Below are 111,467 nucleotides of genomic sequence, written 5' to 3' on the forward strand. Positions count from 1 at the left end.
GGGTTCCCGGGCGGCGGTGGCCTCGCGCGTGCTGCACACGCGGTTGCGGCCATCGGCCTTGGCCAGGTACAGCTGGCGGTCGGCCTCTGAGATCAGCCGGTGCAGCGAATCATGCTGCGGGCGCAGGCAGCACAAGCCGATACTGACGGTCATGCGCAGCGTGGTGTGGCCCAGGTCCACTTCCAGCGCTTCGATACGCTGGCGCAGGATCTCGAAGTAGCCGATCGCTTCGTCTTCTTCCAGCCCCGGTACCAGCAGGCAGAACTCTTCGCCACCGAAGCGCGCGATCAGGTCCTGGTCGCGCGCGTGGTCGGCGACCGCTGCAGCGACCGCCCGCAACGCGTCGTCGCCGGCTTCATGGCCGTGGGTGTCGTTGATGTGCTTGAAGTGGTCGATGTCGATCATCGCCACCGCGACCTGCTCGCCTTCCAGCTGCAGCTTGGGCAGCTGGCGCGTGCTCTGCTCCAGGAAGCAGCGGCGGTTGGGCAGGCCGGTGAGGAAATCGCGGGTAGCCAGGTCCTGCAGCGTGCCGATCAGCTCCAGCTGGTCGACGTTCTGCGAGACGCGGCAGAAGAACTCCTCGCGCGAGAACGGCTTGCGCAGGAAGTCGTTGGCGCCGTTCTTGAGGAAGCGCGGAATCAGCGACGGATCGGTGTTGCCGGAAATGCCGATCACCGCCACCTTGTCGCGCGAGCGCAGGGTGCGCAGGCGGCGGGTGAACTCCACGCCCTCCATGCCGGGCATTTCCTGGTCGACCACCGCAAGCCGGATCGCCGGGTGGGCCTCGATTGCCTTCAGGCCCTCGGAACCGTCGGCCGCTTCGTAGACATCGTGGCCGTACATGCGAAGCAGCGAGGCGGCGTACATGCGAGCGGACATCGAATCGTCCACCACCAGCGCGGCGATGCGCCGGTTGCGCTCAAGCCGCTGCACCAGCCACACCAGGTAATCGATGCTGCCGGGGGTGTTCTTGAGCACGTAATCGATGATCTGCTGCTGCAGCACGCGCTTGCGCAGGTCCTCGTCGTACACCCCGCTGACCACCACCGTGCGCAGCCCGCGCGACAGGAAGTACTCCACCACCTTGTCGCGGTCGCCATCGGCCAGCACCAGCCCGGTCAGCACCAGGAACCAGCCCTGTTCCTCATCCAGCAGGCGTCCGGCCTCGGCCAGCGAGGTCGCCACCGACACCGGCAGCTCCAGCCGCTGCTCGATCGCTTCCTTGAGCATCGTGGTGAACGTGCGCGAGTTCTCCACCAGCAGGATCCGCTGGGGGAGGTCATCACCGGGGTCGCTGGGGAAGGCGCCCTGAAACAGTGCCGGCATGTTGCGTACGCTCGAATCCGAGAGGGTCGGAAGGTGTATCGGCGTCTTCACGCCGGACTTTAGGCCCAATCTCCGGATCTGTGACCGCAATGTCCGGATCCCGGCCCCCCGGACCCCCGGGGACCTCCGATACCCCCACAACTCCCGGACCGTAGTGCCACGCCCTGCGTGGCAGCCCCTATCGCGCGACGCAGCCAAACCGTAGGAAAAATCAATCGCTACCACGCTGGAATGAGATCTGATGCACGTCCCGGCCTGCTCACGTTCCTTACGATTCCTCTGTACGCGCAACTCGGGTCGGCAACACATGGACAATCTCTACAAGGAAGTGACCCCGCTGCTCACGTTCCTGCTGCCCGGCTTCCTTTCCGCATCGATCTTCTACGGATTCACGTCTCATCCCAAACCCAGTCAATTCGAAAGGACAGTTGAAGCGCTGGTCTTTACGTTCGTTTTTCATGCCGTCACTCGGATGATTGAGGCCGTGTTGGAAGCACTCGGCCGGATCTGGTCCGTCGGAGAGTGGACATCGACGAGCCAACTCACCTGCTCGGTGTTGATTGCGACAGCTTTGGGTGCGTTGATGGCGGGTGCGGTCAACAAAGATACCGTTCATTCCTGGCTGAGGAAGAAGGGGCTGACTTCGCGCAGTTCACATTCAAGCGAGTGGCATGGCGTGTTGGGTTCGAGCCTTTCCGATGTCGTACTGCACCTGGTCGACGGGAGGCGGCTCACGGGTTGGCCGAAGGAGTGGCCTCTGAATCCAGGCCGTGGCCAGTTCTACATCCTCGATCCTGCGTGGATCGACGATGATGGAAATCCGGTGGATCTGATTGATCTGGAGGGCATAATCATTCAAGCGACCGATGTCAGGTGGGTCGAAGTGATAATGGGTGAAGGAGTTCGAAATGGCTGTTTTACGCAACGGTTCCAATCCACCACTGCCGCCATGGAGACGCGTGCGTTCTGACGGCGCGGATCAACCGGTTCGCAGTAATCGGCCCAAGCTTCCGCCGAATCCACCGCCTGCACCAAAGCGGCCTTGAGTAGAGCGCTGCGCATCACTGCGCAGCCTTCACCCCAACACATCCCGCAGCTTGTACCAGGACATCGCGGCCACCAGCAGTGGCGTACGCAGCAGCTTCCCACCGGGGAAGCGCCCATGCGGGATGCGCTCGAACACATCCAGCCGTTCGTTCTGGCCGGCAATGGCATCGGCAATGACCTTGCCTGCCAATCCCGTCGCCGCCACGCCATGGCCGGAGAAACCCTGCGCGAAGTACACGTTGGGCGTGAGCCGGCCCCAGTGCGGGGCGCGGTTGCGGGTGATGTCCACGTAGCCGCCCCAGACCTGTTCCATGCCCACGTCCGCCAGCTGCGGAAACACCTGATGCATGCGTTTGGTCATTACCCCGCGCAGGTTCGGCGGCGGCAGCGCCGAATAGCTGGCGCGGCCGCCGAACAGCAGGCGGTGGTCGGTACTGAGCTTGAAGTAGTCCAGTGCCCAGCTGACATCGGCCACGGCCATGTCATTGCGGATCAGCGCCCGCGCCCGTTCCTCGCCCAAGGGCGCGCTGGCGCCGATGTAGGTACCCACCGGCATGATCCGGCTCTCCAGCTCCGGCGCGATGCCCTGCAGCCAGGCATTGCCGGCGATGACCACCTGGTTTGCGGTGACGTTGCCGTGGGCTGTCCGCAGCTGCGGGCGGTTCCCGCGCACCAGTTCAACGACAGGGCTGGCCTCATGGATCACCACGCCAAGCCCCTCAGCCGCGCGAGCCAGCCCCTGCGCATAGGCCAGCGGATGCAGATGGCCGCTGGCCGCATCGAACATCGCGCTGCGATAGCGCGGGCTGTCGAGCTGGCTTTGCAGCTGCTGCCGGTCCCACCACTGCAGTGGGTAGTCGTAGCGCTCCACCAGGGTATCCATGCCCGCACGCAACGCACGCTCCTGCCGTGCATTGATCGGCACGCTGGCGTGGCCATCGCGCCAGTCGCAGTCGATCGCGTAGTGGCTCAGGCGGTGGCGGAGCAGGGCCATGCCTTCACGCGAGAAGTCGAACAGCCGGCGCGCATCGGCATTGCCGACCAGCCGTTCCAGCGTATCCACCTCGCAGCCGTAGCCGACAATGGCCTGGCCGCCATTGCGGCCCGAGGCGCCCCAGCCGACCCGGTGCGCTTCGAGCACGGTCACCCGGTAGCCGCGTTCGGCCAAGGACAGCGCAGCCGACAGGCCGGTGTAGCCGGCGCCCAGCACGCACACGTCGGTGGCATGGTCGCCCCGCAGCGGCGCGCGCAGTGGCGTGTCGGGCACGCTGTCGGCATACCAGCTGGGTGCATGCGCCTGTCCGGCCAGGCTCATCGGGGGCTCGCTCATGCGCACAGCATGCCAGCAACCTGTGTCGAGGGCAGGTGCGCCCGCTGTGACGGCGGCTGCCGGCGAGGGTACAGTGGCACTATCACAGTACGTTCCAGCCCTTCGGCGAAGCTTGTCGTCGTTACTCCAGCACAGCAGACCGGTCATGACCACCCGAACGCGTTCGCGCAAAGCCCCGTCTCCATCGCGCAAGGCCGCCGCTCCCTCGCGGAAGGCGCCCGCGCGCAAGGCCGCCGCCAAGCCGGCCGCCCAGGAGAGCGTGCTGCTGCGCTGGCTCAAGGATCGCCACATCACCGAGGTGGAGTGCCTGGTGCCGGACATCACCGGCAACGCGCGCGGCAAGATCATCCCGGCCGACAAGTTCTCGCACGACTACGGCACCCGCCTGCCCGAGGGCATCTTCGCCACCACCGTCACCGGCGAGTTCCCGGACGATTACTACGAGCTGACCTCGCCCTCGGACTCGGACATGATCCTGCGCCCGGACCCGGACACCGTGCGCATGGTGCCGTGGGCCACCGATCCCACCGCCCAGGTCATCCACGATTGCTACACCAAGCACGGCGAGCCGCATGAGCTGGCGCCGCGCAACGTGCTGCGCCGGGTACTCGATGCCTATGCCGAACTGGGCCTGCGCCCGGTGGTGGCGCCGGAGCTGGAATTCTTCCTGGTGCAGAAGAACACCGACCCGGATTTCCCGCTGCTGCCGCCCGCCGGCCGCTCGGGCCGCCCGGAAACGGCGCGGCAGTCGTACTCGATCGATGCGGTCAACGAATTCGATCCGATCCTCGACCTGATGTACGACTACTGCGATGCGATGAAGCTGGACGTGGACACGCTGATCCACGAATCCGGCGCGGCGCAGCTGGAGGTCAACTTCACCCACGCCAACGCCATGGACCTGGCCGACCAGGTGTTCCTGTTCAAGCGCACCATGCGCGAATCGGCCATGCGCCACGGGGTGTACGCCACTTTCCTGGCCAAGCCGATGGAAACCGAGCCGGGCAGCGCCATGCACATCCACCAGAGCCTGGTGCGGATCAGTGATGGGCACAACGTGTTCAGCGGCGACAACGGCGGCGAGGAGTTCAGCCCGCTGTTCGGCCACTACCTGGCCGGCCTGCAGAAGTACGTGCCGGCGGCGATGGCCTTCTTCGCCCCGAACGTGAATTCATACCGCCGGCTGGTGTTCGGCGAAGTGTCCCCCAGCAACGTGCACTGGGGCTTCGACAACCGCACCTGCGGGCTGCGGGTGCCGCTGGACACCCCGGAGAACATGCGGGTGGAGAGCCGGTTCGCCGGCTCGGACGCCAACCCCTACCTGGCCATGGCCGCCACCCTGGCCGCCGGCCTGCTGGGCATCCGCGAGCAGGGCTCGCCGACCGCGCCGATCAGCGGCAGCGCCAAGGAGCTGGGTTACGACTTGCCGCGCTCGCTGGGCGAGGCGCTGGACGGCCTGGAGCGCTGCCCGGAGCTGCGCGAAATGCTGGGCGAGCGCTTCTGCCGGGCCTACGTGTCGGTCAAGCGCAAGGAATACGAGACCTTCTTCCGCGTGATCAGCTCCTGGGAACGTGAATTCCTGCTGCTGAATGTGTGACAGGCCCAGCCGCCCGATCCCGCATGGCCAGCCCGGGCCCGTGCTGGGAAAATAACCAGTTGCCCGTTAGGCTGGCACCGTTCTACCGGTCCGGCCGGTTCCCCACCTCGCACCTGACCCGCGGAGAGTCCAATGAAGCTGCGAATCCTCACCCTCGGCATCGCCGTTTCCCTGATCAGCGCCTGTGGCGGCGCCAAGCAGGAAGACAGCAAGGTGCTGAATGTCTACAACTACAGCGACTACATCGCCGAAGACACCATCCCGAACTTCGAAAAGGCCACCGGCACCAAGGTGACCTACGACGTGTTCGACAGCGACGAGATGGTCGAGACCAAGCTGCTGGCGGGTGGCAGTGGCTACGACGTGGTGGTGCCGACCCTGAACTTCTTCGGCCGCCAGATCCAGGCCGGCGTGTTCCTGCCGCTGGACAAGAGCAAGATCCCGAACCTGGCCAATCTCGACCCCGAGATGATGAAGCGCATCGCGCAGCAGGATCCGGACAACAAGTACGGCGTGCCGTACATGATCGGCACCACCGGCATCGGCTACAACGTGGAAATGCTCAAGGAGCGTTTCGGCGGCAGCACCGATATCGCCAACAGCTGGGACCTGATCTTCAAGCCGGAAAACATCGCCAAGATGAAGGATTGCGGGATCACGATCCTGGATACGCCGGCCGACATGATTCCCATCGCCCTGCATTACCTGGGCGAAGACCCGCACAGCCATGACCCGGCGGTGATCCAGAAGGCGGCCGACCTGCTCAAGACCATCCGCCCGTACGTGCAGAACTTCCACTCCTCGCAGTACGTGGGTTCGCTGGCCAACGGCGGCACCTGCCTGGTGGTGGGCTGGTCGGGCGACATCATCCAGGCCCGCGACCGCGCAGCCGAAGCGGCCAACGGCGTGACCGTGGCCTATTCGATCCCGAAGGAAGGCGCGCCGCAGTGGTTCGACATGCTGGCCATTCCCAAGGATGCCAAGCACCCGGAAGCGGCCTACGCCTTCATCAATTACCTGCTGGACCCGAAGGTCGCCGCGGCCAACACCAACTTCATCCACTACGCCAACCCGGTGAGCGCGGCCACGCCGCTGGTGGACGAAGCGATCCGAAACGACCCGACCATCTACCCGCCGGCCGAGGTGGCCGCGAAGATGTTCACCTACTCGATCAACCCGCCGGAAGTGGACAAGCTCTACACCCGGTTGTGGACCGAGGTGAAGACGGGTCGCTGAGGCGACGGGTTTGAACGATGGAAAGAGGGGCCGCCAGTGAAAATCGGCGGCCCTTTTTCATGGGGAGCAGTGCTGCCTTGCCCAAACGTGAGGCGGGACGATCCTGGTCGACGGAGAGCCGGTGAAGGTCGGGGAGCCCGGTCCAGACGACTGTCGAAATCCGCGAAGTTGGATGTAGTACGTGGCATCCTGGTCCAGCGCGTAGTTGGCGGAGATGTTGATGTCGATAGCAATCTCCTCGCCGGGCTTCAGTGCCACGACCTCATTCCGCACCTCCGGCACCAGGTTGACCACTGTTCCCGTGTACCTCGCCGCGTTGCCAGAGGTCGAGGCCACCTGAAAATAGTCGCTCCACAGTTTTCCGTCAGGCATCGCGCTGGGAATGTCTGCTGCGCGGATCGTGGCTGTCTGTGGGCCTGTGTTGACGTACCGCACCGTCACCACAACACTGTCGCTGGGTGGCGCGCAGCCTTTTGCTTCGGCAGAATAGACACAAAGCAGGAGGGCAGCCGCCATCCATAGCCTAGAGAACCTCACGGTTCCATCCGTTCTATGCACGAATTGACCATCGCCGAAGCATGCAGTAGCTGCGCGAGGATGCTCGGCAAGAGCGCTTCCGCATCCCGCCCGCCATTGCACAGGAAGTTCGAGCTTGGCCGCTGCAGGTTGTACATGCCGATGAAGAACAGGCCCGGCTGCGGGGAGACGCCGTACTCGCCCAACGGGTAACCGTTCGGGTCGAGTACGCCCGGTACTTCGAGCCATGGCCACTGTGCGTCGAAACCGGTGGCCGCCACGATCGTGCCGATTCCGGCGGCGTCGAGCCGGATGCAACGTGGGGAGGCGTCCGGCTCCCAGTCCAGGTAGACCTCTTCGGGCAGGTAGCGGGCGTCATCGGTCGGTGTTTCTGCGGCTGAAGCATAGTGCGCATCGGCCATGTCGTTGAGGTGCTTGTACTCGGCGCGGGTGCCGGCCACCGCCTCGCGGATCTGCGGGCGCGCATCGCGGAAGTGCGCGATGTGGCCTTCCAGATGTTCCAGCCTGCCAAGCAGCACGATGCCCTCGCGGTGCATCGACAGCAGGCTGATCGAGCTGCCCTTGCCCAGCGCACCGGTACCCGATACCAAGGGGAACTCCGCCGTTCTCGCCTTCTGCAGGGCGCCCGGCACCCCCGCGATCACGTCCGGGCGTTCGCTCACGTGCCGATGCAGGAGCCCCTGCATGTCCCACCAGTGCATGGAATCCCGGCCGCGTACGCGGCGGATGTGCGAGAAACGGTCGGCCATGGACCAGTACACCTCGCGCCCGGCAGTGCGAAGGTCCTGGGCGATCTGTGCGCCGGACTGGCCACCGCCGATCACAAGTACGGCGCCCGAGCCGAGCTGCTCGGGTCGCCGGTACTCGCTGGAGTGGACAACCTCCAGCTCGGCGGCAGGGGAGAAGAACGCCCGCGGCCAGCGCGGGCGACGGTACTCCCCGCTGGCCACGACCACGCAGCGTGCCTCGAGCGTGCCATGGCTGGTGATGACGCGGTAGCCGTCGCCAACTGCAAACACCCGATGCGCGGTGCACCCCTCGACGACGGGCAGCTGCCGTCGACGCGCATAGTCGGTCAGCATGTCGATGACGTCGGGCGCGGTGGCGAAACCCGTTGGATCCGGGCCGTCGTATTGGTAGCCGGGCAGGGCGGTCAGGAAGTTGGGCGTGTTGAGGCGGAACGAATCCCACCGTCGCGTCCAGCTGGAGCCGATGGTTTCTGCCTCCAGAACCTGGTGGCGCACGCCTGCCTCCGTGAGCAAGGAGCTTAGCGATAGACCGGAGTGGCCAGCGCCGATAATCAGCGCATCGAACTTCGATGAGTGCTCTGACCGAATTCCACTCTCGGCGGCCTTGGATTCGTCGTTGGCCGGCATGCGTTGCTCCTCTTGGTTGGCTTTCGACTGCACTGGGAATCTCTTCTTCCGTCGCACAATCGTCAACGCTACCGAGATAGGAGTGTGATGCATCGCCTAACCCGGGCATCTCGTTCGTATCAAGCTGTGCTGTCCATCAAAGAATCTCACGCGCGAATGCCGCGAGACGTCGAGAGCGACAAAGCTGGATGCGCGATTGGCCAGTTTCAACACTACGTCGGGGCGGATACTGTCAATGTCTGGAGCTTCAACGTTGGATTTGGTGCCAAACGCTTCTTTGGCTGACCTATCTGTCGGTGTTTGGCCTATAGCGTCGCCATGTCAACGGCGATCAGATCTGGGGGGTGGATGCAAAAATGCAAACCAGATCTCCCCGCAAACAGGCGCTCCGGCACAGAACGAAAGATCGTTGCCGCGTTCAGTTCAAATGTCCTTGTTGCTGTGAATTTCATCGTGGTAGAAACGCCCGCCTCCCCATGCTCCCGGCGTCGCTGCGGACCGCATGGGGAGCGATGTCGATTCCCTATGGCTTCAGGATCACAAAAAGATGGCGTCACGTATTGTTGGTACGGTTGATTTGGCTTCTTACGACTGCCGTCAGGACATCCAGTACCTGAATTCGGTAGAGAAACAGCCGGAGGAGTACGATGAATTCGCTCAGGGATACTGGAAGAACCTCTCCCTTCTGAACAGTTCTGGCTGCATGGATGACTCTCAGTACAAGAACTGCGCAGCGGCGCGCGCTACCGGGCATATGGTGCGCTGCCCGGAGATAGCCAGGATGTTGGAGGAGACCTTCAACCTCGAAATTGCAAAGATGGTGCGGGCGAGAAATCTGATGGATGGAATGGTTATTCCTCATCGGGATTTTGTCGAGCTTGACCCGGAGTTGTCCTACTTCCGCGTGTTCATACCTATCGAGTACAACCAAGACTCTTATCACTCAGATGTGGGAGGTGTTTTCCAGATGCGGCCTGGTGAGGTCTGGTTCCTGGATGCAGCGGTCAGCCACGCGGCGATCAACTTCTCAAGCGATAGCAGGATGTTCATCTGCCTCGACTTCGTCTTTGATGGTGAGTTCAACGAGAAGGAGATCTTCAGGGAAGGTGTCCTTGTTCCTGGGCGAACGCGCGATATACACATTTCCAGGCCAGCGTTGTCTGAGGATGACTTGGCTGACATCATCGGCTCGATCACTTCCGGGATATCCAGGCACAATCTCAAGGAGCACATCTTCGAGTGCTCCAGGGTTCATTTCAGATACGACGTTCACGTCACGGCGTGCTATGACTGGCTGATCCAAGGTGCTGTCGCTTCGGGAGACGAAGTAGTCACACGTAAACTTCGGTCGCTAAAGCGATTTCTTGTGGAACGTCGTGCGATGGACGAGCGATTCACTTTCGAGATGCAGTGACGTTTGGTGCCCCATATGAAGCTGCTATCGTGGTCGGCGCCAGTTGCTTTCCTGATCATGTGGGGGAGCGGTGCAATTTTTGTCAAGTTGGGTCTCCTGGACGCTTCGGTTTGGACATTCCTTGCCATCAGGTCCGTCGGCGCCTTCTTGATCCTCGGCGGCATCTGCCTTTATGTCTTCAGGAGACGATTATCCGCTAGTATTCTCCTGCTTCCTGCAGCGCTCATTATGCGGATGTTGCTTGCCGGGATTCTTCTGCAGGTGGTCTATCAGGGTGCTTTCTTTCTCGCCATTGAGAACGGGCTGTCGCCCGGACTGCTGGCTATAGTTCTTGGTCTGCAGCCATGTCTGACGTCGCTATTGGCCAGAGAGGATGTTGGTATGAAGGGCCATCTTCTACTGCTGTTGGGCTTTGCCGGCCTGGGTGTGTCAGTGACTGGTGCACGAGACGTGAGTTCGCTTGCGATCACTGGCGTGGTGTTCGCGGTTGTATCGGTCACTGCGATGAGCCTGGGTTCGGTCTTCCAGAAGCGGGTGGAGCTCAATCCGCTGGTGTCCGCGCTTTACCAGAGCATGGTCGCCGCGGTGGTTTTTTTGATTGTCGCTCTGTACGTGGGGCCGTCCTGGACTCCAGGGCCGCGGCTCTTCTTTGCAGCTTCCTGGATGATTGTTGTGGTTTCCGTAGGCGCAACTTTGCTACTTCTCCACATGTTGAGCCGGGGTTCCGCAGGCAGCGTCAGCGCGCTTTTCTATTTGGTTCCAGTTGTAACCATGACGTTTGACTATATGGTCTTCGGTGAGCGGGTTACGCTGCAGACTGTGATCGGCTCAATGCTGGTGGTTCTCTCCATCGTCCTCTTCAGGAAACACCTGCAGGCCAGGGATACTCCGATGCGGATTGACGGGCCGAGAGTACGCGACCTGTAATGGGTGAGGGGCCTGACAAGGGCCCCTCACCGGAAGGCGCTTTGGCGGGGCAAGCTGTCGATCGATCAGTTCACGCGCTTTGGGCGCGCAGCTCGTTACAGTTTCAGGCAAGGGCAGCTCCTAGGCCCCAACCGCCACGATCCGGTATCGCTGCTGTCGCCAACGGTCGCTAAAATGGGCCGTCCCCCCCGTCCTGACGCCGCTCCTGGAGCCGCTGCCCATGCCATTTGAAGCCAAGCCGGAAGGCGAGGTCGTCCCGGTCCTGGAGCCGGGCTATCTGTCCATCCGCGCGCTGCGCAAGGAATTCGACGGCTTCGTCGCGCTCGACGACGTCAGCCTGGACGTGCGCAAGGGCGAGATCTTCGCCCTGCTGGGCGGCTCGGGCAGCGGCAAATCGACCCTGCTGCGCTGCCTGGGCGGGTTCGAAACCCCCACCGCCGGCACCATCGACCTGGACGGCCAGCGCATCAATGCGCTGCCCCCGTACCAGCGGCCGATCAACATGATGTTCCAGTCCTACGCCCTGTTCCCGCACATGAGCGTGGAGCAGAACATCGCCTTCGGCCTGAAGCAGGACGGCCTGGCCCGCGACGCCATCCGCCGCCGGGTCGGCGAGATGCTGGAGCTGGTGCAGCTGGAGAAGCTGGCCAAACGCAAGCCGCACCAGCTGTCCGGCGGCCAGCAGCAGCGCGTGGCGCTGGCGCGGTCGCTGGCCAAGGGGCCCAAGCTGCTGCTGCTGGACGAGCCGATGGGCGCGCTGGACAAGAAGCTGCGCTCGCAGATGCAGCTGGAGCTGGTCAACATCATCGAGACCTCGGGCGTGACCTGCGTGATGGTCACCCACGACCAGGAAGAGGCGATGACCATGGCCACCCGCATCGCGGTCATGGATGCCGGCTGGATCCAGCAGGTCGGCAAGCCGGACGAAATCTACGAACAGCCGGCCAACCGCTTCGTGGCCGGCTTCATCGGCTCGGTCAACCTGTTCGACGGGGTGATCGACGAGGACCTGCCCGAGTACGTCACCGTGCGTACGCCGCTGTTCCCCGCGCCGATCTACGTCGCCCACGGCATCACCGGCTATGAAGGGCAGCCGGTGGCGTTCGCGCTGCGCCCGGAGAAGGTGATGATCGGCAAGGACGAGCCGGCCGGGGATACCAACAAGGCACACGGCGTGATCGAGGAGATCGCCTACTTCGGCAGCCATTCGGTGTACCACGTGCGCCTGCCCAGCGGGGCCAAGGTGCTGTCCAACTTCGCCAACTCCCAGCGCTGGGCCAGCGATGGCCTGACCTGGGGCGACAGCGTCTGGGTGCACTGGCGCGACAACGACGGCGTGGTGCTCACCGCATGAACGCCACCGGCTGGAAGCGCTGGCTCCCCGGCACGCGCAGCGGCGTGATCGCCGCGCCGTACCTGTGGCTGCTGCTGTTCTTCGCGGTGCCGTTCGTGATCATCCTGATGATCTCGTTCTCGCGCACCCAGGTCGGTTCGCCGCCGTATACGTGGCTGCTGGAGTACGTGGACGGCGCGTTCTCGCTCAAGCTCAACCTGGGCAACTACGCGGCCATGGTCAAGGACAGCCAGTACGTGCTGGCCTACCTGAGCTCGATCAAGATCGCGGTGATCGCCACGCTGTTCACGCTGCTGATCGGTTACCCGATGGCGTACGTGATCTCGCGGATGAGCCCGGCCGCGCGCAACGTGGCGATGATGCTGGTGGTGCTGCCGTCGTGGACCTCGTTCCTGATCCGGGTGTATGCATGGATCGGCATCCTCGACCGCAACGGCCTGCTCAACCAGCTGCTGCTGAAGATCGGGGTGATCGATGCGCCGCTGCAGATCCTGTACACCCCGACCGCCGCCTACATCGGCATCGTGTACTGCTACCTGCCGTTCATGGTGCTGCCGCTGTACGCCAACCTGGTGAAGCTGGACAACCGGCTGCTGGAGGCGGCCTACGACCTGGGCGCCAAGCCGTGGCAGGCGTTCCTGCGCATCACGCTGCCGTTGTCGCGCACCGGCATCATCGCCGGCTGCATGCTGGTGATGATCCCCGCCGTGGGCGAATTCGTGATCCCGGAAATGCTGGGCGGGCCGGACACGCTGATGATCGGCCGGGTGCTGTGGGGCGAGTTCTTCAACAACCGCGACTGGCCGACGGCCTCGGCGGTGGCGATCGTGATGCTGGCCCTGCTGCTGGTGCCGATCCTGCTGTTCAACCGGGTGCAGCAGCGCGAGCTGGAAGGGAAGCTGACATGAGCATGGTGCGCCGCAGCCGCTGGCTGGGCTGGACGGTCCTGGGGCTGGGCTTCGCCTTCCTGTACCTGCCGATCCTGCTGTTGATGATCTATTCGTTCAACGCGTCCAAGCTGGCCACGGTCTGGTCGGGCTTCTCCACGCGCTGGTACGGCGAGCTGTTCAACAACCGGCAGATCCTGGATGCGCTGTGGATCAGCCTGAAGGTGGCGTTCTGGACCGCCAGCGCGGCCACCGTGCTGGGCACCATGGCGGCGATGGTGATGACCCGTTTCAAGCGCTTCCCGGGCAAGACCGTGTTCGGTGCGTTGATCACCGCGCCGCTGGTGATGCCCGAAGTGATCCTGGGCTTTTCGCTGATGACGCTGCTGGTGGCGATGGGCGGCATCCCGGGCTTCCCCAGCCGTGGGGTGGGCAGCATCTGGATCGCGCATGTCACGTTCACGCTGTCCTTCGTGACCGTGATCGTCTCCTCGCGCCTGCAGGAACTGGACCGTTCGCTGGAAGAGGCGGCCATGGACCTGGGCGCGAGCCGGTTGAAGGTGTTCTTCCAGATCACCCTGCCGATCATCGCCCCGGCGCTGGTGGCCGGCTGGCTGCTGGCCTTCACCCTGTCGCTGGATGACGTGGTGATTGCCAGCTTCGTGGCCGGGCCGAATTCGACCACGCTGCCGATGAAGGTATTCGCCTCGGTGCGGATGGGGATCAAGCCGGAGATCAATGCGCTGGCCACGCTGATGGTGCTGGCGGTGTCCGTGGCGGCCGTGGCGGGGTGGTTCATCACCTCGCGCAGCGAGAAGCGCCGGCAGCGCGACATGCAGCTGGCCCTGCAGGACAAGGGCTGACGCAACATCCGGCTCACAGGGCCGGGCGCAGAATGGGTGCCTGTCTTTCGGAGCACCGCGATGACCGTTGAAATCGTCAACCCCGCCACCGGCCTGGTGGCTTACCGCCACGAACTGTTGAACGCGGCCGGGATAGAGCAGCGCCTGGCCGCTGCCGCCGCGGCCTTCCCGCTGTGGTCGGCCCGCTCGCTGCAGGAGCGCGGTACCATCCTGCGCGCCATCGCCGCCCAGCTGCGTGCGCGCAGGGACGACATCCAGCAGGCAATGACCACCGAGATGGGCAAGCTCAAGAGCGAGGCGCTGGCCGAGGTGGAAAAGTGCGCGCAGGCCTGCGAGTACTACGCCGACCACGCCGCCGATTACCTCAAGCCGCAGCTGATCGACACCGAAGCCCAGCGCAGCTACGTGCGCTATGAACCGATCGGCTGCGTGTTCGCGGTGATGCCGTGGAATTTCCCGATCTGGCAGGTATTCCGCTTCCTGGCGCCGGCGTTCATGGCCGGCAACGTGGCCCTGCTCAAGCATGCCAGCAACGTGCCGCAGTGCGCGGACCTGATCCTGGCGGTGTGCCGCGACGGCGGCTTGCCGGAGGGCGTGTTCGATGTGCTGCACATCGACAACGACCAGGCCGCCGAGGTGCTCCGCGACAAGCGGGTCAAGGCGGTCACCCTGACCGGCAGCGAGCGGGCAGGGCGCTCCATCGCCTCCAATGCCGGTGACCAGCTCAAGAAGTGCGTGATGGAACTGGGTGGCAGCGATGCGTTCGTGGTGCTGGACGATGCGGACCTGGACAAGACCGTCGCGGCAGCGGTGAAGTCGCGCTTCGACAACAGCGGGCAGACCTGCATCGCGGCCAAGCGCTTCATCGTGGTCGATGCGATTGCCGATGCGTTCGTGGAGAAGTTCGTCGCGGCGGCTGGAGCGCGCGTGTACGGCGATCCGCAGGACGAGAAGACCACGCTGGCGCCGATGGCCCGTGCAGATCTCCGCGACGAACTGCACAAGCAGGTGCAGGCGAGCGTGGGCAAGGGCGCGAAGGTGCTGCTGGGCGGCGAGCCGGTGGCGGGCACGCACGCGGGCTACCCGGCGACCATCCTCGACAACGTGGTGCCCGGCATGCCGGCCTACGAGGAAGAACTGTTCGGGCCGGTGGCGGCGATCCTGCGCGTGCGCGACGACGCCGATGCGCTGCGCGTGGCCAACGATACGACGTTTGGTCTGGGCGGTAGCGTGTGGAGCGGCGACCCGGTGCGCGGCGAAGGCATCGCCAAGCGGCTGGAATGCGGCGCCGCGTTCGTCAATGCCATCGTCAAAAGTGATGTGCGGTTGCCGTTTGGTGGCAGCAAGCGGTCCGGGTTCGGTCGCGAGCTGGCCGACCACGGCATCCACGAGTTCATGAACATCAAGACGGTTTACGTGGCCTGATACAGCGTGACCACCAACGGTGGTCACCTACCGACAGGCAGACGCACCGGCGGGGGACGCAACGGCGGTCATCCGACCGTGGCGGTCTCCCGGCGGTAGGTATCGACCGTTGGTCGATACGCGCTTACAGCCACCGTACCCGCTTGAACAGGCGGTACAGGCCCACGCAGATCGCGCCCACCCCGATGATCATCGCGGGGTAGGCCCACGGCCTGTCCAGCTCGGGCATGTGGGTGAAGTTCATGCCGTACCAGCTGGTGATCAGGGTCGGGGCTGCCAGCAGCGCCGCCCACGCACCAAGGCGCTTGACCGTCTCGCCCTGGGCCAGCGTGACCAGCGACAGGTTCACGCTCAGCGCCGTGCCCAGCATCTCGCGCAGGGTGTCGATCACATCGCTGATGCGCACGGCGTGGTCGTGCACGTCGCGGATGTACAGCTTCACTTCGTCGGGGATCAGCTCGCCGGGGTAGCGGCGCAGCTGCGCCAGCACGTCCTGCAGCGGTGCCACCGCCATCCGCATCTTGTTGAGTTCGCGCTTGAGCTCATACAGGCGCACCACGGTACTGCGCTGGTAGCTGTCGGCGAAGATGTCCTTCTCCAGCGAATCCAGGGTGTCGCGGAAGTCGGTGGTGATCGGCAGGTAATTGTCGACCACGAAATCCAGTACGCCGTACAGGCAGTAGGACGCACCCATGGTCAGCAGTTGCGGCTCGCGTTCCACCCGTGCGCGCACCGGCGCGTAGGAGAGCGAGGCACCGTGGCGCACCGTGACCAGGAAACGCGGGCCGAGGAACGCATGGGTTTCGCCATACTCGATCCGGTCGTGCACCCGCTGCGCCGTGGTGACCACCACGAACAGGCTGTTGCCGTACGCCTCCACCTTGGGCCGCTGGTGTGCGTTGCGCGCATCGTCGATGGCCAGGTCGTGCAGGCAGAACTCTTCCTGCAGCTTCAACAGCACCGAATCGGCAGGGTCGTACAACCCCACCCAGACAAACCCGTTGTTGCTGGCGATCACGTCGCTGATCGCATCCAGCGCGATGTCGTGCCGCTTTCCCTGGTCGTCGTAGTGCACGCAGTTGATGACGCAGGTGGGATTGGCGGTGGTTTCCATGGTCGACATCCTGCGTCAGCGGTCCGTGACAGCCGGGTCATGACGGCCCAGCACCCAGGCCAGCGCCACGTGCAGTGGCAGCAGCAGCACGATCCACTGCAGGTTCACCTGCGCCTGCAGGGTCAGCCAGTGCAGCACCAGGCCCACCAGTGAAAGGACGGCAACGGTCCACAGCGTCCAGCGGAACCACGCCCGGGGCGCGCGCCCGCGCAGCAGGGTCACGGCGCCCGGAAGCAGCAGCAGGCACAGCGGCGAGAGCTGCAGCAGGTTGCGGTTGGCCCAGGCGGCGTGGTGCGCGCTGAAGCCCCACAGGTAGGCCAGCAGGATGCCGGCAATCCCGCAGAACAGCCACAGCGGCACGGCCAGCCCGGCCAGCAGGCGCCGGCGGCGCTGCAGGGCGAATACGCCGGCAGCCAGCACCAGCCCGCACAGCAGCCACGGCCACCAGCGCCGCGCGAATTCAGCCGGCTCCGGCGCGATCCGGTGCGGCAGCAGTTCCTGCTCGTCCTGCACCAGCGGGCGGCCGTCGCTGTTGCGCACCTCGCGCAGCGCGTCGGCCAGGCGCATCGGCACGAACGCTTCCTGCCAGCGCGACAGTGGCTGGTCGGCGAACGGGCCGAGGCCGATATCGAAGCCCAGCCACATCCACGGGGCCGGTGAGGCCAGGCGCACCGATTCGCTGCGGTAGGTGTTGCCGCGCGAACGGCCGGACAGCTGCGAGTGCAGCCCGCCGCCCAGCGCGCCATCGATCGCATCGCGGACCATGGTGGCGCAGTTGGCAGTGTAGTAGTCGTAGCGGTAGCGCGCGTTTTCCGGCTTGGCGCGCTCGGCCAGCGAGGCGGCCAGGGTGCGTGCCTGGTCCGGGCTGAGGTCCAGCCACTGCAGGTTGGCGCCGCGGCCGCTGTCGCGGTAGTAGGACAGGTCCTGGTCCAGCGGCAGCGCCACCAGGTAATACATCATCTCGCCGCGCAGGAAGCGGCCGACGAAGTCGGGTTCGCTGGGGTCGAAATAGCCGAAGTTGTACGAGGTGGCCTCGCCGGTGACCGGGTCCTCAACCACGATCGCATCATGCCCGAAGCGCTCGAAGAAGATGCTGCCCGGCTGCATGGTGACGATGCCGATGCGCGGCGGAGGCGCTTCGGCAGGCGTCGCGACGGCGGTGGCGGTCGCCGGTTCGGGCGTGGCCTGCGCCAGTGCGGCCAGCGGCAGGCTGGACACACCGGCCAGGAACAGGAGGAACAACAGGCGGCACAACGGCCACCGCGTCAGCAGGGGCCGCATGGCGTGGGTCAATCCTCGATGATGGCGTCGGGTGGCAGCACGGTCACATGGAACGCCTGCACGCGGCGGGCATCGGCGCGCGCCACCCGGAACACGAAGCGGTCCAGGGTCAGCTCGTCGCCGGTCTCGGGCAGGTGCCCGATCGCCTCGGTGACCAGGCCACCGATTGTGTCGTAGTCGTCGTCGGGGAACGTGGCGCCGAAACGCTCGTTGAAATCCCCGATCGGGGTCAGCGCGTCGACCACGTACTGGCCGTCGGCCTGGATCGCGATCTGCGCGGTGTGGTCTTCGGCCTCGTCGTGCTCGTCGTCGATCTCGCCGACGATCTGCTCCAGCACGTCCTCGATGGTGACCAGCCCGGCAACTCCGCCGTACTCGTCCACCACGATGGCCATGTGGTTGCGCGAGAGCCGGAACTCCTTGAGCAGCACGTTGAGCTTCTTGGCTTCTGGAATCAGCACCGCCGGGCGCAGCAGTTCGCGCACGTTGGCCGGCCCATTGTCGGCGACCACGCCGCGCAGCAGGTCCTTGGCCAGCAGCACGCCCAGGATGTCGTCCTTGTTGTCGCCGTGCACCGGGAAGCGCGAATGGCCGGATTCGACCACCTGCTTCATCAGTTCAAGGAAAGGGGCTTCCACCGGCAGCGAGACCATCTGCGAACGCGAGATCATCACGTCGCCCACGGTGAGCTCGGCCACCGAGATCGCGCCCTCCATCATGCGCAGCGTGTCGGCGGCAATCAGGCCGTCTTCGTGCGCGGAGTGCAGTACCGCCACCAGCTCGTCGCGGGTGTGGGGTTCGCCGGAGAAGGCAGACGTCAGGCGTTCAAGCCAGCTGCGCTTCTTCTCATTTTGCTCCGGAACGGAGCCACTACTGTCGTCTTCAGACATCTCTGCAAAAAAGGCACCCGGCGAGCCGGGCGTTGGCGCCAGTCTAGCAGGATGCGGGCCGCTGTCAGCGCCCGCCCGGCGGGGTGTTCACGGACGGGGGCAGGGCGGCGGCCGGCGGGGCCGGGGTGTCGGCCGGGGCCTCCTCCTCGGCGGGCAGGTCCAGGCTGTAGGTGCAGCCGGCCAGGGTCTTGCCCGGGTGGGTCTTGACCGTGGACAGGCTCAGGATGATCGATTCGATCATCGGCTCGCCGGTGCGCGGATCGGTCACGTCCCGGCTGACCACTTCACGGCCGGCCATGAACTTGTCCGGGTTGTCCACGCCGTCTTCCAGGGCCAGGGTCCTGGCCATCGGGCGGGGATCGGCCACGTCAAGGATGGCCATGATGCTGGCCCCGGACACCGCCACGTATTCGGTGCGCTGGCCGAACACCGTGAGCGGCGTGGCCAGGCGGTACTCGCTCATGAACTGGTTGTTCTGCGGCAGCGGCTGCATGCCGTTGGCCACCGCCTTGAGCGGGTCGGCCACGACCGGAGCGACGGCGTCATAGTCGGCCACGCGCTGGCGGCACTCGATCAGCGCGGCCAGGTCCAGCGGCGCGGCGGCAGGGCCGTCCGTCGTCGGCGCGGCGGCCAGGGCCGGGGTGGAAAACAGGGCCAGCAGGCACAGGCAGGCGGGTCGTGCGAAGGTCATGCAGGAAACGTCCGTCAGGGGCGGCGGCTCAGCGCTCGCCGGCATAGGGGTCGGCGATGCCGAGGTCGGCCAGGATCTCGCGCTCCAGCTGTTCCATGGCTTCGGCTTCCTTGTCGTCCTCGTGGTCCCAGCCCAACAGGTGCAGCACCCCGTGCACGGTCAGGTGCGCGTAGTGGGCATTGAGCGCCTTGGCCTGTTCCACCGCTTCGGCGGCCACCACCGGCGCGCAGATCACCAGGTCGCCCAGCAGGGGGAACTTGACCCCCTTGGGCAGGCCCTCGGGCAGCTCAGCCGGGAAGCTGAGCACATTGGTGGCGTAGTCCTTGCCGCGGTAGTGCCGGTTCAGCGACTGGCCCTCCTTGGCGTCGACCACGCGGATGGCCAGGTCGGCCTCGCGGATGCGGCCGTTGAGCGCCGCGGCCACCCATTTGCGGAAACTCACCGCCGACGGCAACCCGGCACGGGGCAGGGCGTAGCTGACGGCGACATCGAGTCGAATGGGGCCTTTGGTCATGGCGGTTCCGGCACTTCGGGTTCTATCAGGAAACGACAGTATCGCGCGAGTGGCGCCGCGCTGCGATGGCCGCGCTCATTCGGCGCCCGGCTTGACCTGCTGCAGGTCGCGGCGGTCGTAGGCACTGACGATGCGCGCCACCAGCGGGTGGCGCACCACGTCGCGGGCCTCGAAGAAGGTGAAGCTCACCCCGTCCACGTCGCGCAGCACTTCGATGGCATCGCGCAGGCCGGACTTCACGTGCTTGGGCAGGTCGGTCTGGGTCAGGTCGCCGGTGACCACGGCGGTCGAGCCGAAGCCCAGCCGGGTCAGGAACATCTTCATCTGCTCGACGGTGGTGTTCTGCGCTTCGTCCAGGATCACGTACGCATCGTTGAGGGTGCGCCCGCGCATGTAGGCCAGCGGCGCGATCTCGATGACGTTCTTCTCCAGCAGCTTGATCACCTTTTCCACGCCCAGCATTTCATACAGCGCGTCGTACAGCGGGCGCAGGTACGGATCGACCTTCTGGCTGAGATCGCCGGGCAGGAAGCCCAGTTTCTCGCCGGCCTCTACCGCCGGGCGCACCAGGATCAGGCGCTGCACGCGCGATTCGTTCAACGCATCCACCGCGCTGGCCACGGCCAGGAAGGTCTTGCCGGTACCGGCCGGGCCGATGCCGAAGTTGATGTCGTGGGTGGTGATCTGGTGCAGGTAGCGCGCCTGGTTGGCGCCACGGCCGCGCACGGTGCCGCGCTTGACCTTGATGGTGACTTCCTGCGCTTCGTAGCTGCGCTCCACCAGGTGCTCCACGTTGGCCTGGTTCAGGCGCAGGTGGATGGCGTGGCTGTCGAAGGGCGTCTCGGCCGCCTCCAGGTACAGCGCTTCGATCAGCGCCTGTGCTTCTTCGGCGACGGCCTTCGGGCCGGTGACCCGGAAGATGTGGCCGCGGTTGGCGATCTCCACGCCCAGCTTGAGTTCGATCTGGCGCAGGTGCTCGTCGAAGGGGCCGGCCAGGTTGGCCAGGCGCTCGGTGTCTTCCGGAATCAGGGTGAAGTCGCGGTGTGCCAGTGCGGTCATTGCGTCCGGCGGCGACGGTCGTCATGGCCGTGCCGCAAGTTGGGGATAGGAAGGACAGGGTAGCGCGGGCGTGGAGGCCTCGCCACAGCAGCGCGGTTCTCCACAGCGGCTGTGCAGCAGCAGTGCAGCAACCTGTGGATAGTCGCTGACAGCCCTACTGCCGCAATGCTGTTGCGTGCGTGGTCAAAAAAGCGACATCTGCCTCGGGGTTTTCCACATGGCTTGTGGGCGGTTGCGCGCGAAAGGTGTGGATAAGCGGTTGTACCCCCTGCGGCACAATGGCTGCGGATGCGTGATCATTTCATGACCAGTGCCTGCGGCCGGTGGCACGCGTGACCGATCCTTCACGGCGGCATGCGCAAGGTGACCACTTCTTCCACCGTCGTGCCCCTGCCGGAGCCGCGTCGATGTCCGCAGCCAGCTACCTGTCCATGCGTGGGGTGTTCCTGGCCGGCGCGGGCCTGCTGTTGTGCGCCTGCCGGCAGGAGCCGCCCGCCGCACTCGGTACGCTGGAGTGGGACCGCATCACCGTGCCGGCGCCGGCCGCCGAAACCATCGTCGGCATCCGGGTCCACGAAGGCCAGCAGGTGGCCGCCGGGGCGGCGCTGCTGCAGCTGGAACCGATCCGCACCGCCGCCCAGCTGCAGGCGCTGGAAGCGCAGGCCAGCCAGGCCGGGCAGGCCCTGCAGGAACTGCGCGAGGGGCCCCGCCGCGAGGACATCGACCAGGCGCGGGCCAACCTGGCCTCGGCGCGCGCGCAGGCGCTGGACGCATCGGCCTACTACCGCCGCCTGCAGCCGCTCGGCCGGCAGCAACTGGTGGCCGCTGCCGACGTGGACCGCGCGCGGGCGGCGGCGGGCAGCGCACAGGGGGCGGTGCATGCCGCCGAACAGGCGCTGCTGGCCCTGGAACACGGCACCCGCGTGGAGCAGGTGGCGCAGGGTGAAGCCGCGTTGCAGGCGGCACAGGCCCAGGCCGCCGCGCAGGCCGTGACGCTGCGCAAGCTCGACCTCGTCGCCCCACGCGCCGGGCGGGTCGATGCGCTGCCCTACCGGCTGGGTGACCAGGCGCCGGTGGGGGCCCCGCTGGTGGTGCTGCTGGTCGGCGACCACCCCTATGCCCGGGTGTACCTGCCCGAGCCGCTGCGCCTGAAGGTGCGGGTGGGGCAGGCGGCCCAGGTCCACCTGCAGGGGCGCGACGGCGCGTTTGCCGGGCATGTGCGCAGCATCCGCAGCGATCCCGGCTTCACCCCGTACTACGCGCTCACTGGCGACGACGTGTCGCGGTTGAGCTGGCTGGCGGAAATCGAACTGGACCGCGCCGATGGCAGTGCGCCGCTGGCGGACCTGCCGGCCGGCGTGCCGGTGCGGGTGGTGTTTTGAACGCCGCCGAACCGGCCATCCGCGCGCGCGGGCTGACCAAGCAGTTCGGGGCGCTGGTGGCGGTGGATCACGTCGATCTGAGCGTGCCGCGCGCCAACGTGTATGGCTTTCTCGGCCCGAACGGGTCGGGCAAGTCCACCACCATCCGCATGCTGTGCGGCCTGCTCACCCCGAGCGCGGGCGAGATCGAAGTGCTGGGCCTGCGCATACCGGAACAGGCCGAAGCGCTGCGCCGGCGCATTGGTTACATGACCCAGCGCTTTTCGCTGTTTGAAGACCTCACCGTGCGCGAGAACCTGGAGTTCCTGGCCGCGGTGCAGGACATCCCGCGCGCCCAGGCGCGGCAGCGCATCGATGAGCTGCTCGAGCATTACCATTTCCAGGACCGCCAGAAGCAGCTGGCCGGCACCATGAGCGGGGGCCAGAAGCAGCGGCTGGCGCTGGCCGGTGCGGTGATCCACGCACCGGAGCTGTTGTTCCTGGACGAACCGACCAGCGCGGTGGACCCCGAATCGCGGCGCGATTTCTGGGAGAAGCTCTTTGACCTGGCCGACGCCGGCACCACCCTGCTGGTTTCGACCCATTACATGGACGAGGCCGAGCGCTGCCACCGGCTGGCGATTCTCGACCAGGGCGTGCTGGTGGCCGATGGCAGCCCGGCCGAACTCACCGCCGCCCTGCAGGGCCGCACCCTGGAAGTGCATGCCGCCCAGCCACGGCAGGCGCAGCGTGCGTTGGCAGGCCTGCCCGGGGTGCTCAGCGTGGCCCAGATCGGCAATACCCTGCGCGTGCTGCTGGAAACCGGCGACGACGCCGAAGCACGCCTGCAGCAGGCGCTGCAGACGGCCGGGCAGGGCGCGGACGTGGTGCGCAGCACCGCCAACCTGGAAGACGTGTTCGTATCGGCCACGTGCGGCCGCGAGGCGCCGGCTGCTGCCGGGGTCGCGCCATGAACCCGCGCCGGCTGTGGGCGATCGTGCTCAAGGAGCTGCGGCAGATGCGCCGCGACCGCATCACCCTGGCCATGATCGTCGGCATCCCTGTGATGCAGCTGGTGCTGTTTGGCTATGCGATCAACCTCAACCTGCGCCACCTGGAGACCGGCATCGCCGACCAGGCCGGCAGCACCGCCTCGCGCGCGCTGCTGGCCGACATGGTGGCCACCGGGGTGATCACCCCGACCCTGCACGTGGACACCCCCGACCAGCTGATGACCGCGCTGCGGCGCGGGCAGGTCAGCATCGGCATCGTGGTGCCCGCTGATTTCGAGCGGCGCCGCTTCGACGGCCGTGAGGCGGTGCAGGTGCTGGTGGATGGCAGCGATACCGTGGTGCAGAGCGCGGCGGTGCAGCTGGCCCAGGTGCCGCTGGACACCCAGCCGGTGCGCAACGACCGGCCACTGAGCGCGGGTGCCTCGGGTGCGGCCGGGCAGATCAGCGTGGTGGCGTTCTACAACCCGCAGCGGCGCTCGGCGATCAACATCGTGCCCGGGCTGATCGGCATCATCCTGACCATGACCATGGTGATGTTCACCGCCGTGGCGATCGTGCGCGAGCGCGAGCGCGGCAACATGGAACTGTTGATCGCCACGCCACTGAGCCGCAGCGAACTGATGGTCGGCAAGGTGCTGCCGTATGCGGTGATCGGCTTGATCCAGACCACGCTGGTGCTGCTGCTGGGGATGTGGCTGTTCGAGGTGCCGGTGCGCGGCAGCGTGCTGGATGTCTATCTCGCGGCGGTGCTGTTGATCACCGCCAACCTGGCGCTGGGGCTGTTGATCTCGACCCGCGCGCAGTCGCAGTTCCAGGCCATGCAGATGACGATGTTCGTGTTCCTGCCGTCGATCCTGCTCTCGGGTTTCATGTTCCCGTTCGCCGGCATGCCGCGCATCGTGCAGTGGCTGGCCGAGATCCTGCCGCTCACCCATTTCCTGCGTCTGGTACGCGGCATCATGCTGCGCGGCGCGCGCTGGTGGGAGCTGTGGCCGGAAGTGCAGGCGCTGCTGGTCTTCATCGTGGTGATGATGACCCTGGCCATCCTGCGGTTCCGCAAGCGCCTGGATTAGCGCGAATGCCGACCAACGGTCGGCAATTGCCCGGCGCGAATGCCGACCAACGGTCGGCATCTACCCGGCGCGAATGCCGACCAACGATCGGCATCTACCCGGTAGGTACCGACCGTTGGTCGGTACGTGGCCTCACGCGATGACCAGCCGTCCTCGCAGCGAATTGCTGTACGCCTCGGTGATCTCCACGTCCACCAGTTGGCCGGCCAGCCGTGCCTGCCCCGGGAAATTCACCGACCGCATGTTCTCGGTCTTGCCGGTCAGCTCGTTCGGGTCGCGGCGCGAGGGGCCTTCCACCAGCACCGTCTGCACCGTGCCGACCATCGCATGGGAAATGGCCGCGGCCTGTTCGTTGATCCGGGCCTGCAGGCGCGACAGCCGCGCATGCTTCTCCGCATCGCTGATCGTGTCTTCCAGGTCGGCCGCAGGCGTGCCCGGCCGGCGCGAATAGATGAAGGAGAAGCTGTGGTCGAAGCCCACGTCCTCGATCAGCTTCATGGTCTTCTCGAAATCCGCGTCGGTTTCGCCGGGGAAGCCGACGATGAAGTCCGAGCTGATTGAAATGTCCGGGCGCACCGCGCGCAGCTTGCGGATCTTGGCCTTGAACTCCAGCGCGGTGTAGCCGCGCTTCATCGCCGACAGCACGCGGTCGCTGCCGGCCTGCACCGGCAGGTGCAGGAAGTTGGCCAGCTGCGGCACGTCGCGGTAGGCATCCACCAGCGAATCGCTGAACTCCAGCGGGTGCGAGGTGGTGAAGCGGATGCGGTCCACCCCGTCGATCTCGGCGATGGTGCGGATCAGCAGGCCGAGGTCGGCAAACTCGCCCTCGCCATACGGCCCGCGGTATGCGTTGACGTTCTGGCCCAGCAGGTTGATTTCGCGCACGCCTTGCGCGGCCAGTTGCGCCACTTCCACCACCACGTCCTCGAACGGGCGGCTGACCTCGGTGCCGCGGGTGTAGGGCACCACGCAGAACGAGCAGTACTTGGAGCAGCCTTCCATGATCGACACGAACGCCGAACCGCCCTCGGCCCGCGGTTCGGGCAGGCGGTCGAATTTCTCGATCTCGGGGAAGCTGATGTCCACCTGCGACCTGCCCGATTCGCGCCGCTGGCGGATCAGCTCCGGCAGGCGGTGCAGGGTCTGCGGGCCGAACACCAGGTCCACGTGCGGGGCGCGCTTGATGATCGCCTCGCCTTCCTGGGAGGCCACGCAGCCGCCCACGCCGATGATCACGCCACGGCCGTTGTTCTTCAGCGCCTTCCAGTAGCCCAGCTGGCTGAACACCTTCTCCTGCGCTTTCTCGCGGATCGAGCAGGTGTTCATCAGCAGCACGTCGGCTTCGGCCGGGTCGTCGGTCAGCTCCAGGCCTTCTTCGGCGGCAAGTACGTCGGCCATCTTGGTCGAGTCGTACTCGTTCATCTGGCAACCGTGGGTCTTGATGTACAGCTTGCCGCGCACCGGGCCGGTCACCTGCGGCCGGGAACCGGGCAGGGGCAGCAGGTCGGGGCGGGGCGAATCGATGGCAGGCACGGCGGTGCCGGCCGAGGTCGGCAGGGTCGAAGCTGGCGTCCCGGTCATGGCGCTTATTCCAGTCGGGTGGGCGGGCAGGCAGCCGGGTAGGGCTGCCGGGTAGCCGCGCATTGTACCCCGGGCCGGATGCCAGCCACGCAGGGCGTGGCTCTACGCCCATCCGGCGGCGTGAATCCGTGACGTAGGCACTGGTCCGGTGGTTACCTCAGCGTCAAAGGCTTGGCAACGGCGCGCGAAACGGGGACACTCCGCCCCATGAAGGGGATCTTGGGGATCGCTGCGCTGGCCTTGGCTGCGCTGACCGCTGTGCCGGCCAGTGCGGGCACCCTGTACAAGTGCGTTGGCGCGGACGGCATTCCCAGCTATGTCAGCAAGCGCGTCGCCGGCACCAGCTGCAGCGTGGTCAGCAACTACCGTCCCGACCGCAGCGCCCCGCGCCGTTACGTTACGCCACCGTCTCCGGCCCCTGCGCCCGCCCCTGCGGTCGTGGCAACCGCTGCGCCGGTCCCGGACGGTGCCGCGTCCGGCACTGCGCTGGCCCCGACCCCGGCACCCGCCCAGGCCGCCACCGTGCTTACTGCCGCGCCTGCGCCTGCGCCGGCGGCCCGCGCCGGCAAGGCGCAGCGCGTGGTCAACGGGCAGGTCTACTCCTATATGAAGGATGGCGTGCGGCATTACACCAGCCGCCGGCCCGCGCAGATGGCCAGCCTGGGCCAGGTCCGCACCATCCATTACAGCTTCATCGAGCGCTGCTATGCCTGCGGTGCCAATCCGGGCGTGAACTTCGGTTCGATCCGGCTCAACACCACGGCCTTCCAGGCGGAGATCGCGGCGGCCGCGCGCGAGTTCGGGGTGGAAGAAGCGGTCGTCCGCGCCATCATCCATGCCGAATCGGCCTACAACCCGACCGCGCTCAGCCGCGCCGGCGCACAGGGCCTGATGCAGCTGATGCCGCCCACCGCGCGCCGCTTCGGCGTCACCGATTCCTATGATGCGGCGCAGAACATCCGCGGCGGCGTGCAGTATCTGTCGTGGCTGCTCAAGCGTTTCAACGGCAACCTGACCCTGGCCGCTGCCGGCTACAACGCAGGCGAGGGCGCGGTGGACCGCCATGGCGGCGTGCCGCCCTACAGCGAGACGCAGTACTACGTGAAGCGTGTGGCCCTGCTGGCCGACCGCTACCGTGGTGCCACTGCGTCCACGCAGTAACCGCTGCATCACCGCCAACGCCGCCTTCAGCGCCATTGTGTCGCCGAGTCAGGTTCCGCTATAGTCGATCACGATTCATCGTGGACTGGCCCCCACCGGTCTACTGGCAGCCTCAAGCTACCTAAATCAATATCGGAGTGCCGGATGGCCAACGATGGGGTAAACGATCCAGTCAACACTGGGCGTCGACGATTTCTTTCAGCAACCACCGCAGTGGTGGGAGCAGTCGGCGTCGGTTTCGCAGCAGTTCCGTTCATCAAGTCATGGAATCCCAGCGCCCGCGCCAAACTGGCCGGTGCCCCTGTGCTTGCCGATATCAGTGCCCTGCAGGAAGGCCAGCGACTGGTCATGGAGTGGCGTGGACAGCCGATCTGGATCGTCAAGCGTTCCAAGGCGATCCTCGAAGCGCTGCATGGGCTGGACGGACGCCTGAAGGATCCCGAGTCCAGCAACGCCGACCAGCAGCCGGTCTACGTGCTCAAGGAAAACCCCGAATTCCGCTCGATCAAGGCCGAGGTCTCGGTGCTGGTCGGGCTGTGCACCCACTTGGGCTGTTCGCCCGAGATGGTGGCCGAGATCCGCCCCGAGCCGTTCGATCCGGAATGGAAGGGCGGCTACTTCTGCCCCTGCCATAAATCCCGCTTCGACATGTCTGGCCGCGTCTTCGATGGCGTCCCGGCGCCGATCAACCTGCTGGTGCCGCCGCACCATTACCAGGACGACAGCACCATCATCATCGGCGTCGATCCGCAGGGGGCAGCCTGATCATGGCCAACATCCTTACCCGTACCGCCACCGGCGTCGCCGACTGGGTCAACGCGCGTGCGCCCGGCCTGATGCCGGTGTACCGCAAGCATGTGAGCGAGTACTACGCGCCGAAGAACTTCAACCTCTGGTACTACTTCGGTTCGCTGGCACTGCTGATCCTGGTCAACCAGATCGTGACCGGCATCTTCCTCACGATGCACTACAAGACCAGTGCGCTGGAAGCCTTCAACTCCGTCGAATACATCATGCGTGACGTGGAGTGGGGCTGGCTGATCCGCTACATGCACTCCACCGGGGCCTCGCTGTTCTTCATCGTGGTCTACCTGCACATGTTCCGCGGCCTGATGTACGGCAGTTACCAGAAGCCGCGCGAGCTGGTGTGGATCCTGGGCATGCTGATCTACCTGGTGCTGATGGCCGAAGCCTTCATGGGTTACGTGCTGCCGTGGGGCCAGATGTCGTTCTGGGGCGCCAAGGTGATCATCTCGCTGTTCGGCGCCATTCCGGTGATCGGCAACGGGCTGACCGAATGGATCATGGGCGACTACCTGCCCAGCGATGCCACCCTCAACCGGTTCTTCGCCCTGCACGTGATCGCGCTGCCGCTGGTGCTGCTGCTGCTGGTGGTGCTGCACCTGGGCGCGCTGCATGAAGTGGGTTCGAACAACCCCGATGGCGTGGAGATCAAGAAGGGACCCAAGGGCAACCGCTGGTCGGCCACCGCGCCCACCGACGGCATTCCGTTCCACCCGTACTACACGCTCAAGGACGGGGTGGGCGCCGGCTTCCTGCTGATCATTGCCGCCTTCATCATCTTCTTCGCACCGGGCTTCGGTGGCCTGTTCCTGGAGCACGACAACTTCACCGAGGCCAACCGCCTGGTCACGCCCGAGCACATCAAGCCGGTGTGGTACTACACGCCGTACTACGCCATGTTGCGCGTGGTGCCCAACAAGCTGGGCGGCGTGATCGTGATGTTCTCGGCGATCGCCATCCTGTTCCTGGTGCCGTGGCTGGACAAGGCGCGGGTGAAGTCCTACCGCTACCGCGGTTGGCTGTCGCGGGCGTTGCTGGGCGTGTTCGCGGTGTGCTTCATCTGGCTGGGCGTGATCGGTTCCGGGCCCGGTACCGATGCGCATGAAACCTACGTCGGCCGCGTGCTGACCTTCCTGTACTTCGCCTTCTTCATCACCATGCCGCTATGGACCAAGCTGGACAGGACCTTGCCGGTACCGGACCGGGTGACCACGCATGACTGACCACTGGATTGTCCGGCTGGCCTGCGCGGCCGCCCTGCTGCTGGCCAGCACCGTGGCCGGCGCCGCCGAAGGCGGCAAGACCCTGCAGGCGGGTAACGACCTGGGCGACCGTGCCTCGTTGCAGCGCGGCGCGCAGCTCTACATGAACTACTGCTCCGGCTGCCACGCGCTCAAGTACCTGCGCTATTCGCGGATGGCGCAGGACCTGGGGCTGAGCGAAGAAGAGGTCATGAACAACCTCAACTTCACCGGCGTGCCGATCGGCGAGCCGGTACCGGTGACGATGCCCAAGGCGGAAGCCGAAAAGTGGTTCGGCAAGATGCCGCCGGACCTCAGCCTGATCTCGCGGGTGCGCGGCAGTGACTGGGTCTACACCTACCTGAAGTCGTTCTACGTGGACACCAGCCGCCCGCTGGGCTGGAACAACGCGCTGTTCCCCAACGCCTCCATGCCCAACCCGCTGTGGGAGATGCAGGGCCTGCAGCACGCCGTGCACGGCAAGCCGGAAGCGCCGGGTGCCGACGCGCCGGTGACCGGACTCACGCTGGCACAGCCCGGCAATATCGACCCGGGGCAGTACGACCAGGCGGTGCGGGACATCACCAACTTCCTGGAGTACGCGGGTGAACCGGCGGCGCTGAAGCGGCAGAAGCTGGGCGTGTGGGTGATCCTGTTCCTGGCACTGCTGACCTTCCTGGCCTACCTGCTGAAGAAGGAGTACTGGAAGGACGTGCATTGATCGATAAGGAGTAAGTCGATCGGCCTATTGGCTTTTGTGATGGGCAGTTGCACACTCGGGTACTGTGACGACTGTCGGCAATGGGCCGGCAGCGCCGATGCGACCGGCGGATACCGATCGCTGGAGAGCCTTTGATGGCGGCGAGCGTACGCATGCGGAACACCCTGACGCTGTTTTCCTCGAACGACGACGTGCTGTGCCATCGCGTGCGCCTGGTGCTGGCGGCCAAGGGCGTTACCTACGATTTCGTGCCCGTCGACCCGCAGAATCCGCCCGAGGATCTGATCGACCTCAATCCGTACCACTCGGTGCCCACCTTGGTGGAGCGCGAGCTGGTGCTGTACGCGGCCTCGGTGGTCAGCGAATACCTCGACGAGCGCTACCCGCATCCGCCGCTGATGCCTGTGGACCCGCTTTCGCGTGCGCGGATCCGGCTGGCGATGCTGCGCATCGAACACGACTGGGTACCGCAGGTACAGGCGATCCAGCTCGGCAACAAGACCCAGGCCGAGGCCGGGCGCAAGCGGTTGAAGGAACTGCTGACCAGCGCGGTGCCGCTGTTCAAGGCCAGCAAGTTCTTCCTCAACCCGGAAATGAGCCTGGCCGATTGCGCCATGGCGCCGATCATCTGGCGCCTGCAGTCGCTGGACGTGCCGCTGCCCAAGGATGGCAAGTCCATCGAGGATTATGGCAACCGCATTTTCCGCCATCCGGGCTTCATCCGCAGCCTGACCGACCAGGAAAAGAAGCTGCGCGACCTGCCGGTCTGACCGGCGGTTCGCTGCATCGGCGCTTTACGCCGGGGGACGTGCATGCTGACCGCTGCACGGGTGGGCGCGTACACTTGTCACATTTCCGCGGCACCCCACAATGACTGAAGACACTTTCCGCATGACCAGCCATCGCCCCTACCTGTTGCGGGCGCTGGTGGAATGGATCAACGACAACGACCTGACCCCGCATATCCTGGTCGACGCCGGCATGCCCGGCGTGCAGGTGCCGCAGAGCGCGGTGAAGGACGGTCGCGTGGTCCTCAACATTGCCGAGCGCGCGGTGGTGCAGCTGCACATCGACAATGACAGCGTGAGCTTCTCGGCCCGCTTCTCGGGCACCAGCTACCCGGTGCAGGTGCCGATTTCGGCCGTGCTGGCCGTCTACGCCCGCGAAACCGGGCAGGGCATGGCGCTGCCGGATGACATTCCCGGCCACGAGCCGAGCCCGGACGACACCCTGCCGCCGGATGACACGCCGACCCCGGACGACACCCCGCCCAAGCCGAGCGGTCGCCCGCACCTTCGGGTGGTCAAGTAGGAAATCGCCGCCCCCGGGCGGCGATTTCGTTTCTACACGTCCTCGGCGCCGCTGGTATCCACGCTGCGCCGGATTTCGCTGATGCGCGCGGCCGAGGGGCCGACGAAGGCCACCAGTTCGTCGCCGCGCAGCACCATCCGCCCGGTATGGCGGTCGATGCCGTCGTACGAGTACTCAAAGCGGTAGGTGCGCTCCCAGCCCAGCCAGCCGTTGTCCTTGCGGCAGACGCGGATGCCGCTGGCATGCACCGCCTGGTCCAGCCACTGCACGTCGGCGGCGCGACACGCGTTGCGGCCCAGTTCGATGGCGCGCTCGGCCGCGGCGCGCGAGGAATTCCAGAACGCGTAGGCGAACGCACCGGCAATCATCAACAGGATCAAACTGGGCATCGGCGGCTCGGTGCGGAATCGGGGTCAGGAATGACCAAGATGGCGACGAACCGGCGCCGGATCAAGCCGGCGACCCGTCCTGCTTCTGCGGCGGCTGCTGTTGCGGGGCAGGCGACTGCAGCGGCGGCTGCGTCGGCCGCGGCGGCACGACGCGCGGGAAGGTGGGCTTCTGCGGTGGCGTCGTGGCCGGCACGCCAGGCTGCGCAGCCGGTAGCGGAACGGTGGCCGGCGCAGGCGATGGCGATGGCGGGTAGCTGGTCGTCGATCCGATCGGTGCGGTCGCCACCAGCTTGAGCAGCGCGGCCCAGTCCTGCCGGTTGAAGTTGCACTCGTCTTCGCGTCCGGGGGTGCAGCCCATGTCGTAGGGATCACTGGAGGGGGCCGGCGGCAGCTGGATGCGTCCGCTGCGGTCCAGCGACAGCTTGCGCATGGCCACCGTGTTCATGACATTGCCGCCGATCAGGTACAGCGTATGGTCGCCGCCCATGTTGGCCGCGATCACCACCTCGCAGTGCGATTTCCAGTTCGCCACCGTGCCGCCGCTGAGCTGTTGCACCAGCCCGGCGTAACTCAACGATTCGTTGCGGCCGCGCAGGTAGCAAAGCAGGTCGCCGGGCGCGGGCTTTTCCTGCGCCGGATCCGCCATCCGGTACGGGCCGGTGTTCTGGTAAGCGGCGCGGATGTAGTCGATGTGGCGCGGCGAGCGGGTGAAGCCGGGCACCCCGGCGCGGCTCATCACCCAGGAGATGAAAGCGGCCGACCACGGGTTGTCGATCAGGAAGGCGCGGCAGTCGCTGTCGGTGTAGCGCGTACCGAACGGCTCCATGCAGCTGGTTGCGCCAGGCTGGCTGCCCATCGGCCCCAGCGTGCCGCTGTCGCGCCAGTAGCTGACCACGCGCTGCCACGCGGGCATGCCGTCGTCGGCCAGGTACTCGCGTTCGGCCTCGCTCACGCCAAGGTTGCGGGCACGCCCTTCACCGTCGATGAAAGGCCGGTACCACAGGCGGTGCTCGTTGCAGGCGGTGCGCACGATGCTCGCCGCCAGCGGGCTCAGGCCGTAGCGCGGCGGGATGTCGCAGACTTCGGCGGCGGCGGCGGTGCCCGGCAGCAGCAGGGCCATGGGCGAAAGACAGGCAAGCAGGAGCAGGGGGCGCATGCGCGCTCTCCATTCGGGGGCAATGGAAGCCTCGCAGAGCCAGCAAGGACGTGCCGTGAAATCCCAGAATTCAGGGCGGGTCGCCCAGTTTCAATGACAGATCAATCGCCTGCACATGCTTGGTCAGCCCGCCGATCGAGATGCAATCCACCCCGTCGTCGGCAATCGCGCGCAGGCCGGCCAGGTCCACGCTGCCGGAGACCTCGAGCGGGATGCGCCCAGCCGCGATCTTCACCGCTTCGCGGCGGGTGGCGGCGTCGAAGTCGTCGATCAGGATGCGGTCACAGCCCACCGCCAGCGCTTCGCGCAGCTGGTCCAGGTCTTCCACTTCCACCACCAGCGGCAGCCGTGGCCACTGCGCCCGCGCGGCGTTGACCGCAGCGGTCAGCGAACCGGCGGCGCGGATGTGGTTTTCCTTCAGCATCACCGTGTCGTACAGGCCCTGGCGATGGTTGTCGCCACCGCCGCAGCGCACGGCGTACTTCTGGGCCGCGCGCAGGCCCGGTAGGGTCTTGCGGGTATCCAGGATGCGCGTGCCGGTGCCGGCCACGGCCGCTACGTAGCGTGCGGTGGTGGTGGCGGTGCCCGACAGCGTCTGCAGGAAATTCAGCGAGGTGCGCTCGGCGCTGACCAGGCTGCGGTTGCGCCCGTGCAGGATCGCCAGCACGGTGCCGGCGGGCACCGCATCGCCTTCGGCCACGCGCCATTCGATCCGCACCTGCGGGTCCAACGCCTGATGGGTGGCATCGAACCACGGCCGGCCCGCGATCACCGCATCCTGCTTGCACAGCAGGTAGGCGCTGTCGGGGCGGTCCGGGAGCAGGGCGGCGGTCACGTCACCCGCGCCGATGTCCTCGGCCAGGGCGCGGGCGACATCGGCCTGTACCTGGCCGGGGTCAGGGGGCGTCAGCGGGCTCAGGCTCATTACCTGGGGAAATCGGTGATCTGGGTGGTATCGATGGCTTCTTCCGGCAGCAGTACCGGAATGCCGTCGTTGACCCGGAAAATCTGCTTGCGGTCCTGGGTCAGCAGCGCTTCGCGCAGGGGCTGGTCCAGCGGGGTGCCGTCGAGGTTGGTCACCGTGCCGGCGCCAATGGCCCGGTTGAGCGCGTCCAGGCCCTTGGAATCCAGCAGGGACAGGCGCTGGTTGGTGCGGGGCGCGCACAGGAGGTCGATGACTTTGCGATCCATGGGTTCTTCGTCTTGCGTGGAAGGCGGCTAGAATACGTCTTTAAGGCAGGTGACGGCCAATGACCCCCAACCAATCCGCGCCGCTCGTCGGCATCGTCATGGGTTCCCGCTCCGACTGGGAGACCATGCAGCACGCGGCGCAGAAGCTCGACGCGCTCGGTGTTCCCTACGAAGTGAAAGTCGTGTCGGCGCACCGCACGCCCGACGTGCTGTTCACCTACGCCGAACAGGCCGGCCCGCGTGGGCTGCGCGCCATCATTGCCGGTGCCGGCGGCGCCGCGCACCTGCCGGGCATGATCGCCGCCAAGACCGCGGTGCCGGTGCTGGGCGTGCCAGTGCAGTCCAAGGCCCTGAACGGCATGGATTCGCTGCTGTCGATCGTGCAGATGCCGGCCGGCATCCCGGTGGCCACGTTTGCCATCGGCAACGCCGGCGCCTCCAACGCCGCCTTGTTCGCCGCCGCCATGCTGGCGCCGGAGCAGCCGGCCATCGGCCAGGCGCTGGACGGCTTCCGTTCCCGCCAGACCGAAGATGTCATGGCCCACGACGATCCGCGTCAATGACTACGGTGACCGTTGGCATCCTGGGCGGCGGCCAGCTGGCCCGCATGATGGTCCTGGCCGGCGCGCCGATGGGGCTGCGCTTCGAACTGTTCGACCCGGCCGCTGATGCCTGCGGCGGGCAGCTGGCGCCGCTGCAGGTGGCCGCGTTCGAGGACGAGGCCGCCCTGGCCGCGTTCGCCGAACGGGTGGATGTGGTGACCTTCGACTTCGAGAACGTGCCCGCCCGCAGCGCGCAGTTCCTGGCCGACCGGGTGCCGGTGTATCCCAACCCCGACGCGCTGGCCGTGGCGCAGGACCGCCTGAGCGAAAAGACCCTGTTCCGCGAGCTCGGCATTCCGCTGCCGGCGTTCGCCGACATCGACAGCCGCGACACGCTGGCCGCCCGGGTGGCCGAGTTCGGCCTGCCGTGCATCCTGAAGACCCGCCGCTTCGGCTACGACGGCAAGGGCCAGTTCCGCCTGCGCAGCGAGGCCGACATCGATGCGGCATGGGACGCGCTGGGCAGCCAGGTGGCACGTACCGGGCTGATCCTGGAGGGCTTCGTCGCCTTCGAACGTGAAGTCAGCGTGGTCGCCGTGCGTGGCCAGGATGGCGAATTCCGCGCCTGGCCGGTCACCGGCAACTGGCATGTGGATGGCGTGCTGTCGGCCAGCCTGGCCCCGGCACGGTTGTCCCCGGCACAGCACGACGCCGCGATCGGCTATGCGCAGACCCTGGCCGAACGGCTGGATTACGTCGGCGTGTTCGCGCTGGAGCTGTTCTGCCGGGGCGACGAGCTGCTGGCCAACGAGATGGCACCGCGCGTGCACAACTCCGGGCACTGGACCCTCGAAGGCAGCGAAACTTCGCAGTTCGAGAACCACCTGCGTGCCGTGGTGGGGCTGCCGCTGGGCGACACGCGCATGCTGGGGCATGCCTGCATGCTCAACTGGTTGGGTGAGATGCCCGACGCGGAAGCCGTGCTGGCACAGCCGGGTGGGCACTGGCATGACTACGGCAAGCAGCCGCGTGACGGCCGCAAGGTCGGGCATGCCACGCTGCGCGAGGACGAGGCCGGGCTGCTGGCTGACGCGCTTGAGGCGGTGGGGCAGCAGCTGGGGCGCTCTGACCAGGTAGAGCCCGCAGTCGCCAGCCTGCGCGGTTGATTTTTTTCAATCGCGCAGTTGCGTGGCCACGAAATCCCAGTTGACGATTTTCCAGAACGCGTCCAGGTACCGGCCGCGTTCGTTCTGGTAATCGGTGTAATACGCGTGTTCCCACACATCGCAGGCCAGCAGGGGGGTGCTCTGGCCGGTCAGCGGGGTGCCGGCGTTTCGCGTGGCCTGGACCGCCAGCGCGCCATTGGGGTGCTGCACCAGCCACACCCAGCCGGCGCCGAACACGCCCAGCGCAACCCGGTCGAATTCCTCGCGCAGCCGCTTGGCGTCGCCGAAATGGCGGCTGATCAGTTCGCCGAGGCGCCCCTGCGGTTCGCCACCCCCGCGCGGGTGCAGGCACTGCCAATAGAATGCGTGGTTCCAGGCCTGCGCGGCCGCGTCGAACAGGCTGCCCTGGCTCTGCCGCACGATCTCCTCCAGTGGCAGCTCGGCCAGCTCGGTGCCCTCGATGCGCGCGTTTACCGCCTCCACGTAACCCCGGTGGTGCTGGTCGTGGTGCAGGTCCAGGGTGGTGGCCGACAGATGCGGCTGCAGGGCGGTGCGGTCGTAGGGCAGGCGGGGCAATTCGAGGGGCATGGGTCGCTGCAGGCTGGAGACGGGGCGCCGGAGGCAGGGCCAGTAGGATTACAATGACCGTCTGGGAAGTCTATCCGACCGGCGAGGTCGGGTGTCCCGTGGCGCAGGGAGAGTCGTGGTGGCGGTAATGCAAGAGATCCAGGCCGAAGTGGACAAGTACCCCCTCGTGTTGTTCATGAAGGGCACCCCGCAGTACCCCATGTGCGGCTTCTCCAGCCGCGCCGTGCAGGCGCTGATGGCCGCCGGCGCCGTGTCGCTGCGCACCGTCAACGTGCTGGAACTGCCCGAGGTGCGGGCCAACCTGGCGCGCTTCTCCAACCTGCCGACCTTCCCGCAACTGTTCATCAACGGCGAGTTGATCGGCGGCTGCGACATCGTGCTGGAGCTGTTCGAATCCGGCGAACTCAAGCGGATCGTCGAAGAGGCCTCGCAGCCGTGAGTGCGGTCCCGTCCGTTGGGGTCGGGACCGGATCGCTGGCCGATCGCGTCATTCTGGTGGCCGGTGCGGGTGGGGGCTTCGGCAGTGCCGCCGCCATTGCCTGTGCCGCCGCCGGTGCCACCGTGGTCCTGCTGGGGCGCAAGCCGCGCCGGCTGGACCGGGTCTACACGGCGGTGGAAGCGGTCGGCCCCGAGCCCCTGCTGTACCCGCTGGACCTGGAAGGGGCCACCCCGGACGACTACGCCACCCTGGCCGAGCGGCTGCAGTCCGAGCTCGGCCGGCTCGATGGCGTGCTGTATTGCGCCGCCGACTTTGCCGGCCTGACCCCGTTCGAACACGCCGACCCGGCCGCGTTCGCGCGGGCGGTGCACGTCAACCTGACCGCCCCGGCCTGGCTGGCCCAGGCCTGCCTGCCACTGCTGCGCCAGCGCGACGATGCCGCGCTGGTGTTCACCGTGGACGATCCGGCCCGGGTAGGACGGGCCTACTGGGGTGGCTATGGCGCCGCCCAGCATGGCCTGCGCGGCCTGATCGCCGCGCTGCACGACGAGCTTGCCAACAGCCCGGTCCGGGTCAGCGGCCTGCAGCCCGGCCCGATGCGCACCGCGCTGCGGGCCCGCGCCTATTCGATCGACGAGGACGGCATGGCCCGCGATCCGGTGGCCTGCGCCGCCGCGGCCGTCGAACTGCTCTCGGCCCACGGCATCGCCCACCGGGGCACGGTGCTGGACCTGGCGTAACCGGCTGGCAACAGCCGCGACTTACCCTTGATGTGAAGCCCGCCCGCGCAGGGCGGCGCGCTCGACCCTGAACGCGAAAGAACCCCGGCATCGCGCCCTGTTCAGCCAAATGTGAAGAAGGCGTCACGATCGCGTTGTGATGGCGTGTGTTTTGTCGCCAAACGGTCATATAGCGGGCTTATCGTGTTAATCTAGTGTTAACCGTTGCGGCTGAAACCAGCCTGCGGCAAGGGAACCCAGATAAAAGTCCAGACAGCCGCTGAATGGCTGCTTGGGCGCGCTTTTTTTTCCGCCATCGCCAACTCGCATCGAGGCTACTCCCAATGATCGACCCACGCTGTCTCCGGATGTCCAAGCTCACCCTTGGCCTCATGGCAGTACTTGCTGCCGCCCCCGCCTTCGCCCAGAGCACCTCTGCCGGTGTCGGCGGCCAGGTCATGTCTGCCGCTGGCCAGCCTGTTGCTGGCGCCGAAGTCACCATCACGCACACCGAGTCGGGCACGGTCAGCCGCGCCACCACCGATGCTGCGGGTCGTTACAACGCGCGCGGCCTGCGCGTGGGTGGTCCGTACACCATCACCATCACCAAGTCCGGTGAAGGCACCAAGACCGAAGAAGGCGTGTACCTGGGCGTGAACCAGACCGGTACCGTCAACGCCGCCCTGACCGGCGACGTGGCCGCTACCAACCTGGAAGCGGTGCAGGTCGTGGCCGTGGCCGGCGGCTCGGAAGTGTTCAGCTCCACCAAGATGGGCTCGGGCACGAACATCAGCCAGCAGCAGATCGAGACGGCCCCGTCGATCGGCGGCAACATCCAGGACCTGATGCGTCTTGACCCGCGCGTGACCTTCATCGACCGCGCCTCGGGCTCGATCTCGGCCGGTGGCCAGAACCCGCGCTTCAACTCGATCAACATCGACGGCGTGTCCGCCAGCGACACCTTCGGCCTGGAAGGCAACAACATGCCGACCCGCCGCCAGCCGGTCGCCATGGAAGCCATTGAAGCGCTGGACATCAACCTGTCCAACTACGACGTCAGCATCGCTGCCGCCGCCGGTGCCACCGTCAACGCGGTGACCAAGTCCGGTACCAACGAATTCCACGGCTCGGTCTACGGCACCTACCGTGACGGCGACTGGTTCGGCGACAACCCGGAAGGCCAGAAGTTCAACGGCTTCACCAAGGAAGAAACCTACGGCATGACCGTGGGCGGCCCGATCGTGAAGGACAAGCTGTTCTTCTTCGCCAACTACGAAAAGTTCAAGCAGGCCGCCCCGGGCGCCGACCTGAGCGGCACCGCGCTGGGCAAGGCCAACCCGCAGTTCACCCTGGCCGACGTGACCCGTGCGCAGCAGATTGCTGAAGGCTACGGCATTGCCGCCGGTGGCCTGGAAAGCAATGGCGATACGGAGATGGAAGAGTACGCGCTGAAGCTGGACTGGAACATCAGCGACAACCACCGTGCCAACATCCGTTACAGCAAGATCGACCAGAGCAAGCTGCGCATCAACGGCATGACCACCAGCTCGGCCTCGTTGAGCTCGTACTGGTACCAGCACGACAAGACCAACGAGAGCTACGTCGCCCAGCTGTTCAGCGACTGGACCCCGAACTTCTCGACCGAGCTGAAGGCCTCGTACCGCGAGTACTCGGCGATCCGTAATGTCTCGACCGACGCGCCGAGCATCCGCATCTTCTTCCAGGGTACCGAAGCCTCGCCGTCCGGCGACTCGCTGTACCTCGGTACCGAAGTCAACTCCCAGAACAACATCCTGGAGACCAAGGCGTGGAACTACTACGCTGCCGGTACCTGGACCCTGGGTGACCACGACGTCAAGTTCGGTGCGTCGTACGACACCAACGACATCTACAACTACTTCGGTGCCAACTCGTGGGGCGCCTACACCTTCTACGGCCTGGACAACTTCGCTGCCGGCCGCTGGAGCAGCTACAACTACAATCCGGAGCGCACCCCGGGCTCGATTCCGGCTGACTACAAGTTCAGCAACCTGGCCCTGTTCGTGCAGGACACCTGGTACGTCAACAACAACCTGACCCTGACCCTGGGCGTGCGTGCCGACCGTGCCGACACCAGCCCGGCCCCGGCCTACAACGCCCCGGCCTCGGCATTCTTCGGTCTCGACAACAGCGAAGTGCTGAGCAACAAGTTCCTGGTCCAGCCGCGCGCGGGCTTCAACTACACCTTCGACACCGAGCGCCAGACCCAGCTGCGCGGCGGCGTGGGCCTGTTCCAGGGTGACGCCCCGCAGGTGTGGCTGAGCAACAGCTACTCGGCGACCGGCTTCAACAATTCGGTCTACACCTACACCAACGGCTACAACCCGGCGCTGCCGTTCAGCCCGAACAAGGACACCCAGCCGGTTCCGACCACGCCGGGCTCGAACCGCCAGAACGTCAACTTCGTCGGCAGCGACTTCAATATGCCGTCGGTGTACAAGGCCAACCTGGCCTTCGACCACGAGACCCCGTGGTACGGCATCGTGGCCTCGGCTGAGCTGCTGGTCACCAAGGTCAAGGACGCCCTGTACTACAAGAACCTGAACCTGGGTCCGGTGCAGTACCAGGGTCCGGACGGCCGTGACATGTATTACTCCCGCGGCAGCACCGGCAATGCCTGGGCGACCGGCAACGCCCGTGCAGGTCGCAACCAGGCCTATGACGCGGTGTACGAGATCGCCAACACCGACAAGGGCCGCACCTCGCAGTTCACCGTCTCGCTGGCCAAGCCGTGGGATGCCGCCAGCGACTGGTCCTGGAACCTGGGCTACACCTACACCGATGCCACCGAAGTCGGCACGCTGACCAGCTCCACCGCCAGCTCGGGCTGGGGCTACCAGTACGCCTTCAACGCCAATGACGAGATCGAGAACACCTCGCGCTACCAGATCCGCGACCGCCTGTCGGGTGCGCTGAACTGGAAGCACAAGTTCTTCGGTGACTACGAAACCCGCGTCGGCCTGGTCTACGAAGGCCGCAGCGGCCGTCCGTACAGCTACGTCTACGTGAACGACGCCAACGGCGACAGCCGTTCCGCGAACGACCTGTTCTACGTGCCGACCGGCCCGGGCGACGTGCTGTTCGGCAACCTGACCGCGACCGGCCAGTTCACCGCCGATCCGGCCATGGAGGCCTCGTTCTTCGAGTGGCTGAAGAACAACCCGCAGCTGGCCAAGTACGCCGGCCAGGCCGCCCCGGCCAACCAGTTCCGTACCGGCTGGATCAACACCTTCGACCTGCGCATCAGCCAGGAACTGCCGGGCTTCATGAAGGGTCACAAGTCGGAGATCTGGCTGGATATCCAGAACGTCGGCAACATGATCAACAAGGACTGGGGCAACATCTACGACTACGGCTTCTTCGCCGATGCGCGTGTGGCCACCCTGCAGGGCATCAAGGACGGCAAGTACGTGTACAACTTCCGCGGCGCGGACGAGCCGGCAGTGGCCAACAACGACGCAGACGGCTTCGACGTCGGTGTCTCGCAGTGGTCGGTACAGCTGGGCTTCCGCTACCAGTTCTGATGAACTGAGGTAGTGGCAAGGTAAGAGGAACGGCCGGGGAAACCCGGCCGTTCTGCTGTATGCGGGACGGAGGCGGGCGAGGGCGCTTGTCTGTTTCTGTGGTTGGGCGTATGCTCGTCCGGTTGCGCGAAAAACGCGCACGTACGGCAGCCCCCGAGGCGTCGCCGGGGTCGAAACGCATCCAACGGTCGGGTTTCCCGGCCGTTTTGCTTTTTAAGGGGGCAGCGGTACAGTCGGCAACCTTGAGGAAGCGAAAAGAATGGAAATGACGATCACCGAAAAGCCGGCGCGCACGCTGCCGGTGCAGGACGCGCGGATCTACCCGCGCGGTGGGCTGGATGTGCTGTCGCGCGCTGAAGTGGCGCGCCTGCGCGATGCATCCGGCGGCGGCATGCACGAGCTGCTGCGCCGTTGTGCGCTGGCCGTGCTGACCAGTGGCAGTGCATCGGACGATCCGCGCGCGGCGCGCGATCTGTACCCGGATTTCGACATCCAGGTCGCCCAGCAGGACCGTGGCGTGCGCATCGATCTGGTCAATGCGCCGGCGATGGCATTCGTGGATGGCGAGATCATCCGCGGCGTGGCCGAACTGCTGTTCGCGGTCGTGCGCGACCTGGCCTACATGGCCATTGAAATGGGCCCGGCCTACGCGGCCGAACTTGAGTCGTCCGAGGGCATCACCAACGCCGTGTTCGGGCTGCTGCGCAACGCGCGCATCCTCAACCCGGGCGACCCGAACCTGGTGGTGTGCTGGGGCGGCCATTCGATCGGCCGCGATGAGTACCTGTACACCAAGCAGGTCGGCTACGAGCTGGGCCTGCGCGGCCTGGACATCTGCACCGGCTGCGGCCCGGGCGCGATGAAGGGCCCGATGAAGGGCGCCACCATTGCCCATGCCAAGCAGCGCAAGCACACCACGCGCTACATCGGCCTGACCGAGCCGGGCATCATCGCCGCCGAGTCGCCGAACCCGATCGTGAACCACCTGGTGATCATGCCGGACATCGAGAAGCGTCTCGAAGCGTTCGTGCGCATCGGCCACGGCATCATCGTGTTCGCCGGGGGCGTCGGCACCGCCGAAGAGATCCTGTACCTGCTCGGCATCCTGCTGCGCGAGGAGAACAAGGACCTGCCGTTCCCGCTGATCCTGACCGGCCCGACCGTGGCCGCGCCGTACTTCGAGCAGATCGACCGCTTCATCCGCCTGACCCTGGGCGATGCCGCGGCCGAGCGCTACCAGATCATCATCGGTGACCCGGTGGCGGTCGCCAGGCAGATGTCGGCCGGCATCAAGCGCGTGCGCGAACACCGCCTGGTGCAGAAGGATTCGTTCTTCTTCAACTGGTCCATCGAGATTCCGTGGGAGTACCAGCAGCCGTTCGTGCCGACCCACGAAGCGATGGCCGCGCTGGACCTGCACCACGGGCGCCCGCCGCACGCACTGGCGGCGGACCTGCGCCGCGCGTTCTCCGGCATCGTCGCCGGCAACGTGAAGGAAGACGGCATGCGCCGGATCGAGCAGTTCGGCCCGTTCGAGATCCACGGCGACGCCGACATGATGCAGGCCCTGGATGAACTCCTGCGCGCCTTCGTCGAGCAGCGCCGGATGAAGATCTCGGGCGAGTACCAGCCCTGCTACCGGGTGCTGGCCTGAGAGCGTGGGGTGGCCGGGTCGGGAGCCCGCGCCACCCCCGCCCAACCGTACGGGTGTCAACGGTTTGACGCCCGTCGCCTCCGGGCGACCGTTCGTCCTGCTGTCGCTTGCCGCCGGGCGGCGGGGCGTCCATTGTCCGTGTCATCACGCTGGGGAGCGTCCCATGTCTTTACGCCTGTCCAAAGGCTTCACACTGATCGAGCTGATGGTCACCATCGTGGTGGTCGGGGTGGTGGCTGCCATCGCCTTTCCGAACTTCCAGAACCTGATCCGTTCCAACCGGATCGCCACCGCGCACAACGAGCTGATCGGCCTGGTCAACCTGGCCCGCAGCGACGCGATCCGCAACAACCAGGGGGGCGCGGTCTGCGGCAGCAGCACCGGCACCAGTTGCGACGGCAAGTGGGCGGTAGGGATGCTGGCCTTCAGCGACACCAATGGCGACGCAGCCTTCAGCAACTCCGAAACCGTGCTGCGCTACGCGTCCATCAACAGCGCCCTGGCGGTGACCGGCCCCAGTGACATGATCGCGTTCGACGGGCGCGGCCGCCGCCGTAACGGCAGCGATCAGGAAGTCACCCTGCGTCCGGCGAAGTGCGACAACCAGCCGTTGCAGAGCACGATGACCATCAACGCCTCCGGACAGGTCACCACCGTCAAGGGACCCTGCAAATGATCCGCACCCCGTACCGTCCGCGCAGCCTCCAGCGCGGCTTCAGCCTGCTCGAGGTGCTCGTCGCCGTGGTGGTGCTGGCGTTTGGGCTGCTTGGCTTTGCGCTGCTGCAGACCATGAACGTGCGCTACGTGCAGAGCGCCAACTACCGCACCCAGGCCACCAACCTGGCCTACGACCTCACCGAACAGATGCGCAGCAATCGCCATTCGTCGGAGTGGTACAGCAACGCCACGTTCGCGTCGGGCAGCAAGACGGCCGCCGGCGTGTGCGCGCGGCCGATCAACACCGTCACCGTGGAACAGAACATCGCGCGCTGGCAGTGCCAGGTGGTCAAGGCACTGGGCGACAACGCTGCAGCCAACGTCACCGTCGCCAACGGCGTGGCCACGGTCGAGATCAGTTGGGCCGACGAGCGCTGGAGCAAGACCGCGCCGGACGCCGCCACCACCTTCCGCACCCAGACCCAGCTATGAAAGGTCCGCTCATGTTCCGCAGCCGCCAGGCAGGTCTGTCCCTGATCGAACTGATGATCTCGCTGGTCATCGGCCTGATCCTGATGCTGGGCATCACCCAGGTCTTCATCGCGTCCCATTCGGCCTCGCGGCTTTCAGAGGGCGTGGCCCGCGCGCAGGAAAACGGCCGTTTCGCGCTGGATTTCCTCGAGCGCGACATCCGCATGGCCGGGCACATGGGCTGCGTGAATGACCAGGCCCATTTCATCAAGGAGACCGGCCTCCCGCGGAACAACATGTTGGCCACCACCGCCACGGGCGGCGGCAGTCCATTGGACTTCAGCGTGGCCATCCAGGGCTACGAAGCCGCCGGTACCGCGCCGACGAATACCCTCAATGTGGGCGCCGGAACCGTGCCGGCCAACCTGCCGGCGACCATCAGTGGCCTGACCCCGGCGCCGATGGCCGGCAGCGACATCCTGGTGCTGCGGTTCCTGGCGCCGGAAGGTGTGCCGGTCACCGCCATCAGCGGCCAGGAGCTCACGCTCACCTCGGATCGCTGGCAGCGCCTGACCGAAGGCGGGATCGCCGCCCCGACCATGTTTGGCATTGCCAACTGTGACAACGTTGACGTGTTCGCCGGCACGTTGGCGTCCAACAAGATTACCGCCGGCACCGTGGACCTTACCCGCTATGCGCCGCAGCCCGAACCCACGCAGGTCTACCGCGCGGAGTCGATGGTCTATTACATCGGCGCCGGTACCAACGGTCCTGGTCTGCGCCGCGCGCGCGCCAACTCGGCCGGCGTGTATGCCATCAATGAAGAGCTGGTCGAGGGTATCGAGAACCTGCAGTTGATGTACGGGCTGGATTCGACGGCCGTGATCGCCGGCGCGACAGCACCCAGCGGCTACATCAGCGTGCAGAACGTGGCCTCCGGCGTCACCACCGCAGCCAATGCAACCGGCGCGGGACAGTGGCGGCGGGTGGGCCTTGTGCAGGTCGGGCTGGTCGCGCGCAGCGCCGATCGGGCCGGCACCAATGCCAACTCAAAGCCCACCGACGCGTCCGCCGCGCTCGGGGTGCTGGGCGTGAATTACAACCAGGATGCCGCTACCGATGGGCGGTATCGCACCGCCTATGAAGTAAGCGTTGCCCTGCGCAACCGTCTGTTCGGGAACTGACCATGAACCGTTCGCCCCGTTACCGTCCTTGCCCGGCCCCCCGCCAAGAGCGCGGTGCCGTGCTGTATGTGGCACTGATCATGTTGCTGCTGCTCGCCCTGATCGGGGTGGCCGGCATGCAGGTGGCCGGCATGCAGGAAAAAATGGCCTCCAATTACCGCGCCGCGAACCGCTCCTTCCAGAACACCGAAGGCGCCGTGCGTAACGTGGAAGATGCCGTGGAGGCGATCACCGATCGTGAAGCGCCGCCCAGCAACAGCCTCGTCGCCGACGCCACCAGCATCACCCAGAACTGCGAAGACGGGTTCGATCCGGTCAAGTGGGGCAGGGACCTGGCCAAGGACAATGCCGCCGCGCCGGCGGTGCGCGTGCGCCAGATCGACCAGTGTGGCGGACCGGGCGCCAATTCAAACGACCAGGGCCTGCCGATCGACAACGCTACGGCCACTTTCCAGATCACCGCGTATGCGGCCGACGACACGACAAACCCGACGTCGCGCTCGGTCATCGACACTATTTTCAAGCTCTGAGGAACGCGGCCATGGCTTCGCGCAGATTCAAGTGGACGGCCGCCGGTTCGGCGGTGGCAGTAATCGGCCTGGCATTGGTGGGCTACAACCTGATTGCCGCGCAGGGGCAGGGCATCCTCGCCCAGAAGCCGCTGAACATTCCGGCAGACACCACGCCGGCCTTCATCATGGCCGTGGATGACTCCGGCTCGATGACGTTCCAGACTCAGTTCCCGGGCCAGGACGGCGAGGGCTGCTGGAACAACGCCCGGCAGAGCTTCTTCGACGCAAACGGTGCGCTGAACACCACGGGCAATACCTGCGACTACTTCTATCTGATGCCGGGGCCGCGCATCAACGGCAATTACTACGGGCTGCCGCCGTTCGATTCGCTGGGCTTCGCCCGCTCCGCGCAGTACAACCCGACGTACTTCAATCCGACGATCAAGTACGAGCCGTGGAAGGATGACAAGGATGCCTCGTTCAACGACTCCGTGCCGTCCGCGGCCCGCCTCGATCCCAAGCCGACCGGTGCCACCACGACGGTCAACCTGACCAGCAACTACTATGGCACCGAGACGTTCCGCCTCCTGAACAACATGACGTACCCGGCGGGCGCCTACATCAATGGCACGACGTACCGCAATGCGGGGACATGGAGCGGCGGCACGACGGACGCGCGCGTCCAATACTGGCCGGCAACCTTCTACATCAAGGTGGTCAACGGTACAAGCGATCCCTACCCGCAGCTCAACGGCGCCAACGCGTATGCGAATGCGACCCGCGTCCAGGTGAACAACGCGTGTGGCACCGGTTGCGCCATGTGGAAGTACACGCTTCCTGCCGATAATGGCGACGCGGGCTCGAAGAATTTCGCCAACTGGTTCACCTACTACGGCAACCGCAACCGCGCGATGATCGCCGGCATGACGCGCTCGCTGTCCAATGTGGCCAACCTGCGCGTGGGCTACTTCCGCATCAACCAGAATGGCAGCTACGACACGGCGGCCAAGCGCCTGCCCATGCGCAAACTGAGTGTCGACACCGAGCGCAAGGCGCTGTTCGACGAGATGCTGGCCCTGCCGGCCAGTGGTGGTACGCCTAACCGGCAGGCCGTCTATTCGGCGACGCAGCAGTTCACTCGCACCGATGATGCAGCCCCCGTACTGGAGGTCTGCCAGAAGAATGCGGTGATGCTGTTCACCGACGGTTTCAGCAATGGTGGCACCAAGACCGTCGGCAACAACGACCAGGGCATGGGTGCGCCGTTCACGGACGGCTACTCCGACACGATGGCCGACATCGTCTCGAAGTACTACAACAACATCAACGGCGCGGCCCCGCTCCGTCCTGATTTCACGGCAGGCCAGGTGCCGGTGCCGGCAGCCTGCAAGACCGGCACGCCGGATCCGCAGCTGGACTGCCAGGCCAATCTTCACCTGAATTTCTATGGCGTCACCCTGGGCGCGCGCGGCAATCTGTTCAACCCGGACAATCCGCAGAACGCCTATACCACCCCGGCGATCTACAACAACTGGCCGGCGTGGGAGAACGATGCGCGCAGCACCGTAGACGACATCTGGCACGCCGCCGTCAATACCCGTGGCGAGTACATCAATGCCCGCACGCCAGCGGAAATCACCGACGCCATGCGCCGCGTGCTGTCCGCGGTGACGGCCGGTTCCTCGCCCTCCGGCGGCACCGGCTTCAGTGGAGCGCGCATCGGCGCAGGCTCGCTGAGCGTCAGTCCGTACTACGAGTACACCAACGAAGGCACCGACTGGTTCGGCAAGCTGACGGCCACCAAGCTCTCGGTCGATCCGACCACGCGTGCCGTGGTGCAGACGCCGTTCTGGGAAGCCAGTGCGCAGTTGCCGGGCGCGTCCGCCCGCAAGATTTTCTTCACCAAGAATGGCAAGACCCAGGAGTTCACCTCTGGCAACGTGACGCTCGACGATCTGTGCCTGAAGCCGGGGCTGTACCCTGACATGTCGATCTGTGGCGCGACCAAGGAACTGACGGACCGCAACATCGATGTTGCGGCGGCCGTCAATTACCTGCGCGGCGACACCTCGCGTGAAGTACGCAATGGCGGCAATCTGCGCGACCGCACCACCCGGCTGGGTGACATCGTCACCTCCACGCCGTTCGTCAGTTCGCCAGGCGACGACTATGGTTATCGTCGCCTGGCGGACACGACGCTGAGCAAGGCGTACGCGGACTACCTGCTCTACAAGGCGGACAAGGCCAACTACATGGTCTACGTGGGCGCCAATGACGGCATGCTGCACGCGTTCAACGGTGGCATGAATGTCAAGGGCGAGACGGTCTCCGGTGGCGGCAGCGAAGCCTTCGCCTACATTCCCAATACCGCGCTTGGGCACATGGCCAACCTGCTGTACCGCGCTGAACCGGAGAAGAAGACCTCCCAGAAGTTCCAGCACCGGTACTACGTGGACGGGCAGATCGCCGTCGGCGATACCTGGTACGGTACGGGCTGGCATACCACCCTGGTGGGTGCCTCCGGTGCCGGTGGTCGCGGTGTATTCGCCCTGGACGTAACCGCTGGCTCCGCCTTCAACGCGAACCGGAAATTGTGGGAAATCAGCGACCTTGATTCCACTCTGACGGCCACGGTGCGGAACAACATCGGCTTCGTGCTGGCCAAGCCGGTGATCGTGCCGGTCAAGGTGGGCACTGATGTGTCGTGGAAGGCTATCTTCGGCAACGGCTTCAACAGCGCCAGCGGCAAGGCGGTGCTGTTCGTCGTCGATATCGCGGACGGCAAGACGACGATGATCGAAGCGGTCGAGACCGGCACGGGCGTTCCCTCGGGCAGCAACGGCCTGGGCAGCATCGTGGTGGTTGACCGCTGGGGCGGCACCGACCAGAACGTTCGCTCCCGCGATGGTATTTCGGACACCGTGTACGGTACCGACCAGAAGGGAGCGGTGTGGAAGTTCGACCTGCGCGACATGACGAAAAAGCCGAGCATGCCGTTGTTCACCAGCCTGCCTTCGGTCGACAAGGGGCTTACGGTACGCCAGCCGATCACCGGCGGCATCACCACCGGAACTGGCCCGAACGGCGGGCTGATGCTGTACTTCGGCACCGGCAGCTTCTCGTTCAATGACGATACCCGCGACAACTCGAAGCAGAGCATCTACGCGGTGAACGATACCAATGTCGGCGAGGTCACCAGTACGGTTACCCGCAGCAACCTGGTGGGACGGAGCGTGACGACGACGGGTGACGAGCGGACCCTGGTCGCCATTGGCGCTACCCCGTCCGGCGCCCGTGGGTGGTATGTCGACCTGCCGGTCAGCTCCCTCAAGGATGGCCTGAGTGAGCGCGTTGTCGGCAATCCTTCGCTGGCCAACGGTATCGTCAGCCTCTCCACATACGCGCCGCAGCCCTCGACCTCGGGTGGTTGCGCCGCCACGGGCATCAACTGGTTCTTCGGCCTCAACCCGCTGACAGGTGAGGGTGCGCTGGGCCGCGCCACCCTGAATTCACCGGGCGGTACCGGGTATGCGGTCGGAACCGCCGGGCTCCGCAACAAGGGCACGGGCAGTGCGCCCGTGCTCAACAACTCCCCGTTCGCGCTGCCGCGCGTGCCGGTGGCTTCGCTGGGCGGTGGCGGTGGCGGTGGTGGCGGCGGTGGCAGCAGTGGGCCCGCACCTTCGCCTCCGGGCGGGGCGGGCTGCTACATGGGCTACCCCAATGGTCCTGACATCGTCTACGTTCCCTATCCGTGTGGTCGCCAATCGTGGAGGCAGATCCTGTGAGCACGCTTTCTTTCCCGCAGGGGCGCCGTCCGCGCAAGGTCGCCGGCTTCACCCTGATCGAGCTGATGATCACCATCGCGGTGATCGCCGTGCTCGCCTCCATTGCCTATCCGTCCTACACGGCCCAGGTGCGCAAGTCCAAGCGCGCCGCGGCCAAGGCCGAACTGGTGGAGTACGCCCAGCGTGCCGAGCGTCAGCACACGCTCAACAACAGCTACACGAACTTCAAGTTCGTGGAAAACAGCGGCACCACCATCGCCTCGCCGCGTGATGGCAGCACGGCGATGTACCAGGTGACCTTTGCCTCGACCGCTGCCAACGCGTTCACGATCACGGCGGTTCCGCAGGGCGACCAGGGCAAGGACCCCTGCGGCACCCTCTCGGTGAACCAGGCGGGCGTGAAGAGCCCGGCCAACACCAGCGCGCTGGATTGCTGGTAAGCCGTTGCCGGATGTTGCAACGCCACGAATGAAGGTCTAGAATTCGCGTCCCCGCCCGAATAGCTCAGCCGGTTAGAGCACTTGACTGTTAATCAGGGGGTCGTTGGTTCGAGTCCAACTTCGGGCGCCAGTTTCTGCAGAAGCCGCGAGCAATCGCGGCTTTTGTCGTTTCTGTACCGCCGGTGCGGCCCGCTCTCAGTGCGGGCAGGCAAGGAGTCCGTGATGGCGGGTCGCGCGGGTGCGCCCGACGTTGTTCACCACGACCGCGCCATGCAGCCGCTCCCGCACACAGATGCGCACCGTCAACGGACTGCCGCCACTGCGCCCGTCGGCCTGGAAGCGCAGGCGGATGCGCTCCTGGCTTGAGCGCGCGCTGATGCTCGCGTCGCGGTAGCCCGGGCGGTACTGCAGGACATCCTCCGGCGCAGGCGACAGCGTGCCAGCCCCTTGGTCAAGGTGGATCAACCAGCCGCGGCTCCAGTCGCTGCCGCACTGGCGACCCTCCGCGCTGGGGCATACCGCTACCGGCTCGAACCGGGTGATCGCGGTGCTGCGCGCACTGTTGAACACTGACACCAGCTGCATGCGCAGCATGTCCGCGCGCAGGCGGCTGACCCCAGCGCCCAGCGACGGCAACGCAACGGCGCAGAGCGCGGCCACGATGGCCAGCACGCCGACCAGCTCGAGCAGGGTCCAGCCAGGTGTGCGGGAGGGGCGGGCAGGGCGGTGCATGGGTGCCTCCGGGCGGCAAAGCGCCACCGTGCCCTGCCGACCCGGACCACGGCATCGGCGGAATCCACTCGCAGCGGTAGGCCATACCCTCAGCCGGCCGTCACCCAACCCCCCGCTATAATGGAAGGCCCGGTCTATGGCGGCACCATGAGCGATCGCTTCGAACTTGTATCTCCGTACTCCCCGGCCGGTGACCAGCCGGCGGCGATCGAGAAGCTGACCGCCAACTTCGAGGCCGGCATCGCCAAGCAGACCCTGCTGGGCGTGACCGGCTCGGGCAAGACCTACACCATTGCCAACGTCATCCAGCGGGTGCAGAAGCCCACGCTGGTAATGGCGCCGAACAAGACCCTGGCCGCGCAGCTGTACGGCGAGTTCAAGGCGTTCTTCCCGCACAACGCGGTGGAGTACTTCGTCAGCTACTACGACTACTACCAGCCAGAAGCCTACGTGCCGTCGTCGGACACCTTCATCGAGAAGGACAGTTCGATCAACGAGCACATCGAGCAGATGCGGCTGGCCGCGACCAAGACCCTGCTGTCGCGCCCGGATGCGATCGTGGTGGCCACCGTCTCGGCGATCTACGGCCTGGGTGCGCCCGAGGACTACCTGTCGCTGCGGTTGATCCTGTCCACCGGCGAGCGCATCGACCAGCGCGACCTGATCAACCACCTCACCCAGCTGCAGTACACCCGCAACGAGTACGAACTGCACCGCGGCACGTTCCGCGTGCGCGGCGAGGTGATCGACATCTTCCCGGCCGAATCGGACAGCGAAGCGGTGCGCATCGAGCTGTTCGACGGCGAGGTGGAGCAGATCAGCATGTTCGATCCGCTCACCGGCGAGAGCCTGCGCCGCCTGCAGCGCTACACCGTGTACCCCAAGACCCACTACGCCACCACGCGCGAGCGGGTGCTGTCGGCGGTGGATACGATCAAGGCCGAGCTCAAGGTGCGGCTGGAGCAGCTGTACGAACAGAACAAGCTGGTGGAAGCGCAGCGGCTGGCGCAGCGCACCCAGTTCGACCTGGAAATGATGGCCGAGGTCGGCTTCTGCAACGGCATCGAAAACTATTCACGCCATCTCACCGGCAAGGCCGCCGGCGAGCCGCCGCCGACCCTGTTCGACTACCTGCCGCCGGATGCGCTGCTGGTCATCGACGAATCGCACGTGACCATTCCGCAGATCGGCGCGATGTACAAGGGCGACCGCTCGCGCAAGGAAACCCTGGTGGAATTCGGCTTCCGACTGCCGTCGGCGCTGGACAACCGCCCGCTGCGCTTCGAGGAATGGGAAGCGCGCTGCCCGCGCAGCATCTACGTGTCCGCCACCCCGGGGCCGTACGAGCTGCGCGAAGCGGCCGATGAGATCACCGAGCTGGTGGTGCGCCCGACCGGCCTGATCGACCCGGTGGTGGAGATCCGCCCGGTGGGCACGCAGGTCGATGACCTGATGAGCGAGGTCAACGAGCGCATCAAGCTGGGCGACCGCGTGCTGGTCACCACGCTGACCAAGCGCATGGCCGAGAACCTCACCGAGTACCTCACCGAACACGGCATCCGGGTGCGCTACCTGCACTCGGATATCGACACGGTCGAGCGCGTGGAGATCATCCGCGACCTGCGCCTGGGCAAGTTCGACGTGCTGGTCGGCATCAACCTGCTGCGCGAAGGCCTGGACATGCCCGAAGTGTCGCTGGTGGCGATCCTGGACGCGGACAAGGAAGGCTTCCTGCGTTCGACCGGGTCGCTGATCCAGACCATCGGCCGTGCCGCACGCAACCTGCGCGGCAAGGCGATCCTGTACGCGGACAAGATCACCCGTTCGATGCAGGCGGCGATCGACGAAACCGACCGCCGCCGTGCCAAGCAGGTGGAGTACAACGAAGCACATGGCATCGTGCCCAAGTCGGTGCTGCGCCCGATCGTGGACGTGCTGGAAGGCGCGCGCTCGGACGCGGCGGAGAAGGAAGCACGGGGCAAGGGCAAGGGGCGGGGTGGCCGGGTGGCCGAGGAGGCGGTGGACTACCGCACCCTGGAACCGGCCCAGATCGCCAAGCGCCTGCAGGCGCTGGAGCAGCAGATGTACCAGCACGCCCGCGATCTGGAGTTCGAAGATGCCGCACGCGTGCGCGACCAGATCCGCAAGCTGAAGGAGGCCAGCCTGGGCTGAACAACGCGTTGTGAAATACCTTCACAAAAGTGTTGCTCTTCACACCCGACGTCCGTAATATACGCGGCCTGCACCGACGCAATTGCAGCGGCGCAGCGAGACAAACGGGCGGTTAGCTCAGCGGTAGAGCACTACCTTGACATGGTAGGGGTCACAGGTTCGAACCCTGTACCGCCCACCACTCCAGTCCCAGCGACTGCGGTGGAACAACAGAAAAGCCGGCCATCAGGTCGGCTTTTTTGCGTTGTGGGCTCCGCATCAGTGGCGCTTCCCGACGACACGTTCCACACCCGCCTGATGGCGACCGCGTCGCCGCCGGCCAAGCATGCAGGTTCCCGCGCGTGGTGGCCTGCATGTCGTTTCTGTCGGACGTCCTCTCCCGTTTGTTTCCGGCTCCGTTGCCCCTGTTCGGCAAGGCGTGTTCGGCTGCACTGCTGGCCGGTGTTTGCGGTGTCGTGTTTTCGCCAGTGCTGTTGCCCCGGATGCCGGTGTGGTGCGCGCTGCTCGTCGGAGCGGGCGTCTGGTTGGGATGGCCGCGTGCACGGTGGTGCGGCGCTGCGCTGGCCGGGATCGGCTGGGTAACCCTGCACGCCCATGCCGGACTGGCCCTGCAGTTGCCCGCGGATGCCGCGCCTGCGGACCACGTGCTGCGCGGCCGGGTAGTGGACCTGCCACAGCATGGAGCGCGCAGCACCCGCTTCCGGCTCCGCGTGGATGACGATGCGGCGATGCCCGCGCACCTGCGTGGGCGCGAGCTGGCGCTCGCCTGGTATGACGTCACTGCGGCGAAAGCCCGTGCCCGCGTGCCTGGAACCGAACTGGCGCTGCGCTACTCGCTTCGCGCCGGTGCACGCTGGCAGCTCCCTGCGCGGCTTCGTCCACCGCGTGGATTGCGCAATCCCGCTGGCTTCGACGCCGAGCGGCATGCGCTGCTGCAGCGCTTGACCGGTACGGGGCACGTGCGCGCGCCGGCGATGGCCTTGGGCGAGCCGGCCGGGTTGCCGGCGTGGCGCGAGCGCATGGCCGATGCCATCGCGGGACACGTGCCTGGCACCGGTGCCCGTTTCATCCAGGCGCTGGCGCTGGGCGACACCCGGGGGCTGGGGCAGGGCGACTGGGATGACCTGCGCGCGCTGGGCCTGACCCATCTGGTGGCGATCTCCGGGTTTCACGTCGGGCTGGTCGCCGGGTTTGCGGCATGGCTCGCGGCGCTGGCGTGGCGCGCGCTTCCCGGGCTGGGGCGCTACTGGCCACGGCCGTTGGCAGCCGCACTGGCGGCCGTTGCCGGCGCCGCGCTGTATGCGGCGGTGGCGGGCTTCGCGTTGCCCACGGTGCGGACGGTGCTGATGATCGCGGTGGTCGCCGCTGCACGCTGCGTGCGGCGACCGACCACGGTCGGCCAGGCGTTGGCGCTGGCGGCGCTGGTGGTGCTGCTGGTCGATCCGCTGTCGGTACTGGCCCCCGGGTTCTGGCTGAGCTTCGCCGGCGTGCTGTGGCTGGTCTGGTGCCTGCCGGGCCGCGATGTCCATTGGCTGCGGACGTTCCTGGCCGCGCAGGGCGTGGCCACCCTGGCGCTGCTGCCGCTGACCGTGGCCCTGTTCGGGCAGGCCTCGCGGGCGGGGCCGCTGGTCAACCTGCTGGCCATTCCGTGGTGGAGCCTGGTGGTGGTGCCGTTGGCGCTGCTCGGCACCGGGCTTGAAGCCCTGTTCGATGGGGCGGGGCGTTGGCCCTGGCGTGGGGCGGCCGCCTGTTTCGACGCGAGCTGGTGGCTGTTCGGGGCACTGGCGCGCCAGCCGTGGGCGCTGTGGTGGGCGACCCAGGCGGGTGTTACGGCGGTGCCGCTGGCGGTGCTCGGGGTGTTCTGGCTGCTGCTGCCGCGCGCCGCCGGCATGCGCCTGCCGGCGCTGCTGCTGTGCCTGCCGCTGCTGTGGCCCGCGCGCGACCGGCCCGCGCCCGGCGAGGTCGAGCTGCTGGTGATGGACGTGGGGCAGGGCCTGGCCGTGTGGGTGCGCACCCGGCACCACCGGTTGCTGTACGACGCCGGTCCGGCCGCCGAGGGAGGATTCGATGCCGGCGAACGGATCGTCGTGCCGACCCTGCATGCGCTGGGCGAGGCCGGGCTGGACCGGGTGTTGCTCAGCCACGGCGACCGCGACCATGCCGGCGGCATGCCGGCCGTGCGGCGCGCCTTCCATGCCCCGCCACTGCAGGCGCCACCCGGTGCGGTGCCCGGTGCCGGGCTGCGCTGCAGCCGGGGCGAGCGCTGGCGTTGGGACGGGGTGGACTTCACTGTCCTGCACCCCCCGCCGGACATGGACTACGCCGGCAACGCCAGCAGCTGCGTGCTGCGCATCCAGTCCGCCCACGGCGTGGTGCTCCTTACCGGCGACATCGGCCAGCGCGAAGAGGCCGCGCTGGTCGCCACGGTGCCCGCCGCGCTTCGCGCCGACGCGGTGCTGGTGGCGCACCACGGCAGTGCCGGCTCATCCGGTGCGGAATGGGTGCAGGCGGTGTCGCCGCGCCTGGCCCTCGTCTCGGCGGGGCATGGCAACCGGTTCGGCCACCCGCGCCGGGACGTGGTGCAGCGCTGGCAGGGCGCCCCCGCCGAAGTGCTGAACACCGCCGAGAGCGGCGCGCTGCGCCTGTGGCTGGGCGGGGAGGGGCTGCAGGTGCGCGAACAGCGTCTTTTCGAACGCCGTTGGTGGGATGCCGCGGAGCGGGCGCGGTCGGCTGCTATCCTATCGGCGGTCATACAGGCGGCCAATGGGCCGGAGGGTTGAAACGTGTGGGAACTGGTCAAGGCCGGTGGCTGGCCGATGGTGCCGCTGCTGCTGTTGGGCGTACTGGCTTTGGCAATCGTCCTGGAGCGTTTCTGGACCTTGCGGCGTAACGAGGTCCTGCCCCCGGGGCTGGGCCAGGAAGTGCGCAACTGGGCCGCGCGCGGCAAGCTCGATCCGAATCACATCCAGTCGCTGCGCGCCAACTCGCCGCTTGGCGCGCTGCTGGCCGTGGCGCTGGAGGCGCGCAATCGTCCGCGCGACCAGATCCGCGAACGCATCGAAGATGCCGGCCGCCATCTGGTACACCGCATGGAGCGGTTCCTGAACGCGCTGGGCACGATCGCATCGGCCGGCCCGCTGCTGGGCCTGCTCGGTACCGTGGTGGGCATGATCCAGATGTTCCTGGGCATCCTCGACCACGGCGTAGGCGATGTGAACCAGCTGGCCGGCGGCATCGGCAAGGCGCTGGTGTGCACCGCCACCGGCATGATCGTGGCGATCCCGGCGTTGATGTTCCATCGCTACTTCAAGGGCCGCATCGGCGGTTACGTGATCGAGATGGAAATGGAGGCCTCGGCCCTGCTCGATGCACTGGACGGCCGCCCCGGCGTCATGAACGCGGCACCGCGCGCCGGCACCGCGCCGGCAGCCGGCGCCGCGCCCGTCACGGCCAAGGGCTGACGGATGCGCATCCGCAACGACCGGGTCCAGGACGAGGTGCACATCGATCTGGTGCCCCTGATCGACGTCATCCTCGTGCTGATCATCTTCTTCGTGGTCACCACCACCTTCGACGCGCGCTCGACGCTGCAACTGCAGCTGCCGACCGCCAGCCAGCAGGACACCACCGAGCCGCCGCGCTCGCTGAGCGTGTTGGTCAACGCCGAGGGGCGTTACTTCATCAACGACCAGGAAGTGCTGCGCACCGACGTGGAATCGGTCAAGCAGACCATTGCCGCCGTCGCCGGCACCGACCGTGAGCAGACCGTGCTGCTGCGCGCCGATGCCCGCACCCCGTACCAGGCCGTAGTGACCGCCCAGGATGCCCTGGGCCAGCTCGGTTTCCGCCGCATCGCCATCGCTACCGCGCCGGAGGTGCGTCCATGAGTAAACAACACGCGCCGGTCTGGCCGATCTACAAACGCCTGCTGGGCTACACCCGCGCCTACTGGGTGTTCATGGTGGCCGCCGTCATCGCGATGGTGGTCGAAGCCCTGGCCGGCTATCACTTCACCAAGCTGATGGAACCGCTGGTCAACCGCGGCTTCGTCAACCCCGAGCCGCGCATGGCGGTGATCCTGCCGCTGACCATCCTCGGGCTGTTCATGATGCGCAGCCTGGCCACCCTGGTCAGCGATTACGCGCTGGCCCGCACCGGCCGCAGCGTGGTGCGCGACCTGCGCGAGCAGGTGCTGTCCAAGTACCTGCACCTGCCGTCGTCGCACTTCGACAGCGAAGCCACGCCGGTGATGGTCAGCCGCCTGAACTACGACACCGAGCAGGTCACCCAGGCCAGCGCCGATGCGCTCAAGACCCTGGTCGCCGACACCCTGACCATCATCGCCATGCTGGTGGTGATGCTGCAGATGAGCGTCAAGGTGACTGTCGCGATGCTGGTGGTGGTGCCGCTGATCGGCGTGATCGTCTCGTTCGTGGGCAAGCGCTACCGTCGCATCAGCCGGGGCATCCAGGACGGCATGGGCAGCATGGCGCAGACCGCCGAGCAGTCGCTGGCCGCGCAGCAGGAAGTGAAGGTGCATGGCACCCAGGCGCACGAGATCTCGCGTTACTCGCGGCTGGCCAACCGCATGCTCGGCCTGAACATGAAGGTGGAAACCACCCGCGCGCTGGCCTCCAGCACCGTGCAGTTCCTGGCCGCCCTGGCGCTGGCCGTGATCGTGTGGGTGTCCACCCGCGAAGCGCTAGCCGGGCGCTTGAATGCGGGCCAGTTCATGGGCCTGATGACCTCGATGATGGCCATCATTCCGTCGCTGCGCCGCCTGACCAGCGTGCAGACCTCTATCTCGCGCGGCGTGGCCGCCGCCGAGCGCCTGTTCGGCATCCTCGACCTGCCGGTCGAGCGCGACGAAGGCAGCACCCGCGCCAAGCGCGTCCGTGGCGAGCTGTCGTTCCAGCACGTGATGCTGCGTTACCGCGAAGACACCGGCATCGCGCTGGACGACATCACCTTCGATGCCAAGCCGGGCACCGTGACCGCCATCGTCGGCCGCTCAGGCAGTGGCAAGACCAGCCTGATCCGGCTGGTGCCGCGTTTCTATGAGCCCAGCGGCGGGCGCATCCTGCTCGATGGCGTGCCGCTGGACGACTACCCGCTGGCCGACCTGCGCCGCCAGGTGGCGATGGTGGGGCAGAAGGTCATGCTGTTCGACGATACCGTGGGCGCCAACATCGCCTACGGCATGGATGCCAGCGAGGACCAGATCCGCGCGGCCGCCGAAGCGGCCAATGCGTGGGAGTTCATCGAACGCATGCCGCAGCAGCTGCAGACCCCGGTGGGCGAGAACGGTGCGCTGCTGTCCGGCGGCCAGCGCCAGCGCCTGGCGATCGCCCGCGCGATCCTGCGCGACGCGCCGGTGCTGATCCTCGACGAAGCCACCGCCGCGTTGGACAACGAATCGGAGCGGCTGGTGCAGGATGCCCTGCAGCGCCTGATGCCCGAGCGCACCACCCTGGTGATCGCGCACCGCCTGTCCACCATCGAACACGCCGACCAGGTGCTGGTGATGGACCACGGCCGCATCGTAGAGCGCGGCACCCACAGCGAACTGCTGGCACTGGGTGGGCTGTACGAGCACCTGCACAAGATGCAGTTCCGCGAAAGGCAGCCCTGATGGCGTCCAAGGGTTCCCAGACGCCATCGTACTGGTACGACGGCAGTGCGATTCCGTTCGCCGCACGCCTGCTGGCGCCGGTGTACGGCGCCGTGGTGGCGCTGCGCCGCGGGCTGTACCGGCGCGGTTGGCGCAAGCGTCATGCCCTGCCGGTGCCGGTGATCGTGGTCGGCAACGTGACTGCCGGCGGCACCGGCAAGACCCCGCTGACCATCGCCCTGGTGGACCGCCTGCGTGACGCGGGCTGGAAACCGGGCGTGGCCAGTCGCGGGTACGGGCGCGAAGAGGCCAAGGTGCCGCGCTGGGTCGAGGCAAGTACGCCGACCGCGCTGGGCGGCGACGAACCGGTGCTGATCGCCTGGAAAACCGGCGTGCCGGTGCGGGTCGATGCCGACCGCGTGGCGGCCGGCAAGGCGCTGGTCGAAGCCGGCTGCAACATCATCGTCTGCGACGACGGCCTGCAGCACTATCGGCTGGCACGCGACATCGAAATTGAAGTGGTCGACGCACAGCGCCGCTACGGCAACGGCCGCTTGATCCCGGCCGGGCCGCTGCGCGAGCCCGCCGAGCGCGCGCGCGACTGCGACTTCCGCGTGGTCAACCTGGGCCAGGCCAGCGCCGATCCGTCCGCGCTCGCCTCGTGCGGTTTCGGCGAATGGGCGATGCAGCTGCATATCGACAGTGCACTACCGCTCAGCGGCGGCCGCGCCCGCGCGCTGTCGCACTTCCGTGGCCAGCGCGTGCATGCCGTGGCCGGCATCGCGCACCCGCAGCGCTTCTTCGACATGCTGCGCGCGCATGGCATCGGCGTGGTCCCGCATGCCTTCGCCGACCACCATGCCTACCAGGCCGCGGACCTGCGCTTTGGCAGCGAGCTGCCGGTGCTGATGACCGAAAAGGATGCGGTGAAGTGCAAGGCGTTCGCCAACGAATGGCATTTCTCGGTGCCGCTGTCGGCCGATCTTCCCGCCGCGTTCTGGGTCAACTTGCTGGACCGCGTGGATAAACTTAGAGGTCCCGCATGAGCCAGCCCGTCGATTTCGTCGTCGCCATTCCCGCGCGTTACGCCGCTTCGCGGCTGCCCGGCAAACCGCTGCGGCTGCTCGGCGGCAGGCCGCTGGTGCTGCACGTGGCCGAACGCGCGCTGCTGGCCGGCGCGCGCGAGGTCTGGGTGGCCACCGATGACGTGCGCATTGCCGATGCCCTGCAGGGCCTGGACGGCGTGCAGGTGGCGATGACCGCCGCCAGCCACGCTTCCGGTACCGACCGGCTGGCCGAATGCGCCCGCCAGGCCGGCTGGTCCGACGACACCGTGGTGGTGAACCTGCAGGGCGACGAGCCCTTCGCCCCGGCCGAGGGCATCCGCGCGGTGGCCGAAGCGCTGGTCTACAGCGGGGCCGCCATGGCGACCCTGGCCACGCCGGTGGAGGATGCGCAGACCCTGTTCGACCCGAACGTGGTCAAGGTGGTGCGCCAGCAGAACCTGGACGCGCTGTACTTCAGCCGCGCTCCGATTCCCTGGCACCGCGACGCCTTCGCGCAGTCGCGCGAGCGCCTCTCCGGCTCCCACTGGCTGCGCCACATCGGCATCTATGCCTACCGCGCCGGCTTCCTGCAGCAGTTCGCCGCCTTGCCGCCGGGCACGCTGGAACAGCTGGAATCGCTGGAGCAGCTGCGGGTGCTGGAGGCGGGCCACCGGTTGAGCGTGGCGCTGTCGCCGGCCGCCTTCCCGCCGGGGATCGATACCCCCGAGGACCTGGCGCGTGCCGAAGGCTGGTTGGCCCGCCGCGAAATTGACGGTGGCACGACGGTTGCATGACGCCCAGTCCGGCATAATCACCGCATGAACGTACAACCCGTCCAGGACCTGCCCGAGTTCGCCACGTGGCTCAATGCCGCGCCGACCACCCTGACCGAACTGCGCGGTCGCCCGGTGGTGCTGGCCTTCGTCAACGCTGCCTCGGTCTGGTGCGCGCACCGGCTGGCCGAGCTCGGCCAATGGCAGTCGCGCAACCCTGGCAAGCTGCAGGTGCTGGTGCTGCAGGTGCCGCGCTTCGACTTCGAGCGCGAACCGGAGCAGGCGCTGAAGCTGCTGCGCCGCCATGGAGTAACCGTGCCGGCGCTGCTGGATGCGGACTGGGACGGCTGGCGCCGGTTCAATATCACGGCGTGGCCGACCCTGGTCCTGCTGGACGCGCAGGGGCGCGAGGTTGACCGCCTGGTCGGCTTCGGCGACGAGCTGGACCGCGCGCTCAACAGCCTGTGCCAAGGGACGTCGAGTCCGCTCGATGTCGATGCCTCGCGGCAGCGCGAGCTGCATCCCGAACCGCGCCTGCCGATGCTGTTCCCGACCGCGCTGGCGGTAAGCACCGAGCGGTTGTACATCGCCGACAGCGGCCACCACCGCATCCTCGAATGCAGCCACGCCGGGCGGGTGCTTCGCCAGTTCGGGCTGGGCACCGCCGACATGATGGACGGCGGCCCGGGCGAGGCCGCGTTCAACCGGCCGCAGGGCCTGGCGTTGGAGCGCGAGTGGCTGTACGTGGCCGACACCGGCAACCACGCGCTGCGCCGGATCCACCTGCTGACCGGCCAGGTCGACACGCTGTGCGGCAATGGCCGCCCGGGCGACCCGCGCGAAGGCGCGGTGGGCGATCCCCGGCAGACGCCGCTGAACCACCCGCAGGGGCTGGCCGTGGCCGACAACCAGGTGCACATCGCCATGGCCGGCGACAACCGCATCTGGAGCTACCACCTGGGCCAGCGCACGCTGTCCTGGCGCGCCGGCTCCGGCGCCATGGACGAGCGCGACGGCAGTGGCCATCTGGCCGCGTTCGCGCAGCCGGCCGCGCTGGCGGCGGTGCAGCAGGTGCTGTACGTGTGCGACGCGCTCGGCTCGTCGATCCGGTCGATGCAGCTGCGTGGCGACCTGGTACAGACGCTGGTGGGGCAGGGGATGTGGGCGTTCGGCGACCAGGATGGCCCGCGCACCACTGCCCAGCTGCAGTACCCCCAGGCGATCGCGATGAGCCCGGATGCGCCCGTGCTGTGGATCGCCGATGCTGGCAACGGGCGCCTGCGCACGCTGCGCCTGGGGGGCGGCGAATTGAATACCGTGGAGCTGCCGCGGCGGCTGCATGGGCCGGCCGGCCTGGCGCTGGGCGGCGGGGCGGTGTGGATCGCCGAGACCGATGCCCACGCCGTACTGCGTTTCGACCCCGTCAGCGGCGTACTGAGCGACGTGCCGATCAGCGAATGACCCCGAATACCGCTCCGGCCTTCGATGGAAAGGCATTCGCGGCCCACCTGAGTACCGCGCCTGGCGTGTACCGCATGTACGCCGCCGACGACACCCTGCTGTATGTCGGCAAGGCACGCGCGCTGCGCAACCGCGTTGGCAGCTACTTCAACGGCGCGCCGAAGACCACGCGGATCATGTCCATGCTCTCGCAGGTCGCGCGCATGGACGTGACCGTCACCCGTTCCGAGGCCGAAGCGCTGCTGCTGGAAAACCAGCTGATCAAGTCGCTGACGCCGCGTTACAACGTCTCGCTGCGCGACGACAAGACCTATCCGCACGTGCTGCTGACCCGCGAAGACTGGCCGCGCATCGCGCTGCACCGTGGGCCGCGCGCGGTGCCGGGCCGGTATTTCGGTCCGTACCCGGGGGTGACCGCGGTGCGCGAAACCCTCAACCTGATGCACAAGCTGTTCAAGCTGCGCAGCTGCGAGGACAGCGTGTTCCGCAACCGCTCGCGGCCCTGCCTGCAGTACCAGATCGGCCGCTGCAGCGCGCCCTGCGTGGACCTGGTGGCCGCCGACGATTACGCCGAATCGGTGCGGCGTGCCTCGATGTTCCTGGAAGGCAAGAGCGACCAGCTGGCGCGCGAACTGGGCACGCAGATGCAGGCGGCCAGCGAAGCGCTGGAATTCGAGCAGGCCGCGCGCCTGCGCGACCTGGTCACCGCGCTGCGCAGCATGCAGACCCGCCAGTACGTGGATGGGCGCGCCGCCGACCTGGACGTGCTGGCCTGCGCCACCCAGGGCGCCAGTGCCTGCGTGATGCTGCTGGCGTTCCGCGACGGCCGCAACATGGGCACGCGGCCATTCTTCCCGCGCACCAATGGCGAAGAAAGCGCGGACGAAGTGCTGGGTGCCTTCGTGTCGCAGTACTACGCCGAACATTCGCCGCCGCGCGAGATCCTGCTGGACCGCGAGATTCCCGATGCCAGCCTGATCGAATCGGCGCTCAGCGCCTCGGCCGAGGCCAAGGTGCAGTTGAAGTGGAACGTGCGCGGCGAACGGGCCGGGTATGTCGAGCTGGCCAGCCGCAATGCGCAGATCACGCTGGTCAGCGAACTCACCAGCCGCAGTGCCCAGCATGCGCGCAGCGAAGACCTGCGGCAGATGCTGGGCCTGGCCGAGCAGGTCAAGCGCGTGGAGTGCTTCGACATCAGCCACACCATGGGCGAAGCCACCGTGGCGTCGTGCGTGGTGTTCGACGCCAGCGGTCCGGTGCGCAGCCAGTACCGCCGCTTCAACATCAGCGGCATCGAGCCCGGCGATGACTACGCCGCCATGCGCCAGGCCATCGACCGCCGGTTCCGCCGCGCGGTGGAAGAAGAAGGCGTGCTGCCGGACCTGCTGCTGATCGACGGCGGCGCCGGCCAGTTGGCGCAGGCGCAGGCCGCGCTGGCCGACCTCGGGGTGGAAGGGGTGATGCTGGTGGGCGTCGCCAAGGGCGTGGAGCGTCGCGCCGGGCACGAGGCGCTGGTGATGCCCGATGGCCGCGAGCTGCGTCCGGGCGCGGCGTCCCCGGCGCTGCAGTTCATCCAGCAGGTCCGCGACGAAGCGCACCGGTTTGCGATCACCGGCCATCGCGGCCGCCGCCAGAAGGCGCGCATGACCAGCAAGCTGGAGGACATTCCCGGCATCGGGCCGCGCCGTCGCGCCAGCCTGCTGAAGCATTTTGGTGGACTGGTCGGCCTGAAAGCGGCCGGCGAAGCGGAAATCGCCAAGGTGGAGGGCATCAATGCTGCCCTCGCCGCACGCATCTACGCTAACCTACATGGACTGCCCACGCCTCCTGTGGCCGGCGAGTAGAGAGACGCAATGAAGTTGACCCTCCCCACCTGGCTGACGCTGCTGCGGATCGTGATGATCCCGGTGCTGGTGCTGGTGTTCTACCTTCCCTACACCTGGACCAATTTCGCCTCCGCCGCGATTTTTGGCATCGCCGCGCTGACCGACTGGCTGGATGGCTGGATCGCACGCCGCTACGACCTGGCCTCGGCGTTTGGTGCGTTCCTTGATCCGGTCGCGGACAAGCTGATGGTGGCCGTGGCGCTGTTCCTGATCGTGCAGGGCCACCCGACACCGTGGATGGCGTTCTGGGCCGCGGTGATCGTCGGTCGCGAAATCGCGGTATCGGCGCTGCGCGAATGGATGGCCGAAATCGGCCAGCGTGCGAAGGTGCGGGTGGCGTTGATCGGCAAGATCAAGACCACCGCGCAGATGGTCGCGCTGTTGTGCCTGTTGTATTCGGTGGCGCCGAATACGCCGGTGTCCGATATCTGGATGGGCGAACCGGTGTTCCATATCGGCGACTGGACCCTGGCCATCGCCGCGGTACTCACCCTGTTCTCCGGCCTGCAGTACCTGCATGCGGCGTGGCCGAGCCTGCGCGAAGACGAACGCGCCGCGCGGGAAACCGCGCGCCTGAAAAAGAAGGGCTGAGGGCTGTTGACAGCACCGCGTTTGGCTGTAGAATTTCGCCTCCCAAGCGGGAATAGCTCAGTTGGTAGAGCGCAACCTTGCCAAGGTTGAGGTCGCGAGTTCGAGTCTCGTTTCCCGCTCCAGATTCAAGAAAAAAGCGACCTTCGGGTCGCTTTTTTCGTTGGCGGCCACGCTTCATTCCCGCTTCACCGGCACTTCATGGCCGCCCCGCCTGCCGCCGCGATCCTGTGCGCCCGCATCCGCAGGATCGCACCGCAATGAACACCCCCAACGCCGCATACGACTGGGACCTGGTCGTGGTCGGCGCCAGTTTCGCCGGCACCGCCTGCGCACTGGCCGCTGCCGAATTCGGCCTGCGCGTGTGCGTGCTGGAACGCAAGGAAGATCCAGGCGCGCGCCTGCATACCACCGGCATCCTGGTCAAAGAGGTCCTTGAACAGACCTGGCTGCAGCGCATTCCGCCCGCACTGCTGCAACGCGTGGAACGCGTGCGCCTGTATGCGCCGAACCTGCGCAGCGTGCAGCTGGCCGCACCGGGCTACTACTTCATGACCACCGACACGCCGAACCTGATGCGCTGGCTGGCAGGCGAACTGCCTGCGCATGGTGTCGAGCTGCGGCTGCAGCAGTCCTTCACCGAGGCCGTGCGCGATGGCGAGGGCTGGCAGGTGGCGGGGGCAGGGCGCACGCGCTACCTGGTGGGCGCTGACGGCGCCCGTTCGCGCGTCGCCCAGCGCACCGGATTGGGTCGGGTGCACGACACCCTGTTCGGGGTCGAGCAGGAGTTTGCCGGCCTGCAGCTGCCAGAAGGTGGCGCGCTGCATTGCTTCGCCAGCCGTCGCTTCGCGCCCGGCTACATCGGCTGGGCAGCGCAGAACCCGACCGGCGTGCAGATCGGGCTGGCGCTGCGCCACGACCCCGCGCATGCGCGCCCGCCGGACCTGGCGGGTTTCCTGGCGCACGTCCGCAGCGTGATCGGGCTGCCCGACGCGGCCCGCCCCAGCGCGACCCGCGCCGGGCTGGTCCCCTGTGGGCGCGCACGCGGGCCGATCGCGGCGCCGGGCGTGATCCTCACTGGCGACGCGGCCGGTATCGTCTCGCCGCTGTCGGCCGGTGGCATCCATTCGGCCTGGCGGCATGGCTGGACGGTGGGCGATGCGGTGGCCCGCCACGTGCGCGGCAGGGGGCCTGCGGCCGAAAGCGTCGCCGTCCGCGCCGCGCCCACGTTCCGGCGCAAACGGGTGCTGCGCTGGGCCATGGACCACCTGCAGGCGGATTGGCCGCTGGATCTGCTGCTGCAGTCCCGCGTGCTGCGGCGGGTGGCCGAACAGGTCTATTTTCATCGTCGCGGCATGCGCATGCACGGCTGAATACCGCTGCATAAACCTGTTGACGACGTGAAGGAATCCCGACACAATAGCGCTCCTTCGACGCAGGTGCCGGTCGCAGGACGCAGCAACACTGCGGGAATAGCTCAGTTGGTAGAGCGCAACCTTGCCAAGGTTGAGGTCGCGAGTTCGAGTCTCGTTTCCCGCTCCAGATTTCGACAGGGCCCCCCAGGGGCCTTGTTTTTCTCCGCGGTGGCACGCGGCGATGAAGTGTAAAAAGGCTGGTGTGTTACCCGCGGTTCCGGTAACATATGCGCCTGATTTTGCGGGAATAGCTCAGTTGGTAGAGCGCAACCTTGCCAAGGTTGAGGTCGCGAGTTCGAGTCTCGTTTCCCGCTCCAAATCCTGACCAGGCCCCGTTCTCGGGGTCTTGTTTTATAAGGTCACCGGCCTGGTGGCAGAGTGGTCATGCAGCGGACTGCAAATCCGCGTACGCCGGTTCAATTCCGACCCAGGCCTCCAGTAGTTCGACAAACCCCGCTTCGGCGGGGTTTTTCGTTTCCGCCCTTCACTTCGCCCGGACGAGCGCGCACCTACTGTGCAGTACCGTTTCGTGTCGAGGATGTTCGATGGATATCGCCCTGTGGTTTGCAGCCGTCGGCGCGCCCGGTTCGTTCTGGGATTCGCCCAGCAACGTCAGTGGCGTGGTCGTGCTGGGGTTTGGGCTGGCCGCCATCGTGCTTTCGTTCGGCCTGGCCAAGGTGTTCAAGCGCTTCAACGGCGTGGCCTGGATGGTACTGGGCGCCGGTGTGGCCATCAGCGCCTATGGCATCTGGCGGATGGGGGGCTGACCCCCCGACCGGCCCCCACCGGCTGACATCAAGCTGTCAACGGCCGCGCGGCATCCTGCCTGCGTGGGCAGGGGCGTGCCTGAACCATTCATGCCATGTTTGATCGCCTGTTCACCATTGGTTGACTTGGCGCGAAGGGCATGAAAGGGTGGAGTGAAACGTGGGTGAAGTCCCGCCGCCTCCCAGCGGCGGGGCGGCAGGCGCAAGCCTGACAGGGGGAATTGCTCGTCTTCGATGCAGGGCAGGTCCAAGGGAGGTCGTATGCGATACGGCGCGAATGACTTGGCTGACGGCGTCCGCACCGAGCTGGAGGCCAGCTACAGCAAGCATGGGTGTGGGCCGGAGTTCTGGACCACCTACCAGCAGGTGCTTGAACGCCTGGTGCCGCAGGGCCGCGGCCGCACCCAGGTGACCAACGAACTGGCCCTGATCATTGAACAGCTGGGGATTGTCCGGCGCGCGCAGATGGTGCCGCCGCCCGACAACCGCACGCGCTGACGCCCACCGCCCGGGGACGGCGGTTACAGGTAATGCAGACCGATACCGAGCAGTGCGGCCAGGCTCAGCAGCGCCGCCAGCGCGCGTGGGCGCAGCCAGCGCCGGGGTCGGCCCTGCACGGCGTTCTCGCTGGCGACCTGGATCAATCCGATGGGGAACTGCCACGCACGCATCTGCGCATCGCAGGCATCCACGCACGCGCCACAGGCGATGCAGTCCGGCTGCGGCCCGGCGCGCACGTCCAGCTGCATGGGGCACTCGCGTACGCAGGCAGCGCAGTCCAGGCAATCGCCAAGGCGATCGTCGGCGAAGCGCGGCGGCGGGCCGGCCAGGGCCGGATGCGCCGCACGGAAGGCGTAGTCGCTGGCACTGGTCGGATCGAGCAGGCCACGCCCGCGTTGCAGCACCGAGCCTTGGCCGCGTTCGCGCGGCCCGCGCGGTTCGGCACGGCGGGCGTCGTAGCAGACCTGCGGGGTGTCGGCATCGCACAACACCGGGGCCACCCGCGCATACGGGCACAGGTCGATGCAGACCTGTTCGCGCAGGAAACCGGCGTTGGCCCACGCGGCCGTGGCGTAGAACAGCACCCAGAACGTTTCCCAGCCGCTCCAGCGGGCCGGCCAGAAGCCGGTCACCAGCGGCTGGATCGGGCTGAACAGGCCGACGAAGGTGATGCCGGTCCATAGCGCGATCGCGGCCCAGGCCACGTGTTTGACCAGGCGGGCCAGGGCCGGCGGGCGCAGCCGTCGCGCGGTGCTGCGTTCAATCCAGCGGAACAGGGCGCTCCACAATGTCTGCGGGCAGGCATGCCCGCACCAGACCCGCCCGGCCAGCGTGGTGAGCAGCACCAGCGTGCAGGCCAGCACGGCGACCAGCCCGAACAGCACGCCCACGTCCTGCGGCCACAGGGTCAGCCCGAACAGGTCGAAGCGGCGCGCCGGCAGGTCGAACAGCAGCGCCTGGCGCCCGTTCCAGCGCAGCCAGGGCAGGGCGAAGAACAGCCCGAGCAACGACGCGGACACCACGGTGCGCCAGCGCAGGGCAGGGGGCGCAACCGGCGTCATCCCAGCGGCAGCTCGTCGTCATCGCCCGGCCGCGGCCGCAGCAGGTAGCCGGTGACCGCGCAGGCGGCAGCCGTGACCGACCAGAACATGAAGAAACCCAGCGTGTAGCCCAGTTCGCGGCTGAGCGCCTGGTCCGGAAAGGTGATGTCACGCAGGCGCAACGGGTCCACGAACGCGAAGAACACCGCGCAGGCCAGCCCGGCGGCAACAAAGCTCGGCCACAGGACTGCGCCCCACTGCTGGATGAGCAGGCGGCGGCGGCTGCCAGGCGGGGCGTTCGGCGTGTCCATGGCCTGCACGGTAAGCCCTGCGACAGCACGCCACATTGATCCTGATCAAAGCGGCGTAGCATCATGGCCGCATGTCCCCACCCGTCGCCGCCCCGATGCTGCCTGCCGCCTCCCTGGCGCTGTGCAGCGAGCAGGAAGTCACCCGCCTGGTGCACGACTTCTACGCCCGCGTGCGCCTGGACGACCCGCTGGGCCCGGTGTTCGAGGCGCGCATCCACGACTGGGACGCGCATCTGGCCCAGCTGGTGGATTTCTGGTCGGCCATGCTGCGTGGCACCCGCCGCTTCAACGGCAATCCGATGTCCAAGCACATGGCCATGCCGGAGCTGGAGCGGGCGCTGTTCGACCGCTGGCTGCTGCTGTTCCGCCAGACCACCGCCGAACTGGGCAACCCGCCCATGCAGCAGCTGGCCGACGACGTGGCCACGCGCATCGCCGACACCTTCTGGCGGCGCATCCAGATGCAGCGCTGGCCTGAACTGCCGATCGCCGGGAAACCGCGCCCGGATTGATCTGGCTCAATGCAGGGCCGCACGCCGGCGCGCACGCTGGCGCCATGGATACTCTTTCGCCTGCCGCCGCCGGGCTTGCCTGGCATTTCGATCCGGACCTGCTGCGCCGCCACGACCGGCCCGGCCCGCGCTATACCTCCTATCCCACGGCGCCGCATTTCCACGACGGCTTCGGCGAGCACGGCCTGCGCGCCGCGATCGCGGCCAGCAACGTGGAGGCGCTGCCGCTGTCGTTGTACGTGCATGTGCCGTACTGCAGCAGCCCGTGCTTCTACTGCGGCTGCAACCGGGTGATCACCCGCGACCATGGCAAGGGCGTGGCGTATGTCGCGCGCGTGCTCAGCGAAGCCGACCTGATCGCGCCGCTGTTCGATGCCGCGCGCGAGGTGGTGCAGCTGCACCTTGGCGGTGGCACCCCGAACTTCCTGGCCGCCGCCCAGATGCGCGAGCTGATCGACGGCCTGCGCCAGCGCTTTTCGTTCAGCACCTCGGCCAGCCGCGATTTCTCGATCGAGCTGGATCCGCGCTTTGTCACCCGCGACGACATCGCCGTGCTGGGCGCGCTGGGCTTCAACCGGGCAAGCCTGGGCATCCAGGATTTCGACCCGGTGGTGCAGCGTGCGATCAACCGCGAGCAGGGCGTGGAGGCCACGCTGGAGGTACTGCGTGCCTGCCGCGAGCATGGCCTGCGCTCGGTCAACGTGGACCTGATCTACGGCCTGCCGCACCAGACCCTGGAAGGCTTCGCGCGCACCCTGGAAACGGTGCTGCGCGAACGCCCCGACCGGTTGGCGATCTATGGCTATGCGCACCTGCCGAACCTGTTCAAGGCGCAGCGGCAGATCCCCGATGCCGCGCTGCCCAGCCCGGAACAGAAGCTGGCCCTGCTGGGCCTGGCGGTGCGTCGGCTGTCGCTGGCCGGATACCAGTACATCGGCATGGACCACTTCGCGCTGCCGGATGAAAACCTCTCCCGCGCCCAGCGCGCCGGCCAGCTGCACCGCAACTTCATGGGCTACACCACCCACGCGCAGACCGACCTGGTCGGGCTGGGCGCCAGCGCGATCAGCCGCATCGGCAACAGCTACAGCCAGAACCCGCGCGAGTTGCCGGGCTGGGAAACGGCGGTGGATGCCGGGCGCCTGCCGGTGTGGCGGGGGCTCACCCTGGATGCGGACGATACGCTGCGCGCCGCGCTGATCAACCAGCTGATGTGCCAGGGCGAAGTGGATGGTCGCGCGCTGGCCGCACGCTACGGTGTCGATTTCGACCAGTACTTCGCCGATGCGCTCACCGCGCTGACGGCGCTGGAGGCCGATGGCCTGGCCGAGTACCGCGACGGCGTGGTGCGTGCCACCGCGCGTGGGCGTCCGCTGCTGCGCCTGCTGGCGATGTGCTTTGACCGTTACCTGGCCAAGCCCGAACAGCCGGTGCGCTATTCGCGGGCGATCTGAGGTGGTGCCCGGAGCCGGAATCGAACCGGCATGGGGTTGCCCCCGGCGGATTTTAAGTCCGATGCGTCTACCAGTTTCGCCATCCGGGCGGCGCTGCGGAGGGATTGTAGCGGAATCCAGCAGGGCGCTAGCATCAGGCTTTCCTGCTCCGGGCCATTCTGCATATGCTGAAACTGCACATCGGCAACAAGAACTACTCCTCGTGGTCGATGCGGCCGTGGGTGCTGATGACCCAGGCCGGCATTCCCTTCGAGGAGGTCGTGCTGCGCTTTGACAGCTTCGACCCGGACTCGCAGTTCAAGCGCAGCGCGGAAGCCTTGTCGCCCTCGGGGACCGTGCCGGTGCTGGTCGATGGCGCGCTGGTCGTCTGGGATTCGCTGGCCATCGCCGAATACCTGGCCGAGCGTTTTCCGGAACGGGTGCTGTGGCCGCAGGATCGCAGCGAACGTGCGCTGGCCCGCAGCGCGACCGCCGCGATGCACAGCGGATTCGGCGCGCTGCGCTCGCACTTTCCCATGAACATCGAAGCGCAGCTTCCCGAGGTCGGGGCGCGGGTGCTGCGCGAGCAGCCGGACGTGGTGGCCGACCTGCAGCGCCTGCTGGCTCTCTGGGAACGGTTGCTGGCGCGCCACGAGGGTCCGCTGCTGTTTGATCGCTTCAGCATCGCCGATGCGTTCTTCGCGCCGGTGGTGATGCGCCTGCACACCTATGCCGTGCCGGTGTCGCCGCGCGTGGCCGCGTACATGCAGCAGGTGCGGGCACTGCCGGGCGTGCAGGCGTGGATCGCGGCGGCGCTGGACGAACACGATTTCCGCCCGTTTGAAGAACCCTACCGGCAGGCACCGGATCGGGGCTGACATGGCGAAGATGGCGGCGGCAGGCGCGATGCTGGTGTGGCTGGCCTGGGCGGGCGTGCCCGAGTGCAGGGCGCAGCAGGCACCGCCCGAGGTGGTCGACCTGGCGCCGGTAGTGGTCTCCGGCGTGCAGCCCGGGCCGGGCATGTGGCGGGTCACCAATGCGCAGGGCCACGCGCTGTGGATCCTGGGCACGGTATCGCCGCTGCCGGCCAAGCTGGACTGGCGCGCCGACGAGGTCAACGCGGTGATCGCCAGCGCCGATGCGGTGCTGGGGCCGCCGGGCTGGACGCTGGATGCCGATGTCGGCTTTTTCAGCCGGCTGACCCTGCTGCCCTCGGCCATGAAGGCACAGCACGACCCGCAGGGCCGGCGCCTGCAGGAGATCCTGCCACCGGCGCTGTATGCCCGCTGGCAGCCGCTCAAAACGCGCTACCTGGGCCGCGGCAACGGGGTGGAGAAGGACCGTCCGCTGGTGGCCGCCACCCGCCTGTATGTGGCGGCCCTTGACGAGGTCGGGCTCAGCCCGCGCTCCAGCATCGGCAAGCTGCTGGAAAAGGCGTACAAGGCGCGCGGCCTGACCCCGGTGGTGACCCGCGTGGTGATCAAGGTCGACGATCCGCGCGCCGCGCTGAAGGAAGTGCGGGCCAGCCCCCTGCAGGACGTGGATTGCCTGCAGCGCACCCTGGACGTGGTGGAACACCAGCTGCCCCTGCTGGTCGAGCGCGCCAACGCATGGGCGGTGGGCGATATCGACGCCCTGCAGCAGCTGGCCCTGAAGAGCCAGTACGACGCCTGCGTCGGTGCCATCGCCAGCAGCGAGCTGGGTCGCCGCCGTGGCATGGCGGACCTGGATGGACGCTCGGCCGACAAGTGGATGGCCGCAGCGCGGGAGTCACTGGCCAGGCACCCGGTGACCTTCGCCACCGTGTCGGTGCATGCCCTGGCCGAACCCGGCGGCTACCTCGAGCGCCTGCGCCAGGCCGGCTACAGCGTGGAATCGCCCTGAGCCGCGCGTCGTCGCCTATCCCCCCCGCAGCCTTCATGGCATAGTCATGTGGACTTCACCGGGGGGTGCATATGGCGTTGCGGGCGTTCGCCTATGTGAGCGAAGCAGTGGAGGGTATCGATGGCGCCGACATCGACCGCATCCTCGTTGAAGCATCGGGCTTCAACCGGGTGGCCGGCGTCACCGGCGTGTTGATGTTCGACGGCCTCCGCTTCCTGCAGTACATCGAAGGCCCCGACGATGGCGTGGCCCCGGTCGAGCAGCGCGTGATCAACGCGCGCAGCCACCAGCGCATGCGCGAACTCGCGCGGGGGGACGTGGCCACCCGTCACTTCCCGCGTTGGACGATGGCCTCGGCGCGGATCGAACCGGAGGTGATGGACGCCATCGTGGACGTGGACTGGAACGGATTCTCCGCCGCCGCACCGGTGGAGGGCCAGCGCCGGATCGGTTTCGCGCGCCTGCTCGAAGTGTGGACCGGCGTGTCCGGCGAGCTCGAACCGGCGGCGGTGACGCTGGGGTCCTGATCCCCGGTGTTCGTAACACAAAGATCACAGGTCGGTCCTTACCATGTGCCTACCAGCTGTGACCGGTCCGGGGTATGCCCCCGGGGTTGTCTGAAAGGGAAGTAACCGCAGCTGGACCACTTGTTGGCCGTCGTCCGTACTCTCCGCGGGCGGCGGCTTTGTTCTTTGTGGCGCAGCGCCGGCCGCGTTAGGCTTGTCGCATCTGTTCCCTGGTGGTGCCCCGCATGATCGATCGTCCCCCTGCATTCCTGTTGCCGCGCCTGCGCGCGCCTGCGAGGCTGGCCGGATGACGGCGGCGGACCGCGCCGCACAGGCGCGCATCGGCGTGATCGGGCTGGGGTATGTCGGCCTGCCGTTGACGGTGGCGTTCGGGGCGCAGCTGCCCACGATCGGCTACGACATCGACCACGCGCGCGTGGCCGAACTCCAGCAGGGCCACGACCACACCCTGGAAATGTCGGCGGACGAACTCGCCGCTGCGGTGCACGCGCGCTACAGCGTCGACCCTGCCGACCTGGCCGCGTGCACCGTCTACATCGTGACCGTGCCCACCCCGATCGACGCGCACGAACAGCCGGACCTCGGCCCGCTGCGCGATGCCAGCATCCTGATCGGCAGCGTGCTCAAGCCCGGCGACCTGGTGATCTACGAATCCACCGTCTACCCCGGCACCACCGAAGAGGTCTGCGTACCGTTGCTGGAAGCCGGCTCGGGGCTGCGTTTCAACCAGGACTTCCACTGCGGCTACAGCCCGGAACGGATCAACCCGGGCGACCGCCAGCGGCGCCTGCCCGACATCCGCAAGATCACCTCCGGTTCCACCCCGGAGATCGCCGCGCTCGTCGACGCGCTGTACGCGCGCATCATCACCGCCGGCACCTGGCCGGCGCCGTCGATCCGCGTGGCCGAAGCGGCCAAGGTAATCGAGAACATCCAGCGCGACGTCAACATCGCGCTGGTCAACGAGCTGGCGCTGATCTTCGACCGGCTCGGCATCGACACCCAGGATGTACTCGACGCCGCCGGCAGCAAATGGAACTTCCTGCCGTTCCGCCCCGGCCTGGTCGGTGGCCACTGCATCGGCGTGGATCCGTACTACCTGCTGCACAAATCCGAAAGCGTGGGCTACCACCCGGACCTGATCCACACCGCGCGGCAGGTCAACAACCGCGTCGGCGCGCACGTGGCCCAGCGCGTGCTGGCACTGCTGGCCGGCCGCGGCAAGGCCGGGCAGGGCGCACGCGTGCTGGTGCTGGGGGTGACCTTCAAGGAAAACTGCCCGGACCTGCGCAACAGCCGTGCGCTGGAACTGGCCCAGGCCCTGCAGGCCAGCGGCGCGCAGGTGCATGTGCAGGATCCCTGGGTCGGCCCGGCCACGCTGGAAGGCAGTGGCGTGCAGTGGGTGGAGCAGCCCGACCCGCAGGGCTACGACGCGGTGGTGCTGGCGGTGGCGCACGATCGTTTCCGCACGATGGACACGGCACGGATCCGGGCGCTGCTGGCGCCGGATGGGATCGTCTACGACGTGAAGTCGGTCTGGCCACGGGACGTGGTCGACGACCGTCTGTAAACTCGACTGCAGTTGTTGATCGAGGAAAGCCATGCATCGTTACCTGGTCTACGTGCTCGCCATCCTGCTGCTCCCGGTCTCGCTGTACCTGGCCGAGTACTGGGCCGCCTGGTATTGGGGCGTGGGCATCAGTGCGGCGATGGTCATCCTGGGCACCTGGGACCTGCTGCAGAAGCGCAGCACGCTGCGCCGGAACTACCCGGTCATGGCGCACTTCCGCTACGGGCTGGAATCCATCGGCCCGGAAATCCGCCAGTACTTCGTGCAGAGCGATCTGGAGGACGTGCCGTTCTCGCGCCAGCAACGCGCGCTGATCTACCAGCGCTCCAAGAATGAAATGGACGTGGTGCCGTTCGGCACGCTGCGCAGCACCTACGCGGTGGACTACGAATGGATCAACCATTCGCTGGCGCCGACCGAAGTGGCCGACCACGACTTCCGCGTGCTGATCGGGCCCAACTGCGCCAAGCCGTATTCGGCCAGTGTGTTCAACGTCTCGGCCATGAGCTTCGGCTCGCTGTCGGCCAACGCGATCCGTGCGCTCAACGAAGGCGCGCGCCGCGGCGGTTTCTACCATGACACCGGCGAAGGCTCGATTTCGCCCTACCACCGCGAGATGGGGGGCGACCTGGTCTGGGAAATCGGCTCCGGCTATTTCGGCTGCCGCGATGAGCACGGCGGTTTCAGCGAAGAACGCTTCGTCGCCAACGCCAACACCGACCAGGTGAAGATGATCGAGATCAAGCTGTCGCAGGGCGCCAAGCCCGGCCACGGCGGGGTGTTGCCGGCGGCCAAGGTCAGCGCCGAGATCTCGGCCACGCGTGGCGTGCCGATGGGCGTGGACTGCGTGTCGCCGTCGAAGCATTCGGCGTTCAACACCCCGGTGGAACTGCTGCAGTTCGTGGCGCGCCTGCGCGAGCTGTCCGGTGGCAAGCCGGTGGGCTTCAAGCTGGCCATCGGCCATCCGTGGGAATGGTTCGGCATCGCCAAGGCGATGCAGGAGACCGGCCTGCTGCCGGATTTCATCGTGGTCGACGGTGCCGAAGGCGGCACCGGTGCGGCGCCGGCCGAGTTCATCGACCATGTCGGCGTGCCGATGCATGAAGCGCTGCTGCTGGTGCACAACACGCTGGTCGGCCTGGACCTGCGCGACCGCATCCGGGTCGGCGCGGCGGGCAAGGTCAGCAGTGCGTTCGAGATCGCGCGCACCATCGCGCTGGGCGCGGACTGGTGCAACGCCGGACGGGGCTTCATGTTCGCCTTGGGCTGCATCCAGTCGCTCAGCTGCCACAGCGACCGCTGCCCGACCGGGATCGCCACCCAGAACCCGAGCCGCTGGCGGCACCTGGATCCGGCCGACAAGGCCACCCGCGTGCACAACTACCACGAGAACACCCTGCGTGCGCTGCGTGACCTGCTGTGTGCGGCCGGCCTGCAGCATCCGGCCGAGCTGGGGCCGGAACACATCGTGCGCCGCGTCTCGCCGGTGGAGATCCGCTCGCTGGCCTCGCTGTACCGCTACCTCACCCCCGGCGAACTGCTGCGCCGGGTGCCGGACCACGCGGTCTTCCACGACTTCTGGGCGGATGCGCGCAGCGACTCGTTCCAGCCGCCCGCGCGCATCCAGGCGTTGCGCAACAGCAAATCGCGCTAGCGCGCGAGGTATTCGACGACGCCGCGCCCGGCCCGCAACCCGCTGGCGAAACATGCGGTCAACAGGTAGCCGCCGGTGGGGGCTTCCCAATCCAGCATCTCGCCGGCGCAGAACGTGCCAGGAACGTCGCGCAACATCAGCGCCGCATCCAGTGCTTCCAGCCGCACGCCGCCGGCGGTGCTGATCACTTCGTCGAGCGGCCGCGGGCGCAGCGGCGACAGCGTGAGCCGCTTCAACGCGGCGGCGATGGTCTCTGCCGGCAGCTGGCCGGCATCCTTGCCCAGCACTTCAAACAACAGCGCCGATTTCACCCCGCCCAGGCCGAGCTGGCGGCGCAGGTGTTCGCCGAAGCTGCGGCCTTGGCGTGGCTTGTGCAGCTTGTCCAGCAGCTGCGCTTCGGTCTGCCCGGGCAACAGGTCCAGCTGCAGCTGCACCTGGCCATCGCGCGCCAGGGTGTCGCGCAGGTCCGCGGCGAGCGCGTAGATGAGGCTGCCTTCAATGCCGTTGGCCGTGATCACGCATTCGCCCTGCTGCGTGTGTTCGCGGCCATCGAGGCCCGTCCAATGCGCGACCACCGGCTTCAGCGGGGCACCGGCCTGGCGGTCGCGGAAGTAGGGCGTCCAGTCGATGTCGAAACCGCAGTTGGCCGGCTTGAGCGGCGCGATGTCGATGCCGCGCGCGGCCAGCGGTGCCACCCATGCGCCGTCCGAGCCCAGCTCGGGCCAGCTGCCACCACCCATTGCCAATACCACCGCATCGGCCTGCACCGTGGCAACGCCATCCGGTGTGTCGAAGCGCAGCGCGCCGTCCTGCCATCCGCTCCAGCGATGCTGCACGTGGAAGCGCACGCCCTGTTCCTTCAGCCGGCGCACCCAGCCGCGCAGCAGCGGGGCGGCCTTGCGGTCGACCGGGAACACCCGCCCGGAGGTGCCGACGTAGGTTTCCACGCCAAAGCCCGCGGCCCACTCACGCAGCGCGGGGCCGTCGAAACCGGCCAGCCACGCGCCGACCTCGGCCGCACGCTCGCGGTAGCGGGCCACGAACACGTCCTGCGGATCGGAATGGGTCAGGTTCAAGCCGCCCTTGCCCGCGATCAGGAACTTGCGCCCGGGCGAGCCCTTGGCCTCATACAGGCCCACGGCGTGGCCGGCGGCGCGCACGGTCTCGGCCGCCATCAGCCCGGCCGGGCCGCCGCCGATGATCGCCACGCGTCGCGCAGGGAGGACGGGAGTGCTCATGCGGCTCAGCGCGGCTTGACGTCGAGCAGCTCGACATCGAACACCAGCGAGGCGTTCGGCGGGATCGGGCCGGCGCCGGAGACACCGTAGCCGTAGTCGGCCGGAATCATCAGGGTGCGCTTGCCGCCGACCTTCATGCCGGCAAAGCCTTCATCCCAGCCCTTGATCACCCGGCCCTGGCCCAGCCCGAAGCTGAACGGCTCGCCGCGGTCGACCGAGCTGTCGAACTTGGCGCCGTGCTTGTCGGCGGCCTTTTCGTCGTACACCCAGCCGGTGTAGTGGACCACGATGGTGCTGCCCGGGGTCGCCTCGGCACCGGTGCCCGGCTGGGTGTCGATCTTCTCGAAGGTGGCGATGCTGCCGCCCGGCGGCGGGCCGGGCGGGGTGCAGGCGGCCAGCAGCGACAGCAGCGCGGGAACGAGCAGGAACTTCGGCAGAGCACGCATGGGCGGCACCGGATGGAAAATGGGACGCAAGGGTAGCGCATCGCCGGGCGCTATCATGGGCGCATGTCGAAACTGCTGCTCAACCTGCGCAATGTCGCGGACGATGAAATCCAGGATGTGATCGCGCTGCTGGACCGGGAGGGCATCGCCCATTACCGCACCGAACCCAGCCCGTGGGGGATCTCCTTTGGCGGTATCTGGATCCGCGACGATGCCGACCAGCCCCGGGCCAAGGCCCTGATGGCCGAGTACCAGCAGGCGCGCGGCGAGCGGGTCCGCGCCGAACGCCAGGCCGCGCTGGCCGATGGCAGCGCCGAAACGTTCAGCACGCTGCTGCGGCGCCGCCCGCTGTTCGTGGTGGCGGTGCTGGCCGGCATGCTGGTGGCCGCCGCGCTGGTACTGCTGCCGTTCGTGCTGCTGCGCGGCTGAACGCCCGGTTGGGCGGCCAGGGCGGGCCGCGGGTAAAATGGGCGCATGATCGCCAATACCGCCGCCTACCATTTCACCCCGATCGCCGACCCGGAGGCGCTGTGCGCCACCTTGCTGGCGCGTGCCGAGGCCGGCGAGCTGCGCGGCACCGTGCTGGTGGCGGGCGAGGGCATCAACCTGTTCCTGGCCGGCCCTGAGGCCGGTATCGAGGGCTTCTATGCCGCGCTGCGCGCCGACCCGCGCTTCGACGGGCTGCGGGTGAAGACAAGCTACAGCCAGATGCAGCCGTTCGCCCGGCTCAAGGCCAAGGTCAAGCCGGAGATCATCAGCTTCCGCATCGACGACGGCCAGCCGCTGGCCTACCCGCGCGCGCCCTCGGTCGATCCGGCCACGGTGCAGCGCTGGCTGCGCCAGGGCCATGACGACGCCGGCAAGCCCGTGGTGATGCTCGATACCCGCAACACACAGGAAATCGAGTACGGCACCTTCCACGACGCGCTGGTGCTGCCGATCACCAAGTTCACCGACCTGCCCGAGGCGCTGGCCCCGCACCGCGAGGCACTGCGCGACAGCACCGTGGTCAGCTTCTGCACCGGTGGCATCCGCTGCGAAAAGGCCGCGCTGTGGATGCGCAACGACGGCATGGACAACGTGCTGCAGCTCGACGGCGGCATCCTCGGCTATTTCGAGGCCGTGGGCGGCGAAGGCTATGACGGCCGCTGTTTCGTCTTCGACGAGCGCGTGGCGCTGGATGCCGGGCTGAAGCCGCTGGTTGACCAGGCCGCCGATTGATATCGCGCAGGAATCACCATCCCGCCAGCGGCCATGGTGTCCGCACACGGCCGCCCCCATCAACGAGGGATAACCTTTGATGGAACGCGTCCATGCAACTGTCGATTCTTGATCTGGCCCCGGTCTGCGAGGGCAGCGACACCACCCAGGCCTTCGCCAACATGCTGGACCTGGCCCAGCACGCCGAAGGCTGGGGCTTCCACCGCTACTGGCTGGCCGAGCACCACAACATGCCCGGCATCGCCAGCGCCGCCACCGCGGTGCTGATCGGCCACGTGGCCGGCGGCACCCAGCGCATCCGCGTCGGCGCCGGCGGCATCATGCTGCCCAACCACTCGCCGCTGCAGGTGGCCGAACAGTTCGGCACGCTGGCCTCGCTGTACCCGGACCGCATCGACCTCGGCCTCGGCCGCGCGCCGGGCACCGACCAGCCGACCGCACGCGCGCTGCGCCGCTACTTCGACAGTGCCGACCAGTTCCCGCAGGACGTGCGCGAGCTGCTGCACTACTTCGAGCCGGCGCAGCCCGGCCAGGCGGTGCGCGCGGTCCCCGGCGCGGGCATCCCGGTGCCGGTGTGGCTGCTCGGCTCCAGCCTGTTCAGTGCACGCCTGGCGGCGGCCATGGGCCTGCCGTTCGCCTTTGCCTCGCACTTCGCGCCCGATGCGATGGACGAAGCGCTGGCGGTCTACCGCCGCGAGTTCCGCGCCTCGCAGTACCTCACCGCGCCGTACGCGGTGTTGGGCCTGAACGTGGTGGCGGCCGAATCCGAAGCCGAGGCCAAGCGCCTGTTCACTACCCAGCAGCAGAGCTTCGTCAACCTGCGCCGTGGCCTGCCGGGCCTGATTCCGCCGCCGATCGACGATATCGAAGCGTTCTGGCAGCCGCACGAGAAGATCGGCGTGCAGAACGCGCTGGCCTGCGCGGTGGTGGGCGACCAGCGCCAGGTCAGCGAGGGCATGGCCGCGTTCGCCGCGCGCCACAAGCCCGACGAGCTGCTGCTCACCGCCAACATCTACGACCACGGGGCGCGCAAGCGTTCGTTCGGGTTGGCGATGCAAGCGTGGAAATCGGTGACGCGCTGATAGGTAGAGCCACGCCCTGCGTGGCTGGCGCATTCCCGGCGCGAAGGCGACGTGACCGTCCGGTTCACGTCGCCATTTCCCTCGATCCGGTGTGATGGAGCTCCTTATTGCAGGAGTCACCGCATGGCCGACCATGATCGCCAGCAGCACATCGAACAGCTGGCCGAACTGATCCGCGACGTGGACATCGCCATGTTCACCACCACCGGCGTGGACGGACGCCTGTACAGTCGCCCGCTGGGCACCCAGGAAGTCGAATTCGACGGCGACCTGTGGTTCGCCACCGCCGCCGACAGCCCCAAGGTGGCCGAGATCGCGCTCAACCCGCGCGTCAACGTGGCCTACGCCTCGCAGTCGAAAAACACCTACGTTTCGGTGGCGGGCATCGCGCGTATCGTCGACGACCGCGCCAAGGTGGAGGAACTGTGGTCGCCGCCGATGAAGCTGTTCTTCCCGGGCGGCAAGGACGATCCGAACCTGCGCCTGATCCACGTGCGTGCCGAATCGGCCGAGTACTGGGACGGCCCGGGCACGCTGCTTGGCAAGGCGCTGAGTTTCGTGTTGTCCGCGGTGAGCGACGACCCCAGTGCATTGTCCGACAACGGGGTGGTGGACCTGCGTTAGAACCAGCGCTGGAACAGCTCGGTCAGGTAGTGCACCACCTGGCCGGAGCTGAAGCTGAAGAACAGCACCGCGGCAATCGCGGCGATCCAGTTGACCAGCATCAGGGTGCCATCGCGCTCCAGCAGCGCCAGCGAGAACAACAGCAGCTGGAACCCGAACAGATAGTTGGTGAACGGGATCGGCAGCGACAACAGCACGCCGGTCAGCACCAGCAACAGCCCGGTGAACGCATGCGCCGGCAACGGCACCAGGAAGGCCGCGCGACGCGGCTTGAGCATGCGATCCAGGCGGCGCAGCGCGCCGTCGATCTTCCCCAGGAATTTATGCATCGTGCCGCGACGCGGCCCGCGGTTGGCGATGAAGCCCGGCAGCCACGGCCGCCGCATGCCGCACAGCATCTGCACGCCGATCAGGATTACCAGCGGCCCGCTCACGGCGCCCCCCAGCCCGGGCACCGGAATGAACGACGGCAGGATCGCGATGAACAGGAACACCCCGAACGCGCTCTGCTGAAGGCCCTGCAGGATCTGCCCCAGGCGCAGGCGTTCGTCGGGATCGCCGTGGTCAAACATCGCCAGCAGCGTACGGATGCCTTCGTTCTGGTATTCCGGCCGGCTCTGGTCCGGCGCCGGGGACGGATCAGCCGGTAAGTTCATCGGTCTCCTCTTCGGCCAGCGTGCGCAGCAGCAGCTTGTCCACGCGCGCGCCGTCCAGGTCGACGATCTCGATCCGCCAGCCGGCCCAGTCGAAGTACTCCCCGGCATGCGGGATGCGGCCGAAGTAGTGGATGCACATGCCGGCCAGCGTGTAGTAGTCGCCGTCCTCGGCATCGGGCAGTTCGGCATTGCCCATCAGTTCGCGCAGGTCTTCGATCGACAGCGAGCCATCTACCAGCAGCGAGCCGTCTTCGCGGGTCACCACCAGCGCGTCCTCGTCGACGTTCTCCACCGACTGCATGCGGCCGACCACCGCGCCCATCAGGTCGCTGATGGTCACCAGGCCCTGGATCTCGCCGTACTCGTCCACCACCAGCGCCATCGACTGCTGTTCCTCGCGGAAGATCTCCAGCAGTTTCATCGCATGGGTGGATTCGGAGACATACAGCGGTTCACGCAACTGCTGGAACAGCGAGTGCTCATCGCGCACCAGGCGGGTGACCAGGCTCTTGACCTCGAGCACGCCGACGATGTCCTGGTCGTTGCCGCGGAACACCGGGTAGCGCGAGAACTCATGCTCGCGCATGGCGGCCAGGTTCTTCTCCACATCGGCCTGGGTATCCAGCCAGGCAATCCGGTTGCGCGGGGTCATCAGGCTGTCGGCGGTACGGTCGCCCAGGCGCATCACGCGGTTCATCATGTCGCGCTCGTGCGCGTCGATCACGCCGGCCTCGTGGCTTTCGGCCACCAGCATGCGGATCTCTTCTTCCGTCACGCTGGCCGCCTGGTCCTTGCCCAGCCCCAGCAGACGCAGCACCAGGCGGGTGGTATGCGAAAGCAGCCACACGAAGGGGAAGGCGATGCGGGCCAGGCCGCTCATGGGCAGCGCGATCAGTCCGGCGATGTCCTCCGAACGGGTGATTGCAAGGCGTTTGGGCACCAGTTCGCCGAAGATCAGCGTCAGGAAGGTGATCAGGGCCACGGCGAGGGTCTTGCCGATCACCTCCGACCACGGCTGCGGATCGTTGAACAGCGGGAAATTGGCCGACAGTGCCGGGAACATGCCCTGCAGGTGCTGGGCAATGGCGCTGCCGATGGCATCGCCGCCGTAAACACCGGTCAGGATGCCGATCAGGGTGATGCCGATCTGCACCGTGGACAGGAAGCTTTCGGGCTTCTCGGACAGTTCCAGCGCCCGCTGGGCCCGCTTGCTGGTGGCGGCCATCTGCTTGAGCCGGCTCTTGCGCGAGGTCATGACCGACATTTCGGACATGGCGAAGAAGCCGTTGAGCAGGATCAGGGCGAGGACAATAAGAAGTTCAAACACGGGCGTCGTCCCCGGTTGGTGGCAGGGAGGGCGTGTTCAAGCGCGGGCGGCTACCGGGCCAGGTCAAGCCTGGCGGGCGCGGCGGGGGATAAGGGTCGTCGTCCATAGAGTGCACCCGAAGGTGCCCGCGCATCTTAACAAAAGCCGGGGGGAGGGGTGCAAACAGGGTCGTTCAGGTGGCCCGGAGACGGCGTGAAGATGACGGGAGTACCCGGATTGGACATCAAACCGTCATAATTCCGCCCGGTGCCGTCCTTCCTCGACGGCGAATAGGTTTCTCAATGTTCTCTCTGCAGACCATTTTCGGCTCCGGCAAACAGTTCTACACCCTGCTGGACGAGGCTGCCCAGGCCGCCCACGACAGCGCCAAGGCGCTGCATTCGATGCTGCGCGACGCCGACCGGCAGCCGGCGCTCGACGCCTTCAAGCTGGCCCGCCTGCGCGAACGCGCCGCCTCGGACAAGATCAGCCAGGCGCTGGTGGACAGCTTCATGACCCCGATCGAGCGCGAAGACATCGAAGCGCTGGGTTCGGCGCTGTACAAGATCCCCAAGCAGGTCGAGAAGTTCGCCGACCGCTACTCGCTGGCCACCAAGCACCTGGAACACATCGATTTCGCGCCGCGCGCGGCGATGCTCGAGCAGGCCGCCAGCGTGGTCGTCGAGATGGTCCACGACCTGCGCAACATGAACCTGGACAAGATGACCGGGCTCAACGAGAAGCTGCGCGCGCTGGAGAACGAAGCCGACCGCCTGATGCTCGAGCTGTACCGCGACATCTACTCCGGCCGCCTGGACAACCTGCAGATGTTCCTGCTCAAGGAATTCTTCGAGATCCTGGAAAAGGCCATCGACCGTTGCCGCGAGGCCGGTGTGGTGGCGTACCAGATCGTGCTGAAGAACAGCTGACGGACGCCACAGCATGCTGACCCTCGTTCTGGTGGTGATCCTGGCCGCGCTCGTCTTCGAGTTCATCAACGGCTTCCACGACACCGCCAACTCCATCGCCACCGTGGTGGCGACCAAGGTGCTCTCGCCCGGCTGGGCGGTGATGCTCGCCGCCTTCATGAACCTCATCGGCGCCCTGACCGGCACCGCCGTGGCGCTGACCATCGCCTCGGGCCTGCTCAACACCGGCGTGGTCGACGTGACCCCGCAGGTGATCCTGTGCGCGCTGCTGGGCGGCATCATCTGGAACCTGATCACCTGGTGGAAGGGCCTGCCGTCATCGTCCTCGCACGCGCTGATCGGTGGCCTGTGCGGCGCCGGCCTGGCCGCGGCCCACAACAACTGGGACGCGCTGATCTGGTCCGAACGCATCGGCACCTGGGCGCAGAACAAGGGCCTGCTGTGGAAGGTGTTCCTGCCGATGATCACCTCGCCGATCGCCGGCTTCCTGCTCGGCATCGTAGTGATGCTGCTGCTGTGGGCGATCATCGCGGCCATGGCCAAGGCCGGTGGCTGGCTGGGCCGCCTGGCCCGCCCGCGCATCGTCAACGCGTTCTTCGGCAAGGCCCAGATCGTCTCGGCGGCCTACATGGGCTTTGCCCACGGCCACAACGACGCGCAGAAGACCATGGGCATCATCGCCATGACCCTGATCGGCGCCGAAGCGACCGGCGCACTGAACGACCTGCCGTCCTGGCTGGCCTTCATGCACCCGGACGCGCACGCCGGTGACGGCATCGCCATGTGGATCGTGCTGACCTGCGCGGTGGTGATGGCCGCCGGCACCGCCTCGGGCGGCTGGAAGATCATCAAGACGCTGGGCCACAAGATGGTCAAGCTGCACCCGATCCACGGCTTCGCCGCTGAAACCAGCTCGGCCACGATCCTGACCCTGGCCGCGCACTTCGGCATGCCGGTGTCGACCACCCACAGCATCTCCACCGCCATCATGGGCGTGGGCTACGCCAAGAACCCCCGTTCGCTGCGCTTCGGCGTGATCGAGCGCATCGTCTGGGCCTGGATCCTCACCATCCCGGCGGCCGGCGGCTGCGCCTACCTGATCCTGAAGCTGTTCGAGCTGTTCGGCTGGACCTGATGGTTCTGGTCTGGAACGCGAAAAACCCGGCTTCGGCCGGGTTTTTTGTTGGTTTGGTTCTGCGCAGAGAGCAGCGTTTCCATCGCTGCGAGTGGGGCGGCCGTCGGGCAGCCCCCTACGGGACACGCCGTAAATACATCCATGTAGGCTTGGCAAAAACATCCATGTTTTTGACAGTCCCTACGGGGGCTGCCCGCCGGCCGCCCCCGACAGATGGTCGTTGGCGGATGGGAACGGCATCCACGCAGGGCGTGGCTCTACGCGGCGGGTACTGGGGTCGGTAGCGTCGGTTCCCGAACGACGGCACGGAACGCCACCGTGACCGGTAACGCATGAAAATGATCGGCACCGCCGTTGATCTCCCGTGGCCACCAACACACCGTCGAGGGTCGGCGGGGGCGGGTTTGCGGGACTGTCAAAAACATGGATGTTTTTGCCAAGCCTCCATGGATGGATTAACGGCGTGTCCCGCAAACCCGCACCCGCCGGCCCAGCTCAGGCCCTGCGCGGGCCAAAGGCTGTTCGCCCAGATGCATGAAGCTGCCGGGCAGGGCCCGGCACTACGGCATCGCCTGCCACCCGCGAGGGCCAAAAAAAATCCCGCCGAAGCGGGATTTTTCATCAGCAATCAGACTTCAAGCGAAGCCAGGTCGCCCTTGTTCTCCAGCCACTGCTTGCGGTCGCCCGCGCGCTTCTTGGCCAGCAGCATGTCCATCAGCGCGCTGGTCTGCTCGCCGTCGTCCACCGTCAACTGCACCAGGCGGCGCGTGTCGGGGTGGATGGTCGACTCGCGCAACTGGTTCGGGTTCATTTCGCCCAGGCCCTTGAAGCGGGTCACGTTGACCTGGCCCTTGATCTTCTCGCGCTCGATCTTGTCCAGCAGCGAACGCTTTTCTTCCTCGTCCAGCGCGTAGAACACCTGCTTGCCCACGTCCACGCGGAACAGCGGCGGCATCGCCACGAATACGTGGCCCGCATCCACCAGCGACGGGAAGTGCTTCAGGAACAGCGCCGTCAGCAGCGTGGCGATATGCAGGCCGTCCGAGTCGGCGTCGGCCAGGATCACCACCTTGCCGTAACGCAGCCCGCTGATGTCTTCCTTGCCCGGGTCGCAGCCGATCGCGATCGCCAGGTTGTGCACTTCTTCTGACGCCAGCACGCTCCCCGACGACACTTCCCAGGTGTTCAGGATCTTGCCGCGCAGCGGCATGATCGCCTGGAAGTCCTTGTCACGCGCCTGCTTGGCACTGCCGCCCGCCGAATCGCCTTCCACCAGGAACAGCTCCGTGCGCGACAGGTCCTGGCTGATGCAGTCCGCCAGCTTGCCCGGCAGGGCAGGGCCCTGCGTGACCTTCTTGCGCACCACCAGCTTTTCGGTCTTCAGGCGCGCACTGGCGCGCTCGATCGCCAGCTGCGCGATCTGCTCGCCCAACGCCACGTTCTGGTTCAACAGCAGGCTGAAGGCGTCATGTGCCGCGCCCTCCACGAAGCCCGCCGCCTGGCGCGACGACAGCCGTTCCTTGGTCTGCCCGCTGAACTGCGGGTCGGTCATCTTCAACGACAGCACGAACGACACCCGGTCCCACACGTCTTCCGGGGCCAGCTTCACCCCGCGCGGCAGCAGGTTGCGGAAATCGCAGAACTCGCGCAGTGCCTCGGTCAGGCCCGTGCGCAGGCCGTTGGCGTGGGTACCGTGCTGCGCGGTCGGAATCAGGTTGACGTAGCTTTCCTGGACCAGCTCGCCTTCCGGCAGCCAGGCCACCGCCCAGTCCACCACCTCGGTGTCCTTCTTCAGCTGGCCAACGAACAGCTCGGCCGGCAGCATTTCGCGATCGCCCAGCTCGGCCTTCAGGTAATCGCTCAGCCCGTCCTCGAAGTACCAGGTGTCCTGCTCGTCGGTGGCCTCGTCGCGCAGCTTCACGGTCAGGCCCGGGCACAGCACCGCCTTGGCGCGCAGCAGGTGGCGCAGCGCCCGCAGGTTGTACTTGGGCGTATCGAAGTACTTCGGGTCGGCCCAGAAGCGTACCCGCGTACCGGTGTTCTTCTTGCCCACGCTGCCGACCACTTCCAGCGGCGTGGCGCGGTCGCCGTTGCGGAAGGTGATGCGGTGCTCGCTGCCGTCGCGGCGGATATGCACTTCCACCAGCGTCGACAGCGCATTGACCACGCTCACGCCCACGCCATGCAGGCCGCCGGAGAAGGTGTAGTTCTTGTTGTTGAACTTGCCGCCCGCATGCAGCCGGGTCAGGATCAGCTCCACGCCGGGGACCTTCTCCTCCGGGTGGATGTCCACCGGCATGCCGCGACCGTCATCGGTGACCTCGCAGCTGCCGTCCTTGTACAGGGTGACCTCCACCGTCCGGGCATGCCCGGCCAGCGCTTCGTCCACGGCGTTGTCGATCACTTCCTGCGCCAGGTGGTTCGGGCGCGCGGTGTCGGTATACATGCCCGGGCGGCGCTTGACCGGGTCCAGGCCGGACAGGACTTCAATATCGGCGGCGTTATAGCGGGTATTCATCTGTCTTCATAAAGCGCAAAGCGACGGCGAAGTTTGCGGTGTGGCGGGGTTTTTTGCACGCCGCACGTTCAGGGGGCGGCCGACAACCCCGCGATAGACTGTAGGCGATGGGAAAACCGGAGCCCCGGCGCCCCATCCCCAGCCATATGCGAGGAGACCCCCCATGAAGAAGTTGCTGACCATCGTTGCCATTGCCGCCGCCGTCGTGGCCGTGCCGCTGGCAATGGCGCAGAACGCCGGACAGGGCCAGTCCACCGCGCAGCAGGGCGAGCAGGCCGAGGCCAAGGCCCAGTCCGAGGCCGACGCCAAGGCCAAGCGCCGCGCGGCTGCCACCGCCGAAATGAAGGCCAAGGGCCAGCAGGCGCCGCAGCAGGAAGAGGAAGAAGAGGCCAAGAAGAAGCGCTGAACAAGCGTTTCGGCTTCCCCGACGCCCCGGCTTGCCGGGGCGTCTTCGTTCGTGCCCCTTGGGCTGGACGCCTTCAATCTGTAAACTATGGCTTTCCGGGAGCAGTACGTGTCATCCATCAGCGAATGGACTGGTCTGGTCGTGCGCGACCGCCAGCAGGGTAGGCAGGAGGTGACGGTCCCAACGGCGACCGGCACGGCCGCCCCGACCTCGCCGACCGGCCGCCACGTCACCGTTCCCTCGATCCCGGCCCTGGCGCGTGAACACCCCGCCGCCGCCGCCCGGACCACCCCCGATTTCCCCTTCACGTCGTCCGCCGCCCCGCGCGCCGGCGCCGTTTCCCCCTTCCTGACAGGACACCCCCAGCCATGACTCCCTTGATCTTCGTAACCGGCGGCGTGGTTTCCTCGCTCGGCAAAGGCATTGCCGCCGCCTCGCTCGCCTCCATCCTCGAAGCCCGTGGCCTGAAGGTCACGATGATGAAGCTCGACCCGTACATCAACGTCGACCCGGGCACCATGAGCCCGTTCCAGCACGGCGAGGTGTATGTCACCGACGACGGCGCCGAGACCGACCTGGACCTGGGCCACTACGAGCGCTTCGTGCGCACCCGCCTGAGCCGCAAGAACTCGGTCACCACCGGCCGCATCTACGAGAACGTGATCCGCAAGGAGCGCCGCGGCGACTACCTGGGCGCCACCGTGCAGGTGATCCCGCACATCACCGACGAGATCCGCCGCTGCATGGACGAAGCCACCGAAGGCTTCGACGTGGCGCTGGTGGAAATCGGCGGCACCGTGGGCGACATCGAATCGCTGCCGTTCCTGGAAGCCATCCGCCAGGTGCGCACCGAGCGCGGCCCGGAGAAGGCCCTGTTCATGCACCTCACCCTGGTGCCGTACATCGCCGCCGCCGGTGAGCTGAAGACCAAGCCGACCCAGCACTCGGTCAAGGAACTGCGCTCGATCGGCATCCAGCCCGACGTGCTGCTGTGCCGTTCCGAACAGCCGGTGCCCGAGTCCGAGCGCCGCAAGATCGCCCAGTTCACCAACGTGTCCGAGCGCGCGGTGATCAGCGTGCCCGACGTCGACGTGCTCTACCGCATCCCGATGGGCCTGCACGAGCAGGGCCTGGATGAAATCGTGATCAACCAGCTCAAGCTGGGCGACAAGGCCGGCCCGGCCGACCTGCACGAGTGGGAAGCGGCGGTGGACGCCACCCTGCACCCGCTGGACGAGGTCACCATCGCCGTGGTCGGCAAGTACGTCGACCACCAGGACGCCTACAAGTCCGTGGGCGAAGCGCTCAAGCACGGCGGCCTGCGCCAGCGCACCAAGGTCAACCTGAAGTGGCTGGAAGCGCAGGACCTGGAAGGCACCGACATGGCCGCGCTGAAGGACGTCGATGGCATCCTGGTGCCCGGCGGCTTCGGCGACCGCGGTTTCGAAGGCAAGGTGCTCACCTCGCAGTTCGCCCGTGAACAGCAGATGCCGTATTTCGGCATCTGCTACGGCATGCAGGCCGCGGTGGTCGACTTCGCCCGCAACGTGGTCGGCCTGGACGGCGCCAACAGCACCGAGAATGACCGCCAGTCGCCCAACCCGGTGATCGGCCTGATCACCGAATGGCGTACCGCCACCGGCGATGTCGAAAAGCGCGACGACCGCAGCGACCTCGGCGGCACCATGCGCCTGGGCCTGCAGGAACAGCGCCTGAAGCCGGGCACGCTGGCCCGTGAGCTGTACGGCAAGGACGTGGTGTCCGAGCGCCACCGCCACCGCTACGAATTCAACAACCGCTACCGCACCCAGCTGGAAGACGCCGGCCTGGTGATTGCCGGCAAGTCGATGGACGACACCCTGGTGGAAGTGATCGAGCTGCCGCGCGACCAGCACCCGTGGTTCCTGGCCTGCCAGGCGCACCCGGAATTCCTGTCCACCCCGCGCGAAGGCCACCCGCTGTTCATCGGCTTCATCCGTGCCGCGCGTGAGCGCAAGGCCGGCGGCGCGCTGCTGCAGGAAGCACGCGCCTGAGCCAGGATCCGTGGGCGGCGCAGCTGGCGCGCCGCCAGCGCCGTCACTGGCGCGCCTGGCCTTGGGGCTGGGCTGCCCTGGTCCTGTCCATCGCCAGCTGGGGCTGCGCGTTCGTGCTGATGGTGCTCGTGTTTTCCGCAGTGGGTTCGCCCGGTGACGGCAGCCATGCCATCCAGGCCGTCGCCACGCCCATCAACCTGGCCCTGGCGCTGGGCGCAACCTGCGCGCTGGGCACCGTGCTGGCCAGCGTGCTGGCGCTGCGCCTGCGCCGCCAGCCGGCCGGTGGTGGCGCCGCGCTGGGCCTGCTGGGCCTGCTGTTGCTGGTGCTGCTGCTGCCATCGCTGCTGTAGCCCCGAACGCTTCCCGCGCGCGGATTTGGCAAGCGGGGGGCAGGTGGGGATAATCACGCGGCACCTTTCGACGCACTGCTTTTTGGCGTTCCCCCTTTCTGACTGGTAACCGGCCCGCTATGACCACGATCCGCAGCATCCACGCCCGTGAAATCCTCGACAGCCGTGGCAATCCCACGCTGGAAGCCGAAGTCACCCTGGAGGACGGTTCGTTCGGCCGTGCCGCCGTGCCGTCGGGTGCCTCCACCGGCACCAAGGAAGCGGTAGAGCTGCGCGATGGCGACAAGACCCGTTACCTGGGCAAGGGCGTGCGCAACGCCGTCAACAACGTCAACACCACCATTGCCACCGCGCTGAAGGGGTTTGACGCGGCCGACCAGGAAGGCCTCGACCGTCGCCTGATCGACCTGGATGGCACCGAAAACAAGGGCCGCCTGGGTGCCAACGCACTGCTGGCCGTGTCCATGGCCAATGCCCACGCCGCCGCTGCCGCCAACAAGCAGGCGCTGTGGCAGTACCTGTCCAAGGGCAGCACCGACGTGAGCCTGCCGGTGCCGATGATGAACATCATCAACGGCGGCGCGCATGCCGACAACAACGTCGACTTCCAGGAATTCATGGTGCTGCCGGTCGGCTTCACCTCGTTCTCCGAAGCCCTGCGCGCCGGTACCGAAATCTTCCATTCGCTGAAGTCGGTGCTCAAGGGCCATGGCCTGAGCACGGCCGTGGGCGACGAAGGCGGTTTCGCCCCGGACTTCCGCAGCAACGTCGAAGCGCTCGACACCATCCTCGAAGCGATCGGCAAGGCCGGTTACACCGCCGGTGAAGACGTGCTGCTGGGCCTCGACGTGGCCTCCAGCGAGTTCTACGAGAACGGCAAGTACAACCTGGTGAGCGAGAACAAGCGCCTGACCTCCGAGCAGTTCGTCGATTTCCTGGCGGACTGGGCCGCCCAGTACCCGATCATCACCATCGAAGACGGCCTGGCCGAGAACGACTGGGCCGGCTGGAAGCTGCTCACCGACCGCATTGGCAAGAAGGTGCAGCTGGTCGGCGACGACCTGTTCGTGACCAACCCGAAGATCTTCAAGGAAGGCATCGAGTCCGGCACTGCCAACGCGATCCTGATCAAGGTCAACCAGATCGGCACCCTGACCGAGACCCTCGAAGCGATCGCGATGGCGCACCACGCCAACTACGCCGCCGTGGTCTCGCACCGTTCGGGCGAAACCGAAGACACCACCATCGCCGACATCGCCGTGGCCACCACCGCCACCCAGATCAAGACCGGCTCGCTGTGCCGCAGCGACCGCGTGGCCAAGTACAACCAGCTGCTGCGCATCGAGGAAGCCCTCGGTGCCGGCGCGCGTTACGCCGGCCGTGACGCGTTCGTCTCGCTGAAGCGCTGATCCGCATGCGCACCTGGCGCTGGCTGCTGCTGGTGCTCGCGGTACTGCTGGTATGGTTGCAGTACCGCTTCTGGTTTGGCCCGGGCAATTCGGGAGAAGTGATGATGCTCGAAGCCCAGGTTGAATCCCAGAGGCGCGACAACGCCGGCCTGCAGCAGCGCAATGACGCGCTGGCGGCCGAGGTCAAGGACCTCAAGGAAGGCGAGGCCGCCATCGAGGAACGCGCGCGCAGCGAGCTGGGCATGATCAAGCCCGGCGAGAAGTTCTACCGCGTGGTCGAGAATGCCCCGGTGGCGGCGCCGCGCCCGCCGGCGCTGGCCGCCGACCCGAACGCGCCGCACCCGGACGTGCCCTGATGGGCAGCGTCTGGGCCGTGGTTCCGGCCGCCGGCCGTGGCACCCGCTTCGGCAGCGACACGCCCAAGCAGTACCTGCTCGCAGGCGACCGGGTGCTGCTTGCGCACACCCTGGAAGCGCTGCTGTCGCACCCGGTCGTGGCCGGGGTGATGGTGGTCATCGCCGAGAATGATGTCGACTGGCCGGGCTGGCAGTCGCTGGCCGACAAACCGATCCTCACCTGCACCGGCGGGGCCACCCGTGCCGCCTCCGTGCTGGCTGGCCTGCAGGCACTGCCCGACAGCGTACGGGCCGACGATTTCGTGCTGGTCCACGATGCCGCGCGGCCGAACCTGGCCGCAGCCGACCTCGGCCGCCTGCTGGAAGTGGGGCGCAATGATCCGGTCGGCGCGATCCTGGCCGCGCCGGTGCGCGACACCCTCAAGCGGGCCGGCGATGACGGCGGCATTGACGGCACCGAGCCGCGTGCGCGCCTGTGGCGCGCGCTGACCCCGCAGCTGTTCCGCCGTCACCAGCTGGCCCGCGCGCTGCAGGAAGCGGCCGCCGCCGGCGTGGACGTCACCGACGACGCCATGGCGATGGAGCGGCAGGGGCTGCGCCCGTTGCTGGTCGAGGGCAACGAGGACAACTTCAAGGTCACCACCCCGGCCGATCTGTCCCGATTCGAATTCGAGCTGTCGCGCCGCGGCTCCTGAGCCCGTCCGCGCCGGCCATCACCGCAGGTTTTTTGCCATGAACACCCCGTTTCCTCCGGTCCGCATCGGGCAGGGTTATGACGTCCACGCCTTCGGCGAGGGCGACCACATCATGCTCGGCGGCATCCGCGTCGCGCACAGCTGCGGCGTGCTGGCGCACAGCGATGGCGATGTGATCCTGCACGCGCTGTGCGATGCCATGCTGGGCGCGCTGTCGCTGGGCGACATCGGCCAGCACTTCCCGCCGTCGGACATGCGCTGGAAGGATGCCGACAGCAGCCGTTTCCTCGAGCACTGCAACAGCCTGCTGCGCGAACGCGGCTGGCAGGTCGGCAACACCGACATCACCGTGATCTGCGAGCGGCCCAAGGTCGGCCCGCATGCGCTGGCCATGCGCGAGCGCATCGCCGGGCTGCTGGGCATCGCGCTGGATGCGGTGAGCGTCAAGGCCACCACCTCCGAGAAGCTCGGGTTCACCGGGCGTGGCGAAGGCATCGCCGCCCAGGCCGTCGTGCTGCTGGTGGCGCTGTGATCCCGTTGCCGCTGGCCTTCGGCGAGCCGCTGCTGCGTGCCGACATCCGCACCACCCCGGAAGATTTCCAGGTGGACGAACTGCCGGCGTTCGAGCCGACCGGGGAGGGCGAGCACCTGCTGTTGACGATCCGCAAGCGCGGCGCCAACACCGTGCATGTGGCCAAGCTGCTGGCGAAGTGGGCGGGGCTGCCGGACATGGCGGTCAGCTATGCCGGCATGAAGGACCGGCATGCGGTCACCACGCAGCGGTTCAGCGTGCACCTGCCCAAGCGCATCGCGCCGGACATTGCGATGCTGGCCTCGGACGAAGTGGAGGTGGTCGAATCCACCTGGCACAACCGCAAGCTGCAGCGCGGCGCGCTGGCCGGCAACCGCTTCCGGCTGGTGCTGCGCAATGTGCAGGGCGAGCCGAAGGCGATCGACGAGCGGCTGTCGCTGATCGCCGCGCGCGGCCTGCCGAACTGGTTCGGCGAGCAGCGTTTCGGCCGCGATGGCGGCAACGTGCCGGCCGCGCTGGCGATGTTTGGCGGACGCCGCGTGCGTCCCGACCAGCGCTCGCTGCTGTTGTCGGCCGCGCGTTCGGCGCTGTTCAACCAGGTGCTGGCCGAACGCGTCGCGCAGGGCACCTGGGACAGCCCGCTCGAGGGTGAGGTGTGGATGCTCGATGGCAGCCGCAGCGTGTTTGGCCCCGAGCCGTGGACCGACCTGCTGGCCGATCGCCTGGGCCGCTTCGACATCCATCCCAGCGGTCCGTTGTGGGGCGAAGGCGAGCTGCGCAGCAGCGGCGCGGCGGCCGAACTGGAGCTCGGTGCGATCAGCGACGAGCAGTCACTGCAGCTGCGCACCGGGCTGGAAGGCGCGCGCCTGAAGCAGGAGCGCCGCGCGTTGCGGCTGCGCCCGGCCAACCTCCAGCATCGCTGGCTGGAAGCAGACGTCCTGGAAGTCACGTTCGCGCTGCCGCCGGGGTGTTATGCGACGGCGGTGCTGCACGAGTTGGGGCCCGTCAGCGACGTGGCCGGGGCCGCGTCGAACGTTTGATTGCCACGTAGCCACGTAGCCACGCAGGGCGTGGCTCTACCGGCGTCCATGCACCGTAGAGCCACGCCCTGCGTGGCTGCGCGGTGCCGGCAATCACCGATTCGCCAACAACACCAGCACCGCGCCGGTGCCGCCTTGCCCGGCCGGTGCCGAATGAAACGCCAGCACGTCATTGCGCTGGCGCAGCAACCGGTCCACCAGGTTCTTCAGGATCGGCGCACCCCCATCGGACTGCAGCCCCTTGCCATGGATGATGCGCACGCAGCCATGCTCGTGCGCATGCGCTTCCAGCAGGAACTGGCGCAGCAGCGTCTCCGCCTGGACCACGGTCGCCCCGTGCAGGTCCAGCTCATCCTGCACCGAATACTGGCCGCGCTTGAGCCGCTGGAACATCCGTGCCGGCAGGTTTTCGCGCCGGTAACTGGCGGTGTCGCCGGCCTCCAGCGGGCTGCTGTCGCGCAGCAGCCGGGCGAACTCCCCGCGCGCGGCGTCTTCGTCCTGTTCGGCCATGCGCGCACGCGGCTTCGGCCGCGGCGTTGCGGGCGGTGCGGCCACCGGCTTGCGCAGCGGCGTGACCTCGCCGATGGCGGCGCGGAACAGCGCGGCCGGATCTTCGTCTTCAGGATGTGACATGCGTACAGCCTAATGCCCTGAATCGGCCGTGCCTACCTCCCGCCGGGGTAGGCCGATCTGCCCGCTTGCGGCACAATAGCTGACGCACTTGCGCGGTCGGTGATCCCGGAACGGGTGAAGGCCGGCCCCGCCAACGCTGGAAAGTGATGGAAATGAAGTCTTGAACAATCAAGCGGTTAAAACCCAGATGCGGATCCTGGTCAGCAACGACGACGGCGTCGATGCCCCCGGCATCAGGATGCTCGCCTCCGTGCTGCGCGAGGCCGGCCATGAAGTGATGGTGGTCGCCCCCGACCGCGACCGCTCCGGCGCCAGCAACTCGCTGACCCTGGACCTGCCGGTGCGGGTCAAGCGCATCGACCACTACACCTGTTCGGTGGCCGGTACCCCGACCGACTGCGTGCACCTGGCGCTGACCGGCCTGCTCGAATACGACCCGGACATCGTGGTGTCGGGCATCAACAACGCGGCCAACCTGGGCGACGACGTCATCTACTCCGGCACCGTGTCGGCGGCGATGGAAGGGCGTTTCCTCGGCCTGCCGGCGGTGGCGATGTCGCTGGTCACCCACAACCACGACCCGCGCAATTTCGAAACCGCCGCGCGTGCCGCGGTGGAGATCGTCACCCGGCTCAAGGCCGACCCGCTGCCGGCCGACACCATCCTCAACGTCAACGTGCCCGACCTGCCGTGGTCGGAGGTGCGTGGCTTCGAAGTGACCCGCCTGGGCAACCGCCACCGTGCCGAAGGCTGCATCGCCCAGCGCGACCCGCGCGGCAATGAAGTGTTCTGGATCGGCCCGGCCGGGCGCGAACAGGATTCGGGCCCGGGCACGGACTTCCACGCCGTGCGCAACGGCTTCATCTCGATCACCCCGATCCAGGTCGACCTGACCCGTTACCAGGCACTGGAGAAGGTCGCCAGCTGGGTAGGCGGGCTGACCGCCGCGCTGGACCGGCCGGCATGAGCCAGCGCCTGCGCCTGCAGCCCGAAGCGGTCGGGATCGGCATGACCTCCCAGCGCGTGCGCGACCGCCTGGTCGAACGCCTGCGCGAGAGCGGCATCGCCGACGAAGCCACCCTCAATGCGATCCGGGTCGTGCCGCGGCATCTGTTCATCGACGAGGCCCTGGCCTCGCGTGCCTACGAAGACACCGCATTGCCGATCGGCCACGGCCAGACCATCTCCCAGCCGTGGGTGGTGGCACGGATGACCGAAGCGGTGCTGCAGTCGGCGCCGAAGAAGGTGCTGGAAGTGGGCACCGGCTCGGGCTACCAGGCCGCCGTGCTTGGTGCGCTGGGGCTGGAGGTCTACACCGTCGAGCGCATCGGCGACCTGCTGCGGCAGGCGCGCAAGCGCTTCCGCGCACTGGGCATGAACATCCGCAGCAAGCACGACGATGGCCGCATCGGCTGGGCCGAGCATGGCCCGTTCGACGCCATCGTGGTGACCGCCGCGGCGCCGGCGCTGGTCGATGCACTGGTCGACCAGCTGGCCGTGGGCGGGCGCCTGGTCGCGCCGGTCGGCGGGGCAGGGGCGCAGTCGCTGATCCAGCTGACCCGTCGCGACGACGGCAGCGTTGAACAGCAGGTACTGGCGCCGGTCACGTTCGTGCCGCTGCTGTCTGGCATGCTGGACTGATTCCAAGGAGCGTCGCGTCATGAAGATTTTTGGTCCGCTGTATGAGCGGGCAATGAAGTGGGCCGCGCACGAGCGCGCCCCGACCTACCTGACGGTGCTGAGCTTCATCGAGGCGATCATCTTCCCGGTGATGCCCGAAGTGATGCTGGCGCCGATGTGCGTGGCCCAGCCCAAGCGCGGCTGGTGGTTCGCCACGCTCAGCCTGGCCGGCTCGATGGCCGGTGCGCTGGTCGGCTATGCGCTGGGTCACTATGCGTTTGAAGCGGTCAAACCGCTGTTCGCCGCGATGGGCATGTTGACCAGCATCGAAGGCGGCATCGCCATCGTGCAGGCCAAGATGGCTGAATCGCCCTGGGCGGTGTTCACCTTCCTGGTGCTGGGCGGCTTCATGCCCATCCCGATGAAGGTCTTCACGTGGGCATCGGGTATCGTCGGCGTGCCGCTGCCGCAGTACTTCCTGAGCATGTTGATCGGGCGGGGCAAACGCGTTTACGTGCTGGCTGCCGTCATCCGCATTGGCGGGGCGCGTGCCGAAGCGGCGCTGCGGCGTTGGATTGAACCGCTGGGCTGGATTGCCACCGCACTGGTGGTGGGTCTGGTGGCCTGGCTTGTCTGGAGAGCGAAGTTCGCATGAGTGCTGATCGTTTGAGCGGGGCCGCACGGCTGACCGCCCTGCTGCTGGTGGCGTCCACCCTGAGTGCCTGCGGCACCGCCACGGTGGTCAAGCCGTCCGGCGGGCGCACCGCGCACACCACGCCGCAGACCTCGGTGGCCAAGCCGGGCCAGACCGCCGTGGTGCGTCGTGGCGACACCCTGTACGCACTGGCACGCATCCACAACATCACCCCGCGCGACCTGGCGGGCTGGAACGGGCTGGCCGAGCCGTACACGATCTACCCGGGCCAGGTCCTGCGGCTGTACCCGGGCAACACGCCGGGCCGCGCGCCGACCACCGTGGTGACCGCGCCGCGACCGGGCGGCACCGCGCCCACGCCGGCACCTGCGCCGACCCCGTCGCCGACCACCGCGATCAAGAGCAACATCAGCTGGCGCTGGCCGGCCGACGGTGCTGTCGTCGGTCGCTTCGTCGGTGCCGATGTCACCAAGCAGGGCGTGGATATCGCCGGCAGCAGCGGCCAGCCAGTGCGCGCCACCGCGCCGGGCGTGGTGGTCTATTCCGGCGCCGGCCTGGTCGGTTTCGGCGAGCTGATCATCGTCAAGCACAGCGACCAGTGGCTGTCGGCCTATGGCCACAACCGCAAGCGTCTGGTCAATGAAGGCCAGAGCGTCAAGGCCGGCGAGCAGATCGCCGAGATGGGCCGTACCGGCACCACCCGCGACATGCTGCACTTCGAGATCCGCTACAACGGCAAGCCGGTAGACCCGCTGCTGTACCTGCCGCCTAAATGATCGCGCAGCCACGCAGGGCGTGGCTCTACGTCATCTGCCGGTAGAGCCACGCAGGGCGTGGCTCTACGTCATCTGCCGGTAGAGCCACGCCCTGCGTGGCTGCAGCTTCCGGACGATCGACACAAAAAAGGCTGCCAACGGCAGCCTTTCCTGAACGAAAACAACGAACTTCAGCCCGGCAGCAGGATCGCCGCGGCCACCTTGCGGCTCTCGCTGGCCAGCAGGTTGAAGGTCCGGGCCGCCGCCGCATTGGTCATCACTTCGATGCCGATGTTGCGGGTCAGGCAGGCCCCCATCACGGCGGCGGACGGGAACAGCTGCGTCGCCCCGGTGCCCAGGATCACCAGCTCCGGCGCCAGCGCCAGGATCGGTGCCAGGTCTTCCGGGGTCAGTTCCCTGGCAGTGGCCGGTGCCGGCCAGGCCTCCACCAGCGTGTGCGGGGTCACGATGAAGCTCTGGCCCAGCTCGCGGGTACGGACCTGCTCGCGGTCTTCCAGCACCACCGAACCCGTGCCGACGGCACGGAACGCATAGGCGTAATCGGGGATTTCGTGGTTCAGCTGCATGGCGATCAGCCGCGCGGAAGCACGATCTGGCGCTGTTCCTTGCTGGGGCGGTAGAGCACGGCCACGTGGCCGATGCGCTGCACCAGCGCGCTGTCGGAGGCCTGGACCAGCTCGGCGATCATGGCGTCGCGGGCATCGCGGTCTTCCGCGCCCACCTTCACCTTGATCAGTTCATGGCGCTCCAGGACTTCGTCCAGTTCAGCCAGGAAGGCCGGCGTGACCCCCTTGCCGCCGATCTGCAGCAGGGCTTTCAGATCATGGGCTTGGCCGCGGAGGAAGCGGGTCTGGGACGAGGTCAGGACAATAGACATTCAGGAACAAGCGGTTAACTGGGGCGATCAGGGTATCATGACCACCCCGTCCGGCCCTATCTCCAATGGTTTCCCGCAGCAAGAGCAGCCAACGCTGGTTGAAAGAACACTTCGCCGACCCCTTCGTGAAGAAGGCCCAGGCCGAGGGCATGCGCTCGCGCGCGGCCTACAAACTGGAGGAGCTGCTCGCGCGTGACCGGCTGCTGAAGCCGCACATGGTGGTGGTCGACCTGGGCGCCGCCCCGGGCGGCTGGTCGCAGCAGGTCCGGCGCCAGATCGGCGACACCGGCCGGGTGCTGGCCCTGGACATTCTGGAGATGCCGCCGCTGGCCGGCGTGGAGTTCCTTCACGGGGACTTCAGGGAGCAGGCCGTCCTATCGCAGTTTGAAGCCATGCTCGGGGATCAGCCGGTAGACCTTGTGCTCTCGGATATGGCCCCCAATAAAAGTGGTATGGACGCGGTAGACCAGCCGCGGATGATGCACCTGGCCGAGTTGGCGCTGGATTTTGCCGACAACCATCTCAAGCCGGGTGGCGCGTTCCTGATCAAGCTGTTCCAGGGCGTGGGCTTTGACGACTACGTGCGCGAGATGCGCCGCCGGTACGACAAGGTCGTGATCCGCAAGCCTGAAGCGTCCCGGAAGCGCTCGCCCGAGGTGTATGCCTTGGGGCAGGGCAAACGCACCCAGATCAAGTAAGCTCAACCATACCAATTGCGTCAGGCATTAGAGGAACACCGGAGCCAATGAGGATGAACGACTTGACCAAGAACCTCCTGCTATGGGTGGTCGTCGCCGTGGTGCTCATGGTGGTGTTCCAGAGCTTCTCGCCAAAGAGCAGCGGCGCCGGTGCCCAGGGCGCCACATATTCGCAGTTCCTGGACCAGGTGGATGGCGGCAACGTCCAGAAGGTGACCTTCAGCGGCGACATGCGCAGCGGCACCAACCAGATCTCGTACACCACGCGCAGCGGCCAGTCGGCCACCATCACCGCGCCGATGGATCGCGACCTGATCAACATCCTGCGTGCCAAGAACGTGGAAATCGTCCAGGAAGAGCCGTCCAGCGGCATCTCGCTGGGCGCGATCCTGATGAACTTCCTCCCGGTGATCCTGATCATCGGCTTCTGGTTGTTCATCATGCGCCAGATGCAGGGCGGTGGCGGCGGTGCCAAGGGCGCGATGTCCTTCGGCAAGTCGCGCGCCAAGCTGCAGGGCGAAGACCAGATCAAGGTCACCTTCGCCGACGTCGCCGGCTGCGACGAAGCCAAGGAAGAAGTCGGCGAACTGGTCGACTTCCTGCGCGATCCGACCAAGTTCACCAAGCTGGGCGGCAAGATCCCGCGCGGCGTGCTGATGGTCGGCCCGCCCGGTACCGGCAAGACCCTGCTGGCCCGTGCCATCGCCGGCGAAGCCAAGGTCCCGTTCTTCTCGATCTCCGGTTCGGACTTCGTGGAAATGTTCGTCGGCGTCGGCGCCAGCCGCGTGCGCGACATGTTCGAGCAGGCCAAGAAGCAGGCCCCGTGCATCATCTTCATCGACGAAATCGACGCCGTCGGCCGCCATCGCGGTGCCGGCCTGGGCGGCGGTCATGATGAGCGCGAGCAGACCCTGAACCAGCTGCTGGTGGAAATGGACGGCTTCGAAGGGGGCGAGGGCGTGATCGTCATCGCCGCCACCAACCGTCCCGACGTGCTGGACCCGGCGCTGCTGCGCCCGGGCCGCTTCGACCGCCAGGTCGTGGTCGGGCTGGCTGACGTCAAGGGCCGTGAGCAGATCCTCAAGGTGCACATGCGCAAGCTGCCGCTGGCCGACGACGTCGAGCCGATGGTGATCGCGCGCGGCACCCCGGGCTTCTCCGGTGCCGACCTGGCCAACCTGTGCAACGAGGCGGCATTGTTTGCGGCCCGCAGCAACGAGAAGGAAGTGCGCATGGAGCACTTCGATCGTGCGCGCGACAAGATCCTGATGGGTGCCGAGCGCCGTTCGATGGCCATGAGCGAAGAAGAGAAGACGCTCACCGCCTACCACGAAGCCGGCCACGCCATCGTCGGGCGCCTGGTGCCCGAGCACGATCCGGTCTACAAGGTCACCATCATCCCGCGTGGTCGCGCGCTGGGCGTGACCATGTACCTGCCGGAAGGCGACAAGTACTCGATGAACCGGGTGGCGATCGAATCGCAGCTGTGCTCGCTGTACGGCGGCCGCGTGGCTGAGGAGCTGATCTTCGGTGCCGACAAGGTCACCACCGGCGCCTCCAACGACATCGAACGCGCCACCAAGATGGCCCGCAACATGGTCACCAAGTGGGGCCTGTCCGACGAGCTCGGCCCGATCGCCTATGGCGAAGAGGACGACGAAGTGTTCCTGGGCCGTTCGGTGACGCAGCACAAGAGCGTGTCCGACGATACCGCGCGCCGCATCGATGAAGTGGTGCGCAGCATCCTGGACAAGGCCTACGCCCGTACCACCGAGCTGGTCACCGCCAACCTCGACAAGCTGCACACCATGTCCCAGCTGCTGCTGCAGTACGAGACCATCGATGCGCCGCAGATCGACGCCATCATGGAAGGCCGCGATCCGCCGCCCCCGATGGGCTGGGGCAAGTCCAACAAGGACGGTGGCAGCAACAACAACGACAAGGGCGGCGACGCCCGTCCGGTGCCGCCGATTGCCGGGCCCGCCGAACAGCTCTGAGTTGAACCGATGACAGACGAAGGCCGGGGCAACCCGGCCTTCTTCGTTTCCTTCCCGCCTGACCGCCGTTCCGGAGTTGCCATGTCCACCCCGCCGCCGCAGATATCCCACACCACCGAAATCGTGATCGCCACGGTGGTCGGCGCCGCGGTCGGCGTGCTCAGCGGGAACTACCTGCTTGGCGGCATCGTCGGCATCGTGCTCGGCATTGGCCTGAGCGTGGCCAAGACCCTGTACGTGGACCGCAAGCGCCGCCGGCGCTGAGCCCTTGCGGCCGCGCGCCGCGCCCGGCACGATGCGCAGGCACGGTCGCACCGCGCGGCCGTGAACATCATTCCAGGGGGAATACATGCGTCATTCGATGCGCGCGGCGACTGCCGCGCTGCTGTGCTGTGCCACGCCCGCGTTCGCGGCCACCGTCCACGTGCAGGACCCGGTGCCGTTCTCCGAAACGTCCTACATCGCCGACAACATCAAGGCCGAATGCCGGATGGGCGCCCAGCTGGGGACCGCGCTGGGCAACAGCGCGCCGGACTTCGGCAATACCATCGCCTTCGACGAGCAGCTGGCCACCGAAGGCCGGGTGCTGAAGCTGGAGATCGTGGAGGCGCAGAGCGCCCGCACCGGCTACAACCACTACAAGTCCGCGACCGTGCGCGGCGTGTTGATGGACGACGGGCAGAAGGTGGCGGCGGTGACGGCGCGGCGGATTTCGCGCGGTGGTCCAGGCGGCCTGTTCAAGGGCTCCTGCGACGTGCTCCAGCGCGTGGTCACCGCCATCGGCAACGACCTCGCCGAGTGGCTGGCCAACCCGACCGACGAGGCCAAGCTGGGCGATTTCTAGCCCGCCAGGCTCCGCGGGCCGCGGGTTATCGGGGTACGCCGGCGTAAACTAGGCGCTGGCGTATTTCGTGGAAGGCCCATGTTCGATACTTCTCCCCAGCTGGACTGCGGCGGCCGCGTGCTGCGGCTGGACCGCCCGCGTGTCATGGGCATCGTCAACGTCACCCCGGATTCGTTCTCGGACGGTGGCGCGCACGACAGTACCGAAGCGGCGGTCGCCCATGGACTGCAACTGGTGGCCGAAGGCGCCGACCTGCTCGACATCGGTGGCGAATCGACCCGGCCCGGTGCCGCGCCGGTAGCGCTGGAGGAAGAGCTTCGCCGGGTGGTCCCGGTGATCGAACAGCTCGCCGCCCAGACGCAGGTGCCGATCAGCATCGACACCTTCAAGCCGGAGGTGATGCGCGCGGCGGTGGCCGCCGGTGCCGGCATGATCAACGACATCCATGCGCTGCGGCAGGACGGGGCATTGGCCGCCGCCGCCGAGCTGGGCGTGCCGGTGGTGCTGATGCACATGCAGGGCGAACCCGGCAGCATGCAGTACACCCCGCACTACGACGATGTCGTGGCCGAGGTGCACCGGTTCCTGGTCGATCGGATGTTCTCGGCCGAAATGGCCGGCATCGCGAAGAAGAACCTGGTGATCGACCTGGGCTTCGGCTTCGGCAAGACCACCGAACACAACATGATCCTGCTGGCGCGCTCGGCGCGCTTCCTGGAACTGGGCGTGCCGATGCTGGCCGGGCTGTCGCGCAAGCGCAGCATCGGCGAATTGACTGGGCGCGAGGCGCCGCGCGAGCGCGTGGCCGGCTCGGTCGCCGCGCATCTGGTCGCCGCCCAGCGCGGCGCCACGATCCTGCGCGTGCATGACGTCGCTGCCACCGTGGACGCACTGAAGGTGTGGGCGGCGGTCGATGCGGTGCCGATGCCGCGGGTGGATGCCGCCCCGGCGATGCCGCGCTGGCCGGACGAGGGCTGATGGGCGCCGACCGGCGCCCGCTGGCGATCGCGGTGATGGGCCCGACCGCGTCGGGCAAGACCGCCACCGCCATCGCACTGGCGCGGCAACTGGGCGGGGAGATCGTCAGCGTCGATTCGGCGCTGGTCTACCGCGGGCTGGATATCGGCTCGGCCAAGCCCGATGCCGCCGAGCGCGCGCAGGCACCACACCACCTGCTCGACCTGCGCGATCCGTGGCAGACCTATTCAGCGGCGGAGTTCGCCGTGGATGCCGCACGCGTGGTGGCCGACATCATCGCGCGCGGACGCATGCCGATCCTGGCCGGCGGCACCGGGTTGTACTTCCGCGCGTTGCTGCAGGGGCTGTCGCCGATGCCACCGGCCGACCCGGCGACCCGGGCGGTGATCGGCGCCGAGGCGGCAGAACTTGGCTGGCCGGCGCTGCACGCACAGCTGGCCGGGATCGATCCCGCCGCTGCAGCCCGTATCCATGCGACCGACCCGCAGCGCATCCAGCGGGCGCTGGAGGTCTATCGCCTGACCGGCACGCCGATCAGCGAGTGGCAGAAGCTGCCCGGCGTGGACCGCCTGCCGGTGCGCTGCCTGAAGCTGGTGCTGGCCCCGCGCGAGCGCAGCGTGCTGCACCAGCGGATCGAAACCCGGTTCGACAGCATGCTCGCCCAGGGTTTCCTGGACGAGGTGCGGGCGCTGCGTGCGCTGCCTGGGATGGCGGCGGTGGCGGCGCCGCTGGACCTGCCGGCGGTCCGGGCCGTCGGCTATCGCCAGGCCTGGGAGTTCCTGGACGGGCAGGGCAGTGCCCGCGACTTCCGCGACAAGGCCATCCAGGCCACTCGGCAGCTGGCCAAGCGCCAGTTGACCTGGCTGCGCGGCGAGCTTGATGCACGCTGGTTCGATCCCCATATAGACGGGGATTCCCTGGCCGATGCCGTAGCGGCCTTTGTTGCCCGCTGAGCCACAGCGCCTTGCCCTTGGCCCGTGTACCATCGGAGGTTCCGGTGGCGGGGGCCGTGGCAGTTGCCGGAAGACCATAAAAACAATAATGAGGAGTGTGCAATGTCCAAGGGGCAATCGCTGCAGGATCCGTTTCTGAATGCACTTCGGCGCGAACGCGTGCCGGTGTCGGTGTATCTGGTCAATGGCATCAAATTGCAGGGAACGATCGAATCGTTCGACCAGTTCGTTGTCCTGCTGCGCAATACGGTCAGCCAGATGGTGTACAAGCACGCCATTTCGACCGTGGTGCCGGCACGCAACGTCCGGGTGGGTCCCGGTGGTGGCTATGTGCAGTCCAATGAAGGTGGCGCCGACGGCGCCCAGGAAGAAGACGACGTTGAATGAAGTAAGCAACTGCGGAGACGCGCGTGTTTGACCGTTCCAAGCGAGGCGAACACGCGCTCCTGATCCAGCCGCATTCCGGCCGGCTGGAAGAAGATGTGCTGGAAGAGTTCACCGATCTGGCCCGCTCTGCCGGGGCCAGCATCGCCGCTACCCTGACCGCGCGCATCGACCGGCCCAACCCGTCGATCCTGATCGGCTCGGGCAAGCTGGACGAGATCAAGGCGGCCGCCGAGGCCACCGGCGCCGACCTGGTGCTGGTCAACCATGCGCTTTCGCCGTCGCAGGAGCGCAACCTGGAGCGCTTCCTCGAGCGCCGGGTGATCGACCGTACCGGCTTGATCCTGGACATCTTCGCCCAGCGTGCGCACAGCCACGAAGGCAAGCTGCAGGTGGAACTGGCGCAGCTGCGCCACATGTCCACCCGGCTGGTCCGTGGCTGGACCCACCTGGAGCGCCAGCGCGGCGGTGCCATCGGCCTGCGCGGTCCGGGTGAAACCCAGCTCGAAACCGACCGCCGCCTGCTGCAGAAGCGGGTGGAACAGCTGCAGAAGCGGCTGGAAAAGGTCGAAGTGCAGCGTACCCAGATGCGCCGTGCCCGCGTGCGCAGCGAACTGCCGCGCGTGGCGCTGGTGGGCTACACCAATGCCGGCAAGTCGACCCTGTTCAACGCGCTGACCGGCGCGGAGGCGTACGCCGCCGACAAGCTGTTCGCCACCCTGGACCCGACCGTGCGCCGCATCGCGGTGCCGGGCGGCAACGTGGTGCTGGCCGACACGGTCGGCTTCGTCCGCGACCTGCCGCACGAGCTGGTGGCCGCGTTCCGCGCGACCCTGAGCGAAGCGCGCGAGGCCGATTTCCTGCTGCACGTGGTCGATGCCGCCGATCCGCACCGCGAGGAGCGCATCGCCCAGGTGGACGAAGTGCTCAACGAAGTGGGCGCGGGCGAACTGCCGCAGCTGCTGGTGTTCAACAAGATCGACCGCATCGAGGGCAGCGAGGTCCGCCACGACGGCCAGGACGGCATCCCCGATACCGCACGCCGCGAACGCGTCTGGATCTCGGCCCGCGATGGGCTGGGCCTGGACCTGCTGCAATCGGTGCTGGGCAAGCGCCTGGGCCTGCAGCACGTCAGCGGCGACCTGCGCCTGCCGCCGACCGCCGGCCGCCTGCGCTCGCGCCTGCACCAGCTGGAAGTGGTGCGCGGCGAACGCAGCGACGAGGACGGCTGGCTGCTGCAGGTTGAGATCCCGATCGCCGAAGCGGAGAAGCTGGCCGCCGCCGACGACGGTGCCCCGATCCGTGCACTGCTTCCGGAAAAACTGCCCGAATGGTGAGTCCGTGACTGTCCCCACCGATGCCGAACTCGGCGACCTTGCCCGTGACGTCGGCCAGCGACTGCAAGCGGCTGCGCTGCAGCTGGTCACCGCCGAAAGCTGCAGCGGCGGCTGGATCGCCAAGGCGATGACCGATATCGCTGGTTCGTCGGCGTTCTTCGACTGCGGCATGGTGGTGTACAGCTACGAGGCCAAGCAGCGCCTGCTCGGCGTGCGCGCACAGACGCTGGAGCAGTTCGGCGCGGTCAGCCGCGAAACCGTGCTGGAAATGGTCTCCGGCGCGCTGGTCAATTCCGGTGCCGGCATGGCCGTGGCCGTGACCGGCATCGCCGGCCCCGGTGGCGGCAGCCCGGACAAGCCGGTGGGCAGCGTCTGGATCGGCTGGAAGCAGCGCGGTGGCTATGCCCGCGCGCAGCTGTTCCAGTTCGAGGGCGACCGCGAAGCCATCCGCCGGCAGACGGTGCAGCAGGCGCTGACGGGAATTTTCCCGGCGCTGTGACATCCTGAGCCCTGCTGTCGAACGAGGGTGCACCGATGTGGGAAACGCTGGGAACCGTCCGTGACCTGGGGCGCCTGCAGGAAATCGCCTCGGTCCTGATCCGCTATGGCTTCGGCGACCTGGTGCGCCGCATCGGCCTGGCCGACGTGCTCGAACGCGCCGGTCGGCTGCTGCACTGGAACGATACCCAGCAGATCCTGCGCATGACCGCCCCGGTGCGGGTGCGCCGGGCGATGGAAGAGCTCGGCCCCACCTTCGTCAAGCTCGGCCAGGTGCTGGCCACCCGCGTGGACCTGTTCCCGCCGGACTGGATCGCCGAATTCTCCGAACTGCAGAACGCGGTGCCGGCGCTGCCCTATGCGCAGGTCCGCGAGCAGCTGGAAGCCGACCTCGGGGCACCGGCCACCGACGTGTTCGCCTGGCTCGATGAAACCCCGCTGGCGGCGGCCTCGCTGGCCCAGGCCCACCGCGCCACCCTGCACGATGGCAGCGAGGTGGTGCTGAAGATCCGCCGCCCCGGCATCCGCGAGGTGATCGAAGCCGACCTGCGCCTGCTCGCGCGGCTGGCTGAAATCGTCGAAGCGCGCCTGCCGGACATGCGCCGCTACCGGCCGGCCGAAGTGGTGCAGCAGTTCCAGGTGTCGCTGCGGCGCGAGCTGGACTTCGCCGCCGAGTGCCGCAATGCCGAGCGCATCGCGCGCAACTTCGCCGGGCGCACTGACATCCTGATTCCCAAGGTGCACTGGCAGTGGACCTGCGAGAGCCTCAATGTGCAGGACTTCGTGGACGGCATCCCCGGCCGCGACCTCGCCGGGGTGGATGCGGCCGGACTCGACCGGGTCCGGCTGGCCCGCACCGGCGCCCGCATCGTGCTCAAGATGGTGCTCGAAGACGGCTGCTTCCACGCCGACCCGCACCCGGGCAACATCATCTACCTGCGCGACGGAAGGATCGGCGTGATCGATTTCGGCATGGTCGGCGCGATCTCCGAACAGCGCCGCTTCCAGGTCGCGCAGCTGCTCCACGGGCTGGTCAGCCAGGAGCCGGAGTCGGTCACCGACGTGCTGCTGGACTGGTCCGGCGGCGTGGACGTGGACGAATCGCGGCTGCAGCAGGACATCAGCACCTTCGTCGACCAGTACCGGGGCGTGCCGCTGAAGGACCTGCACATGGGCCTGATGCTGGGCAACATCACCCAGCTGCTGCGCCAGTACGCGCTGACCCTGCCGGCCGATTTGGCGCTGATGATCAAGACCTTCCTCACCCTGGAAGGGATGGGCCGCCAGCTCGACCCGCAGTTCGACATGGCCACCGCCGCACGTCCGTTCCTGGAGCGGGTGATGTGGCAGCGGTTCGCGCCGTCGGCCCTGCTCAAGCGCGGCAAGCGCAGCGTGGCCGGGCTGCTGGACCTGGCCGGCGACCTGCCGCGCGATGTGCGCCAGCTGGTGCAGATGGCACGGCGGGGGCGGCTGCAGTTGAAGGTCGAGACCACGGCATTGCAGGGGTTCGGGGAGCAGGTCAACCGGGCGGCGAACCGGCTGGTGGTGGGGATTGTCACTGCCGCGTTGATCATCGGGTCATCGATCGTGATGCACAGCGTGGGTGGGCTGTCGAGCCGCTGGCTGCTGGCGCTGGGCGTGGCGGGGTTCGTGGGGGCGGGGTTCTGCGGGGTCTGGATCCTGTTTTCGATCTGGCGGTCGGGGCGGAATCCGTGAGGGGCCTTACGGCCTTTTTCTGATCGGGGCTTGCGTGGCTCGGGTGTTAGTAGTAATACTACTAACCATGGACCTTACCGATACCCAGCAGGCGATCCTGCAGTTGATCGCCGAGCGCATCGAGACCGACGGCGCGCCGCCGTCGCAGACGGAAATCGCCCGTGCGTTCGGCTTCAAGGGCGTCCGGGCCGCGCAGTACCACCTGGAAGCGCTGGAACAGGCCGGGGCGATCCGTCGCATTCCCGGCCAGGCCCGCGGCATCCGGCTGGTGCAGGCGCCGCCGCTGCAGGACGGCTTGCCCGCCTCGCTGGCGGCCGCCGCGCTGCCGGACCACGTGCTGCGCCTGCCGGTGCTGGGCCGGGTCGCGGCCGGCCTGCCGATCGGCGCGGACATCGGCTCGGACGATTTCGTGGTGCTGGACCGGGTGTTCTTCTCACCCGCACCGGACTACCTGCTGAAGGTGCAGGGTGATTCGATGATCGACGAGGGCATCTTCGACGGTGACCTGATCGGCGTGCACCGCACCCGCGACGCGCGCTCGGGCCAGATCGTGGTGGCGCGCATCGATGACGAGATCACCGTCAAGCTGCTGAAGATGGGCAAGGACCGGATCCGGCTGCTGCCGCGCAATCCCGATTACAAGCCGATCGAAGTCCTGCCTGACCAGGACTTCGCCATCGAAGGCCTCTATTGCGGGCTGCTGCGCCCGAATCGCTGATCTCTTCAACGCACGACATGCACGGTCTTTTGTGGCGATTCTCTGGTTTGGCTGAGGTTGGTACGGATGTCCGATAATTTTTTTCCGAACGCCGGGCAGAATCTCAGCCTGTGCGATACGCCAACCTTAAAGTGACCCCGTGGCCAAGAAGACCTCCAAAGACACCCCCTCCAACGACATGACCCCTGCAAGGACCAATCCGATGGACGAGAACAAAAAGCGTGCCCTGACCGCCGCCCTGAGCCAGATCGAAAAGCAGTTCGGCAAGGGGTCGGTCATGCGCATGGGCGACCGCGTCATCGAGGCCGTCGAGATCATCCCGACCGGTTCGCTGATGCTGGACATCGCGCTCGGCATTGGCGGTCTGCCGAAGGGGCGTGTCGTGGAGATCTACGGTCCGGAATCCTCGGGCAAGACCACCCTGACCCTGCAGGCGATTGCCGAATGCCAGAAGAAGGGCGGTACCGCCGCCTTCATCGATGCCGAACATGCCCTGGACCCGATCTACGCCGCCAAGCTGGGCGTGAACGTGGACGACCTGCTGCTGTCCCAGCCGGACACCGGTGAGCAGGCGCTGGAAATCGCCGACATGCTGGTCCGTTCGGGCTCGGTGGACATCGTGGTGGTCGACTCGGTCGCCGCGCTGACCCCCAAGGCTGAAATCGAAGGCGAAATGGGCGACCAGCTGCCGGGCCTGCAAGCCCGCCTGATGAGCCAGGCGCTGCGCAAGCTGACCGGCAACATCAAGCGGTCCAACACCCTGGTGGTGTTCATCAACCAGCTGCGCCACAAGATCGGCGTGATGATGCCCGGCCAGAGCCCGGAAGTGACCACCGGCGGCAACGCCCTGAAGTTCTACGCCTCGGTCCGCCTGGATATCCGCCGCATCGGCGCGATCAAGAAGGGCGACGAGATCATCGGCAACCAGACCAAGATCAAGGTGGTCAAGAACAAGCTGGCGCCCCCGTTCAAGCAGGTCATCACCGAGATCCTGTACGGCGAAGGCATCAGCCGCGAAGGCGAACTGATCGACATGGGCGTGGAAGCCAAGCTGGTCGAGAAGGCCGGCGCCTGGTACAGCTACGGCGAAGAGCGCATCGGCCAGGGCAAGGACAACGCCCGCGGTTACCTGCGCGACAACCCGCAGGTGGCCCAGCGCCTGGAAGCCGAGCTGCGTGAGAAGTTCCAGCCGGCCGAGGCCGCCCGTGAGGGTGGCGACGACGAAGGCGACGACGCCGAGTAAGTTTCCCGCGGGGCAGGGCAGCGCCGTCAGTGACGCTCGCCCTGTCCCGGGGTTTACGTTTTACGAGATCCCGCATGCACGACCCAGACGCCCCGGCACCCGGCCGCAAGCGCCGCGTCCGTGAACAGACCCCGGTCCAGCGGGCGCTTGGGCTGCTGGTACGCCGTGAGCATTCGCGCAAGGAGCTGACCCGCAAGCTCACCGCCCGCGGCATCGAGAGCGAGGCGGCCACCGCCGCGGTGGATAAGCTCACCGAGGCGGGCTGGCAGGACGACACCCGGTTTGCCGAGAACCTGGTCCGGATCCGCGCCAACACGGGCTATGGCCCGATCCACATCCGCGCCGAACTGGGCACCCACGGGCTGGACAGCGAGCAGATTGCCGCTGCCATGGACACCTTCGAAGGCGACTGGACCGAGAATGCCCGGGACCTGGTCTGCCGCCGGTTTGGCGAGGCCGGCCCGCAGGAGCTGCCCCAGCGCCGCAAAGCCGCCGATCTGCTGGCCCGCCGTGGGTTCGATGGCGACAGCATCCGCCGGGCGACTCGATTCGATCCTGAAGATTAAGCAGGGACACGCCCCGCGTGTCCGTAAGGCCCGGGCCTGATACCCTTTATGGTTTCGGCGGTCCTGCAATCGACACCCGGCCATTGGGGCTGCGTGCGAGGGACTGACCGGCCCGCAGACAGCCAGCCCCCCATGACCGAATCCGCCAAGTTCACCACCTCCCAGATCCGCAGCGACTTCCTTGAGTTCTTCAAGGGCAAGGGCCACACCATCGTGCCGTCGGCACCGCTGGTTCCGGGCAACGATCCGACCCTGTTGTTCACCAACTCCGGCATGGTGCAGTTCAAGGACGTGTTCCTTGGCGCCGAGAAGCGCAGCTACGTGCGCGCGGCGGACGTGCAGCGCTGCCTGCGTGCCGGCGGCAAGCACAACGACCTGGACCAGGTCGGCTACACCGCGCGCCACCACACCTTCTTCGAAATGCTGGGCAACTGGTCGTTCGGTGATTACTTCAAGAAGGACGCCATCGCCTGGGCCTGGGAGCTGCTGACCCAGGTCTGGAAGCTGCCGGCCGACCGCCTGCTGGTCACCGTCTACCAGACCGACGATGAGGCTTACGCGCTGTGGCGCGACATGGTCGGCATTCCCGAAGAGCGCATCGTGCGCATCGGCGACAACAAGGGTGCCCCGTTTGCCTCGGATAACTTCTGGCAGATGGCCGACACCGGTCCTTGCGGCCCGTGCACCGAAATCTTCTACGACCATGGCGCGCACATCGCTGGTGGCCCGCCGGGCTCGCCGGACGAAGACGGCGACCGTTACATCGAAATCTGGAACCTGGTGTTCATGCAGTTCGACCGCCAGCCCGATGGCACCCTGGTGCCGCTGCCGGCCCCGTGCGTGGACACCGGCATGGGCCTGGAGCGCCTGGCGGCGATCCTGCAGCACGTGCACACCAACTATGAAATCGACCTGTTCCAGGCGCTGATCCGCAAGGCCAGCGAACTTACCGGCATGGCCGACCTGGAGAACAAGTCGCTGCGCGTGATCGCCGATCACATCCGCGCCTGTTCGTTCCTGGTGGTCGATGGCGTGCTGCCGTCCAACGAAGGCCGAGGCTACGTGCTGCGCCGGATCATCCGCCGCGCCTTGCGCCACGGCTGGATGCTGGGCGTGCGCCAGCCGTTCTTCAGCAAGCTGGTGCCGACCCTGGTCGAGCAGATGGGCGAGGCCTACCCGGACCTGCCGGCGCAGGCCGACACCGTGGTGCGCGCACTGCAGGCCGAGGAAGAGCGCTTCGCGCAGACGCTCGACTCGGGCATGAAGATCTTCGACGACGTCGCCGCGCAGGTGACCAACGGCGTGATCCCCGGCGTGGATGCGTTCCGCCTGTACGACACCTATGGCTTCCCGCTGGATCTCACCCAGGACATCGCGCGCGAGCGCGACCTGGTCGTGGACATCGACGGTTTCGATGCCGCGATGAAGGAGCAGCGCGACAGCGGCCGCAGGTCAGGCAAGGGTGGCGCCGCCGTGGTGCTGTCGGCCGAGCTGGTGGCTACCCTCAAGCCGACCGTGTTCCTGG

At 67.1% G+C, this 111,467-nt stretch carries 110 protein-coding genes and 7 tRNA genes (2 of these 117 running past the window's edge); 89 read left to right on the forward strand and 28 right to left on the reverse strand.

Features of this window, described 5'->3' with window-relative positions:
• Positions 1-1,326, reverse strand: partial view of a diguanylate cyclase gene (locus NMB40_RS05155; protein ID WP_494360360.1) — the 5' portion only. The gene continues 15 nt to the left of window position 1, outside the view; 1,326 of the gene's 1,341 nt are visible here — the first part of the coding sequence; the start codon lies at positions 1,324-1,326; its stop codon lies off the left edge, out of view.
• Between the two features lie 307 nt (positions 1,327-1,633).
• Here NMB40_RS05155 and NMB40_RS05160 point away from each other — a divergent pair, with 307 nt between their 5' ends.
• Complete coding sequence (locus tag NMB40_RS05160; RefSeq protein WP_494360361.1) at positions 1,634-2,296, forward strand: DUF6338 family protein; 663 nt, start codon at positions 1,634-1,636, stop codon at positions 2,294-2,296.
• 105 nt (positions 2,297-2,401) lie between these two features.
• Here the strand turns inward: NMB40_RS05160 and NMB40_RS05165 are convergent, their stop codons facing one another.
• Positions 2,402-3,703, reverse strand: a complete 1,302-nt coding sequence (locus NMB40_RS05165; protein WP_494360362.1) for an NAD(P)/FAD-dependent oxidoreductase — start codon at positions 3,701-3,703, stop codon at positions 2,402-2,404.
• 145 nt (positions 3,704-3,848) lie between these two features.
• Between NMB40_RS05165 and NMB40_RS05170 the strand changes: the two genes are divergently transcribed.
• Both NMB40_RS05170 and NMB40_RS05175 read left to right on the forward strand, forming a co-directional pair.
• The gene (locus NMB40_RS05170) at positions 3,849-5,300 is read left to right on the forward strand and encodes a glutamine synthetase family protein (RefSeq protein WP_494360363.1); all 1,452 of its coding nucleotides are present in this window, start codon (positions 3,849-3,851) and stop codon (positions 5,298-5,300) included.
• Between the two features lie 132 nt (positions 5,301-5,432).
• Entirely contained in the window at positions 5,433-6,536 is a 1,104-nt protein-coding gene (locus tag NMB40_RS05175) for a polyamine ABC transporter substrate-binding protein (RefSeq protein WP_494360364.1), read from the forward strand.
• A 57-nt stretch (positions 6,537-6,593) separates the two neighbouring features.
• Here NMB40_RS05175 and NMB40_RS05180 read toward each other — a convergent pair whose 3' ends face one another.
• Complete coding sequence (locus tag NMB40_RS05180; RefSeq protein WP_494360365.1) at positions 6,594-7,052, reverse strand: hypothetical protein; 459 nt, start codon at positions 7,050-7,052, stop codon at positions 6,594-6,596.
• Positions 7,053-7,069: 17 nt separating this feature from the next.
• Positions 7,070-8,449 carry an NAD(P)-binding domain-containing protein gene (locus tag NMB40_RS05185; protein ID WP_494360366.1) on the reverse strand — a complete coding sequence of 460 codons (1,380 nt, stop codon included), beginning with the start codon at positions 8,447-8,449 and terminating at the stop codon, positions 7,070-7,072.
• Between the two features lie 547 nt (positions 8,450-8,996).
• Between NMB40_RS05185 and NMB40_RS05190 the strand changes: the two genes are divergently transcribed.
• The 6 genes from NMB40_RS05190 to NMB40_RS05215 all read left to right on the forward strand — a co-directional run bounded on the left by NMB40_RS05190 (position 8,997) and on the right by NMB40_RS05215 (position 15,319).
• Positions 8,997-9,863 (forward strand): aspartyl/asparaginyl beta-hydroxylase domain-containing protein, encoded by an 867-nt coding sequence (locus tag NMB40_RS05190; RefSeq protein ID WP_494360367.1) that lies wholly within the window; start codon positions 8,997-8,999, stop codon positions 9,861-9,863.
• Positions 9,864-9,878: 15 nt separating this feature from the next.
• Entirely contained in the window at positions 9,879-10,790 is a 912-nt protein-coding gene (locus NMB40_RS05195; protein ID WP_494360368.1) for a DMT family transporter, read from the forward strand.
• A 220-nt stretch (positions 10,791-11,010) separates the two neighbouring features.
• Positions 11,011-12,144 (forward strand): ABC transporter ATP-binding protein, encoded by a 1,134-nt coding sequence (locus tag NMB40_RS05200; protein ID WP_494360369.1) that lies wholly within the window; start codon positions 11,011-11,013, stop codon positions 12,142-12,144.
• Positions 12,141-13,052: an ABC transporter permease subunit gene (locus NMB40_RS05205; RefSeq protein ID WP_494360370.1), complete on the forward strand. Its 912-nt coding sequence runs from the start codon at positions 12,141-12,143 to the stop codon at positions 13,050-13,052. The genes NMB40_RS05200 and NMB40_RS05205 overlap by 4 nt, the downstream gene beginning before the upstream one ends.
• Entirely contained in the window at positions 13,049-13,894 is an 846-nt protein-coding gene (locus NMB40_RS05210; protein WP_494360371.1) for an ABC transporter permease subunit, read from the forward strand. Before NMB40_RS05205 ends, NMB40_RS05210 begins: the two co-directional genes overlap by 4 nt.
• Before the next feature lie 60 nt (positions 13,895-13,954).
• Positions 13,955-15,319, forward strand: a complete 1,365-nt coding sequence (locus NMB40_RS05215) for an NAD-dependent succinate-semialdehyde dehydrogenase (protein WP_494360372.1) — start codon at positions 13,955-13,957, stop codon at positions 15,317-15,319.
• 124 nt (positions 15,320-15,443) lie between these two features.
• On the opposite strand, the gene NMB40_RS05220 is transcribed toward NMB40_RS05215, so the two are convergent.
• From NMB40_RS05220 to NMB40_RS05245, 6 genes are all read right to left on the reverse strand, one after another.
• A complete protein-coding gene (locus tag NMB40_RS05220; RefSeq protein WP_448142396.1) occupies positions 15,444-16,433 on the reverse strand; it encodes a magnesium and cobalt transport protein CorA in 990 nt (329 codons plus the stop codon).
• 15 nt (positions 16,434-16,448) lie between these two features.
• Positions 16,449-17,714 (reverse strand): lipoprotein N-acyltransferase Lnb domain-containing protein, encoded by a 1,266-nt coding sequence (locus NMB40_RS05225; RefSeq protein ID WP_494360373.1) that lies wholly within the window; start codon positions 17,712-17,714, stop codon positions 16,449-16,451.
• Between the two features lie 8 nt (positions 17,715-17,722).
• Positions 17,723-18,604, reverse strand: coding sequence for a CorC family transporter (locus tag NMB40_RS05230; protein WP_282246450.1), 882 nt, complete (start codon positions 18,602-18,604; stop codon positions 17,723-17,725).
• A 64-nt stretch (positions 18,605-18,668) separates the two neighbouring features.
• Positions 18,669-19,295: a hypothetical protein gene (locus NMB40_RS05235; RefSeq protein WP_494360374.1), complete on the reverse strand. Its 627-nt coding sequence runs from the start codon at positions 19,293-19,295 to the stop codon at positions 18,669-18,671.
• 28 nt (positions 19,296-19,323) lie between these two features.
• Positions 19,324-19,809 (reverse strand): rRNA maturation RNase YbeY, encoded by a 486-nt coding sequence (ybeY, locus tag NMB40_RS05240; protein WP_282246452.1) that lies wholly within the window; start codon positions 19,807-19,809, stop codon positions 19,324-19,326.
• A gap of 75 nt (positions 19,810-19,884) precedes the next feature.
• Positions 19,885-20,868 (reverse strand): PhoH family protein, encoded by a 984-nt coding sequence (locus NMB40_RS05245; protein WP_494360375.1) that lies wholly within the window; start codon positions 20,866-20,868, stop codon positions 19,885-19,887.
• Between the two features lie 407 nt (positions 20,869-21,275).
• Between NMB40_RS05245 and NMB40_RS05250 the strand changes: the two genes are divergently transcribed.
• From NMB40_RS05250 to NMB40_RS05260, 3 genes are read left to right on the forward strand one after another with little or no spacing between them, the layout of a single operon-like run.
• Positions 21,276-22,250 carry an HlyD family secretion protein gene (locus NMB40_RS05250; protein WP_494360376.1) on the forward strand — a complete coding sequence of 325 codons (975 nt, stop codon included), beginning with the start codon at positions 21,276-21,278 and terminating at the stop codon, positions 22,248-22,250.
• A gap of 17 nt (positions 22,251-22,267) precedes the next feature.
• On the forward strand, positions 22,268-23,203 hold the full coding sequence (locus NMB40_RS05255) for an ABC transporter ATP-binding protein (protein WP_494361041.1): 936 nt from the start codon (positions 22,268-22,270) through the stop codon (positions 23,201-23,203).
• Entirely contained in the window at positions 23,200-24,315 is a 1,116-nt protein-coding gene (locus NMB40_RS05260; RefSeq protein WP_494360377.1) for an ABC transporter permease, read from the forward strand. The genes NMB40_RS05255 and NMB40_RS05260 overlap by 4 nt, the downstream gene beginning before the upstream one ends.
• A 132-nt stretch (positions 24,316-24,447) precedes the next feature.
• Here NMB40_RS05260 and miaB read toward each other — a convergent pair whose 3' ends face one another.
• Complete coding sequence (gene miaB, locus NMB40_RS05265) at positions 24,448-25,896, reverse strand: tRNA (N6-isopentenyl adenosine(37)-C2)-methylthiotransferase MiaB (RefSeq protein ID WP_494360378.1); 1,449 nt, start codon at positions 25,894-25,896, stop codon at positions 24,448-24,450.
• Positions 25,897-26,103: 207 nt separating this feature from the next.
• On the opposite strand from miaB, the gene NMB40_RS05270 reads away from it, so the two are divergent.
• From NMB40_RS05270 to NMB40_RS05295, 6 genes are all read left to right on the forward strand, one after another.
• Positions 26,104-27,057: a lytic transglycosylase domain-containing protein gene (locus NMB40_RS05270; RefSeq protein WP_494360379.1), complete on the forward strand. Its 954-nt coding sequence runs from the start codon at positions 26,104-26,106 to the stop codon at positions 27,055-27,057.
• A 144-nt stretch (positions 27,058-27,201) separates the two neighbouring features.
• Entirely contained in the window at positions 27,202-27,822 is a 621-nt protein-coding gene (gene petA / locus NMB40_RS05275) for a ubiquinol-cytochrome c reductase iron-sulfur subunit (protein WP_282248273.1), read from the forward strand.
• A gap of 2 nt (positions 27,823-27,824) precedes the next feature.
• The gene (locus NMB40_RS05280; protein WP_282248274.1) at positions 27,825-29,084 is read left to right on the forward strand and encodes a cytochrome b; all 1,260 of its coding nucleotides are present in this window, start codon (positions 27,825-27,827) and stop codon (positions 29,082-29,084) included.
• Positions 29,077-29,823, forward strand: a complete 747-nt coding sequence (locus tag NMB40_RS05285; protein WP_448142404.1) for a cytochrome c1 — start codon at positions 29,077-29,079, stop codon at positions 29,821-29,823. Before NMB40_RS05280 ends, NMB40_RS05285 begins: the two co-directional genes overlap by 8 nt.
• Positions 29,824-29,957: 134 nt before the next feature.
• The gene (locus NMB40_RS05290) at positions 29,958-30,593 is read left to right on the forward strand and encodes a glutathione S-transferase N-terminal domain-containing protein (protein WP_068850679.1); all 636 of its coding nucleotides are present in this window, start codon (positions 29,958-29,960) and stop codon (positions 30,591-30,593) included.
• A 100-nt stretch (positions 30,594-30,693) separates the two neighbouring features.
• The gene (locus NMB40_RS05295) at positions 30,694-31,134 is read left to right on the forward strand and encodes a ClpXP protease specificity-enhancing factor (RefSeq protein ID WP_448142405.1); all 441 of its coding nucleotides are present in this window, start codon (positions 30,694-30,696) and stop codon (positions 31,132-31,134) included.
• A gap of 32 nt (positions 31,135-31,166) precedes the next feature.
• Here NMB40_RS05295 and NMB40_RS05300 read toward each other — a convergent pair whose 3' ends face one another.
• The 4 genes from NMB40_RS05300 to NMB40_RS05315 form a co-directional block, all read right to left on the reverse strand.
• Positions 31,167-31,523: a DUF3301 domain-containing protein gene (locus NMB40_RS05300; protein WP_282248277.1), complete on the reverse strand. Its 357-nt coding sequence runs from the start codon at positions 31,521-31,523 to the stop codon at positions 31,167-31,169.
• A 61-nt stretch (positions 31,524-31,584) separates the two neighbouring features.
• On the reverse strand, positions 31,585-32,679 hold the full coding sequence (locus tag NMB40_RS05305) for a DUF2272 domain-containing protein (protein WP_494360380.1): 1,095 nt from the start codon (positions 32,677-32,679) through the stop codon (positions 31,585-31,587).
• A 70-nt stretch (positions 32,680-32,749) separates the two neighbouring features.
• Entirely contained in the window at positions 32,750-33,598 is an 849-nt protein-coding gene (gene nadC, locus NMB40_RS05310) for a carboxylating nicotinate-nucleotide diphosphorylase (protein ID WP_494361042.1), read from the reverse strand.
• Positions 33,599-33,603: 5 nt separating this feature from the next.
• Entirely contained in the window at positions 33,604-33,870 is a 267-nt protein-coding gene (locus tag NMB40_RS05315; protein WP_494360381.1) for a Trm112 family protein, read from the reverse strand.
• Between the two features lie 59 nt (positions 33,871-33,929).
• Here NMB40_RS05315 and purE point away from each other — a divergent pair, with 59 nt between their 5' ends.
• Positions 33,930-34,433: a 5-(carboxyamino)imidazole ribonucleotide mutase gene (gene purE, locus NMB40_RS05320; RefSeq protein WP_093534030.1), complete on the forward strand. Its 504-nt coding sequence runs from the start codon at positions 33,930-33,932 to the stop codon at positions 34,431-34,433.
• Entirely contained in the window at positions 34,430-35,578 is a 1,149-nt protein-coding gene (locus NMB40_RS05325; RefSeq protein ID WP_494360382.1) for a 5-(carboxyamino)imidazole ribonucleotide synthase, read from the forward strand. The genes purE and NMB40_RS05325 overlap by 4 nt, the downstream gene beginning before the upstream one ends.
• Before the next feature lie 6 nt (positions 35,579-35,584).
• On the opposite strand, the gene NMB40_RS05330 is transcribed toward NMB40_RS05325, so the two are convergent.
• The gene (locus NMB40_RS05330; RefSeq protein ID WP_494360383.1) at positions 35,585-36,166 is read right to left on the reverse strand and encodes a superoxide dismutase; all 582 of its coding nucleotides are present in this window, start codon (positions 36,164-36,166) and stop codon (positions 35,585-35,587) included.
• A gap of 118 nt (positions 36,167-36,284) precedes the next feature.
• Here NMB40_RS05330 and grxD point away from each other — a divergent pair, with 118 nt between their 5' ends.
• The 11 genes from grxD (at position 36,285) to NMB40_RS05385 (ending at position 49,720) form a co-directional block, all read left to right on the forward strand.
• Positions 36,285-36,605 (forward strand): Grx4 family monothiol glutaredoxin, encoded by a 321-nt coding sequence (gene grxD, locus NMB40_RS05335; protein ID WP_214901246.1) that lies wholly within the window; start codon positions 36,285-36,287, stop codon positions 36,603-36,605.
• Positions 36,602-37,345 (forward strand): SDR family NAD(P)-dependent oxidoreductase, encoded by a 744-nt coding sequence (locus NMB40_RS05340; RefSeq protein WP_494360384.1) that lies wholly within the window; start codon positions 36,602-36,604, stop codon positions 37,343-37,345. The genes grxD and NMB40_RS05340 overlap by 4 nt, the downstream gene beginning before the upstream one ends.
• 347 nt (positions 37,346-37,692) lie before the next feature.
• Positions 37,693-40,887 (forward strand): TonB-dependent receptor, encoded by a 3,195-nt coding sequence (locus tag NMB40_RS05345; protein ID WP_494360385.1) that lies wholly within the window; start codon positions 37,693-37,695, stop codon positions 40,885-40,887.
• Positions 40,888-41,152: 265 nt separating this feature from the next.
• Complete coding sequence (ppnN, locus tag NMB40_RS05350; protein ID WP_095364063.1) at positions 41,153-42,541, forward strand: nucleotide 5'-monophosphate nucleosidase PpnN; 1,389 nt, start codon at positions 41,153-41,155, stop codon at positions 42,539-42,541.
• A gap of 163 nt (positions 42,542-42,704) precedes the next feature.
• Entirely contained in the window at positions 42,705-43,217 is a 513-nt protein-coding gene (locus NMB40_RS05355; protein ID WP_494360386.1) for a GspH/FimT family pseudopilin, read from the forward strand.
• On the forward strand, positions 43,214-43,690 hold the full coding sequence (pilV, locus tag NMB40_RS05360) for a type IV pilus modification protein PilV (RefSeq protein WP_494360387.1): 477 nt from the start codon (positions 43,214-43,216) through the stop codon (positions 43,688-43,690). Before NMB40_RS05355 ends, pilV begins: the two co-directional genes overlap by 4 nt.
• On the forward strand, positions 43,687-44,853 hold the full coding sequence (locus NMB40_RS05365) for a PilW family protein (RefSeq protein WP_494360388.1): 1,167 nt from the start codon (positions 43,687-43,689) through the stop codon (positions 44,851-44,853). The genes pilV and NMB40_RS05365 overlap by 4 nt, the downstream gene beginning before the upstream one ends.
• A gap of 2 nt (positions 44,854-44,855) precedes the next feature.
• A complete protein-coding gene (locus NMB40_RS05370) occupies positions 44,856-45,383 on the forward strand; it encodes a pilus assembly PilX family protein (RefSeq protein ID WP_494360389.1) in 528 nt (175 codons plus the stop codon).
• An 11-nt stretch (positions 45,384-45,394) separates the two neighbouring features.
• Entirely contained in the window at positions 45,395-49,150 is a 3,756-nt protein-coding gene (locus NMB40_RS05375) for a pilus assembly protein (RefSeq protein ID WP_494361043.1), read from the forward strand.
• Positions 49,147-49,590 carry a type IV pilin protein gene (locus tag NMB40_RS05380; RefSeq protein WP_494360390.1) on the forward strand — a complete coding sequence of 148 codons (444 nt, stop codon included), beginning with the start codon at positions 49,147-49,149 and terminating at the stop codon, positions 49,588-49,590. Before NMB40_RS05375 ends, NMB40_RS05380 begins: the two co-directional genes overlap by 4 nt.
• A 53-nt stretch (positions 49,591-49,643) precedes the next feature.
• A tRNA-Asn gene (locus NMB40_RS05385) sits at positions 49,644-49,720 on the forward strand.
• 65 nt (positions 49,721-49,785) lie between these two features.
• Here NMB40_RS05385 and NMB40_RS05390 read toward each other — a convergent pair.
• A complete protein-coding gene (locus NMB40_RS05390) occupies positions 49,786-50,322 on the reverse strand; it encodes a GspH/FimT family pseudopilin (RefSeq protein ID WP_494360391.1) in 537 nt (178 codons plus the stop codon).
• 147 nt (positions 50,323-50,469) lie between these two features.
• Between NMB40_RS05390 and uvrB the strand changes: the two genes are divergently transcribed.
• The 18 genes from uvrB (at position 50,470) to NMB40_RS05480 (ending at position 66,539) form a co-directional block, all read left to right on the forward strand.
• Entirely contained in the window at positions 50,470-52,494 is a 2,025-nt protein-coding gene (gene uvrB, locus NMB40_RS05395; protein ID WP_282245040.1) for an excinuclease ABC subunit UvrB, read from the forward strand.
• Positions 52,495-52,600: 106 nt separating this feature from the next.
• A tRNA-Val gene (locus tag NMB40_RS05400) sits at positions 52,601-52,675 on the forward strand.
• A gap of 172 nt (positions 52,676-52,847) precedes the next feature.
• Positions 52,848-55,274 (forward strand): DNA internalization-related competence protein ComEC/Rec2, encoded by a 2,427-nt coding sequence (locus NMB40_RS05405; RefSeq protein ID WP_494360392.1) that lies wholly within the window; start codon positions 52,848-52,850, stop codon positions 55,272-55,274.
• A gap of 3 nt (positions 55,275-55,277) precedes the next feature.
• A complete protein-coding gene (locus tag NMB40_RS05410; RefSeq protein ID WP_095364023.1) occupies positions 55,278-55,955 on the forward strand; it encodes a MotA/TolQ/ExbB proton channel family protein in 678 nt (225 codons plus the stop codon).
• A gap of 3 nt (positions 55,956-55,958) precedes the next feature.
• Positions 55,959-56,381: an ExbD/TolR family protein gene (locus NMB40_RS05415; protein ID WP_068850743.1), complete on the forward strand. Its 423-nt coding sequence runs from the start codon at positions 55,959-55,961 to the stop codon at positions 56,379-56,381.
• Positions 56,378-58,126 (forward strand): lipid A export permease/ATP-binding protein MsbA, encoded by a 1,749-nt coding sequence (gene msbA, locus NMB40_RS05420; protein ID WP_282245032.1) that lies wholly within the window; start codon positions 56,378-56,380, stop codon positions 58,124-58,126. Before NMB40_RS05415 ends, msbA begins: the two co-directional genes overlap by 4 nt.
• Positions 58,126-59,151, forward strand: a complete 1,026-nt coding sequence (lpxK, locus tag NMB40_RS05425; RefSeq protein ID WP_494360393.1) for a tetraacyldisaccharide 4'-kinase — start codon at positions 58,126-58,128, stop codon at positions 59,149-59,151. Before msbA ends, lpxK begins: the two co-directional genes overlap by 1 nt.
• Positions 59,148-59,945 (forward strand): 3-deoxy-manno-octulosonate cytidylyltransferase, encoded by a 798-nt coding sequence (kdsB, locus tag NMB40_RS05430; RefSeq protein WP_494360394.1) that lies wholly within the window; start codon positions 59,148-59,150, stop codon positions 59,943-59,945. Before lpxK ends, kdsB begins: the two co-directional genes overlap by 4 nt.
• 24 nt (positions 59,946-59,969) lie before the next feature.
• Positions 59,970-61,385 (forward strand): hypothetical protein, encoded by a 1,416-nt coding sequence (locus NMB40_RS05435; RefSeq protein ID WP_494360395.1) that lies wholly within the window; start codon positions 59,970-59,972, stop codon positions 61,383-61,385.
• On the forward strand, positions 61,382-63,229 hold the full coding sequence (uvrC, locus tag NMB40_RS05440) for an excinuclease ABC subunit UvrC (protein WP_494360396.1): 1,848 nt from the start codon (positions 61,382-61,384) through the stop codon (positions 63,227-63,229). Before NMB40_RS05435 ends, uvrC begins: the two co-directional genes overlap by 4 nt.
• Positions 63,230-63,238: 9 nt before the next feature.
• Positions 63,239-63,862 carry a CDP-diacylglycerol--glycerol-3-phosphate 3-phosphatidyltransferase gene (gene pgsA, locus NMB40_RS05445; RefSeq protein WP_282245022.1) on the forward strand — a complete coding sequence of 208 codons (624 nt, stop codon included), beginning with the start codon at positions 63,239-63,241 and terminating at the stop codon, positions 63,860-63,862.
• Between the two features lie 46 nt (positions 63,863-63,908).
• Positions 63,909-63,984 (forward strand) — tRNA-Gly (locus NMB40_RS05450).
• Positions 63,985-64,119: 135 nt separating this feature from the next.
• Positions 64,120-65,232 (forward strand): NAD(P)/FAD-dependent oxidoreductase, encoded by a 1,113-nt coding sequence (locus NMB40_RS05455; RefSeq protein WP_494360397.1) that lies wholly within the window; start codon positions 64,120-64,122, stop codon positions 65,230-65,232.
• Positions 65,233-65,325: 93 nt separating this feature from the next.
• Positions 65,326-65,401 (forward strand) — tRNA-Gly (locus NMB40_RS05460).
• 114 nt (positions 65,402-65,515) lie between these two features.
• Positions 65,516-65,591 (forward strand) — tRNA-Gly (locus NMB40_RS05465).
• Positions 65,592-65,638: 47 nt separating this feature from the next.
• A tRNA-Cys gene (locus NMB40_RS05470) sits at positions 65,639-65,712 on the forward strand.
• A gap of 107 nt (positions 65,713-65,819) precedes the next feature.
• Positions 65,820-66,041, forward strand: a complete 222-nt coding sequence (locus tag NMB40_RS05475) for a hypothetical protein (RefSeq protein WP_068850768.1) — start codon at positions 65,820-65,822, stop codon at positions 66,039-66,041.
• Between the two features lie 261 nt (positions 66,042-66,302).
• Positions 66,303-66,539, forward strand: a complete 237-nt coding sequence (locus tag NMB40_RS05480) for a hypothetical protein (protein WP_068850770.1) — start codon at positions 66,303-66,305, stop codon at positions 66,537-66,539.
• Between the two features lie 23 nt (positions 66,540-66,562).
• Here the strand turns inward: NMB40_RS05480 and NMB40_RS05485 are convergent, their stop codons facing one another.
• The gene (locus NMB40_RS05485) at positions 66,563-67,603 is read right to left on the reverse strand and encodes a 4Fe-4S dicluster domain-containing protein (protein ID WP_494360398.1); all 1,041 of its coding nucleotides are present in this window, start codon (positions 67,601-67,603) and stop codon (positions 66,563-66,565) included.
• Positions 67,600-67,893 carry a hypothetical protein gene (locus tag NMB40_RS05490; protein ID WP_494361044.1) on the reverse strand — a complete coding sequence of 98 codons (294 nt, stop codon included), beginning with the start codon at positions 67,891-67,893 and terminating at the stop codon, positions 67,600-67,602. The genes NMB40_RS05485 and NMB40_RS05490 overlap by 4 nt, the downstream gene beginning before the upstream one ends.
• 71 nt (positions 67,894-67,964) lie before the next feature.
• Here NMB40_RS05490 and NMB40_RS05495 point away from each other — a divergent pair, with 71 nt between their 5' ends.
• Together NMB40_RS05495 and hemN are read left to right on the forward strand one after the other, a co-directional pair.
• Entirely contained in the window at positions 67,965-68,405 is a 441-nt protein-coding gene (locus tag NMB40_RS05495) for a group III truncated hemoglobin (RefSeq protein WP_494360399.1), read from the forward strand.
• A gap of 44 nt (positions 68,406-68,449) precedes the next feature.
• On the forward strand, positions 68,450-69,859 hold the full coding sequence (hemN, locus tag NMB40_RS05500; protein WP_494360400.1) for an oxygen-independent coproporphyrinogen III oxidase: 1,410 nt from the start codon (positions 68,450-68,452) through the stop codon (positions 69,857-69,859).
• A gap of 2 nt (positions 69,860-69,861) precedes the next feature.
• On the opposite strand, the gene NMB40_RS05505 is transcribed toward hemN, so the two are convergent.
• Positions 69,862-69,948 (reverse strand) — tRNA-Leu (locus NMB40_RS05505).
• Between the two features lie 75 nt (positions 69,949-70,023).
• Here NMB40_RS05505 and NMB40_RS05510 point away from each other — a divergent pair.
• The 5 genes from NMB40_RS05510 to NMB40_RS05530 all read left to right on the forward strand — a co-directional run bounded on the left by NMB40_RS05510 (position 70,024) and on the right by NMB40_RS05530 (position 75,473).
• Positions 70,024-70,716, forward strand: coding sequence for a glutathione S-transferase family protein (locus NMB40_RS05510; RefSeq protein WP_494360401.1), 693 nt, complete (start codon positions 70,024-70,026; stop codon positions 70,714-70,716).
• Between the two features lies 1 nt (position 70,717).
• Positions 70,718-71,722 (forward strand): TraB/GumN family protein, encoded by a 1,005-nt coding sequence (locus NMB40_RS05515; RefSeq protein ID WP_494360402.1) that lies wholly within the window; start codon positions 70,718-70,720, stop codon positions 71,720-71,722.
• 71 nt (positions 71,723-71,793) lie between these two features.
• Entirely contained in the window at positions 71,794-72,249 is a 456-nt protein-coding gene (locus tag NMB40_RS05520) for a BLUF domain-containing protein (protein WP_494360403.1), read from the forward strand.
• A gap of 286 nt (positions 72,250-72,535) precedes the next feature.
• Positions 72,536-73,819: a nucleotide sugar dehydrogenase gene (locus NMB40_RS05525; protein WP_494360404.1), complete on the forward strand. Its 1,284-nt coding sequence runs from the start codon at positions 72,536-72,538 to the stop codon at positions 73,817-73,819.
• Between the two features lie 31 nt (positions 73,820-73,850).
• Positions 73,851-75,473, forward strand: a complete 1,623-nt coding sequence (locus NMB40_RS05530) for an FMN-binding glutamate synthase family protein (RefSeq protein WP_494360405.1) — start codon at positions 73,851-73,853, stop codon at positions 75,471-75,473.
• Here the strand turns inward: NMB40_RS05530 and NMB40_RS05535 are convergent.
• Both NMB40_RS05535 and NMB40_RS05540 read right to left on the reverse strand, forming a co-directional pair.
• The gene (locus tag NMB40_RS05535; protein WP_494361045.1) at positions 75,470-76,720 is read right to left on the reverse strand and encodes a TIGR03862 family flavoprotein; all 1,251 of its coding nucleotides are present in this window, start codon (positions 76,718-76,720) and stop codon (positions 75,470-75,472) included. The genes NMB40_RS05530 and NMB40_RS05535 overlap by 4 nt on opposite strands.
• On the reverse strand, positions 76,717-77,157 hold the full coding sequence (locus NMB40_RS05540; protein WP_494360406.1) for an FKBP-type peptidyl-prolyl cis-trans isomerase: 441 nt from the start codon (positions 77,155-77,157) through the stop codon (positions 76,717-76,719). Before NMB40_RS05540 ends, NMB40_RS05535 begins: the two co-directional genes overlap by 4 nt.
• A 63-nt stretch (positions 77,158-77,220) precedes the next feature.
• Between NMB40_RS05540 and NMB40_RS05545 the strand changes: the two genes are divergently transcribed.
• From NMB40_RS05545 to NMB40_RS05560, 4 genes are all read left to right on the forward strand, one after another.
• Complete coding sequence (locus NMB40_RS05545) at positions 77,221-77,586, forward strand: DUF6164 family protein (protein WP_494360407.1); 366 nt, start codon at positions 77,221-77,223, stop codon at positions 77,584-77,586.
• Between the two features lie 45 nt (positions 77,587-77,631).
• Positions 77,632-78,378, forward strand: a complete 747-nt coding sequence (locus tag NMB40_RS05550; RefSeq protein ID WP_494360408.1) for a sulfurtransferase — start codon at positions 77,632-77,634, stop codon at positions 78,376-78,378.
• A 92-nt stretch (positions 78,379-78,470) separates the two neighbouring features.
• On the forward strand, positions 78,471-79,460 hold the full coding sequence (locus NMB40_RS05555) for an LLM class flavin-dependent oxidoreductase (protein WP_494360409.1): 990 nt from the start codon (positions 78,471-78,473) through the stop codon (positions 79,458-79,460).
• A gap of 123 nt (positions 79,461-79,583) precedes the next feature.
• On the forward strand, positions 79,584-80,084 hold the full coding sequence (locus NMB40_RS05560; RefSeq protein WP_282244988.1) for a pyridoxamine 5'-phosphate oxidase family protein: 501 nt from the start codon (positions 79,584-79,586) through the stop codon (positions 80,082-80,084).
• Here the strand turns inward: NMB40_RS05560 and NMB40_RS05565 are convergent.
• The gene (locus tag NMB40_RS05565) at positions 80,081-80,740 is read right to left on the reverse strand and encodes an exopolysaccharide biosynthesis protein (RefSeq protein ID WP_494360410.1); all 660 of its coding nucleotides are present in this window, start codon (positions 80,738-80,740) and stop codon (positions 80,081-80,083) included. The genes NMB40_RS05560 and NMB40_RS05565 overlap by 4 nt on opposite strands.
• On the reverse strand, positions 80,724-82,067 hold the full coding sequence (locus NMB40_RS05570; RefSeq protein WP_494360411.1) for a hemolysin family protein: 1,344 nt from the start codon (positions 82,065-82,067) through the stop codon (positions 80,724-80,726). The genes NMB40_RS05565 and NMB40_RS05570 overlap by 17 nt, the downstream gene beginning before the upstream one ends.
• Before the next feature lie 281 nt (positions 82,068-82,348).
• Between NMB40_RS05570 and NMB40_RS05575 the strand changes: the two genes are divergently transcribed.
• Together NMB40_RS05575 and NMB40_RS05580 are read left to right on the forward strand one after the other, a co-directional pair.
• Positions 82,349-82,975, forward strand: a complete 627-nt coding sequence (locus NMB40_RS05575) for a DUF47 domain-containing protein (protein WP_282244983.1) — start codon at positions 82,349-82,351, stop codon at positions 82,973-82,975.
• Between the two features lie 13 nt (positions 82,976-82,988).
• Positions 82,989-84,110: an inorganic phosphate transporter gene (locus NMB40_RS05580; protein ID WP_282244982.1), complete on the forward strand. Its 1,122-nt coding sequence runs from the start codon at positions 82,989-82,991 to the stop codon at positions 84,108-84,110.
• A 628-nt stretch (positions 84,111-84,738) separates the two neighbouring features.
• Here the strand turns inward: NMB40_RS05580 and parE are convergent.
• The gene (gene parE, locus NMB40_RS05585; protein WP_494360412.1) at positions 84,739-86,628 is read right to left on the reverse strand and encodes a DNA topoisomerase IV subunit B; all 1,890 of its coding nucleotides are present in this window, start codon (positions 86,626-86,628) and stop codon (positions 84,739-84,741) included.
• Positions 86,629-86,791: 163 nt separating this feature from the next.
• On the opposite strand from parE, the gene NMB40_RS05590 reads away from it, so the two are divergent.
• From NMB40_RS05590 to truD, 9 genes are all read left to right on the forward strand, one after another.
• On the forward strand, positions 86,792-87,034 hold the full coding sequence (locus NMB40_RS05590; RefSeq protein ID WP_282248426.1) for a hypothetical protein: 243 nt from the start codon (positions 86,792-86,794) through the stop codon (positions 87,032-87,034).
• A gap of 108 nt (positions 87,035-87,142) precedes the next feature.
• On the forward strand, positions 87,143-87,406 hold the full coding sequence (locus NMB40_RS05595) for a hypothetical protein (protein ID WP_494360413.1): 264 nt from the start codon (positions 87,143-87,145) through the stop codon (positions 87,404-87,406).
• Complete coding sequence (gene pyrG, locus NMB40_RS05600) at positions 87,403-89,067, forward strand: CTP synthase (protein WP_494360414.1); 1,665 nt, start codon at positions 87,403-87,405, stop codon at positions 89,065-89,067. Before NMB40_RS05595 ends, pyrG begins: the two co-directional genes overlap by 4 nt.
• 113 nt (positions 89,068-89,180) lie before the next feature.
• Positions 89,181-89,417, forward strand: coding sequence for a hypothetical protein (locus tag NMB40_RS05605; protein WP_494360415.1), 237 nt, complete (start codon positions 89,181-89,183; stop codon positions 89,415-89,417).
• Positions 89,418-89,536: 119 nt separating this feature from the next.
• Positions 89,537-90,826, forward strand: a complete 1,290-nt coding sequence (gene eno / locus NMB40_RS05610; protein ID WP_494360416.1) for a phosphopyruvate hydratase — start codon at positions 89,537-89,539, stop codon at positions 90,824-90,826.
• 5 nt (positions 90,827-90,831) lie between these two features.
• Positions 90,832-91,182 carry a cell division protein FtsB gene (ftsB, locus tag NMB40_RS05615; RefSeq protein WP_494360417.1) on the forward strand — a complete coding sequence of 117 codons (351 nt, stop codon included), beginning with the start codon at positions 90,832-90,834 and terminating at the stop codon, positions 91,180-91,182.
• A complete protein-coding gene (gene ispD, locus NMB40_RS05620; RefSeq protein WP_494360418.1) occupies positions 91,182-91,877 on the forward strand; it encodes a 2-C-methyl-D-erythritol 4-phosphate cytidylyltransferase in 696 nt (231 codons plus the stop codon). Before ftsB ends, ispD begins: the two co-directional genes overlap by 1 nt.
• A 37-nt stretch (positions 91,878-91,914) precedes the next feature.
• On the forward strand, positions 91,915-92,409 hold the full coding sequence (gene ispF, locus NMB40_RS05625) for a 2-C-methyl-D-erythritol 2,4-cyclodiphosphate synthase (RefSeq protein WP_214901319.1): 495 nt from the start codon (positions 91,915-91,917) through the stop codon (positions 92,407-92,409).
• Positions 92,406-93,449, forward strand: a complete 1,044-nt coding sequence (gene truD / locus NMB40_RS05630) for a tRNA pseudouridine(13) synthase TruD (RefSeq protein ID WP_494360419.1) — start codon at positions 92,406-92,408, stop codon at positions 93,447-93,449. Before ispF ends, truD begins: the two co-directional genes overlap by 4 nt.
• A gap of 93 nt (positions 93,450-93,542) precedes the next feature.
• Here truD and NMB40_RS05635 read toward each other — a convergent pair whose 3' ends face one another.
• Positions 93,543-94,082: a Smr/MutS family protein gene (locus NMB40_RS05635; RefSeq protein ID WP_282247433.1), complete on the reverse strand. Its 540-nt coding sequence runs from the start codon at positions 94,080-94,082 to the stop codon at positions 93,543-93,545.
• A gap of 187 nt (positions 94,083-94,269) precedes the next feature.
• Here NMB40_RS05635 and surE point away from each other — a divergent pair, with 187 nt between their 5' ends.
• From surE to NMB40_RS05655, 4 genes are read left to right on the forward strand one after another with little or no spacing between them, the layout of a single operon-like run.
• On the forward strand, positions 94,270-95,049 hold the full coding sequence (gene surE / locus NMB40_RS05640; protein WP_282247445.1) for a 5'/3'-nucleotidase SurE: 780 nt from the start codon (positions 94,270-94,272) through the stop codon (positions 95,047-95,049).
• Positions 95,046-95,723, forward strand: coding sequence for a protein-L-isoaspartate(D-aspartate) O-methyltransferase (locus NMB40_RS05645; RefSeq protein ID WP_494360420.1), 678 nt, complete (start codon positions 95,046-95,048; stop codon positions 95,721-95,723). Before surE ends, NMB40_RS05645 begins: the two co-directional genes overlap by 4 nt.
• A gap of 19 nt (positions 95,724-95,742) precedes the next feature.
• The gene (locus tag NMB40_RS05650) at positions 95,743-96,357 is read left to right on the forward strand and encodes a YqaA family protein (RefSeq protein ID WP_448142445.1); all 615 of its coding nucleotides are present in this window, start codon (positions 95,743-95,745) and stop codon (positions 96,355-96,357) included.
• Entirely contained in the window at positions 96,354-97,133 is a 780-nt protein-coding gene (locus NMB40_RS05655; RefSeq protein WP_282247435.1) for a peptidoglycan DD-metalloendopeptidase family protein, read from the forward strand. The genes NMB40_RS05650 and NMB40_RS05655 overlap by 4 nt, the downstream gene beginning before the upstream one ends.
• A gap of 170 nt (positions 97,134-97,303) precedes the next feature.
• On the opposite strand, the gene NMB40_RS05660 is transcribed toward NMB40_RS05655, so the two are convergent.
• Both NMB40_RS05660 and yhbY read right to left on the reverse strand, forming a co-directional pair.
• Entirely contained in the window at positions 97,304-97,699 is a 396-nt protein-coding gene (locus NMB40_RS05660; RefSeq protein WP_494360421.1) for an Mth938-like domain-containing protein, read from the reverse strand.
• A 5-nt stretch (positions 97,700-97,704) separates the two neighbouring features.
• Entirely contained in the window at positions 97,705-98,010 is a 306-nt protein-coding gene (gene yhbY / locus NMB40_RS05665) for a ribosome assembly RNA-binding protein YhbY (RefSeq protein ID WP_282247437.1), read from the reverse strand.
• A 65-nt stretch (positions 98,011-98,075) separates the two neighbouring features.
• Between yhbY and rlmE the strand changes: the two genes are divergently transcribed.
• The 14 genes from rlmE to alaS form a co-directional block, all read left to right on the forward strand.
• Positions 98,076-98,708 carry a 23S rRNA (uridine(2552)-2'-O)-methyltransferase RlmE gene (rlmE, locus tag NMB40_RS05670; protein WP_068850870.1) on the forward strand — a complete coding sequence of 211 codons (633 nt, stop codon included), beginning with the start codon at positions 98,076-98,078 and terminating at the stop codon, positions 98,706-98,708.
• A 53-nt stretch (positions 98,709-98,761) separates the two neighbouring features.
• Positions 98,762-100,705 (forward strand): ATP-dependent zinc metalloprotease FtsH, encoded by a 1,944-nt coding sequence (ftsH, locus tag NMB40_RS05675; protein ID WP_494360422.1) that lies wholly within the window; start codon positions 98,762-98,764, stop codon positions 100,703-100,705.
• Between the two features lie 81 nt (positions 100,706-100,786).
• Positions 100,787-100,969: a hypothetical protein gene (locus tag NMB40_RS05680; protein WP_494360423.1), complete on the forward strand. Its 183-nt coding sequence runs from the start codon at positions 100,787-100,789 to the stop codon at positions 100,967-100,969.
• 85 nt (positions 100,970-101,054) lie between these two features.
• Positions 101,055-101,549, forward strand: a complete 495-nt coding sequence (locus tag NMB40_RS05685; RefSeq protein WP_282247440.1) for a hypothetical protein — start codon at positions 101,055-101,057, stop codon at positions 101,547-101,549.
• Positions 101,550-101,627: 78 nt separating this feature from the next.
• Positions 101,628-102,527 (forward strand): dihydropteroate synthase, encoded by a 900-nt coding sequence (gene folP, locus NMB40_RS05690; RefSeq protein ID WP_494360424.1) that lies wholly within the window; start codon positions 101,628-101,630, stop codon positions 102,525-102,527.
• Positions 102,527-103,480, forward strand: coding sequence for a tRNA (adenosine(37)-N6)-dimethylallyltransferase MiaA (gene miaA, locus NMB40_RS05695; RefSeq protein ID WP_494360425.1), 954 nt, complete (start codon positions 102,527-102,529; stop codon positions 103,478-103,480). The genes folP and miaA overlap by 1 nt, the downstream gene beginning before the upstream one ends.
• Positions 103,481-103,582: 102 nt before the next feature.
• On the forward strand, positions 103,583-103,867 hold the full coding sequence (hfq, locus tag NMB40_RS05700; protein WP_068850887.1) for an RNA chaperone Hfq: 285 nt from the start codon (positions 103,583-103,585) through the stop codon (positions 103,865-103,867).
• 23 nt (positions 103,868-103,890) lie between these two features.
• Positions 103,891-105,201 carry a ribosome rescue GTPase HflX gene (hflX, locus tag NMB40_RS05705; protein WP_448142453.1) on the forward strand — a complete coding sequence of 437 codons (1,311 nt, stop codon included), beginning with the start codon at positions 103,891-103,893 and terminating at the stop codon, positions 105,199-105,201.
• A 4-nt stretch (positions 105,202-105,205) separates the two neighbouring features.
• A complete protein-coding gene (locus NMB40_RS05710) occupies positions 105,206-105,700 on the forward strand; it encodes a CinA family protein (RefSeq protein WP_282247748.1) in 495 nt (164 codons plus the stop codon).
• 35 nt (positions 105,701-105,735) lie between these two features.
• A complete protein-coding gene (ubiB, locus tag NMB40_RS05715; RefSeq protein WP_282247747.1) occupies positions 105,736-107,415 on the forward strand; it encodes a 2-polyprenylphenol 6-hydroxylase in 1,680 nt (559 codons plus the stop codon).
• A 67-nt stretch (positions 107,416-107,482) separates the two neighbouring features.
• The gene (lexA, locus tag NMB40_RS05720) at positions 107,483-108,133 is read left to right on the forward strand and encodes a transcriptional repressor LexA (protein ID WP_282247746.1); all 651 of its coding nucleotides are present in this window, start codon (positions 107,483-107,485) and stop codon (positions 108,131-108,133) included.
• A gap of 202 nt (positions 108,134-108,335) precedes the next feature.
• The gene (gene recA, locus NMB40_RS05725) at positions 108,336-109,376 is read left to right on the forward strand and encodes a recombinase RecA (protein ID WP_282247745.1); all 1,041 of its coding nucleotides are present in this window, start codon (positions 108,336-108,338) and stop codon (positions 109,374-109,376) included.
• A gap of 74 nt (positions 109,377-109,450) precedes the next feature.
• Positions 109,451-109,942: a recombination regulator RecX gene (recX, locus tag NMB40_RS05730; protein ID WP_282247744.1), complete on the forward strand. Its 492-nt coding sequence runs from the start codon at positions 109,451-109,453 to the stop codon at positions 109,940-109,942.
• Positions 109,943-110,074: 132 nt separating this feature from the next.
• Positions 110,075-111,467: the 5' portion of an alanine--tRNA ligase gene (gene alaS / locus NMB40_RS05735; protein ID WP_494360426.1), read on the forward strand. The gene runs 1,256 nt beyond the window's last position; 1,393 of the gene's 2,649 nt are visible here — the first part of the coding sequence; it begins with the start codon at positions 110,075-110,077; its stop codon lies off the right edge, out of view.

This window comes from Stenotrophomonas sp. FBCC-B152, from assembly GCF_059134105.1.

Excerpts from the sequence above, each read along its gene's own strand:
- NMB40_RS05160 (WP_494360361.1), top strand. The coding sequence starts at position 1,634 with ATGGACAATCTCTACAAGGAAGTGACCCCGCTGCTCACGTTCCTGCTG.
- NMB40_RS05165 (WP_494360362.1), bottom strand. The coding sequence starts at position 3,703 with ATGAGCGAGCCCCCGATGAGCCTGGCCGGACAGGCGCATGCACCCAGC.
- NMB40_RS05170 (WP_494360363.1), top strand. The coding sequence starts at position 3,849 with ATGACCACCCGAACGCGTTCGCGCAAAGCCCCGTCTCCATCGCGCAAG.
- NMB40_RS05175 (WP_494360364.1), top strand. The coding sequence starts at position 5,433 with ATGAAGCTGCGAATCCTCACCCTCGGCATCGCCGTTTCCCTGATCAGC.
- NMB40_RS05180 (WP_494360365.1), bottom strand. The coding sequence starts at position 7,052 with ATGGCGGCTGCCCTCCTGCTTTGTGTCTATTCTGCCGAAGCAAAAGGC.
- NMB40_RS05185 (WP_494360366.1), bottom strand. The coding sequence starts at position 8,449 with ATGCCGGCCAACGACGAATCCAAGGCCGCCGAGAGTGGAATTCGGTCA.
- NMB40_RS05190 (WP_494360367.1), top strand. The coding sequence starts at position 8,997 with ATGGCGTCACGTATTGTTGGTACGGTTGATTTGGCTTCTTACGACTGC.
- NMB40_RS05195 (WP_494360368.1), top strand. The coding sequence starts at position 9,879 with ATGAAGCTGCTATCGTGGTCGGCGCCAGTTGCTTTCCTGATCATGTGG.
- NMB40_RS05200 (WP_494360369.1), top strand. The coding sequence starts at position 11,011 with ATGCCATTTGAAGCCAAGCCGGAAGGCGAGGTCGTCCCGGTCCTGGAG.
- NMB40_RS05205 (WP_494360370.1), top strand. The coding sequence starts at position 12,141 with ATGAACGCCACCGGCTGGAAGCGCTGGCTCCCCGGCACGCGCAGCGGC.
- NMB40_RS05210 (WP_494360371.1), top strand. The coding sequence starts at position 13,049 with ATGAGCATGGTGCGCCGCAGCCGCTGGCTGGGCTGGACGGTCCTGGGG.
- NMB40_RS05215 (WP_494360372.1), top strand. The coding sequence starts at position 13,955 with ATGACCGTTGAAATCGTCAACCCCGCCACCGGCCTGGTGGCTTACCGC.
- NMB40_RS05220 (WP_448142396.1), bottom strand. The coding sequence starts at position 16,433 with ATGGAAACCACCGCCAATCCCACCTGCGTCATCAACTGCGTGCACTAC.
- NMB40_RS05225 (WP_494360373.1), bottom strand. The coding sequence starts at position 17,714 with ATGCGGCCCCTGCTGACGCGGTGGCCGTTGTGCCGCCTGTTGTTCCTC.
- NMB40_RS05230 (WP_282246450.1), bottom strand. The coding sequence starts at position 18,604 with ATGTCTGAAGACGACAGTAGTGGCTCCGTTCCGGAGCAAAATGAGAAG.
- NMB40_RS05235 (WP_494360374.1), bottom strand. The coding sequence starts at position 19,295 with ATGACCTTCGCACGACCCGCCTGCCTGTGCCTGCTGGCCCTGTTTTCC.
- ybeY (WP_282246452.1), bottom strand. The coding sequence starts at position 19,809 with ATGACCAAAGGCCCCATTCGACTCGATGTCGCCGTCAGCTACGCCCTG.
- NMB40_RS05245 (WP_494360375.1), bottom strand. The coding sequence starts at position 20,868 with ATGACCGCACTGGCACACCGCGACTTCACCCTGATTCCGGAAGACACC.
- NMB40_RS05250 (WP_494360376.1), top strand. The coding sequence starts at position 21,276 with ATGTCCGCAGCCAGCTACCTGTCCATGCGTGGGGTGTTCCTGGCCGGC.
- NMB40_RS05260 (WP_494360377.1), top strand. The coding sequence starts at position 23,200 with ATGAACCCGCGCCGGCTGTGGGCGATCGTGCTCAAGGAGCTGCGGCAG.
- miaB (WP_494360378.1), bottom strand. The coding sequence starts at position 25,896 with ATGACCGGGACGCCAGCTTCGACCCTGCCGACCTCGGCCGGCACCGCC.
- NMB40_RS05270 (WP_494360379.1), top strand. The coding sequence starts at position 26,104 with ATGAAGGGGATCTTGGGGATCGCTGCGCTGGCCTTGGCTGCGCTGACC.
- petA (WP_282248273.1), top strand. The coding sequence starts at position 27,202 with ATGGCCAACGATGGGGTAAACGATCCAGTCAACACTGGGCGTCGACGA.
- NMB40_RS05280 (WP_282248274.1), top strand. The coding sequence starts at position 27,825 with ATGGCCAACATCCTTACCCGTACCGCCACCGGCGTCGCCGACTGGGTC.
- NMB40_RS05285 (WP_448142404.1), top strand. The coding sequence starts at position 29,077 with ATGACTGACCACTGGATTGTCCGGCTGGCCTGCGCGGCCGCCCTGCTG.
- NMB40_RS05290 (WP_068850679.1), top strand. The coding sequence starts at position 29,958 with ATGGCGGCGAGCGTACGCATGCGGAACACCCTGACGCTGTTTTCCTCG.
- NMB40_RS05295 (WP_448142405.1), top strand. The coding sequence starts at position 30,694 with ATGACTGAAGACACTTTCCGCATGACCAGCCATCGCCCCTACCTGTTG.
- NMB40_RS05300 (WP_282248277.1), bottom strand. The coding sequence starts at position 31,523 with ATGCCCAGTTTGATCCTGTTGATGATTGCCGGTGCGTTCGCCTACGCG.
- NMB40_RS05305 (WP_494360380.1), bottom strand. The coding sequence starts at position 32,679 with ATGCGCCCCCTGCTCCTGCTTGCCTGTCTTTCGCCCATGGCCCTGCTG.
- NMB40_RS05315 (WP_494360381.1), bottom strand. The coding sequence starts at position 33,870 with ATGGATCGCAAAGTCATCGACCTCCTGTGCGCGCCCCGCACCAACCAG.
- purE (WP_093534030.1), top strand. The coding sequence starts at position 33,930 with ATGACCCCCAACCAATCCGCGCCGCTCGTCGGCATCGTCATGGGTTCC.
- NMB40_RS05325 (WP_494360382.1), top strand. The coding sequence starts at position 34,430 with ATGACTACGGTGACCGTTGGCATCCTGGGCGGCGGCCAGCTGGCCCGC.
- NMB40_RS05330 (WP_494360383.1), bottom strand. The coding sequence starts at position 36,166 with ATGCCCCTCGAATTGCCCCGCCTGCCCTACGACCGCACCGCCCTGCAG.
- NMB40_RS05345 (WP_494360385.1), top strand. The coding sequence starts at position 37,693 with ATGTCCAAGCTCACCCTTGGCCTCATGGCAGTACTTGCTGCCGCCCCC.
- ppnN (WP_095364063.1), top strand. The coding sequence starts at position 41,153 with ATGACGATCACCGAAAAGCCGGCGCGCACGCTGCCGGTGCAGGACGCG.
- NMB40_RS05355 (WP_494360386.1), top strand. The coding sequence starts at position 42,705 with ATGTCTTTACGCCTGTCCAAAGGCTTCACACTGATCGAGCTGATGGTC.
- pilV (WP_494360387.1), top strand. The coding sequence starts at position 43,214 with ATGATCCGCACCCCGTACCGTCCGCGCAGCCTCCAGCGCGGCTTCAGC.
- NMB40_RS05365 (WP_494360388.1), top strand. The coding sequence starts at position 43,687 with ATGAAAGGTCCGCTCATGTTCCGCAGCCGCCAGGCAGGTCTGTCCCTG.
- NMB40_RS05370 (WP_494360389.1), top strand. The coding sequence starts at position 44,856 with ATGAACCGTTCGCCCCGTTACCGTCCTTGCCCGGCCCCCCGCCAAGAG.
- NMB40_RS05375 (WP_494361043.1), top strand. The coding sequence starts at position 45,395 with ATGGCTTCGCGCAGATTCAAGTGGACGGCCGCCGGTTCGGCGGTGGCA.
- NMB40_RS05390 (WP_494360391.1), bottom strand. The coding sequence starts at position 50,322 with ATGCACCGCCCTGCCCGCCCCTCCCGCACACCTGGCTGGACCCTGCTC.
- uvrB (WP_282245040.1), top strand. The coding sequence starts at position 50,470 with ATGAGCGATCGCTTCGAACTTGTATCTCCGTACTCCCCGGCCGGTGAC.
- NMB40_RS05405 (WP_494360392.1), top strand. The coding sequence starts at position 52,848 with ATGTCGTTTCTGTCGGACGTCCTCTCCCGTTTGTTTCCGGCTCCGTTG.
- NMB40_RS05415 (WP_068850743.1), top strand. The coding sequence starts at position 55,959 with ATGCGCATCCGCAACGACCGGGTCCAGGACGAGGTGCACATCGATCTG.
- msbA (WP_282245032.1), top strand. The coding sequence starts at position 56,378 with ATGAGTAAACAACACGCGCCGGTCTGGCCGATCTACAAACGCCTGCTG.
- lpxK (WP_494360393.1), top strand. The coding sequence starts at position 58,126 with ATGGCGTCCAAGGGTTCCCAGACGCCATCGTACTGGTACGACGGCAGT.
- kdsB (WP_494360394.1), top strand. The coding sequence starts at position 59,148 with ATGAGCCAGCCCGTCGATTTCGTCGTCGCCATTCCCGCGCGTTACGCC.
- NMB40_RS05435 (WP_494360395.1), top strand. The coding sequence starts at position 59,970 with ATGAACGTACAACCCGTCCAGGACCTGCCCGAGTTCGCCACGTGGCTC.
- uvrC (WP_494360396.1), top strand. The coding sequence starts at position 61,382 with ATGACCCCGAATACCGCTCCGGCCTTCGATGGAAAGGCATTCGCGGCC.
- pgsA (WP_282245022.1), top strand. The coding sequence starts at position 63,239 with ATGAAGTTGACCCTCCCCACCTGGCTGACGCTGCTGCGGATCGTGATG.
- NMB40_RS05455 (WP_494360397.1), top strand. The coding sequence starts at position 64,120 with ATGAACACCCCCAACGCCGCATACGACTGGGACCTGGTCGTGGTCGGC.
- NMB40_RS05475 (WP_068850768.1), top strand. The coding sequence starts at position 65,820 with ATGGATATCGCCCTGTGGTTTGCAGCCGTCGGCGCGCCCGGTTCGTTC.
- NMB40_RS05480 (WP_068850770.1), top strand. The coding sequence starts at position 66,303 with ATGCGATACGGCGCGAATGACTTGGCTGACGGCGTCCGCACCGAGCTG.
- NMB40_RS05485 (WP_494360398.1), bottom strand. The coding sequence starts at position 67,603 with ATGACGCCGGTTGCGCCCCCTGCCCTGCGCTGGCGCACCGTGGTGTCC.
- NMB40_RS05490 (WP_494361044.1), bottom strand. The coding sequence starts at position 67,893 with ATGGACACGCCGAACGCCCCGCCTGGCAGCCGCCGCCGCCTGCTCATC.
- NMB40_RS05495 (WP_494360399.1), top strand. The coding sequence starts at position 67,965 with ATGTCCCCACCCGTCGCCGCCCCGATGCTGCCTGCCGCCTCCCTGGCG.
- hemN (WP_494360400.1), top strand. The coding sequence starts at position 68,450 with ATGGATACTCTTTCGCCTGCCGCCGCCGGGCTTGCCTGGCATTTCGAT.
- NMB40_RS05510 (WP_494360401.1), top strand. The coding sequence starts at position 70,024 with ATGCTGAAACTGCACATCGGCAACAAGAACTACTCCTCGTGGTCGATG.
- NMB40_RS05515 (WP_494360402.1), top strand. The coding sequence starts at position 70,718 with ATGGCGAAGATGGCGGCGGCAGGCGCGATGCTGGTGTGGCTGGCCTGG.
- NMB40_RS05520 (WP_494360403.1), top strand. The coding sequence starts at position 71,794 with ATGGCGTTGCGGGCGTTCGCCTATGTGAGCGAAGCAGTGGAGGGTATC.
- NMB40_RS05525 (WP_494360404.1), top strand. The coding sequence starts at position 72,536 with ATGACGGCGGCGGACCGCGCCGCACAGGCGCGCATCGGCGTGATCGGG.
- NMB40_RS05530 (WP_494360405.1), top strand. The coding sequence starts at position 73,851 with ATGCATCGTTACCTGGTCTACGTGCTCGCCATCCTGCTGCTCCCGGTC.
- NMB40_RS05540 (WP_494360406.1), bottom strand. The coding sequence starts at position 77,157 with ATGCGTGCTCTGCCGAAGTTCCTGCTCGTTCCCGCGCTGCTGTCGCTG.
- NMB40_RS05545 (WP_494360407.1), top strand. The coding sequence starts at position 77,221 with ATGTCGAAACTGCTGCTCAACCTGCGCAATGTCGCGGACGATGAAATC.
- NMB40_RS05550 (WP_494360408.1), top strand. The coding sequence starts at position 77,632 with ATGATCGCCAATACCGCCGCCTACCATTTCACCCCGATCGCCGACCCG.
- NMB40_RS05555 (WP_494360409.1), top strand. The coding sequence starts at position 78,471 with ATGCAACTGTCGATTCTTGATCTGGCCCCGGTCTGCGAGGGCAGCGAC.
- NMB40_RS05560 (WP_282244988.1), top strand. The coding sequence starts at position 79,584 with ATGGCCGACCATGATCGCCAGCAGCACATCGAACAGCTGGCCGAACTG.
- NMB40_RS05565 (WP_494360410.1), bottom strand. The coding sequence starts at position 80,740 with ATGAACTTACCGGCTGATCCGTCCCCGGCGCCGGACCAGAGCCGGCCG.
- NMB40_RS05575 (WP_282244983.1), top strand. The coding sequence starts at position 82,349 with ATGTTCTCTCTGCAGACCATTTTCGGCTCCGGCAAACAGTTCTACACC.
- NMB40_RS05580 (WP_282244982.1), top strand. The coding sequence starts at position 82,989 with ATGCTGACCCTCGTTCTGGTGGTGATCCTGGCCGCGCTCGTCTTCGAG.
- parE (WP_494360412.1), bottom strand. The coding sequence starts at position 86,628 with ATGAATACCCGCTATAACGCCGCCGATATTGAAGTCCTGTCCGGCCTG.
- NMB40_RS05590 (WP_282248426.1), top strand. The coding sequence starts at position 86,792 with ATGAAGAAGTTGCTGACCATCGTTGCCATTGCCGCCGCCGTCGTGGCC.
- pyrG (WP_494360414.1), top strand. The coding sequence starts at position 87,403 with ATGACTCCCTTGATCTTCGTAACCGGCGGCGTGGTTTCCTCGCTCGGC.
- eno (WP_494360416.1), top strand. The coding sequence starts at position 89,537 with ATGACCACGATCCGCAGCATCCACGCCCGTGAAATCCTCGACAGCCGT.
- ftsB (WP_494360417.1), top strand. The coding sequence starts at position 90,832 with ATGCGCACCTGGCGCTGGCTGCTGCTGGTGCTCGCGGTACTGCTGGTA.
- ispD (WP_494360418.1), top strand. The coding sequence starts at position 91,182 with ATGGGCAGCGTCTGGGCCGTGGTTCCGGCCGCCGGCCGTGGCACCCGC.
- ispF (WP_214901319.1), top strand. The coding sequence starts at position 91,915 with ATGAACACCCCGTTTCCTCCGGTCCGCATCGGGCAGGGTTATGACGTC.
- NMB40_RS05635 (WP_282247433.1), bottom strand. The coding sequence starts at position 94,082 with ATGTCACATCCTGAAGACGAAGATCCGGCCGCGCTGTTCCGCGCCGCC.
- surE (WP_282247445.1), top strand. The coding sequence starts at position 94,270 with ATGCGGATCCTGGTCAGCAACGACGACGGCGTCGATGCCCCCGGCATC.
- NMB40_RS05645 (WP_494360420.1), top strand. The coding sequence starts at position 95,046 with ATGAGCCAGCGCCTGCGCCTGCAGCCCGAAGCGGTCGGGATCGGCATG.
- NMB40_RS05650 (WP_448142445.1), top strand. The coding sequence starts at position 95,743 with ATGAAGATTTTTGGTCCGCTGTATGAGCGGGCAATGAAGTGGGCCGCG.
- NMB40_RS05655 (WP_282247435.1), top strand. The coding sequence starts at position 96,354 with ATGAGTGCTGATCGTTTGAGCGGGGCCGCACGGCTGACCGCCCTGCTG.
- NMB40_RS05660 (WP_494360421.1), bottom strand. The coding sequence starts at position 97,699 with ATGCAGCTGAACCACGAAATCCCCGATTACGCCTATGCGTTCCGTGCC.
- yhbY (WP_282247437.1), bottom strand. The coding sequence starts at position 98,010 with ATGTCTATTGTCCTGACCTCGTCCCAGACCCGCTTCCTCCGCGGCCAA.
- rlmE (WP_068850870.1), top strand. The coding sequence starts at position 98,076 with ATGGTTTCCCGCAGCAAGAGCAGCCAACGCTGGTTGAAAGAACACTTC.
- ftsH (WP_494360422.1), top strand. The coding sequence starts at position 98,762 with ATGAACGACTTGACCAAGAACCTCCTGCTATGGGTGGTCGTCGCCGTG.
- NMB40_RS05680 (WP_494360423.1), top strand. The coding sequence starts at position 100,787 with ATGTCCACCCCGCCGCCGCAGATATCCCACACCACCGAAATCGTGATC.
- NMB40_RS05685 (WP_282247440.1), top strand. The coding sequence starts at position 101,055 with ATGCGTCATTCGATGCGCGCGGCGACTGCCGCGCTGCTGTGCTGTGCC.
- folP (WP_494360424.1), top strand. The coding sequence starts at position 101,628 with ATGTTCGATACTTCTCCCCAGCTGGACTGCGGCGGCCGCGTGCTGCGG.
- miaA (WP_494360425.1), top strand. The coding sequence starts at position 102,527 with ATGGGCGCCGACCGGCGCCCGCTGGCGATCGCGGTGATGGGCCCGACC.
- hfq (WP_068850887.1), top strand. The coding sequence starts at position 103,583 with ATGTCCAAGGGGCAATCGCTGCAGGATCCGTTTCTGAATGCACTTCGG.
- ubiB (WP_282247747.1), top strand. The coding sequence starts at position 105,736 with ATGTGGGAAACGCTGGGAACCGTCCGTGACCTGGGGCGCCTGCAGGAA.
- lexA (WP_282247746.1), top strand. The coding sequence starts at position 107,483 with ATGGACCTTACCGATACCCAGCAGGCGATCCTGCAGTTGATCGCCGAG.
- recA (WP_282247745.1), top strand. The coding sequence starts at position 108,336 with ATGGACGAGAACAAAAAGCGTGCCCTGACCGCCGCCCTGAGCCAGATC.
- recX (WP_282247744.1), top strand. The coding sequence starts at position 109,451 with ATGCACGACCCAGACGCCCCGGCACCCGGCCGCAAGCGCCGCGTCCGT.